Genomic DNA, 115,343 nt, shown 5'->3' with positions numbered 1-115,343 from the left:
GCTAGCAAATAAACGTAGGGATAAAATGCCAGTGACAAGACCAAGCCTGCGCCCCAGACATTGCGTACTGACGGAATGGCTGTATCGATGCCTAACTCTCGTAAACCTGTCTGTAGCGGTCCACTAAAATCAACAATACCGACGGTAACAAATGCCAGCACGTAAGCAGGTATCGCCAGCGGTAGCATCAGCGCCCACGAAAAAAAGCGCTGTCCGGGAAAGCGATACATGCTGGTGATCCAAGCAAGTGCGGTGCCGATACTGCCAGAGATAACCGTCACCATCACCAATAAAATCGCGGTATTCTTGAGGACTTGCGGCAGCACATACTCGCGCATGTGCGTCCAGATGTCTGCCACTGGCTGCGTCCATGACAGCAGGACGATGAGAATTGGTACTAGCATAAACAGCGAAATCAGTCCTAAGACTGATTTTGAGAGGATACGTTTGCGAACAGCATGGTCTTGACTAACAGCCAAACTACTATGGTCACTGCCATTGTTATGGTCGTTGGCTGTCTTGTCTTGACGAACAGACGCATTTGGCGTTGTTATCATATAATTATTACCATGTCATACGCATAGAGATCCCGATCTAATTCGCCTATCGCACACCCAAAAACACCATTTTCTCTGCCAAACTTGCTCAGCTTACTGTTCCGCTTACTAAGAGTCATACTGACATTTATCTTATGGCTACTGTCATTTTTTGGGCGTGGTTGGCTTGTGATACTCTATTTATAACCTGCTTTGTCCATCATTTGAATCGCTTGGGTTTGACGCTCACCAAACTTTTGCACGTTGATATCATCTTTTTTGAATTCGCCCCACGATCTGAGCATATCTGACTCATCAACGCCTTCTTTGACTGGATATTCTTTATCAGAGCTGGCATAGAGACCTTGGGCTTTATCCGAAGACAACCATTCCATTAATTTGAGGGCGCCATCAGGATTGTCTGATCCTGTCACCACACCTGCCCCAGAAATATTCACGTGGGTACCAGTAGTGCCTTGGTTTGCCCAAAAGACTTTGACAGGAAAATCAGGCTGCTCATCGAGCAAGCGACCATAGTAGTAGCTGTTAGACAAGCCTACTTCACACTGACCGGCAGCGATAGCCTTTAGCATGCTAGTGTCATCACTAAAGACGTCAGTGGCTAAATTATCTACCCAACCACGAATGACGGCTTCGGTTTTTTCTTCGCCTAAGTTTTCAATCATACTGGCAACCAATGACTGGTTGTATACAGAGTTTGAGGTGCGCAAACAAAGCTTGCCTTTCCATTTTGGATCCGCCAAATCTGCATAAGTGGATAACTGGTCGGCGCTGACTTTACTTGGGTCATACATGATAGTACGGGCACGTAATGACAGACCTGTCCACTGACCTTTTGGATCACGATATTTTGCAGGGACATTGGCTTCTAATACCGTCGATGCCACTGGCTGGAGCAATCCTTGTTCTGTAGCTTGCCACAAATTACCCGCATCTACAGTCAATAGCATATCCGCTGGCGTATTTTGACCTTCCGCTTGCAAGCGTGCCATCAATGGACCACTTTTATCAGTGACCAGTTCAATTTTGACACCTGTTTCTTCTGTATAGCGGTCTAGCAAAGGCTTGATCAGCTGCTCGTTACGTGATGAGTAGATCGTAATCGTTTGTCCTTCAGCACTCGTCGCGCCATCGTTAGCCACTTCTTGCTCGCTACTAGCTGGCGCCGCTTCAGCATCAACGCTTTCTTCTGGCGTAGAGGAATTACTACAACCCGCAAGCCCTAGCATCATGCCAAATACGGCAACAGGTAAAGTGAGCTTGGTAGAAGGTAAATTTGCGCTGAAAGCTTTCAATGACATGGTTTTCCCCATAATGGTGCTACGGATAAGTGAGAGATAAAAAAAACATTACTCATTAAGAGTAATAAGAGCATATTAGTTGAAAACAACATACTAATAGAAATGAGATTAATTATCAATACATTTATTTAACTGCATAAACTGGTGCTTGTTTGGCTAAATCATTGCTTTTAAAATACAATTTCAAAAGCAATGATTTAGCCAAATAGTGTTCGCTCAACACTTTTTTATAACAACCATTGCCCCAAAATCACATTGACTGCCGCTTCAGTACGCAATATGCGTGGACCTATGTGTACCGCCTGACAGCCTTGACTGGCAAGTAGCTCAATCTCATAGTCGATCCAGCCCCCTTCTGCGCCGATACAAACGAGACTGGGCAAGGAGGTGCTATTAGCTGAGTTGGTTTCTACGAGCGATGGCGCAGTTTGCTCTTGCTTTGTTAGCACTTGCTGCTGCACATATTGCGAAAATGACAGATCGCTGTAAGGGTGCGCGACAATAGCGCGGTTGGTGATTAGACTTGCCAGCTCATCCTCGACAAAGGGTTTAAAACGCTTTTGCAAAGTAATGCGCGGGGCAACAGTATCCACTCCTTGTTGTAAGCCTTCTAGTACGAACTCATCGAGGCGACTCAACATCGGACTTTGCCAATAGCTCTTTTGCGTGCGGTAGCTATTGATAAGGATAATATCGCGCACGCCAAGCGCAGTCATATCCATTATCAAGCGGCGCAGCACTTTTGGACGTGGTAATGCCAAGATGACCGTCAGATTTAACTTAGCAGGTGGCACAACTGACAATTGGACATCACCTAGCTGAATACGGTGAGCAGCAACCTCCTCAATCATCGCCGTACCAAGATTGCCACCGAGTTGCCCGATTTTGAGGGTATCTCCCACTGCTGCGGTCAACACATCATTGATATGGTTAATTTGCGATAGATTATTGATTGTCGCAGAATCTTGCGAAAAGTTTTCGGCAGGCAGTAATAGACAGTTCATAGAGTCTCTTGGTTTGAGTGTTGCTCAATCACCTTTTCGATCATGGCAAATTGACGCGTTAATACTGCTTGCTGCTGTACGGTCATCTGCTCGCCAGCTTGCCCTGCCTGTTTGGCTAATAGCGGATGGATAAGCCAAGACTGTAGCTGATCATAAATGAGCGCCGTATCGTTAGCAGCCAATGAGGATTTTTTGCGCGAGGATTTTTGCTTACCCTTTATTTCTGAACTACTGATATCTGAATTGGCGATATTTTCATTATTGGTAGCAATATCCTCTATCGTCGTTGGCTTTATCGTAACTGGATGATAAAACGCATTATTTGGCTGATATAACGCGCCCACACTCGCCAGCTTATCGACCACACTTTGACACGATTGGGTTTGGCGTCCCATTAGCACCGGTGTTGCCACACTCGCTGGCTCAACCGGATTATGTCCGCCCACATCGACCAACGAACCGCCCACCAACGCCACATCGGCTAGCGTATACCATGTCATCAGCTCGCCCATACTATCTGCTAAATAGACTTGCGTGTCCGCATTGATTATTTCTTCGTTACTGCGCCGTGCCATTATCAACGTGCTGTTTTGGATAAGTGTCGCCACTTCATCAAAGCGTTCAGGATGTCTGGGCACGATAATCAACAGCGTGTCTGCCAGCGCTGGGTTGGACAATAGCTGCTCTTGTAATGACAGAGCGATGCTTTCCTCACCGCTATGGGTGCTGGCCGCGACCCAAATAGGACGATCCGCTATTCCCAACTCGACGGCAATACCGCTCTTTTGCTTTTGTATAGTGGCACGCTCATGTTCTTTCTTAGCAGCGTTGCTATCAGTCGCTTGTACATCATCAGTTTTGCTATCAATCGTTTCATTATTAAGCACTGGGCTATTAATGACCCACTTGAGTGAGCCCGCCACCCGAATTTGCGCACTATGAGCGCCCAGCTGACGAAAGCGTTTGGCAGACTCGTTGTCTTGCGCAATAATTAACGTCAGGTTTTTCATCATACTGGCGCTGACAGCAGCGATTTTTTGGTAGCTTGTAAATGAACTGGCTGATAGACGACCATTGACTAAGATGCTCGGAATACGATGCTCGGATAGCTTGGCTAAAATATTTGCCCACAGCTCGGTCTCTACAAATAAAGCCGCAACTGGCTGCACGTGCGCTAAAAACGTTTCGATAACAGCAGGGCTATCCACAGGTACATAGCTATGGCTAAGCCGACCCTGAGCAATGTCATCAGCGAAACGACTGGCACCGCGGGCAAAACCTGTCTGCGTGGTATTGGTCAGCCAAATCTGATAACCATGAGCCAATAGCATGTCTAGCAACGGCGCTACTGTATTGGTCTCACCTAAAGACACCGCGTGGCACCAGATAACGTTATTATTCATCTCAGCTTTATGGTTTATTTCAGCTTTGATATCAGCTGTTGGCGCTGCAGGATAGTGCTTGCCGAAACGCTGCGCCACTTCTTGCTGATAGTTGTCGCGCTCGTGTGAGCGTCGCCAAACCTGTAGGCGATATAGCGGCTTTAGTAAGCCAATGATACATTGATAATAAAAGGGTGGCTGATACACTGCTCGACTGGACAACGCGGTAGATGAAGATGCGGTGGTAGAGGGTTTGGATGGCGTAGGAGAAGATGGCATAGAACAGCCCAGATTAGTAATGGATCAGATAATACCATTCTCAAAAAAACTGATGGTAAAAAACGCGACAATTCTACCTGAATTTGCTGCTTAATAATAAGCTTTTACGCAGTATGAGCTAACAAAAATCGTTTAGACAATAATTAATATTAACACCGCCACTACTAGCACTACCGCCAGTAACAGCTGATAGCGCTTAATACTGTGTTGCTCTTGCTTTTGTGTCGTTATCAACGCTTGCGCTTGCTGCCACTGTGCCACCAAACTGGCCGCTTCCACGTGACCGTTTTGGGCAGCTTGCTCTAACCAATATTTACCGTTATTGATATCTTGCACGACGCCAACCCCTTGGTAGTACATCTTACTGAGTAAGCGCTGCGCTCGGCTGTCGTCTTTGCTGGCGGCTTGCTTAACCCATTCAACACCTGCCTCTATACCAGCATTTTTATCAATCACCAAGCCTTCACCGAGTAGCTCATACATCGCCAAACGCAGCATAGCAGCGGTATTCCCGACATGCGCGGCCTTTTGTAGTTTCAACAACGCTTGCTTTTTTGCCGCCAGATGATTCTCTGAAAAGTTAATTTGCGCACGCGGTTTAGATTGCTTGGCAACATGCTGTTCAAACTGATCCAAGACTTTACGGGCTTGCTGATATTCAGCATTGCCCGCTGTTTGCGGCCGTTCAATCTCATCTAACTCTATGAGTAATTGACTAAAAATCTCTGGGGTTGGTGAGGGTTTGACAGCGGCTGCTGGCTTGGTTTTTACCGAGGGAATGGTCTGTACTACTGGCAGCTCCGCTTTAGATGGTTCAGGCTTTAATTGGTTCTCTTGTTCATTCGATAAGCTTTCATTGGTTAGCCTGTCTGATACGATATACGTAGAAGCCTCTTCATTTAAATCAATTTTATTCAAATCATCTGCTGATGTGGCGGTTGTATTCTGCTTTACTAAAAATGCTGCGCTAGTGCCCACTGTCTGAGAATTAGAGTCTATGCTACTTGAGCCCAAATCCACTTGAGAAGCCATGCGAGCAGCCACATTAGATTTACTGTCTTGAGTGGTAATGGTGGACACGTAATTATTAGCGATTGGCAGTCTGGCATTAACCGCTTGATACAAGCCACTAGCAACTTGACCACCTTGAACCGCGACAAAGGGTAGATCGACATGACCGAACAAGCGCAAGCCTATCGGTTCTAGGGCAAAAAATATTGGTAAGTTGGCACTGTCATTAATATTGGCATTGGCATTAATATTGGCACTATTATTCTCACTATATAACACTGCCATATGCTGATAAAAATCATCGGTGCTCAGTGACCATATTGGATAACGTTTGCGCAGCTCGAATTGACCATACCAATGCGGCGTATTTTGCCATTGCTGTGCCAATACTTGTCCGGCATAAAATGCCAAAAACATCATAAGATTACGATAGCGTTCATCCGTTAACAGCGCATCTTCATCCCAGTTACCCGTTTTAATCAGATCACGGCGTATCTGCGATAGCAAAGTATCTACTCGCTGTAAGCTCGATAGCGACTCATCCAAAGTGCAATCACGTAGCTCAGTTTCGTAGACAATACCGCCTGCGATAGGGCGTCCCGCTAAGAAATCTTGCCAATAGCCTGCGGCGATATAATCCAGTGGTGTTAGAGGCGATGCAGACATAAGACCAGCGTGTCCTTTTACAGTTTAATAGATAATAAATAGGATGACATCGTCATGATGGCGACAGTAAAACAATGTATGGATAAAGACAATGTGTAGATAGTTTACCTTAGCCTAAAATTCAAATAGCTACAATAAACCGCTACAATAAAGGACTAAACAAGCGTACCACATTATCAAACAAACGCTCATAGCCTGCGCGCTGCTGCCATTCTGCTAACGTTAAAAAATGACAGCTCTGTAGATAAGTCTCTTGGCAGTTAGCAATTTGAGCGACCATTTCAGGGGTATAAATCGCCAAACTGACTTCCATATTGAGATAAAAACTGCGCATATCAATATTTACCGTACCAAACAGACAATAATCATCATCGATTACCACAGTTTTAGCATGTAGCAGCCCGCCCTTAAATAAGGCAATGGTGACGCCCGCCTGCAATAACTCTTCATAATACGCTTGTGACGCATGCTGCACTAAAAACGAATCGACCTTTTCGGGAACGATAATCGTCACCTCTATCCCGCGCTTAGCCGCTATCGTCAGCGCACTTGATAGCGCCTCATCAGGTACGAAGTATGGCGTGGTAATACAAATGCGTTTATTGGCGCGATGAATAACCGTCACCAAGGTATTATAAATAACATGCGCTGTTACCTGCGGTGCCGAAGGTATCAACTGCGCGATCACGCCTTCTATTACGGGCATCTGTGGTATGACTATCGACATTGAGCCAGTATGTAGCGGCTCATCAGCATCGATACTATCACCCAAAAATTTTACCCGACTGTTGATGTCATTGATAGTCGGATCCATCACATATAGTTTGCGAGTATAGTTATTGATTCGCTGGTTGAGCTCGTCTAGATTGTTGTTATTTTCAGCGCCGATATCGGTGACCACAACTTTTGCCATCGCCGTCGCTATACTGATGGTACGGTGGCTCACACTACGTATCGCCACATCGATCCATTGTCCGACATTTTTATTTTGTTTAAAAAACTTAGGATCGACCAAGTTAAAGCTGCCGATATAACCAATGTATTCATCAATGACCACCATTTTTCGGTGATTACGCAGATCTGAACGTTTAAATAAGGTCTTGAACAAGCCTACTGGTAACGACTGATGTACAAAGGCACCTGCTTGCTCTAATATTCGATGCTCATTGCTATTAAAAAACCTAAAACTACCAACACTATCAGCCAATATATGGCACTCAACCCCGCGCTGTACGGCAGCGACCAACGCCTCTATCACTTCTACCACCTGCCCCTTCGGATAGATGATATAAAACTCCATCAAGATGATGCTCTTTGCTGACTCAATATCATCGATCAAACGCTTAAAAATAGCACTGGGCGCGGTTAATAGCTGCATCTGATGATCGGGAAACACCCCGAACCCTGTCCAGCGTGTCCCTATTTGGCTGACACCGCGATAGTTATCAGGCAACAAATCTTGCCCTTTATCAAAGACCAAATGCTCCCGCCTTGCCATCTCGTTCATTAGCAGGCTGGCTTGATCCATGCGTTCACGATAGCGACGTCCGATCATTGGCTCACCAAGCAGTATGTAGGCAATTAATCCCACGACAGGCAAGGTATAGAGCACAGCAACCCAAGCGATCGATACACCAATATTGCGCTGTACCGATACAATTCGTAATGTCATGAGTATCATGAGCACGACATGTAATATCAGCCCCAATTCTGCAAAGTCACCCAATGACCATGTCGTAAAGTACTTTTCAATAGCAAAAGTGTCTATGCCTGCCTCCATCAACCAATCAGTCAATTAATACAAATCAAATTATTCAATACCTGCACGTACCACAAAGCATTATCAGTATAGTAGCTTTTGGCGCGCACACAATAGGTAACTATGTACCCACCATATGGGCTGAACCAGTCTTAATGTCGCTGGCGTAAAGGAAAGATAATCATTAATTTATAAAATATATGAAATAACGTTTGACAGGCATACGTAAATCTATATAATACACACCCACAGCAAGGGGACTTAATTAAGTTCTATGTTGTTAGAATTTTTATTAATTTAGAGTGTGACAACTTTAAATGTTGAGACTTCTATAAGATTCCTTTTAAGGAATTTTAACTTGCGAAGCTAGCGCTTCTCAGGGTGATTAGCTCAGTTGGTAGAGCGTCTGCCTTACACGCAGAATGTCGGCGGTTCGAATCCGTCATCACCCACCACTCTTTTAGCAAAGTGGGCTCTATTTATACGAGTAAGATGCTAAAAACGACCTAAGCAGCGGTAGTTCAGTTGGTTAGAATGCCGGCCTGTCACGCCGGAGGTCGCGGGTTCGAGTCCCGTCCGCTGCGCCATATTTAAAACGAATTTAAACTTTCGAGTTTAAGCAAGTTTCGCCTCAAGTATTAGTTTACTTGAGGTTTTTTTGTGTCTGTTAATTTATCTAAATGTTTGATTTATCTGTGGTTTATCTCTTGGGTTTACCACTTGCCTTAGTCAAAAACTCAATCAATAACATGGTTAAATAATATAACCACATAACATAGATTGCTATAAAGTCGTCTGTCTCGGTTGTGGTGGTACAGAATAAGTGCCAACCACATGGGCGACCAAATCACTAGAGCCTTCTGAGTAAAGAGAAACCTCGCCTACGATTAATGTGCGCCCTACTTTCATTAACGTGCACTCGGCGATGATGCGGGCATCTGCTGAAGGTTTACGCAAAAAATTGATGGTTAAGCTCGTTGTCACGGTCAACGGTACAATACCGATTTTCCCCAATATTGCCACATAAATGGCCACATCAGCGACACTCATCAACACCGGCCCAGAGACCGTACCGCCAGGTCGCAGCTCATTAATACCTATCTCGTGCGATAAGGTCGAACCCTTCTCATCTACTGACTCGACCCTACATTTGGTTTGCGGAAACTCCGCCTCTATAAAAGCGACGATTTCTTGTTTGCTTGCAGACATACCTACTCCTTGGTTTTAAGTGTGCTTACTGCCGACGTTTAGCCTTTCTCATTTAGGAGACGCTAATCAAAAACAGTTACCTGATTATCTCCACCATCATTTATAGCATAATTCACATTATAAGCCGTATCTATATTAGGGCCTGTTGCCTTTAAGAACCTCAAAACTTCATCTGCTTCATCTGCTTTAGCTGCTATCTAATAGCACTTTTACTCAAGTATGAGAAGCAAATGATCAAGACCAACGACCAAACACTTACAACCCAATTGACATAAGTGCCAATTAGCGTAATATACACATGTTAATGATTATCATTATTATTTAACTCTTAGTCATCGAACTTTTTATATTCAGTGTTGTTTTAAAAAGCATGCTACCAATAAAAATCAACAAGAAAGCAATGATCTGATTCTAAAGGGCTTTCAAATCATCAAAAGTTGTTTAAATTATAATTATCATACTTTTTGATATACAACCAATCAGTTAAATGAAGGAAAGTATTAATATGGCAAAATCTACTCCAAGAATACTAGATGTGATTGGCAGTAAATACCTCACGCCACATATGTGCCGCGTCACGCTTGGCGGTGCTGGACTAACTGATTTTCCAGTAGACCAAGAAAGTGCTTATATCAAACTCATTTTTCCTCAAGGCGAAGAGAATCGACCACTGATGCGCACGTATACTGTGAGCGTCCAACGTAACGGTGAAATCGATGTCGATTTTGCTTTGCATGAGACAGAAGGCCCTGCTTCAACATGGGCACGCAACGCCCAAGTGGGTGAGCAAATATTGATAGGCGGCCCTGGACCAAAGAAGCTTATCAATAATGAGGCTGATTGGTTTTTATTGATCGGCGACATGACCGCTCTACCTGCCATTACCGTCAATCTTGCTCAGCTACCTGCTGACGCACACGGCTATGCAGTCCTTGAGATTACCACCGAAGCAGATAAGCAACTACTCAAAAAACCCGACAACGTCGACATTCATTGGGTGATAAATGCACATCCAAATGCACAAAGCAGCCCATTACTTGATCGTGTTAAAACGCTTACTTGGTTGACAGGACGACCTGCGGTGTGGGCGGCATGTGAATTCCATAGTATGCGTGCCCTGCGTCACTACTTTAAAGTAGATCGTTCAATACCAAAAACGCATTTATACATATCCAGTTATTGGAAAGTCGATAGCACAGAAGATCAGCATAAAGTTGTAAAGCAAAAGGATGCAGAGAACGTATTATAATTTCGGTGTGCCAGCACGTATAAACGAAACTGACATCGAAACTGACATCAAAAATAAAAAAGTCCGCTTATAGGCGGACTTTTTCGTCAAAAATATGATTAAGAATATCTATGTAACCTTGAACGAACCTCGAATCAATTAACCCTAATGCCATAGTCGGTTCAAGACCGTTCAGGTACAAGGAAAGCAAGTTAAAGCACTACAAATAGTAGACTAAACAAGCCTGCCATCGCACCTGATTTATAGTGGATTGACTATATTAAGCAAGCAGGATATCACCATGCTCATCACGTAAATTATTTTTCATCATTTTCCCTGCGCCGTTGAGCACGATATTATCTACAAAGACGACTTTATCAGGTATTTGCCAACTGGCCACTTTACCTTTATAGAACTCAAGAATCTGCGCTTCATCTACTGCCGAGTCCGCTTCTTTGACGACAATCAATACTGGACGCTCGCCCCATTGCTTATGAGTCGCTGCAATCGCTGCTGCCATCTTAACCTCTGGATGCTCCACAGCGATGTTTTCTAATTCCACAGAAGATATCCACTCACCGCCTGATTTGATCAAATCTTTTGAACGGTCACGGATGTTCATATAACCATCGGCATCAATCGTGGCGATATCACCGGTATCAAACCAGCCATCGGCAGTGATGGCATCTTTATTTTCAGTAAAATAATCATCAATGACCCAATGCCCACGAATCTGTAAGCGCCCTTGTGACTCGCCATCTTCAGCAACTGGCTTGTCTTTTTGCTCCGTATCCATCAGACGTATCTTGACACCGTAAGGAGGGCGACCTTGCGATTTACGCAGCTCATTAATCTCTTCTTTACTGAGCGACTTGTGCTTGGCTTTTATCTGGTTCATCGTACCGAGTGGACTGGTCTCCGTCATGCCCCAACCATGTATTGCATCGCAGTTAAAGTCCTCTCTAAAGGTTTTGATGACTGATGGCGGACATGCTGCACCGCCGACGATCGTACGCGTCATACTGTCAAGCTTACTGCCTCTGTTTTTGGCAGCGGTTAGCAAACTTTGCCAAATAGTTGGCACACCCAAAGCCACAGTCACTTTATAGTCATCAATCACAGACACTAAGCTGTCACCATCAAGATTTGGGCCAGGTAGTATCAAAGAGCAGCCAGTCAGGGCAGCGGCATAAGGCGTGCCCCACGCGTTGACATGGAACATCGGCACTACTGGTAGCAAGACATCTTGGGCAGACAACGAGGACACATCGGGCATACACAAAGCCATCGCATGCAGAACTGAGGAACGATGAGAGTACAAAATGCCTTTGGGATTGCCTGTCGTTCCTGAGGTATAACAGAGTGAGCTTGCAAGCTTTTCATCAAACTGCGGCCAGTCAAAATCAGGGCTATTATCTGCCAGCAACTCATCAAAGAACAGAGCATTCGGTAACTGCTCCAAGACTTTTTCGTCTCTATCACCCAAATAAATAAAGTGCTTAATGCCTTTGATGTGTTCTTTGATAGCGGTAATTAGTGGTAAAAAAGTAATGTCAAAGAACAAAGCTTGATCCTCCGCATCATTAATGATGTAGGCAAGCTGTTCGGGGAATAAACGGGGATTAATAGTATGGCAAATCATACCGCTACCCGAGATTGCGTACCACGCTTCTAGGTGACGGCGATTGTTCCATGCCAAGGTGGCGATGCGCTCTGATGACTTAAGTCCCAGCGCTTGTAGCGCATTTGCTAAACGTTTTGAGTTATTGGAGACGGTCAACCAATCACTCTTGGTCATCTCGCCATTGACTTCTTTTGACAAGATAGCGGTATCACCATGATATTGGGCGGCGTGCTCAATGAGGCTGCTAATGAGCAGCGGCTGATACATCATTTTTCCTAACATCTGAATATCCTTATAGTGATTTTAGTGCTCGTCCGTGGGCATATTTTATATATGGAGCCTCATCAGTATACGTCAGTCTGAACAGTTAGAAAAATTAATTTCGTCTGATAGAAATAAAGAATATATCTTTTTTTCTTAATTAAGTAGCCGTTGTAGATGTCCTTATCAGTCTCTTAATTAACCCTTTCAAGACTGCCTACTACGTGTCCGTTCATCGGATGAACACGCTTATTTACACTTATATTTGCCCGTTATTTTCTATAAACATACTGTCTCAACTTATGTTAAACCAGACATATTAGAAAACGAAAGTCTGCACCTGTTTACGACCCAGACTGCAATACAACATTAGGCAAACCTTGTACCGCTCTGTTTGCCGCGTCAATAGCACCAGCGACATAGCCAGGAAACTGCGCTGACCATTCGCTACCGCAACCAGTTAGACTGTCTTGCCACACACCTGCTGCTGGCTTGGAAGCAGGTGCTACTGCGTGCTGACCTGCGCCACTGGCATCAGCAGGCATCGCCGTAAATGGATCTTGCGCCCAGTCTTTAATATATTCAGCAGTTGGTGTGTTTGCCTGTGTACCAAATAGACGTACCATCTGCGCACGGCAATGTGCTTTTAGCTCCCTCTCAGAAACACTTTGGCGCACCTCAACGGGAACACCAAAGAAACCAAACACAGCGCCTTCGCCTTCTATTAGTGAGGCATCATGAATCTCAGTAAGCGGCCCTATCGCGCTGCGTGCTGCACCTGACAGTCCTTGATTGCGCCAAAAGGGCGAGTCATAAACCGCCACATACTTGGCATGTGGTGCCATCCAAGTGGCGGTCTCTTGCCACTCTATCGCTAAATTTTGCGGTAAAGCAGGTTCAAATACAATATTATTGCCCGCCAACCGCGGTGGTAGCGCAAGTAATACATGCTGCGCTCGATAAGTGATTATTTGACCAGCGTTGATATGTTCAGAGCCACACTCGACTTCTATTTCGATATGCTGACCAGTCTTGGTTAAACGCTTTACGATTTGATCGGTTATGACACGCTTGGCATCTAAGCGCGCGTATAAAGCATCAGTTAGAGCCGTCATTCCACCCACGAGGCGCATAGATGGCGGCGAACTCTTATAACCTTGCGTACGGATAGGCAACTCATTGGCAGCACGCTCAACCATCATGTCGCCTTCTTCGAACTGAGCGAAACGTGGTAAATCCAATGCTTCAATCAAATCACTTAATTGCGACTGATACTCTGGCCAAAACCACGACGGCCCTAAATCAAAGCCGTCGTTTGATTTTTTATGATCAATACTTTGACTGCTAGCATTCTGAGCTACTGATGAGTTGGCTACAGTGATACGCCCCCCCAATCTATCACGAGCCTCTATCAGAATATAATCGATGCCTTTTTGCTCTAATAAAAATGCCGCATATAGACCGCTTAGGCCACCGCCAACAATTACAATAGGTACGTCTTGCATATCAAATCATTCCTGCTTAATTGAAATTATTCACCCAACAACTTAGTCAGCACCTCATCTATCTCAACTTTAAATTCTCTGTCTTCGATTTTATTTGCCGTGATTTTGGCATTTTGTAAACTTTGAATAGCCGCTTCTTTGTTACCCGTCTCAAGCTGTAGCACCGCCATAGAAAAAGCAATCGACGACAGATGATCTTTCGAATTGATCGCCGTGGCTTTGGTTAGTGCTTTGTCATAAATGACCAGTGCTTCGTCCAAATCTTCTGTAAAGTCAGCGAGCGTCTCCCACTGCTCTGGATGATCTTTGTCTGTGTTTTCGTTATCAGTACAGATGGCTTTTAGCTCAGCATAAAACGCATCAAATTTTTCTTGATTACCGATGCGGTCAGCCTCTAGTAACTCTTCTGCCAATTTATAAATAGATTTATATATTTTGGTATTAATCATTGCTTACAACCTTTTATTGACTTGGGGTATAGATTATTTGGTTAGGATTATAACGTAATTCTAGGGCGTGTCCTCATTTTAAAAATGGTGATAAAAATGAGATAAATTGCAGTCAAACAAGGAAAATAGCGCAGATAATATCGGGATATTAACCAGCTATTTAACGATGTTTGGCAAAATTTAGCCATTTTTAGCCCGTTTAGATATGATCAATTGAATTGAGGACACACCCTAGCGGCTCAGATGATTGCCACAGAAAAGAACACGATATTTATATGGCTGCTATTAAGATTACTATGAACGTTATTAGGGCTGCTATTCATACTATAGTCGATTCAATTTAAAAGCAGTACAAGGCAACTGAGTGTAGATGTATATGTGATACTTCAAGCGAGGTTAACGCTGTAATACCTTTATAGTGGAATGACTATAGTCAGTTCAATATAATTTCGATACAAGGAAACCGAGTGCAAGTTATACATTAGTATGCTTAGCGAGGATGACGATGTAGCGGATTTATATAGACTTGACTATATTAGGGTTACAACTCTCGCCAGTGCAACCAAAGCCGCGTATCTAACTCAAACTGATGATATTCAGGCTCCATATGACAGCATAATTGATAAAAAGCTTTGTTATGGTCATGCTCTTTAAAATGTGCCAACTCATGCACGACAATCATGCGTAAAAACTCAGGCGGTGCTTCTTGAAATAAGCTCGCCACGGTGATGCTATTGTGTGATTTCAGCTTACTGCCCTGTACGCGAGACTGAGTGGTATGAATACCCAGCGCATGTTTTAAGACTTTTAATTTACTGCTATAACTGACATTCGATAACGGGCCAACTTTGCGCATATACTGGTTTTTAATGTCATTGATATATTGATAAAGCACCTTATCGCTTTGCACCTGATGCTGACTGGGATACTTTTTTTCTAGATAAGCGCCCAGTTTACCTTCGCTAATGAGTAACGCGGCTTGTGTTTGAACTTGCTCAGAATAATGAGCGATGTACTTTAATGTGGTCACAAATTTATCCTTTGCTGGTACTTCAAATTTTGTCTGTATAGATTTTACCCTATATCTACTATTTGCCTATCATTGGTTCATAAATAAACCCCATAAGTTGAATCCAACTTATGGGGTCAGTGTAAAGTCGAGTATATTACTTAGCTATTAACGCTCTAGATGTAGATACTGCAAATGACGCTCGTACTGGTTTAAAATATCGACCAATACTTGCTCTTTGGAGTAGCCAACCAAGTCATACTCTTGTGAGCCTTCGCTTAAGAACACTTCCGCACGATAATAGTACTCTGCGTTCTTAGTTGAAGTGCTCAATGTAAAGTTAGGACGCTCAGCTTTAATCAAGTTAACCTCATAAATAAAGTCATCTTCATCGCCATGTCCAACACGCAATTTGAGACCATCTATTTGACCGCTACTCTCGTCCATACCCTCATCTATATCTTGTCCGATATGTTCAGGGTTACGGATATCCAAAGACGTCTTTAAACCGCCTGCCGCAAATTCTTTTTCAACTTCCGTCATGGCAGGTCTGACCACATTTTGTAAAAACCGTTCAACTTGTGCATGTTTAGGGAAGCTAACAATACGTTGCAAGCGAGCTTTCCAGCTCTTACCGCTATCTAGCACGTTAGCCGTACCAATCGTACTGGCCTTGCGCTTATTGCCCTCTTCTTTTAATGATCTCCACATCGCCACCATATAGAGCACAAGAATGAGTGAGAATGGCAAACCGGCAATCACAGATACTGACTGTAATGAGGCAAAACCACCAGCAAACAATAAGCCTAAGGTAATAAGACCTGTTGCCGCTGCCCAAAACAGGCGCAACCAAACTGGTGCGTCGGTATCATTGGTCATACCTCTTGAGCTTAGGTTCGCTAATACTAACGCGCCTGAGTCAGCTGAAGTCACAAAGAATACTAACCCAATCACAACACCTGCAAATGATAGCACTTCGCTGTAAGGAAAATACTCAAACAAGGCAAACATGCCCATTGCCGCATCATTAACTGCAATTTCACCAAGCTCAGTGGCACCATTGGCAACCAAATCTATCGCTGAATTACCAAAGATAGAGAACCAAGCAAAGATGAAGCCAAGTGGAATAAACATCACACCAAATACGAACTCACGCAGGGTACGACCACGGCTAATACGTGCAATAAACAGACCTACGAACGGTGCCCAAGCGACCCACCATGCCCAGAAAAATATCGTCCAACCTGACTTCCAGTCAGCGCCAGCTTGACCATCATAAGCATAAACATCAAAAGTTTTGAAAACGATGGTTTGGAAGTATTGACCAATATTTTGGGTAAAGGTATTCAGCAAATAAACCGTGTTACCCATCACCAATATGGCAATCAGTAGCAATATCGACGATAGCATGTTGAATTCGGATAAACGGCGGACACCTCTTTCTACACCAGTCATCGCAGAGATCGCCGCGGCAGCGACCACACCTATGATGATAAAGGTTTGAACCATTTTGCTTGATTCAATCCCAAACACATGAGTCAGACCAGCATTGGCTTGCAATACACCTATACCCAAACTAGTAGCGATACCCATCAAGGTACAAACAACACCAAAAGTATCAATACCATCACCAAGCCAGCCTTTAATTAAGCGCTCGCCAAAGATAGGCGTCAGTGGTGAACGTAACGCGAGTGGCATGTTTTTACGATAAGCAAAGTACGCCAATGCCATCCCGATTAGCGCATAAATGCCCCAGCCATGTAGACCCCAATGTAAAAAGGTCTGCGCAAGTGCTTCACGCATGGCCGCCTCACTGGCAGGCTCGAGCCCCGTATGTGGCGTTAGATAATGCATCAACGGCTCAGACGCACCAAAGAACAATAAATCAATACCGATACCAGCGGAGAACAGCATCGCGGCCCACGCTAAAAAGGGAAATTGTGCTTTTTCGTGGTCTTGACCAAGCTTGATATCGCCATACTTAGAAAAGCCAACAAACAAGGCAAATATACTATAAGCGGCAACCACCAGCATGTAATACCAGCCAAAGCTCTCTGATACCCATGCCATACTTGAACTTAATAATGCCTCACTATAATCTGGAAACGCAATCGTCCAAATTATCAATAAAATAGAAATAATAGCTGAGCCTAAAAAAACCGTCTTATTTAGAGTCAGGGGTTTTGCCGCATCCTTTGATGGCGAGCTGTACATAAAAGACCTCAATAGGTAAATTAAACAGGGTCTGATATTGCTTTGTCCGTCATAATCTTATGACTGATAGTCATACAAGATATAAATCACCACATGACGCACAAAGCAGTACCAATAAATAAAGATTTGCTACTTAAGTAATGACCATTTCAGTAATTGCTACTTCAATAATTAGTACTTAAGCAACAAGGTAAGTTATTAAAAATTAATCTTAATCGTATTCATTTTCTAAAACAGTAGAGGGGATAAAAAAGACCTTTATAAAAAGGCCTTTTTATTAATATTTAATTTAAACAGAACCATAAGCACGCATCGGCTCAGCTCTCAATGGTGCACCATTGGCGGTAAAATAATCTACCGTCGAGCGTGGTAATTGTACGCCGCGCATTTTATCAACGATTTTTTCTGCCAGCATAATGGTGGTCGCGTTGAGATTACCACTGATGATATTTGGCATAATTGACGCATCAACCACGCGCAAGCCATCGATGCCGTGTACGAGTCCTTCACCATTGACGACCGAATCATTGTCTTCGCCCATCGCACAGGTACAAGACGGATGATAAGCGGTTTCGCTATGATTACGGACATATTCATCTAACTGTGCATCAGTCACTAGATCATCCGTTGGTGCAATCGAGCGACCACGATAAGGATCAAGTGCTGGCTGATGCATAATCTCACGAGTGATGCGCATGGCAGCACGGAACTCTTGCCAATCTTGATCATGAGACATATAGTTAAACAAGATACTTGGATGAGCACTTGGGTCTTTTGAGGTCAGCTTAACACGACCACGACTGGGCGAGCGTAATGAGCCCACGTGTGCTTGGAAGCTATGCGATTTAACCGCACTACGACCATCGTAGCGTACCGCTAATGGCAAGAAATGGTACTGAATATTAGGATGCGTAAATTTCTCATCGGTACGAATAAAACCGCCACCTTCGAACTGGTTTGATGCGCCAAGACCCGTACCATTGAATAACCACTCCGCGCCGATGGCGGGCTTGTTCCACCATTTATTGGAAGGCGCAATCGACACTGGCAGCTTACATTCATACTGCATATACAGCTCTAAATGATCTTGTAGGTTATTACCCACACCTGGCAAATCTAGAATCTCATTGACACCTAAGTCTTTTAACCATTGACCGGGGCCGATACCAGAACGCTGCAATAGTTGTGGCGAAGCAATTGCACCAGAGGAAACAATCACTTCACGCGATGCATGAAAGTTCTTGGTTTGACCTTGATGCTCGACTTTGACACCGATGGCACGCTTACCATCAAACAAGATTACATCGGTCAATGCACCCGTCAAAATCGTAATATTGCTGCGCGGTTTAGCACGGTCCAGATAGCCACGGGACGTTGAGGCACGGCGACCATTAGGCGTCACGAAGCGATCCATCGGCCCAAAGCCTTCTTGCTGATAGCCGTTTAAATCGTCGGTACTCGGATAGCCAGCTTGCACGCCAGCTTCAATCATCGCTTGAAACAGTGGGTTGACCCCTGGTTTTGAAGTGGTCATCTCAACAGGACCACCCACACCATGATAGTCATTCTCGCCAGCATCACGGTTTTCTAATTTTTTAAAATAAGGCAGGCAATCCAGATACGTCCAATCTTCTAAGCCTTTAATCTCAGACCAATCATCAAAATCTAGCGCATTGCCACGGATATAACACATACCGTTAATCAATGATGAGCCGCCCAGTCCTTTACCGCGACCGCAGTCCATCACACGATTATTCATATTCGGTTCAGGATCGGTTTTGTAGCCCCAGTTATAAGTAGTTCCTTGCAACGGCATGGCGAGCGCTGCTGGCATCTGCGTACGAAAATCTAAGCGATGGTCTGGACGACCCGCTTCTAGCAGCAGCACCTTAATGTTGGCATCTTCGGTCAAACGTGTGGCCAGCACATTGCCTGCTGATCCTGCGCCAACGATGATGTAGTCATACTCAGGTGTGGTTGATGTCATAAAACGCTCCATAATATTGAAAAATAAATCATTTACTATCAGCAAAGTCGAACGAAGAACAAATCAGTCCTATTGAACCATTTTGCTGATCAAGAACTTTCTCAATAAAAGTGATTAAAAGACAGATTCAAACGCACCCAACTCTACTTGGATAGATTTGGTCTGAGTATAATGCTCAAGGGCTTCAATACCGTTTTCGCGGCCAACACCTGAGTGCTTGTAACCGCCGACTGGCATTTGAGCGGCTGATTCGCCCCATGTATTCAACCAGCAGATACCCGCTTCAATTTGAGCAATGACGCGATGTGCTCGGGTCAAGTCAGCAGTCACGACCCCAGCTGCCAAACCATATTCGGTATCATTGGCACGGCGAATAACTTCTTCTTCGGTCTCATAAGTCAATATCGACATTACTGGGCCAAATATTTCTTCACGTACGATAGTCATCTCATCGGTGCAATCCGTGAATACCGTCGGTGCGACGAATGCGCCATTTGCCAATTCGCCTGTTGTCACACGCGCGCCGCCCGTTAGCAGTCGTGCGCCACTGGCTTTACCTTGCTCGATATAGCCAAGTACTCTTTCCATATGCGGGAAGCTAACTAGTGGGCCCATGTTGATGTTTTCATCCATTGGATCACCCAGCTTAATACGATTGGCACGCGTCAAAATCGCTTGCTCAAACTTAGCTTGCATGGCTTTAGGAATAAACACGCGCGTACCATTGGTACATACCTGACCACTGCTATAGAAGTTAGCCATCATCGCAATGTCCGCAGCCGTATCGATGTCTGCATCATCAAAAATAATCAATGGTGACTTACCACCTAGCTCTAATGTCACGTCTTTGAGAGACGATGATGCCGCGCTCGACATGACTTTTTTACCCGTCGGTACGCCACCCGTAAACGAGACTTTGGCGATATCAGGATGCTGAGTTAATGCCTCACCCACTTTATAATTGCCTTGGACAACGTTGAATACACCATCTGGTAAACCTGCTTCTGTCAAAATTTCTGCCAGTTTCAATGCCGTCAAAGGTGTTACTTCTGACGGCTTAAAGATCATCGCATTACCAGCAGCTAGTGCTGGTGCTGCCTTCCACATCGCGATTTGGATCGGATAATTCCACGCACCAATACCAGCGACCACGCCCAGCGGCTCACGGCGAGTATAAACAAAGCTGGTATCACGAAGCGGAATCTGACGACCCTCAATCATTGGTGCAAGACCTGCATAATATTCAACGACATCCGCACCAGTGACGATATCGACATACTTGGTTTCAGAGTAAGCTTTGCCAGTGTCTTTCGTTTCGAGCAATGCCAGTACGTCATTGCGCTCGCGTAATATCTCAACCGCCTTTGATAGGATTCGACCACGCTCAACTGCTGTCAGTGCTGCCCAAACTTTTTGACCTTTTTGTGCTGCTTTAACAGCCTCATCGATTTGCGCATTGGTCGTTTGTTGGATGGTCGCCAGCACTTCACCCGTCGCTGGATTGATATCTTCAAAAGTCGTCAGCGTTTCATCTACCGCCAAGTAACGGCCGTTAATATAAGCAGTTTGTATTTGTTCTAAGTCGATAATGTTTGTTAAGTTATTTGAGTTTGTATTAGTAGCTGTCATGCAGTGCTCCTATCGACGACTGGCAAAAGCCTTATAACTAAGCTAGTACCGAATAATGTCGTCATGGTTTAAGTTTTAAAAATAAAAGTTATATCGTTATATGATTAAAAGTCGTTGTGTGACTAAAAGTCGTTGTGTGACTAAAAATCGTTATGTACTTATCAATTGTTCTTTAATAAATTATTTGAGCGCAGCGTTTTAATAAACGCGCTGCACCATCTTTATGCATCGAAGCCACGTTGCGTCATTTTTATCAAGCGATCACGTAATGACTGTTTGTCTACTATGTCAATGCCGGAAAAATCTGAGAGCCAAATCCCATCAGCGACCAAACGTGCCATACATAAGGTCTCGGTATTATCAGTTGGCTCATGCTTTTTCAATTGCTGATTTGACCACTCAGCCCATAATTCGCGCAGCTCACTATCACCTAGCATCAATACATACAACGTTGCTTGGCTATGAAATTCTGCCTGTCCTTTTTCGCCTAGGCTAATCGTGGCATCGATATAAGCGCGGGTAAAAGAGCCATAACGCACGGGGTCTTTAGCCATTGCTGTATCTACTTCTGCCTCAAACTTCGCCATCGCGTCATGAAACACTTCCAAAATAAGCGCGTTTTTAGTGGCGAAATGATGCATAACGCCACCTTTAGTTACCCCAACAGCATCAGCGACTGCTTGAAAGGTCACTTTAGACAACCCTTGCTCTAGCGTTATTCGTGCTGCCTGATCGAGCAGCGCCCGACGCACAACTTCTGGCTGTTTTTTACGTTTGTAAGCGTTTTCCACTTCCATATCAATGCACCACAGAATTAGAGAATAAGTTCATCACCATCACACCACCCACAATCATAGCGATACCAACTGCTGCTGCTGTATCGAGGCTTTGCTTAAAAAACACCAAGCCCACGAGTGATGTCAGTACGATTCCGAGTCCGCCCCACAGCGCGTAGGCAATACCAAGCGGTATGGTTTTAAGGGTCTGCGTCAACAAGTAAAACGAGATGACATAAAGCAAACCCATAATGAGCGTCGGTACCAAACGCGTAAACTGCTCTGACTTCATCAAGAAGGTGGTGCCGATCACTTCACAAATGATAGCAATGGCTAAATATCCATAAGCAATAGTGGTAGGACTCATATTTAGAACATCCATAACAATTTATGGCACATAGCAGCAAAGCACCGTATACAAAAGAAACCATACGGTCGGTATTCTATAGAAATAAACCAGCAATGTGAAGGTAATTTTACAATTTTATATTTCTAGGCGATGTGCAAATTCTCTTAGTATTCAAAAAGATAGGCAATTCATCTAATCAAATATGATTGCAAAGACTGATAACTAACACTGATGAGTGCTTATTTTAATGATGAATGAATACAGCTAAAACCTTCTGTAAAGGCCTATCAATTAAGGCTTTTCCTAGTTATTTAATCCTAGTCACCTAATCTAGTCACTCAATAAAGATTTCAGATATAGGGGTTCACCAAAACAGCCCGTTCAATAAGGGATTACGGGTTATTTTTGATAAGTTACGACAATATTTATTATTAATGTCATAATAAGGTTGACAGCCTCGAACGACTTGGCTAAAATGTGCCCCACATAACGCAAACAAGATAAGTAATCGCTTTGATATAAAGCATGAACAATCTGCTGTTATGACCATCTATTCTCCAATAGCTCAGTTGGTAGAGCAACGGACTGTTAATCCGTGTGTCCCTGGTTCGAGCCCAGGTTGGAGAGCCATATACTAAAAACCTTCATCATAATTTGATGGAGGTTTTTTTATTGTTACCCCTTTTATATTTACTTCTAATAATATTAGCACAGCTGCGGTGTTCTTTTAGACATTTTTGTTGTATGGTAAGGTTAGTCTTGATTGGGTTTGTTTTTGTTTGAGTGCTTTGCTCCTACTCACTAAAAGTAATGGTTTATTATGATACCTGTACGTATAAAAAATAAGTTTTCTGATCATCCGCAAAAAATCATGCGGCCAGTCAGCATTCGTCTGTCTGAAGAAATGATTTCGCTACTAGAAGCGACTTCGTCTGAGTTAGGTTTCAAACGTATTCAAGGTCTTATACGCTTGTATATTCGTCAAGGTCTCGATCGTGACCATCAGGATTACACCCTAGCCCATGATGAAGTATTTATCGAAACCCTGCGTAAGCGCGGTGTGAGCCAACACATCATCGATGAGGCTATTGTGGTAACGCACAATAACAATATTTCTCATCCTTTGTCTGAGCTACAGAACAACGATTAATAGCACTGCTATTAAATGCCATTAGAAGAGTACATTTAAAAAGTCACTGGTCGGTCGTATAAAACCTCACAATGATTTTTATTAAAAAAGACCAAGTTTGCTACAGCGAACTTGGTCTTTTTTTGTCTGTTATAAAGATTAAAGCATTATTGATATTTTTTAAATCCTCTTCTCGTTATGTGCTTCCCTTTCGTACTTAAAGTCACTCGTCTTTTTAGCGCTGTATTAAATTTGCTACCGTATTTAGCCATAATCAAACACAAGCTGTCATTAAACGAGGTATATTAATAAAATAATCGCGACTATTTATTGGGTTTCAACATAATAAAGATTTACAAGGAGGTGTACGATGACGAGCTTACATCAGCGTTTCAACAAAAATTTGTTTTCAACCATGACGGTAGCAATGCTAGTAATTGTGACTGGCTGCTCATCGCCGCAGACTGACCCAAGTAAAACAACCATACCGACAGATTCAGACCAATGGCAAAAGAAATTGGGGCAAACTTTTGAGCAGTTGTCTGAGGCCGATCAACAAGTACTTAGCCGATACATGCTGCGAATGAAACTCAGTGACGCATACGAATCAGGCGCGATGCCACGTACCACTATTAAACAAGCCCTTGTGCAACAGCGTGAATATGAACGACTACATCCAAACAATCCAACGGGTAAAAAAAGCCCTATTGTCAGCAGTCAGCCAGCTTATAGTGCCAATGCACAGAACTACCCTGTCGCTCTGTTGCCAGTCAAGACCAGCGACGACGATAGCTTAAACCAAGTAAAATTGCAGTTTATGCTATCAAATCACGGTCAGGTCGCTATTCAAAGCTTTAAAGGCACGCTAATCATGCAAGACGCGAAGCTGACGAAAGGCAAAAGATTCAATGTGCCCTTGACACAGTTTGATCCGCCCATTCAACCAGAGCAGTCTGGCAAAATCATTATTGAAAGTAGTATTGAGGACATTAACGTCATGCGTGCCATAAAAAACACCAAAGACATGACTATTATTATCAGTAAAGGCACGTTGATATTAGAGAATGGGCAAGAAATTGAGTTCGATGAATCGCTGATAAAGTAAAAGCAGTCATTCAGATAATTGATAAAAATGGTGTTATAAAATTTATCATAAAAAAAGCCCCAATCAGCAATGATTGGGGCTTTTTTTGAATTTGGAGGAGACGGAGAGATTCGAAACCTCTGTATATGTCCTCGGCTCCAGTAACTAAAACATAAAACCCTTATAAATCAACGGTTACAGCTATCATACTCCCCACTATTAACGGTATGCACCAGCCCATGCCCAGCCCACGGCTCTATCCAAATTTTTCCAAGAATGTACGGCAAGGAATAATTTTGTTTAATGCTTAGATATTTCACATAGTCAAATAAAAAGGTAATAAAGGTAATAATTATAATCTATTCTCTTGTATCTCTTTATCTATAAGGCTTATAGCGATTTTCCAAAAGGTAATAAAAAGGTAATATACAAGTAAAAAGTTACCTATATTAAAAGTAATATACCCAACAATATAAAACATTGATTTTATTATAATTTATAATTTATTACCTTTTTAATTACCTCTTATTACCTTTTAGAGGTAATAATATTTAATATATAAATCAAATACTTACATCTGTTATTACCGACTATTACCTTTATTACCTTTTCTTTTTATCGCCCTCATATTTAAGCACTCCAAAATCGCTGCATAACGCGCATCAAACTGCATCATATTGCATCACACCCTTATACCGATACCGTACGGCTGTGGGCATTCTGGGGGCGTTTTGATGCATTAAAATAAAGGCATTTAGTATGCGGAACTCGGGCGGGAGGGAGTGATTTTTGGCAAGGTCAGGTGACGAAAAAAGGCCACTCATTTTGAGTGGCCTTTTAATTTAAAAAATAAATTTATTCTTGAGACTTAGTCAGCTCGTATTCGTTGAATGAAATAATTTCCTCGCCTACTTGGTTGTTGATGTCGAGCAACATGTTTTGTAATGTTAAGATCTCGTGGTAGTAGAATACTTCTGCAGCTTTCTTAGTATCCCCAAATCCGCCAGCATTGTTTGGTACCACACCCATTAGCTGAGGAGGTACTCGGTGACCTGCTAACGTATCATCTCGAGATGCAATCTTGATATTAGCAAATTCGTCTTTTGCAGCGACCTCTGCTAAAGGAATAACTTTGACACCATCCGGCTTACCGTTTGGCGTATACATAAATAAGTTCTTAAAGTTACCAGCGCCTTTTGATTCTCGTACTGCATCCTCTAAATCATCGACATCCTCTTGTGTAGATAAAGGATCTGACACATGCAAGATGTAACCAGCATGAGCACCGTTTTTATAATACCTGCGACGAAACAAAGTTGCTGCCTCATTTAGTGTAATGGCATTAACACTGCTGAGATAATCCGGTACACCGTAAATCTCTTGGTTGATATCAGGATTATACAAGTGGATGATTTGCTCGTTATATTCAATCGCCGCGCCCTGTCTATAGTCAACATGATAGTAGCTGTCACCTTTGATTGCCTTTCTTGTATTACGTGCAAGTTTCGGACGTAACTGTAGTATACCTCCAAGTCTGTTTCTTACTACTTGTACATAAGAATTATCAAATACAAGCAAATTAATCACTAGGCCAATAAAGTCTTTGCGGCTCAACTTTGGATGTGGTCTATATAAGCTGACTAATACGTTACGCTTGGTGATCAATGCGCTAGTATGATGACTGGTTGCATGATACAGCTTAGCCACTGCATCAATATCATAAGGATACTCATAGTGATTTTGATACATCGGGCAAAATTCGTACTCAAACATGCTGCGACCATCAAGTACTGGTTCAGGATCACCAAAGCTGTGCATAATTATCTTTTTGCCAGAGCTGGCTTTTTCATCTGTGTCTGTCATCTATGTACCCTTATTCGTGATTTAGTGACGCCGTCATTGATTTGGTCCGTACTAGCGAGTGGTGCTTTTTCAAGCGCATTCATGATTGCCCAAGCAATATCACTATGACCAACTTCTTTACTGCGGCTGCTGATAAATGTCATCTGGCGTTGGCTACCAGTCAGTGCTTGCTTAATAGCAATAAAGGCTTTGGCAATATCAATGCTGCCAGCATCGAAGTGTAGTTTACGTCTAGTAAATAGTTCTTTAGCTCTCAGAGCCATACGCGTTTTGCTCTCGACGCTATAGTTAATAGCAGTATAATTTGGGAAGAATTTTTTGACGTGTTCAGCGACTGATATCCCTGCACCTGTGGTATCTATACCTAAGAATTCAACGTCGTAGCGTTCGCAAACCTTTTTTATATGCTGAGCTTGAACGTGCGGTGGCATGTGGTCGAGGTGCATGCGCTCAAGCACCCGGTATGGCTGCCCTTCTTTTTCGGGTGGTGCGATGACTGCCAACGCTGGTTTGTCACCTGTGAAACTTGGGTCATACCCTACCCAAACAGGTTTGGTAAATTTCTTGCTGCCCATTGGCGTGAAGTCGTTCCAGATTTCCCAGCTATCAACCATGTTCGGTTGCAGTACTGACAAAGGAAAATAACTATTGCTATCATCTAAGAACACACACATAAACAAGTTGGCAAATCGTTCCGGTGTGTACTCCAATAGCAGCTGTGCTATATCTAACTTATCAAAACCACCTTTAATCGCATCTTTGATCGTGACGATTAAACGCCATTTACCATCGCCACAGTAACGACCAGACTTTAATGCACTGTGTGAGGTATCAATATCTTTTTTATTGACACCATCGTTACCTGTCCAGAATGCATAGGCTTCATGCAATACACTGCTCGGCGTAGACAAATAGACTTGTTGAAAATGACTTTGTGACGCCATGCCGGATGCAACGGCGCGAAACTCTTTGAATTTTCGAATCCAAAAAAATTCATCCATGATCACATCGCCATGACGACCTTGTGCTGTCAATGCGTTAGTGCCCATGTAATACAGACTGACCTGCGTATTGTCTTCTAATGACAGTACAATTGGCTCCCCACCAATATTCCTGCCAAGTATTTCAAAAACAAATGATTTGATGTATTCGATAAATTGATAAGCCTGCGCCTTACTCGCTGATAAGAAAATCTTATTCTTTTTAGTGCGTAAGGCATTTATCAATGCCCATAGAGCGACAACATATGTAGCACCAATCTGCCGCGACTTTAGCATCATAAAGATACGCGCAGCGCGATGCTTTTTATTGCCGTTTAATATTTCGACCCAACGTTGCTGGAACGGATACGGATCTAGCATCAAGTTAAACGCTTCTTCTAGCGCATCAATGTCCTCTTCTGTAAATAAGTTCCTAACAGCTGGTTTGCGATCTTCTTTATAGCGATTAGATAGCTTTGGATTAAGTGTTGCGCCGTTACCGCCGTCGTTGTATCGCTGTATTTTTGCAGCATGTTCTAGCTGTTTATTAAAAAAATCGATTTCTTTGTACGTCGCGTTACTTTTGTTCTCGGTATTAATCAGAGACAAAATACGCGCTTCCATTGCTGACTTTACGTTCTCAAAAATACTTGCGCGTTCCCAAGCATCACGCTTTTTCCAACTAGCGACAGTTGGGCGCTTTTCTTCTAACGTTTTTGATATTTGAGTGACGCTTAGGCCTTGTGCGTACAGCAACCGCGCACGTTCGCGGTTTTCTTCTGTGGTCGCATTTAGAGTGTTGGATTTGTCATTAGTCATAGGGCTATAGCTTATAGCTCGCAACCCTTACAACCACGCAGTTTGTAACCGCAAAGCCGTTTTACGGTTATCAATCAGTTGCCCCTAAACCCCTTTAACCGACACACTAAAGCCTATTTAGAAATCTACCAAACCTTAACAACCGAGATTAATTATGGCTGACACTGCATTGCCCGGTAAACGAGTCGTCAAGCGCTTTCGCGTCGCCCGTGAGGGGCAAACTGTTGATGGTCGATCTTTATCTCAACAGCAAATTATTGATATGTCTGAGACGTATGATCCTGTTGAATATACGGCTCGTATTAACTGTGAACACATGAGTGGTCGATGGTCTGGACTCAACAGCAATTACGATGTAGGTGCATTGGGTGACATCATTAAAGTTGATCATCAAATGGAGACGTTTAAACAAAATGGCGTTGAGGTGCAGCTAATGTGTCTGTATGCGACGTTATCTGTACTACCGGATTTGGTTGAGGCTAACAAGCAAGGCAAAAAGATTTTTACATCTATCGAATTTTATCCAAAATTTGCAGATACAGATCGCGCTTATTTAGTTGGTCTAGCTGTCACCGATCAACCTGCTTCTCGCGGCATCGAACCTCTTAAATTTAACCGTAATGCCGACGCACTTTGCACCGACCCTAATGACCAAGAGCTTATCCTTATGACTAAAGATAAAACAAACCCAGCGACAAATAATACTGACCCTGCTGAGCAGCCAACTCCTCAAAATGACAACACTCAAGACCTTAACAATCAAAGTGAAGGCGATGGTTTTTTACAAAAGCTATCTACTATGTTTGCGTCCAAAAAGTCTGGCATGAGCACTCAAGAGCAAGATTTGGTACTGCAGTCATTTAAAACGCTTAATGAAAAAACAGATGACGTTGCTAAAGAAAACGAAGGTTTGCGAACAGATTTGTCTGATTTAAAGACTGCATTTGAAGAATTTAAGACCCAGCTCTCTACTCAACCAGCTACCAATCTAACGAATACACCTCCTATCACTGGTGGCGGTGCTCAACTAACAGAGTATTAATATAGCCGGCATCGAATGACGTGCTCTTAGATATTTAGATCTCTTTACCTCAAAGGACTTTTATGTTTACTTTAGATCCACAAACGACTTTGCAACTTGAGCAGTACAAACAACAAGTTGCACGCATCAATGGCGCGCAAAACTTCAATGCAGCTTTTAATGTTGCCCCTGCTATTGAACAGAAACTCATTGAAGTCTACCGTCAAGTGACAGACTTCCTTGGAAAAATTAACATCCAAGGTGTTAAAAATGCACATGGCCAAAAACTAGGTCTTGGTGGCAATAAAACGGCAGCCAGCACTACTGACACGCGCTCTCAACCACGTCGTCCTACCGATATCTTTAATCTTGAAGCGGTAGACGATTATCTCTGTACAAAGACCAACTCTGATATCGCTTATCTATACGAAGTCATCGACAACTGGGGTTATCTGCCTGATTTCCAGCAGAAGCTTGCCGCCATTGCTGTTGCGATTGTTGCGGAAGATATGCAGCGCATTGGATTTAATGGTACTCATCGCGCAAAAACATCAAATAAAGATCTGTATCCATTATTGCAAGACGTGAATATTGGTTGGCTTGAGAAGATTCGCGCCTACAATCCCGAGCGTCATATTGACGGTATCACCATCGGTGCTGGCCAAGAGTTCAAAAATATGGACGCTTTGGTCGAAATGGCCAAGAATGAATTGATTGCAGAGCAACATCGCCAAGCAAGTGGTTTAACTGCTATCGCTAGTAGTAACTTGGTTTCTGATAAATATGTCGGACTGCTTAACCAAAACCATTCTCCGACAGAGCAAATCGCTGCTAACGCGTTATATCAGAAAAAGCAGCTTGGCTCCCTACCAGTAGATACCCCAGCCTTTTTTGTGCCTAACGGTCTCCTTATCACCACTCATGACAACCTGTCTATTTACAAGTTACGTGGGTCGCAGCGCCGTCACATTATTGATGAGCCACAGTGGGATCGTACTACTGATTATCAATCAGTTAATGAGTGCTATGTGGTCGAAGACTATAGCAAAACAGTATTGATTGAAAACATTGTGTTGGAGGGTTAATGATGAAAAGTAACTCTCTACGCGATCACTTTATCCGTACTACTGCTGCCAAAAAAGCCAAAGCTGCCAATAATGACCCGCGCTTATCAGCCCAGGTCTTAGGTCGTCGCACCGGTACAACGATGGTTAGTCAATCAACACCCATTTCTGACGCGCCGTCCGAAACTGATAGCGGTACGGCTCCTGAAAATGTTGGTGGCATTGCTCTCAAGTTTTGGAACGATGATCAAAACTTATCAGGTATTCAATCTATCAGTCATAAGAAAGAGCTGAAGGCTGACCTACTTCCAGGCTACTTGCCTTGGATTGAAGGAACAATTGCTGAAGGCGTCGGCGATCAAGATGACATGCTCGTTAAGCTGATGGTCTGGTGTTTAGACACTCATGAATTTAAGACAGCAACTGATATTGCTGAGTACGCTTTGCTTAACGATTTTGTTATGCCTGAGCCGTTTACTCGTGATGTGGCCACCGTCTTTGTCGAGCAGCTGTCAGATGAATTGCTAAGCATTAGAAAAGATACTGATACTGCTGTCTATGCTGATTTAATCCAGCGTGCTATCGACAGTACGACGTCACAAGATATGCCAGACCAAGTCCGCGCCAAATTATACCGCGTACTTGGTGACAGCTTAAAAGATGCCAAGCCTGACGAAGCCATTACTGCTTATGAGATTGCGATTAAGCTTGATGATAAAGTCGGCTGCAAAAAAGACCTCGCCCAGCTCACCAAAGCTGGAGAGTAACATCCCCACCCGGGAAGCGGCTCACTAAGACAATGCTATTTGCTGATCGCATCATACCAACGTCAAAGTGACTACCGCTTTTCTTTTATCTGCAGGTAACGTCATGTTGATCAATCAACCAGTTGAATCTACAACCGTCCTTAATCCTTACTCGCATCTACCGTCGATTAGTACAGACGATATGGTGCAATTAATGCGGATTGATAAGACGATTGGCGTCCAGCGTATTGCCGGCTATATCGGCACTGCTTACGACATCGTCAACGGTGAGTTACCTGCCACCCTTTTTAGTCTGCTCACGCTCGAGCGGCACTTATCTACAAAGCGTATCGATAGAGATACGTTTGATCGTACTTATAAACGTGCTGTGATGCATGAAGCTGCTGCCCTTACTGCCGATAATTACGTCGACTATGACACGACAAGCCAAGGCGCTATCAGCGGCGACGTACAACTAACCAAGTCTGACCGTCTACGACGTATCGTTAGTCATAGCATTGCTGACATGACTGGCCGTCGGCGCAATCGTGTGAAGCTCTTATGAGCAGCGCTCAATATCAGCGCACGATACGTGCTACACAAAACGATACGCTTGATGCTATCGCTTACAGAGTCTATGCCAACCGATCAGTAGAGATGCTGCCGAAACTTATTGAGAGCAATATTTTGTATTCGCCTTTTGCTGTGTTGCCGGCTCAAGCAATTATTACTTTGCCCGATGACAACGCTGCCACTGCTGCACCAACTATCAAACTATGGGATTAATTCATGAAAAAACCGACTACTAAAAAAGTCTGGCTAATGCGTATAGGTTGTGCGCTTGGGTGGCTTGCTGCCATTGCTGTTTGGATGTTTTTGACGATTTCACACGCTAAAGCTGATACGGCGATCTCTGAGTCTCTGCCCTTCTTGACGCCGTCTATGTTGGTCGCGACTGTCATTGGTGCTGTCGGTAGTTTTTTGGCATTCGGTGAGGATAAAAAGTTTCCGCCAAGCGCTACCAGTCTTGGGCATATCCTCTTGGGATTTGGTGCAGGGCTGTTTTTTACCCGTGGCAGTCTTGAGTTGATGGGTTATATCGATAGTAGTGACGATATTGTCTTGCTCGTGAGTTTTTTATGGGCAGGTATTGGTTACTTCTTTTTACGCCTGGTCGTTGCGGTTGTTAAGTCGGAAAAAATGGTGGAGATACTACCTGACTGGGCTGCTAAGTTATTGGGAGTCAGCAAATGATGGTAATTATCAATGTGTCTGCGATGGTTTTAGCAGCACTTATCTTATTTTTGATGCTAATGCGTACACGCTGTCATGACAGCGTTGGCTGGTGGTTATTTCGAGTATTAGCATGCTATGCACTGGTCTGTTTTGTTTACTTGGCTTATGACACCAGTATCCTCGGCGACAGACTGCCTGTGCGCTATATGTTTATACGTGGTGGCTGCTTGGCACTAGTCGCAGCCATGTATTTGTCGTGGCATTTACTCGTTAAACAAGCAAAAGCTACCAAAGCTCAAAGCTTTAATACACGGTTAAACCATATTTTTGACAAAGGAAAATCTAATGACTGACAATCCATTTTTTGATAAAGCGTTTGACCAATTAATGGTGAACGAAGGTGGTTATGTCAATCACCCAAGTGACCCTGGTGGTGAAACGATGTACGGTGTGACCAAACGCGTTGCCGTTAAACACGGTTATAAAGGGTCTATGCGAGACTTACCCAAGTCGTTTGCCAAAGAAGTAGCTAAAAAGTCATATTGGGATGCGGCGCACTGTGACGAATTTGCGCCTGCTGTTGCCGCGCAAGTCTTTGATGCTGCATACAATCATGGTCCTAATCGCGCTATTAAATTCTTACAACAAGCAGCTGGCATTACTGGTCGACAAGTTGATGGCATTGTAGGATCACAGACTATTGGCGCTGTTAATAATATGCCTGCGGATGTCGTTGTCTTTAAGTTTCTGGCTAAACGCCTAGACTTTTTTACCCGCCTTGGCACGTGGAGCGCTTTTGGTAAAGGCTGGTCACGGCGCATTGTTGAGCAGCTTGAAGCTGCCGCCGCTCAACTAGATTGGACTAAGTAAATGAAATACCTGCAGCAATTAAAAGATGATTTACTGGCCAAGTTTGAGTCACAACTGACCGCTGATAAAGTGCATCTTTTTTTGGTGAATGGTGAGCTGGCATCCAAGGTCGGTGACATTACTTATACCGCACGCTTTTTATTTATTGACTGCCGTGATAATGATCCTTTTGGCATACTGACTTTTATTCGTAAGTGGTTTCAATCAAGAGGATATGCGGTACCGGATTTGAATTTTGACAGCGAGATCATAGATGCCGAGACATATGATCTTAGCGTTGATATCGGTCTGGTAGATAAACTGGTTATTAATGAAGCTGGTGACTATCATCTTTGCCCACCCAAAGTTTGGTCTGAATCTCTCAGTGATTTTGTGCCAAAAGAGCTAGCTGATGCGGTCGACAAATGAGTGACAACTTTGATGAATTAGCGTCTTGGCTTGAGCGCATAAACGAACAATTAAGTCCACAGCAAAAGACTAGGCTTAACCGTCAGATCTCTACCAAGATGCGTATTGTATGGAAACGCCGTATCAAAGCGCAGAAAGACCCAGACGGAAAGCGATTTACACCTCGTAAGCGTGACCAAGCTGGTAGCATCAAACGTGGCGCTATGTTTCAACGATTACCTAAGATGCTTAAAACTGCATACAGCAGCAAGCATGCAGAGATTGGCTTTGCCGGTCGCACAGCTGAAGTGATGGCCGTCCATCAATTTGGCAAAACCATTAAACCTAATCCAAACTCAAAACCCACGCGCTACCCAGTGCGAAAAACCATCGGTTGGTCCGATGATGATATTGAGTTAATTATTGATGAGATAAGAGAATTTTTATTAAATGAGTAACTAATCATGCATGATTTTCGTTGTATTGAGTGTGGGCGTTTATTAGCTCGCATCTCAGGTGAGGCAGTGGTCGCCGTTAAATGTCCACGTTGTAAAAAATTAAACACTACACAGAACGCCAAGAGCGTCTCATTAGAAGACCTTGAGTCTCAAACTAAAAGAGACTCTCATGAGCGATTCAAATGTAGTAAAACCAAGTCTTCAACATAAAGCGCCATTACCGTTTGTTGGTCAAAAACGGTTTTTCTTGAAACTCTTTCGCAAGGTGCTTGATGAACATATCCCTGATGATGGTGAAGGCTGGACTATCATTGATGTGTTTGGTGGCAGTGGTCTACTTAGTAATAATGCCAAGCATTTAAAACCTGCAGCAACAGTTATCTTTAATGATTTTGACAACTATTCTGAGCGCCTGAAGCACGTTGCTGACAGCAACATATTGCGCCAGAAACTAATGGACGTACTATCTAACTACCCCCGCCAAACGCTTTTAGATAAGAATATTAAGCCTCAGGTTATAGACGTAATCAAAAACTTTAAAGGTCACATTGACATGCGCGTGTTGTCAACATGGTTATTATTTGCCGGTAAACATGCCACGAGTCTAGATGAGTTATATACAAGTCATTTATATAACTCTTTACGTCGTACTGACTTTTTGAGTATCGATGATTATTTAACAGGGGTGCAGGTTGTTTGCGAGTCATACGATACGCTTATACCTCAGTACGCTGATCAACCCAAGACCCTACTGGTTTTTGATCCGCCTTATGTCAATACGCAGCAAGGCGCTTATGCACAGAAAGAGTATTTCGGCATGGTGCAATTTTTAAAGCTGATGCAGTATGTAAGACCACCTTATATTTTCTTCAGCAGTACACGAAGTGAATTGCCAGCTTATCTTGATTTTCTTCAAAAACATGATTCCCGCGCTTGGGAGCGAATTGGCAATTACAAAACGATTAGTCTAAAAGCGCAAATGAACAAAAATTCATCATACGAAGATCACATGATCTATCGTTTCCAATAACTTAACCGTAACTCCTATTTGCGGTTAAGCATTAGATGCACTTGGCGTTGCTCCAATGCAGACTATAGCGATGAACGCAGAAACCCAACGACGCTTACACAATATCGCCACCATTGGCACTGTCACGCATATCGATGCTGACAGTGCTTTAATGCGTCTTGCTGTTGGCGACAATGTGACCGATTGGGTAAACATTCCTACTATCGCAGCTGGATCTATCAGCGCATGGCGCTGTCCTAGTATTGGTGAGCAATACTTACTGGTCTCACCAAGCGGTGAACTTGCTAATGCCATCCCTGTCATTAGCTTATACAGCGATCATCATCCAAGCCCAAGCACCGACCCAAATGAGATACGCATCCGCTACAACAACACTGACTTCTGCAGTATTGATGTCGTTAAGAGCCAACTCACAATGCATATCAGCGAGACCCTTATCAGGTCAAAAACCAGCATTGTATTGGATACGCCAAAAACACGTATGACCGGCAGTCTTCAAGTTGATAAAGGCATCCACTCAGATGAAGCTATTAAATCAGACGACGAAGTTTATGCAAAAGAAATCAAATTAGGTAATCACGGTCATAGAAATGTTAAAAGCGGCTCTGATACGTCTGGTGACCCTGTATGAATAATTATGCAACGGGTATGTCTCGGACCAATGGCGACCTATTAAATCAAGAAGATCATTTACGTCAATCGATCCATGACATTTTGACCACGCCACTCGGTACCAGATTAATGCGCCGCGAGTATGGCAGCCTTTTACCATTTTTGATTGATTCCCCGGCTAATGATGCTACTCGATTAAAACTCATGGCAGCCACAGCGACCGCTCTTATTCGCTGGGAGCCACGCATCAAAGTCAGCAAAGTAAGTTTGTCTTTGATTAATGACGGCATCAACAGCGGTTGGAATACATTGATCGAAATGAGACGCGCTGACAGCTCAACGCTGACCACATCATTATCTTTAGTGCGAGGTGCTACATGAACAACGTATTTACCGCGATTAATTTGCAAGGCTTACCGCTGCCGAACTTAATCAAGCCTATCTCGCCTGAAGATGAGCTGCTTGAGATCCGTGCTGAATTTGCTACCAAATTCCCAGCCAATCATCCTATACATGCAGCGTTGGCATTAGAGTCAGAGCCAGTTAATAAAATATTAGAAGTACTGGCTTACCGCTATAGCTTAAAGGTATCTGAAGTCAATCGTACAGCGCGTAGCTTAATGCTTGCCTATGCTAATGGCGCTGACTTGGATCATATCGGTGTCACTTATTACCGCGTACAGCGCAAGATTTTGCAAGTAAAAGATTTGACGACCAATCCAGTCACACCAGAGATTTTAGAAGACGATACCGCTTATCGTGATCGTTTGGCATTATCAGTCGAAGCGGAAACAAAGGCCGGTAGTGCCGGTGCATATTTATTCCACGCCTTATCTGCGAGTGCCCAAGTATTTAACGCTACCGTTCACAGCCCCGCGCCCACCGAAGTAGACGTGTATTTATCTGGCCAGATTGATGGTGACGTACTCGAGCAGGCAACCAAAACCGTCGGTGTTGATCAAAGTGCTATTAACGAGGTTAGGACCGCGCTGACCGCTGATGATGTTCGCCCTTTAACTGACCTATTACGCGTACATAGTGCTACTGCAAAGTCGTATCAAATTAGTGCTGTGATTTATATCAAATCGGGTATCAGTCCAAGTCTGTTACTTCAGCAAGGATTAGATAATTTGCGTGCTTATTTACGCTCCGAATTTAAGCCTGGTCGACGCATTGCTACCAGTCGAATTATTGGTGCGTTAGATGTAAATGGCGTCAGCCGCATTGAACTGATTAGCCCAGCTACTGATGTATTGGTTGACGTATCACAAGTTGCACATTGCACGAGCTACGACATTAAAGCGATGAGTAGCAATGACTGACTTATCTTTACTCCCTGCCAATAGCAAGCCGCTCGAGCGTGAGCTTGCCACACTGACCGCACGTCTTGAATCAATAGATGTGCCGTTTGATTTGATTTGGGATGCGGACAACTGCCCTGCTGAATACCTGCCTTTTTTGGCTTACGCCTGGTCCGTTGATGAATGGAATGATGCGTGGAGTATTGAGACGCAGCGGAATGTTATTAGAAACTCTATTTGGGTACACCAACGTAAGGGCACACTAGGCGCAGTAAAGCGCGCACTTGCAGTCATGAACTACGATACCAGCGTTATCGAGTGGTTTGAAAAAATTCCGAGAGGTACACCCGGTACTTTTAGTATTGAAGTAAATCCTATGAATGGAATTATCACTGATTCAGTGCGCCAAATCCGTGCGGTCGTTGATGCCGTTAAACGTCTATCAGCTCATTATGATATTTATTTTGGTACATCTGTAAATGCAACTATCGCCGCATATGCTGTTCCAGCTGTCGGTGTTGAAATCACTATCACTAACTGAGGATTTATCATGCCCAACAATCAACAGCCGCAAGGCGTAACCAAAACCGTTAATAACCCCGTCGCTAACGATACCGGCAAATACATCGTAGATTTTGATGTGATTGAGGACGACGGTATTGCTACGGCAAGTCATTTAGCCATCTTCATCAGTGACAGTACTGCTCGTACTAACATCGATGTAATTTTCAATCCGGCATTATTGCGTACACGTTTTGACTCAGTATATGTTGAAGCCGTAACCAGTACTGCAACGAATCTGAACATTTACACGTTGCTGAATCCTGAGCATTTAGCTGATTACACTACTGCGCCTAAACGCACCTTAGCGATTGCTGAAGACAAATCAGAACTGTTTACGATCAAAAAACTAGGTGACGTTATTGTGTTTGATGGCGCTGACATCGATCGTATTCAGACGATGGTTACACCAGAGAATGGTAGCGGCACTATGCCACCAACAGATAGTGGGTCAGGTGATTTACCACCGCCAAGAGACAACACTAGTACATAGTAAAATTTAAATAAAAATCAGCTACTGACTAAAGGCGTCACCATGACATATCAACTCTTACTGACCACGCTTGGACAACAAAAACTGGCTGCCGCTGCCAATGCTGGTAGCCCATCTGTGCGCATTACTCAGTTTGCGGTGGGTCAAGGCCTAAATGTTGATTTTAGTCAGCGTCTTGACCAGCAAGTGTTGGTGAGTAAACGCTATCAAGGCTCAGTCGAGAGCATTGCAAGTACTGCAATCACTGGGCAATACGAGATTACTTGTATCGTCCCACAAGCCCAAGGTGGTTGGTTTATTCGTGAGATTGGTTTAATTGATAGCGCCGGTGATTTGATTTGGGTTGGTCAAGTGCCAGAGGTACAAAAGCCAGTCGCCAGCTCTACTGCAGCAGTTGATTACCGTATCAAAGCTGTCATCAGTATTGATAATCCTAATGTTAATCTAGTGATCGATGCCAACGTAGTAACGGCTACCCAATCATGGGTGTCCAAGCATTTTGTCAGCAATCCACGCTTTGCTCAATTTTTGACTCTCGCATATCCATACGGCCATAAGTACTGGTCACATAGTAAAACAAACCCTAAACCGCTATTTGATGCCATGTTTGGTTTTGAGACGCATTGGCGTCGCTTAGAAGGTATCGGTTTGGTGGCTGTAAAAGATGGCGATACTCATATTGGTCAGCCTATGCTGACGCTTGGGCAACTTGGTAATACTGAGCTTGCAACAACTGCACGTCCACACATCTATCCTATTTATACCAGTTATTTATTTGAACGTTATGACCCATCAACTGTGGTCGAAACCGTTTGGAAAGTAACTGCCAACAAGTCATCAGTCAACGAAGGCGATGCTGTCCGTTTTACTATTACGGCCAACAACTTACCTGACGGTCAAATCCTCAACTGGACTGTCAAAGAAGGCATTCTAAATAGCGCCAGTAACGATATCACCAGTCCAGATAAGACAGACAGCGGAACGGTCATTCTAAATAATGGCCAAGCGATTGTTAACTTTACGACCACATCTGACGATAACGAAGCAGAGCCACAGAAACATGTGCGTCTGACCGTAGGTGCACCAGCTAACCTATCTATCAATGTGTCGGTTAATGACGCTGGCCATAGCGAAATCGTTCTACATATCAGTCAGTCAACTAGTGAAGGTATTGACCTAGCAGAGTATTACAAAGCTCAGTCCGGTAGCTATCCTTCTGCTACTGATACGGTGCGCTTCATTGTGGACGCTGGTGTCGATATCATCGCGTCAAACACTGCCACCCCTGCCATCACGGAAGGCGTTAATTGGCCAACTGGTGCGAACGATCCAATTATCGAAAACCGTGGTCGTATTTTGGGTCGTGGTGGTGACGGTGGGCGTAGTGCTTACAGTCGCACAACGGATAATCCTTCGCAATCTACTACGAGACCGCCAGTGGCTGGTGGTAATGGTGGCACTGCTATTAAGTCATTAGCTCGAGCTATCGTTGTCGAAAACTTCAATCTTGTTGCAGGTGGTGGTGGTGGCGGTGGCGGTCTAGGCGCTTATGAAACGGCAGGTAGTTACAATTTTGTGGTTGGTGGTGGCGGTACTGGCGGCGGTGCGCCATATGGTAAGCGTTCACCAAACGAATCTACTTACAGCATGTACTTAGCAGATGAGGCTTTTACAGGTAAGAAGCTACCGCTACCAAATGACGGTAAGTTTTATAAAATTTTAAATCAAGCTGCTGATCAAGCTTTTGCCAATTGGCCCGGATCGGATGGCGACTACTATTATGATGCAAGTTATCACGCCCCTAGCGCGAATGAAGAACGATATATATTCGTAGAAATAAAGCCGACAAGCTTATCTCAAGCAACGGGTAATTTTAGAGATTACCGTGTGTCAGGTTGGACAGGTGAGATGCCTGCAGGTGGCTCTGTGGTGCTAAAAATGTCTCAAGACGCTGGCCTAAATAGTGCTGGTTTAGGAGGTGCGAACTTAGCAATAAACCCAGCATCTTATCATTCAACTCAAAGCAGTATATATCCTGAGGCGGATGACCCTACTCTTTCGCAGGGCGGTAATGGAGGCAGTCTTGGTGAGTCTGGCCAAGCGGGTACGTTTGACAAGATTTATCAATATTCAGGTTCAGGTGAGGCTACACAGACCACTTCTAGTAATACGTCGTGGTACATACCACCGGCCACAGGCGGTCTCGCAGGATATATCAAACAAGGCAACGTCACTATTAACAATCTATCAAACGGCGTCACTAAAGGTCGCTAATTTAATTAATCAACAAGTCAAAGGATAAAACTATGGCTGGATTTCACCACGGTATATCAGCACAAGAGGTTACACAGGGCATTCTGCCAATGCGTAATGCCAACGTTAGCGTACTAGGTTTAGTCGTTACCAGCACCGATGCCGATGACACTATGTACCCAGTTGGCACACCAGTGCTACTCACTGGCATTACTCAAGACAATATTGATAAAGCTGGTACAGATGGCACTTTACGTGATTGTCTGCAGACGATACGCGATATTCACAACCCCACAGTCGTTGTATTGCGTGTGTCGGCCTCATTTGAGGCCGACAGTCTAGACATTTTACTAACCTGCCCTACTCGCTTTGGACTCATGCCCAAACGATTTGGAGCACCAGAGCTTGATACACCAGATGTGGTTTTAAAGCTCGTCTCTATTGCAAAGCGTCGTCGCGGCATTGTCTACGCATCGCCACGCAAAACAGATGGTTCTCTTATTACAGATAAGACCGCTATCGTTGCGTACCGCGATACTTACGGTGATCGTGAGCTTGTCTTAATCGATGGTGAGTGGGGTGTTCCACTAAACTCTGAGTCAGTATCTTGTACACCTACCGCCCTTGAATTTGTACCTAAAGTCATTTTACCAGTTGGTAAAGAGCAAATTATCTTGCGAGCAGTTTTGGAAGTGAACGGCGAAGCAGTCTTTCATTACAACGGCGATGATGGCTTTGCCGATTTATCAGTTGATATTAGCGCACTTGATTTCAATAGCGAAAGCACACCTGAGTGGATTGCCAACTATTTATTCCTATACAGCGGCATTGATTTAATGCGTCAAATGAATGTGCGTAATTGCTTTGACTATTCACCAAACGGAGAGCTGGTAGAGGGACAGCCTATCTACTTATGGGGTCTTGAAGAGACTGTACCTGCTGGGGTGTTATCGTTACCACGTATACCTGCTGATGTTAAATTAACGTTTAAAGTAATTAATAACCTGCCTTCTAATGCAGTGGACTTTACGTTGGAACAGTGGGGACACGATGTAAGTGTATATGGCTGTGCTATTTACGACCAAAGCAATGCACCACAATAAAAGGATAAAACCATGACCCAAGTAACCCCCATTATCGCTACAGCCCTCGCAATGCGCGCGCTCATCGATGACACATATCCATCAAGCTTCACCAAATCGATCTCAAATATTCCTGTGCCCGGTATCGCTGGTATTATGCAGCCGCGCACATGGGATTTAGAAGATCCAAACACCGAAGTCGGCTACCTGAATGCCAACGAAGTCACGTCTGTTATTCAACATCAGGGTTTTCGTTTTTGGGGCAACCGCACATGCTCATCAGATCCTCGCTTCGCTTTTGAAACTGGTGTGCTCACAGCTCAATGGCTACTGGACACCATCATTGAAGGATGTTTCCCATTTGTCGATCAACCTCTGACGCCGGTGCTTGTGCGAGACATTATCGAATCCATCAATGCCAAGCTTCGCGCTACTGTCTCACAAGGTTGGTTGCTTGGTGCCAGATGCTGGTATAACGACGACTTGAACAATGCTCAGGATCTAAGCCAAGGCATGCTGTGGGTCGACTATGACTACACGCCTGTGCCCACGCTTGAGAACCTCAAACTCAACCAGCGTATTACGGATAGCTATCTTATTGACTTTGGCAAGCTCATCGCACAGGGCGTATAAGCGTAAACGACTACAAGGATTAATCACATGGCAAAACAGATGCCTGCAGTACTTAAGAATTTTAACGTCCGTGTCGATGGCGACAGCTATGCCGGCACAGCCAAAACCATCAACCTGCCCGAGATTGTCAAAAAGACCGAGGACTTCCGCGCAGCCGGTATGATCGGTGACATCAAGCTTGATATGGGCTTTGAGGCGATGGAGGCGACCGTTACTTACACGGGTGTTGATAGCCGTCACATTGCACAGCTTGCTTACTGTGGTGTCTCGGCATTGCCGATTCGCTACATTGGTGCATACGAGCGTCAAGATACCTGTACCCATGTTGTGCGTGATGTCTATATGCGTGGGTCTGTTACCAACTTACCTTTAGGTGAGCTTGAGCTTGGCAGCATCAACGAGCATGAGCTGACGTATAGCGTGACATATCTCAAGATTGTTGATGATGGTGTCACCTTGCTCGAGGTCGACTTTGTGAACGGTATTTTCATCGTTGGCGATAAAGACATGACAAGCGAAATCAATGCGCAGTTAGGCTTATAACTCTTTTGGCCAAACGTCACGTTTGGATAAATGGCGATTAGCTAGTTGGTGAGGTGACGGCTCACCAAGGCGACGATCTCCAGATAGTGACACTGAGGTTACTATCATCCAAACATGGCCAATTTCCTACTTTAATCATTTAATTAAACCAATAATCAAACATACCAGGACAACTATTATGAGCAAAGATACTTCAGCTGCCACCATCGAAGAACTAAAGGAAAAAGACGATGCTACTGCCCCACCAGCACTACCAATCAATCCAGATATCGAGACCGTTGAGTTTGACAACCCTATCATTCGCGGCAATTTGACTATCGCAGAAGTCAATATCAATAAGCCAAAAACTGGTGCACTGCGAGGTCTGTCGCTAGCAGACTTACTAAAATTAGACGTAGATACAGTCATCAAACTGGTGCCACGTGTTAGTACGCCACCCCTCACTGAAAATGAAGTCGCCGCATTAGATCCAGCAGATTTTCTAAGTATCTCTACAGCGGTGGTCGGTTTTTTCGCCAGCAAGGATCAGCGAGCGAAAGCGCGTCAAGAGGCAGAAACCGCGAAAGCCGAGGCATCCCCCACTGCGTAGATGACGCGATTGCTGATCTAGCGGTCGTCTTTCATTGGCGACCGTCTGACTGCGAGGACATGGATGTAGACGAGCTAATGGATTGGCACGAAAAAGCGCGCAAGCGTAGTGAAACTGATAAATAAATTTTAATAGGCGCGTCATATGGCGAACAACTTAGATCTATCCGCAACACTCAAGTTGATCGATGATATTTCCGCGCCACTGCGCGGTATTATTGATAAGTCTGACAAACTATCAAGATCGTTCGAACGTGCAACACGTACAGTCGATGCGTTTAATAGTAGTTTGGCACACGTCAACAGTAATGCTATGAGCAGACTCAATCAACCAATTGAGCGCACAAACAGCCTACTCACCAGAAGCCGTCAACACGTCAAAGCATTAGCCGGTGATTTTATGCTAGTCGTCAAAGGCATATCAGCCGCTCACAATAAAGCCGACAGCCTGTCTCTCTCCTTTGCAGATACGCGGAAACAGATGCGGCAGCAAGTGGTGAACAATGCGCTAGTAGTAGGTGGTATGGCGGCATTAGCGTCTATCCCGATCAAGGCCTTTATGGATGCTGAATCAGCGACCACCGATCTTAAAGTATCAATGATGGATAGCACAGGAAAGATTGGCGATGGCTTTTCAGAGCTAACAGATCTCGCTGGGAAAATGGGTAAGAAACTACCGGGTTCGATATCTGATTTTCAAAAAATGTTCAACGTACTGATTAAAGAAAATATATCTGCAGAGAGAATTTTAGGAGGTATTGGCGAAGCAGCAGGACAGACAGCCATCATCATGAAAATGGAGTTTTCAGACTCTGCAAAGTTCGTTGCGCAATTATCTGATGCCACCCAAGTCGCATCCAAAGACATGATGGAGTTTATGGATATTGTCCAGCGCATTCATCATACAGGCTTAGATCCTGAGTGGATTAAACAAGCCTTCGTTGGACTATCCCCCGGCATGAAAGCAATCAGAATGGAGGGTGTAAAGGGTATCAAGGCGTTATCACCATTTCTAACGATGTTGGGTAACTCTGGTATGACAGAGGGCGGCTCAGCAGGTAATGCGATGAGCAAAATATTGTCACGCTCTCTTGATTTCGACTTGCCTGATAAGTTAGAAAGTTTAAAAAAAGACTATGGTATAGAAATCGCGATGGACTTTACGAATGGCAAAGGAGAGTTTGGTGGTATCGATAACTTCTTTAAACAAATGGACAAGCTAGCAACTTTAAACTCTCAGCAGCGTACCAAAGTCATTGAGACACTCTATGGGACAGATAAAGAGAACTTAACAGCGTTAAATATTATTATTGGCAAAGGCAAGGCTGGATACGATCAGACAGTTGCACAGATGAAAGTCCAAGCAAGCCTTCAGCAGCGGATCAATGCGCAGCTAGGTACGCTAGCTAATCTATGGGATGCAGCAAAAGGTACGTTTACCTCAGCGATGGTGAACGTCGTCGAAGTCTTTACACCTGAGATTAAAAGCCTCGTTACCAATATCACCGATATGGTGGATAGAGTTAGTCTGTGGGTGAAGGCAAATCCCGAACTGGTCAAAACCATAGCCTCATTGGTAGTAAAGTTTATCAAAATTAATGCGGCAATATGGGCAGTTAAATACGGTGCTGCTTTAATGTTTGGCACGTTCTTCAGCATGGCGGCGGGCTTTATCAAGTTTGGTGCAGTCATGATGATATTTAACGCCATACTAGCCAAATTGGGCATCTCTTTTTGGGGTAAGTTCAAGCTAATGGGTAAAGCCCTAATGTGGTTTAGTAAGCTGTTTTTCAGAACATTCTGGTTTCTAGCGCGTAACGCTATCCCTTTACTAATTACAACGCTTGGCCAGTTATCAGTCGCACTACTCACCACACCAATTGGCTGGGCGATTATGGCCATTGCCGTAGCAGCCTTACTACTAATTAAGTACTGGCAACCAGTTAAAGCATTTTTTGCAGGGATGTGGACAGGGTTTTTACAGGGCGTAGCACCGCTTCAAGCGACATTGGATAGTTTAGGTTCTATGCTATCAAGTACATTCGCGCCGTTACGTCCTGTATTAGATTTAATTATTGCAGGCATCACTTGGCTCAGCTCAGCACTGATGTCACTGATTGCACCATTCCAAGCGACCGATTCGCAATTAGCCACAGCAACATCTTATGGCAGTCAGTTCGGTTTTGTTTTAGGGACGATTGTTAACTTAATTGGTCAAGTCGTTGCTGGGTTAGTAGGCGGACTGGCGTTAGGGTTGCAAACTATTGGCACAGCCATTGGTACCTTTGCGGCGATGATTGTCGTACATGGTGGTGCGGCCGTTAGCTATGTAGCAGGTATCCCAAGCCGCATGATGGCTTTTTTGACAGGGTTGCCTGCTCAAATGTCAGCGATGGGTGGTCAGATTATGGATGGCCTTAAAAATGGCATTATGAGCAGAGCTACTGCCGTTGTTGATGGTATCAAAGGCGTGGCAGGTAGAATCAAAGGCGCATTTACGGGGTTGATGGGCATACACTCTCCTAGTCGTGTGTTTGCCGGCTACGGTGATTTCATGATGCAAGGTTTGAATAATGGACTTTTAAGAAATGATAGCCCTGTTCAAGCCATGCTAAAAACCAGCAACAACTTGCGCGATGCAATGGATACGAGCGAGATTCGCTTTGATAGCCGTAAGCCAATCAGTGCGTCAGCAATGATGGGTGGTAATGCTAATAATGCTCAAAATGCAGCACCGATTACAATCATCGTAAATGCCCAAGCCCATCAGTCAGAGCAACAGATTGCAGAGTTAGTCGCAGCGACACTAGCTAAGCAGCAGCGTAGTCAATCAAACAATAACACAGCACTTTATGACCTAGCGGAGCAATGGTAATGCTTTTAGCCCTCGGACAATTTGTTTTCAGTGTCGATACCATGACATACAGTGAGTTGCAACGCAGCCGGTCGTGGTCTTATGCTAGCAACTCTATTGCACAGGGTCGTGACCAACACCAATATACTGGCGTGGGTGAAGAAACGGTGACAATACCATTCCTAATCTATCAGTCACACGGGTTTGGCAACCGGCAGTCAATCGATGATTTATCTGAGATGGCAGACAGTGGCAGCGGCTACGTGCTCATAGATGGTAGCGGCTATCTCTATGGCGTGTTTGCTATCACCGCGATTGATGAGACACGGTCGCACATTACCAATAGAGGTGTGGCGCGTAAGATTGATGGCACCATGAAGCTAATGCGAGTTGATGATGACCGCATTCAGACTGATAAAGCGGTCACTACTGATGGTCAGGAGGTATAACGATGTTACGCACTCCAGTACTACAGCTCACCGCTGATAATAAACCGCTTAATGATAAAGTTATGGCACGGCTTATGACCGTGTCTGTCACTGATAATAAAAGCCTTGATGCTGACGAATTGACGATTACATTGGATGACCACGACGGTGCGCTTGAGCTGCCCAAGCGTGGGATCAAATTACAATGCTGGATGGGGTTTGAAGACTCAGGCGTCCATGATATGGGTACTTACATTGTTGATGGCTGCGAGTGGTCAGGTACGCCAGACACTATAAGCATTACAGCAAAATCAGCGGACTTTACATCATCACTGAAGTCTGGCCATAGTCAGTCGTATCATAATAAAACACTGGGTGAAATTGCTGATACAGTCGCTAAGCGTCAGCAGCTAACACTATCAATCAAGCCAGAGCTTGTCAGTATTGATGTTGGTCACGTTGACCAGACAGATGAGTCAGACATTCATCTGCTTACACGGCTGTGTCATCAATATGGAGCAGTGGTAAATATCAAGCATGGTAAGCTATTAATATTTACCGCCAATGCCAATGTCAGTGTCAGTGTCAGTGGCCACCCACTAGATATAACCGTTATTACTCGTCAGACAGGTGATCAGTTTCGCTATAGCGTTGAGGACAGACAGGGCGACTATACAGGTGTATCGGCTCGATATCAGGATAAGGCTCAAGCAACCAAAAAGACAGCGACAGCCGGCAATGTTGAAAAGCGTGGTGGCGGAGACGACCCTAATACCAAGACCAAACGACTAAAAGGCGCTTATAAAAGCGAACAGGCAGCAGCTGCTGCAGCGGCGGCGGAGATGAAGCGCATTGAGGATGAACAAGCCAAGTTCAGTATCTCCACCGCTTACGCCTACCCTGCCGTAACCACCGAAAGTCCCATTACGTTGCAAGGATTTAAAGTAGAAATAGACGGGCTAAAATGGACGGTAGATAAGGCAACGCACAGCTATAGCAAGTCTGGTGGACTGACAACGCAGCTGGATTTATTGGCAATGCTTACGTAAAAGTTATATATCAGCTGTTATTCAATAGAACTCTATAATAAACATTGATTTTTTCACACTAACAACGCCTACAAAATATTTAAAACTGTGTAAAATCATCGTGATTTAAGGGTTTTTGTGGCGAATAACCAAGCCTCATCAACTCGTTTTTCACATCTGTTAGCTCAGTAGTAAGATTGTGAATTCTAACCTCGTAGTCCATTTCTTTGATCCAAGCTCCCATTTGCTGAGGGCTAATTTTCATAAGTGTAGCAATAGCAGATTTTGGATAGCCGAACTCATAATGTAAGAGGTATGCCATTTTCTTTTCTTTAGCGCGATGGAGGTCATGCATTTGGATGCTTCCTTTTAGGTAGAATGGGCTCATACTGCTCGATATAACAGCATGAATTTACATTAATACCGTAACTATTTACAGTATTAATGTAAATTACATTAATACATTATAAAAGTAAAGTGAACTTTGTTATATCATTGCTCAAAGCTTTAGCCTATAGCAAAAATAAAAGGTATTCATTATTGACTACCACAATCATTGCGCATAAGCAGGTCCATATTTTCTCTCCTTGAGTTAAACATATTTTTGCTAAATAAGTTATAATAGCACTTGCTTGGGAGCGCCGATATAAGGCTTTGCACGAATAAGGCGGACACATATCGTGGTGTGTATTTCAGCCCCAAGCACCTTATATTGAGACTAAAAAAGCCCTGCTGTATAGCAGGGCTTTTTTATATGACAGCGACTGAAAATGAATGTCCTAATAGGGAATTTATCTAAACTTTGTCTGGTTTCATGATATTATCAGCTATACGACCTAATAATAAACTACTAAAGTAGGCCTCTTACATAATTCATTACTAGAACTTTGGGTTAGTTCAAGCAAGTCAATGAAACGGCACTTCTATAAGAGATCTAATACATTTTTTCTTATTCAAGGATTTTATAATGACATTAAGCACGGCTTATTCAATTGATTTAAACAAAGATATTAATGCAGAAGACGCTGACATTGCTTTTCAGAAAAAAGAGATATCTAGTCAAAAAGATTTTCGATGTCCGAATGAAAAATGTCGTATAGCTGTCACTTGTGCCAATTTAGAAAAACCTAAAGTCGCGCGCAAGGTAGACCCTTATTTTAGATCAGTTGAAGATCACAGTGAGAACTGCCCATTTGCGGTCGAAGAGGCAAGAGATATTAAGCCTGAAACATCAGACTCTTACTATGACGGTGTTGATACAACTAAGGGAAATACGCTAATTAACTTAGCACCACCTCCTCCTAAACCTCAAGATTCTGAATCTACAGATGTTAAGCCTAGCAAAAAACCATCGCCTCAATCTTCTTCAAAACGCAAAGATTCTGAGCATAATAACGATCGTACCAAAAGAATATCGTCATTAGTTACAAGTTTTTTAAATGGTGAGAACTTTGATGTTACCCTACCCCACCCTTATGCAGAGGATATCTCTCTCCAAGATTTATTTATTGAAATTAATGGACAGGATATTAGCGATTTAGATCAAGACACGTTACGTATTTATTACGGAGAAGCATGGATAAACACAGTATATAATGGCTATCAGATAAGATTCGGAAATGACTTTCTAGACGCCAGCCAATCAGATAAAGAACTTCGCAAACAACCTACACTCTATATCCACCGAGATAAAATAAAAGATGCGCCTTATAAAAAATATAGAGAAATAAGAAATCTGATAGGTCCTAAGAAAAAGGACGTTTTCATCTTATCACATGCACCTGCTCTAAGCGCAGACGGAAAATATATCAATTTCACGTTTACAGGATTTCAGTATTTAGAAGTTATAGCCTAGATCTATATACAAATATTGAATGGATTGCAGAGAGAAGCAAATAACAATTAGATCATAAAAAACCCCGCTTAATAGCAGGGTTTTTTTATTGCATAAGGTAGCCATTCTACTCTATACATTCGGAAATAGCCTCAAGAAAGATATAAGTATCCTAGACGTGAGTAATCGATAATAGCTAACTCATGTCTAGCTCATAAGGTAAGTTATTTTTTACCTTATCCAGTAAATCCAAAGCTTCTTGAGAGTACTTACGAAACTCGCTGTTTATTCCAGATTTAATTCTTAAATGATATTTATTGTCTGAATCTTTAATATTTATACCTTTTTCTTTAGATATTTCAGTTATCAAAGCATGTACAGGATACCAGCCATCATAACCTAATTTTGTAGCAAGTTCCGTAAGTGTATAACAAAAACTAGCATTAATATGCTGACCATTATCAAGAGTACCTAATCCAAACAATGTTAGTAGTTTAGAATCATCATTTGATACCTCTGATAATATTTTAAAATTAAAAGGTAATTCTCTTTTTGGTATATCAGAAGTTACCATTTTATAAGTTCTGTTAAGAAGTGATCTTAATAATTTGGGACTTACAGTAATTTTTGGAGATAATTGTGCTATTGCATCGTATACCCAATCATATTCATTAGCATAAATAACCTTAATTCGAATACTTTTATTTTCATTAAGAGCAATAAGCTTTTCTTTCGAGTAATTATTACTTTCACTAAATTCTTTGTCAAAAATAACCATGTAAATATTTGGAACTAGCTCGCCTTTAGAAGCTAATATCTCATCTATATCAGATAAAATATTTATAATATTTTGATCATTAAGGCTATAACCCAAGAAGAATAAAGGATGCTCTGCAAAATAAGTTAATAACTTTGAGCTTAAATACTTTTTCTTTTCATTAAAATATTCGTAATCTTCATGTGTTAGTACAATACTATTGCTATCTTCATAGCAGCCATGTATTTTTAATATTTCACCATAAGATGTATAATTAGCTCTTATTACTTGTTGCCCAACAATCTTTTGATGTTCATCAAAAATAACCTCTAATGCACCGTCATAATTAGTTGTAATGACTGCGTGTGGCTTTATTTTTCTGAGTGATTCAATTTCATCTTTGTGATCATTAGACTCCAAGTCGATAGAATTAGTTACCTCTTCAAAATACTTAGAAACTACATACTTAATATAATCCTGCTTTTTAGCATTATCCTCAAATAATGCTGGAGGAAATATACAGTCATCTTCGTCCATTGTTTCCCATGCCCAATTGCTATAGATCTCAACAAAACTACTCGCCATCAAAGTATAATCAGTTGAATTATCACTTTTGTACTGCTGCTCATAGAAGGCAAATTTTCTCTTATTGAGCTCAGGGCACTTCTTAACCAATAGCTTCATAAGCCCCTGCCATGTTGGAGTCTTGAAGTATCTTTGAGAGATGCCAGAACCAACGAAAAGAATAGGTTGTACTTCCAAGTCAGTCATGATTTCTGCAATATCTTGAGTTATTTCTTCTTTATAGCCCATATCTTTCTCCAATAGGTAAAGTGCTTCTTATTATTTTAATGAGTTTATTTATGTAGCTTATACAACCTAGATCAAGTCAACCAACGAGGTATATACTGTCTTTGGTAGTCTTGATGCCAAATTTTAATTACACTTATTAATCCTACTATCAAATAACCCATAAACAGGATTCTTTTTACAGGCTGTAAATCAACTACTCCACTGAACAAACTATACGAGTCAGGTATGACATACATAAAAAAAACGATTCCGACCAAGAGCATAACCAGTAAGAAAATCAACGCTCGCATACCAAACATACAATAAAACTCCATTTTATCTAGCATTATTAGTTCCTCCACAGGATTAAAAAATATGGCAATCACAACGACTTAATAATAGTAGGCTGTCTTCATCGAATTTACTAGTATTGATACGAGTATAGATCACTAATATGTCCTCTCGAGAATTAACGAAAGCTCTCTGATGAAAACCAAACAAAAAGCCCCGCTAAATAGCAGGGCTTTTTGTTTGTTCGTTGCTTCTAAGACTTACGATATAACTCATTAATATCAATCTCTCCGATGGCGATACTCATTAGGTCATCGGTATCTAATTGGCTAAAGATAATAGCAGCTGCTCGTCTATCTAGTTCTTCCTTAGCTGCAGCTCGCCAATCGAACTCGCAATCTGTGAGCATGTCTAATTCCCAAAATCGCTTGCTCTTAACATCCTTAACAACGTCAATAATATTGTCATAACCGCCATCTGCTACTAGTTCTTCGTTTTGGGCTTTTGCTATTGTTAGGTTTGTCATCGTGGTGTTCTCCTTGAGTGGCTGCCATTTCAGGGGCTGCCGTTGTTTGATGGGTCTAGTATCACTCGATCAAACAATCGTAGCAAGGAAACGTAGTGTCCGAAGGGACACGGTTGTTGTTAAACTTATTTTGTAGTGAATCGTCTATAATAGTTATGCTAAATATCTATCATGAAACAGAAGCTCTTAGCAAGCTCTAATAAAATCTTTTAGACAATCCGGTGTATCAGCATATTGTGAAAGCTCAGAGATTGCATTATCTTGCGATATATTGAGATGTACTTTTCCTTTCTCACTAAAAAATTTAGGGGTCTTAGAGTTTCTATCACTTTTTAATTTTGATAGTAATTCACACATAAAATCTATTTGCTGCTTCCCTCGAAAAAAACGCGTTCTATCAACAGTCTTAAATGAATTAGCAGCTTCTTGTATTGCATCTGCGGATAACTTAAAATCTAAAATATCTTTAAAAACACTTGAGGGATCAGTAGTATCATATTTCAATAAAGAACGATCAATATCTATTTTTATAATTTTTTTTGTTTCAACATTTCCTATATTTAATCCTTTTGTCTCAGGATCATCCCTCTTCATTATTCTATGAGCTTTTGCCCAAATATTGAACACCTCAACGCCATTCACAAAATCATCTAACCTATTTATAAAAGCATTCAAACACTTTGGAAACTCATGTCTGTTTTCATTAAACTCAGTTATATTAAACTCAGCCGACAATATTTGTCTAAAGCAACTTTCTGTCACATATAAATTCTCAATAGAATAACAAGGGGTTACATAGATTTTATTTGGATTTGGATTTACAAACCAATCTTCATAATCTCTGTCAATAAACCCAGCATAATTGACTTTATTATAAGTAGGATGCTGATTAACTGTTTCAGCTAGCTTTAATACAGCTGTACGACCTCCTGTATTTATACCACTCCAACGCCCTTGTCCCTTTATAGTATTGAGGCTATTAGCATAATATTTCTCATCTTTACCTTCAAAAATACATATTAAGGTAGATTTATCTTTAGCGTAAATCCTAGTCATTTCAGTAAATTTTACACTGTAAGATGAGCCTTGCTCTTGCATTTTCTGCACTCTATCCATTACAGTTCCTCTATATATGTGCCTAGATCTACTGTATTGGATATAAGTTCATTTTCAAAAATAAATGGAGAATGCGTTGTAACAAACATAAAAGCACACTTACCTGAATTGATAATATCTGGCAATAACTTCTTTTGCCATTCCATAGATAAAGAAAGTTCTGGTTCATCATAAAATATAGCTAAATTATTTTCTTTTTTTAGATACAATCTTGCAAATAGAGATATTATTTGTTTTTCACCAGAAGATAGATTCTCTATATTTACTTCGCGCTTATTCTTTCTTCTAACGATACTAATCGTAACTTTACTTTCATTATAATGAATCTTTTTGTCTACAAGATATTTGTTACATACCTCACTAAAGTCTTGTATCGCTTTATCGTTGCTTCTTTGTTTTTGGTAAACTTCGACCAAATTTGAAATAAAATATATAAGCTGGTCATGACCTTGGAATATCTCTTTAGACTCTACAAGTCTAAGAATCTCCTGTTTAGAATCCTCCTTTATATTATCCCCTATACGATCTAGAACAATCCTAATAGCTTCTGGATTTTCAATACTTGATATAATTTTTCTATTAATTTTGATACCAGTTACTAACTGGCTTAGCATCTGTCCATTAACTTTTGAAAACCATTCAATTGAAGATGTAATAATCTCATCAGTTATATCTTTGAATATTTTATTTACATCTTCCATTCCAAATTTAATTAAATTATCACTATCTATTTTATCAAAATCGTTTCCCGATATCTCTTTCAAGTTATGCTCAACTCTTCTATAAGTCGGAAGATAAACTATCTTATAAGGAAATTTAATTTTTATTCTATCCATACTGTCTCTAATTTCACTGACAGAAAGACCCTTGTTTTTAAAATAATTATTTTCTATTTTCTTTAAAAAAACCTCATTTTCATAAATATCACCTTCTAATATTTTATTTTTTATAATATCATTATATTTTAAAAGTTGTTTTCTCAAAACGTTTAAATCACTCTCTGATTTTTTGTTTTCACTATAAACATCATTTTTTAAATATTTATCAGAAATAAAACCATGCAAATTAGATTCTTTGATTCCATATTTTGATACAAGTAAGAAATAACTCAAATTAGATTTTCTTATAGAAACTTTCTCATCATCAAAAAACGTTATATGTATACTTTTAAAATCAACCTCCTGCAATTTATTTAAATTACCTGATAAAACCGTATACAACACATTCAAAATTGTGGTTTTCCCATAACCATTTTCTGCAACGATAATCTTTATATTATCTTCAAAGTCGATTCTTACATTTCTTTCACTATATAGACCTTTAATCTCAAAGGATTTTATTATATTTTCCAATTTGTTAAACATTTTATAATCTCGCTGTTAGATAAAGGCCAAATCTCACTCGCTACTCAAATCTATATGAATAAAACAAATTCCGTCATTACATTGCCCTGTAGCAGGATAGCCACTAACTGGCTTACTACGATACTTACCGCCATTAGATAAATACATTATCGCTTCAGCTCCTTCACGACCTGCCATAGCCCTAGCGAGCTTGTAGACGTCTTTTAAACTCTGCTGGCTGTTTTCAGTCGTCTCAGGCTTGTCTGAAAACTGATACCAATTTAACTCTATACTGTTAGGACTATGAGAAAATAAAGCAGACAAAGGTGTCTCATTATTAATAACATAAAGTTTTTTAGGTTGGCCTTCAGTGTCAGCCGAGTCCTCTACTTCATCTGGTTCCAGTCCAGCACTAGCGATGATCGCATCACCATCTAGCATACCAACCGTCTCAATAGGCTCACTGAGATCATCTTGATACCATGAGACATTCTCCTGCTCAGTACCAACTTTAGAATAAACCTCAATAGCACCATTTTCATGGACTTTATAATCTTCAGGTGCCAGCCCTACCTCAGCAGCAATTTCATCAATATCGACTTCTACAGGCTCAGTTTCACTACATCCAGCAATAGCGAAAACAGTCATCATTATGGCAAATCTTTTAAGCATGGCTAAGTTCTCAAATAAAAAACATTAGTTTACCGTAAAAAATTCGCCATTAGCATAACAAAAGTTAATTAAATATACCCGTTATTTATTCCATCGCCTCGTAAGTCTTGATCAGTCTCACCAGCTCAGCACGTCGCTTGCTACGGCGATACAGCTCTAATAACTGCATCTCATCATCAGTCAGATCGCCAGCCGACTCATCCAGACGCTTGCCGGTGACCACATAAGAAATATCATACCCAATATCAGATAGTTTCTTGGCTAACCCTAAATCAGGTAGCCTTTTGGCATTCTCATATCTAGAAAACGTTGCATGAGCCACACCTAAGGTGTCTCGCACTGTTTCTTGTGGTAGTCCCAGTCTTTCACGCTCTAAAACAAGACGCTCAGACAGATCTTTGATAATTTGTTCATCAGTAAATGTTTTCATATAGATATAAAAATCCTTTACATATCCATAAGGCTATGGAACAATGCAATTGTTAGCTAGTAAGACAGTTAGCACTTTATCACAAAACATAATTATGGAGTATTCACGATGCCATTAGTACCATTTGCCACGCGCTTATCTGAGTCCAAGCGCAGCTATATCCGATATAAAGCCATGCACACGGGCAAAGATATACAAGATTTAGTGGATGAGATGATTGATTTCTATCAGCGACATGACAGCGAATTTATGAAACTGTTTGCCACCCTATCGCTGTCTAATGACAGTACCAAGGAAGTAGGCAATAACGATCAGGAGAGCCTCAATGAAAAATAGACCTAACACCACCCAGCAAATTAATACCTACATCCGTAGCCAACAGCTACTAAATCAACACTTACAGTTATTTCAGACAATAAAAAAGGCAGACCGCGCTCGCCAAAGTCAACGGTCTACCTTTACAACCAAAGCAATCAAACTAAATAACGTTGATTACCTAAACCAACTAACTCATGGAGTTAATCAGTATGAATAAGTATAGCACAGCCAACAGTAACGAATGTAGTGAGGTCAAAAAGTTACCGATCAAACGCTATATGCTTGCTGGTCGTCGTAGAGTGGTTCTATATAACAAGGATTTAGCGAACATTAGTAACTTATCAGAGTCAAAAATTAACACCTTGCATAAAAAGTCACAACTAAGAAAGGGGCAAGATTGGGTGTTTAATCCCGACAAAAGTGATTTCGTATTGAGCCTTTCATCTGCACAAGCCATTATGGTCATAGCAGATACGGACAAATCTTGGGAAATTCATCATCGAATAAGTGACTTTATACAGCAAGGATTTAAAAAATGACTTTACAAAAACAAGTAAAAGAATTGACTACGAATATCCATGACAATCAAACTATCGCAGATGAGCTATACCGTATTCACTGCTATAGCTCTACGCTAGCGAAGCTTTGTAGCACTGGTAGCTCAGACAGTGCCATTGACCCAGAGCAGTTAGAGCAAATATTTAAAGACATTGCTGAGGTAACGGATGCAGGTGCATCAGCGCTAAGCAAAGTCTCAGAGAATGCTCTAGAATCTGAGACTAACCCAGATCCGTTCACGACACCATTTATTAAGCATCATGATATGATGGGAAAAATGGAGCGTATATATGTACCAGAGTATGTAGAAATTAACGATCTAACACCTACGGAGATACTCAGCCAAGGCGTTATACTTCCCGAGAAATATAATCATTATAAAGTCAAAGACTTCAAGCTATGGCTCCATGCTAAGGATAGTTTTAAAGAAGTGTATTTATTAGTACCACTATTTGAAAAGCGTATGGATTCTGAAGACCAAGATACTTTTCATCAACGTGTTGGTATACAGATAGTCCGTGAATGTGTGCAAAGATAATCGTACTAATCGTTAAAAAAAGACCGTCAGCAATGGCGGTCTTTTTTTGTCTATTCAGCAGCGATAAATACCCTTGCCATTTTCATAAGATGATCTGGATCATTCGCTTGGCGATAGAGCTCAAGCCAAGCATGCTCACCCTCCGTCAAATCGCTAGCAGACTCCCCCAACCTATTGCCGGTCAGTACATAGTGCATGTCATAGCCCAGAGCTGCAAACTCATGCGCCTGTATCAAATCAAGCGTGCGCTTGCCCTGTTCATAGCGTGACAACGATGTAGCACCTAGCCCAAGCGCAGTATAAACATCCTTTTGCGTAAAGTTCAAACGCTGACGCTCAGTAGTCATACGATTGCCGATTTGAGCCATCAACTCATTAGTTAAATTATCCATTTGGATTACCTTATGAATTGACTTATCCGTTTGGGTAAGTCATAATAATATTGTTGCTAGATAGTTAGCAATTTAACACATACCTGCAATGACTTTAATAACTATCGGAGACACCACGATGTCTAGATCAACTTTGAATGTGCGAATTCCTGAAGATAAGCACAAATACCTTCGCCTAAAAGCCACTCATTCTGGCAAGCAATTACAAGAGCTCGTCACGGAATGTATCGACCAATATCAACAGAGCGATGAAGACTATATGTCGAAGTTTAAGCCACTCATTGAGTCTCCTAATACCAAGGAGAACGCTCATGGCGCATAAGAACTGGGACAACGTCCGCGACCATCGCCTATACGGTTATCTTAATCAGAAAGAGCTTGATCAGTTCTTAGAAGCGATGAGGTTACGTGACATGGGGCAACAAGCTACCGCAGTACGCATATTCGTGACAGAAATGTCAGAACAAATAATCATTGACCACCGTCAAAAGCAGTTTAAACAACAGCAGGTAGTTATACCAACGGTGAGTTACCAATTCCCTGGCGGTAAGTTTACCGTTAACTAATAGAATCTGGAGACTCTATGGCAAGTTCAACGACAGCATATATCCGCTGCCCTCACTGCGATTCAAGAATGCGTACACATGGGCACGTCACATTTAGTGCTTTAACGAAACAACTTACAGCAGCTTGCCATAATCCAAATTGTCTATTCTCGGCCAAAGTAAGTATTGAGATATCACAACAACTACAACCCAGTCTGCAGCCAAAACCTGAAATTGCGGCTGCACTCACCAGATAAGGATAATCACGATGACAAATCCAACTCCTCAATCGCCTGTTAGTGATACAACCATTTCAAACAACAAGCACAACCCATTTAATCTCACGACAGATATAAGAGATTCATTGAGCGAAGTGTTTTGCGCGGCTATTCACTCCCACAAAAGCGACTATCTAACGCGCAAGCATTGGCTAGCCGAGCATGTAGCCAAAGAAGATCATGATGAAAAGCATACCGAAACTCTTATTTCACTATGTGACTTCTCTGAGCGACTTTTAAAGAGTGAAGCTCAGACCTACGAGGCAATAATGGGTAGCGACTTTTGGATTGAAGAAGTCACAAAAATCATTCAGAAAGCAGAAACCGCTTAATACTCTCCAAAAAATTAGGTAATACCATGACACGAATCAATGACAAAGTCGTAGACCGCCTGATATCGGACTACGAATTCAAAGTAAGCGGTGACTGGCTACGTGAGGGTCGCTGCCCAGATTGCAGTAAAAAATCTCTATTCACCCACGCGTCTACGCCCCGAGTCGTCAAATGTGGTCGGCTAAATAAATGCGGCATGGAAGTCCACGTCAGAGACTTGTTTTCTGACCTATTTACTGATTGGTCAGCAACATATAAACAGACCGACGTTAGCCCCAATGCGGCAGCCGACGCTTATCTAAACGAAGGGCGCGGTCTTAGCATCAAATCAATTAAAGGCAGTTACAGCCAAGAGCAATATACCAATCGTGAGCTTGGCATATCATCTGCGACCGTGCGTTTTCAACTGCCAAACGGCGGTTGGTGGGAGCGCATCATTGATAAGGCAGACCGTTTCCCTCGCAAAGCCAATCTTAAATACGGGTACGATCTAAAAGGTTACTGGTGGTGGCATCCAGCAAACACTCAACTGCCAACCGAGATTTGGATCACCGAAGGTATTTTTGACGCTACTGCATTGCATGAGCATGGCCTTGATACTGTCAGCTCCATCAGCTGCAGCAACTTTCCTGAGCACAGCCTGTATGAGCTCAAGAACAAATATAATAAAGAGAAGCGCACCCTACCCACCCTAGTGTGGGCATATGACAATGATAAAGCCGGCAAAGACTACACCAAAAAATTTGTAAAGCTAGCTGCAAATATGGGGTTTGAGTGCGTGGCCGCCCAGCCACCGTATGAGAAGCATCGTAAATTAGATTGGAACGACCTACACGAAATGGGTCGTCTCACATCTGAGCATCTAGAACACTATCGTTACTTAGGCAATTTACTAACAGCGACGTCAGCGTCAGAAGCTGCTGTCATTATGTATATGCACACCAAACGCACCAGCTTTTATTTAGAATACAACTACCGCACTTGGTGGTTTGAATTAGATACCAAAGCCCTATCCACCTGTATCGGTGTCGAAAAGCACCAAGTAGGCTCTTATCTTGAGTCTGTCAGTGATTTAACCGATGTCGATGAACAAATGCCAGAGTTCGTAAAATCCTGCAGTACCGTCACCGAGCTATGTAACGCAAAGCTTGAAGCCCTTTATTTTCAACGTAACGAGATCACAGATGAGTCCTGGTACTTCATGCGTGTGGCCACAGCAAAAGGTGCAGTAACCACAACGATCACTGGCGATCAATTATCTAGTCCCTCTAAATTTAAGCCTCGTTTGCTGTCCGTTTATGCCGGCGTATTTTGGACAGGCGCAGCCGGTCAACTAGACATTATCATGCGTCATCAGACCGAAGCCCTCAAAGAAGTAAAAACCACCGACTTTATCGGTTACAGCAAAGAATTTGGCGCATATATCTTTAATGACACCGCAGTACATAAAGGCAAATCAGTTGCGATCAATGAGCAAGACTATTTCAAACTCGGTCGCTTGGAAGTCAAGTCGTTAGCAAACTCCCCCACGATGCACCTCAATACCAAGGACAAGCCAAACTTTGACTGGTGGCCAAAATTCAACAAAGTACGTGGTGACTACGGCACAGTCGTCATGGCGTGGTGGCTAGGCACTTATTTTGCCGAGCAGATACGCGGTATCGACCGTTCGTTTCCATTTTTTGAATTGGTCGGTCAAGCCGGAGCTGGTAAGTCACGTTTGCTTGAGTTTTTATGGCGCTTATCAGGACGCGAAGACTACGAGGGCTTTGATCCATCAAAAGCCACATCAGTCGCTATTTACCGTGAGTTTGCCCAAGTATCCAATATGCCTATCGCCCTGATTGAAGGTGACCGTAACGATGAGGACGGCAAAAAATCTTACTCAAAGTTTGAATGGGATCAGTTAAAGGATGCATTTAACGGTCGCTCGATACGTAGTCGCGGTGTCAAAAACAACGGCAACGATACTTACTCACCGCCGTTCCGCGCTGCCATCATGATTAGTCAAAACGAACCTATTCAAGCATCTGAAGCCATGCTTACTCGCTTACTTCATATCCGACTGACTCGCGAAGGTCAGACGCTCGAAGGCAAATACATTGTCGACGAGCTCGACCGCATACCGCTCGAAGTAACCAGTCAGTTCATGGTTAAGGCCATTCTCAATGAAGAAGCCATCCTGCAGACGTACAAAGAGAAAGTGCGGATTTACGAAGCCTTCTATCACTCAGCTGGCATCACTCATACTCGTATTGCATTAAATCATGCTCAGGTAGCGGCTATGGTTGATTGTCTGCATTTGCATGTATTGGACGGCGTCATGACAGATGAACAAGCCAAAACTGCCAAAAGCACACTAATTACAATGGCAGAACAGCGCGTGGCCAGACTGTCCAATGACCATCCACTCGTTGAGCAATTCTGGGAAATCTACGAATATTTGGAATCGTCTGCCGATTGCAATATGAACCACTACGCAGCTGATAAAAAGAAAATAGCCATCAACCTACCGGCCTTTTATAAGATAGCCCAGTCTGAAGGGCAGAGATTGCCTGAACAGACTGAAATGAAGCGCTTACTCAAATCAAGTCGCAAACATAAATTTATCGACTCAAATGTGCCTGTATCAAGCGCTGTTTATAAATCAAAGACAGTAAAATGCTGGGTATTTGAAGAAGGACTAGAGTCATAGGTGACAACATCCTAATTACTCCGAAATTACCTTTTCAAGGTAATAATTAATCCAAATAAAATCATAAAGATAAAAAGAGGTAATGAAAGTCTTACCTTTATTACCTCTTTTTTTACTACCGTAGTATTACCGCTCTTTCACCGCTCACATTTTATTGTCATCCACGTTATAACCCTACTTTTGACCTGAAATCAAAGGATACAGAATGTCTGCAGGTATAGAACCTTTAAAAACCAGCATCCGGATTTGGTGGCGCGACGCAAGCGGAGAGCGTGATCGCGAAACCTTATATGACACACCACCCACTGAAGCCAATTTGAAAAAAGCCAAATCCATCGCACAATCGATAGATACTCAAATAGAAATGGGTACGTTTGATCGTGATCAAACCTTCCCCCATTCACCTAAGCGCAAAGCAAGTTATTTTGGCCATTATCTTAATCAATGGAAAACAACAGAGGAATCTTTGGTAGCTCCTACGTCATGGAACACATATCTAAGCAAAGTAAATAATCATATCAGTGACTACTGGTCACAAAAGCAGATGGCCAAAATTAAAGTGGAAGACGTTGAGGAATGGGTCTATAAAGACTTGATAAAGCGCAAGGAACTAGGCTCAAAAACGATTAAAGAGATCTTAGGGTTATGGAGAAAAATTTACAGCTATTGGTCACGGAACCAGAGCACAGCGAATGATCCCTCACAGTACATCAAACTTAATTTTAATGACCCAGACGATATCTACCCTTTCAACAGGGACGAAATAAGTTTAATTATAAAAAGTGAGCCGGACCAGGCACGTAAAAATTTATGGACAGTGATGATATGGTCGGGTTTGTCGTCACACGAGCTGCTCGCATTAGCCGTGTCAGACTTAGATTTGGAGAATGGCCACGCTTATATCAGGCGCGGTGTGGTAAAAGGCGTTTACCGGGTAACAAAAAATCGTCGGCGCAAACGCCAAGTTGAGCTATTGCCCATCGTAGTAGATGCCCTACGTAGTCAGATTGAATTGATAAAAGACACTGCACTGCAGACAGTCATGATAACAGAGCGAGATCATCGCACAGAACGGCCACATACACTACAATTTCTGTGGCACAACCCAAACACTGGTACACATCATACTTACGAGCAGCTGCGCCACGTGTGGGCAGATTATTTAGAGCGCATCGATGTAGACTATCGACCGCTCAATAATGGCCGGCACACTTATGCAAGTCAGGTACTGTCAACTGGCGTCGTTACTGCAGAATGGTTAGCAAAACAACTTGGACATAGTACTACAGATATGATCCACAAACATTACGGTAAATTCATACCGCAAGATTCTGGCCACATCATCAAGATACTAAACCACTCATTACAGATATAGCCCATGCCCAGCCCATGCCCAGCCCACGCATGAAGTACCAAGCTTTACAGATATAGCCGATACCCAACCTACGCACGAAGTACCAGGCTTTACAAATATAATAACCATGCCTAGCCCACGCACGAAGTATCAGGCTTTTTAGCGCAACAACGCTGGAAAGCCTTTATTTATGCGCCCTCACAAACCATTTATGACGGTTTAGCAAAAATAACCAGTCCACAGCCCAGCCCACGACAAAGAATTAGCATCGAATTACAGGCATAAAAAATCCTGCGCAAGGCAGGCTCTTTAAAGGTTTCAGCGTTTTCAGCTATCACCCGATGTTTGGAGGAGACGGAGAGATTCGAACTCTCGAAGGGCTACAAACCCTTGTCGGTTTTCAAGACCGGTGCATTCAACCACTCTGCCACGTCTCCATTGGTGGATCATTATAACGATATAAAATAAAAATGCAACAAAAAAAGCCGCAATCATTAATAATAATTGCGGCTTTCGAATTTGGAGGAGACGGAGAGATTCGAACTCTCGAAGGGCTACAAACCCTTGTCGGTTTTCAAGACCGGTGCATTCAACCACTCTGCCACGTCTCCATTGGTGCAATATTATAGCGATATAACATGAGAATGCAAGCAATTAATTGAACGAACTTAAATTATTTTGATGCTATCGTTGATTCAGTTTAAAAGAGAGTTAAGGCAACTGAGTGCAGAGGTATAAGTCATACTTCAAGCGAGGTTAGCGCTGTCACTCTTTTATAGATGATGGACGATAGGCTTTTTATGAGATGCTAGATGCAAACACATATCTAGCAGCCTATTGGCATAGCCCCATTCGTTGTCATACCACGCAAAAACCTTGTATTGCCCGCCCACTTGCATCAGCTGTTGCCCATCAATAATCAGCGATTCAGTTTGATGGATAAAATCGCTGGAGACCAGTGGTTCTTCGGTATAAGCCATGATGTCATGCAAATGTGCCTGACTGGCCGATTTGAGTACCTCACGAATTGATTCAATACTGACATCTGGTGTATCAAACACAAAAGTGACATCAATCGCCGCCACATCGATGGTTGGCACGCGTATCGAATGTCCATTTATCTTGCCCACCATCGCTGGCAACACCCGCTCTGTCGCAGCGATACTACTAGAGGTGGTGGGAATGATATTGTAGCCGGACGCGCGCGCCCGTCTTGGATCACGGTGCGCCTGATCCAGCACGGTCTGATCAGCGGTGACCGCATGAATCTCCGTCATCATGGCAGACGTCACACCAAACGCCTTATCAAGGGTGTCAATGAGCGGCACCAATGCCTGCGTGGTACAAGAGACACTCGATATAATCGGTAGCTCAAGCGTTAACGCATCCGTGTTCACACCCATAACGATACAGGCATCCACATCATCGAATGGCGCGGCACCGATAATCACTTGCTGCGCGCCAGCGTCGATATGTAGCGTCGCTTGCTCATAAGAGCGAAAGTGTCCAGTACATTCTAGCACCACATCGACACCCAGCGCCTGCCAAGGTAGGTTTTGTGGATCAGGCTCTGATAGCATATTGATGCAGTAAGTCAGATTGTTCTTGGTCAGGCAAAGCTGGGTCTTGCTAGCGTCATCTGCACCACTCTCTACAAGCTCAGCATTGACGCCCAGTCGACTGAGGCGACCGTGCGTGCTGTCAAATTTTAACAAATGAAGGAGTATGTCGGCTGGCGCTAAATCATTAATCGCCACCACATGAATGGCACGGCCTAACACTTCAAAGCGCTCTAGCAAAGCGCGCAGTACATTACGCCCGATACGACCAAAGCCATTAATAGCAATCCTCAGTGGCTGCGCGTGCTCACCAGTGGTACGATAGCTCGCTGCTATCGGGTCAGAGGTCAATTGATAAGTGGCGCTAGAAAAATCAGGCATAACAAGTTATCGCTATTTTATAAAGGGCGGTAGGATCGGCGCGCTGTCACCTTGAACGTGCTTTGTTTTGATGGCTGCTGCCTATCAAAGCTTAATAGACGTTATGGCGTGATAAAAATCAGCGCTAAGCGAATGGTGTTGTAGTCAATACTTTGTTTAAGATGATCAAATATCGGACGCAGTTTGATACTACCATCATCATTAAAATCGTTCGGATTATTGGCAACCTTGATGGCGACATAAGCATTTCCAACGGCTGTCATCACTTCATCCTCTGGGCGCAGATGGTCGCAGGCGAGGCTTGGATCTTGTGCCTTTAGATCGCCAATATGACGCATGATGGTTGATTGTGACAGCTGGCGCGCTTGCGAGATTTCTGCAATGGTCAAGCTCTCTTCTAACAACACTCTGGTCGCAAGTAAGGTGCTGTCTGACTTATCAGAGACCTGATTGCCAAGCTTCTGTTTTTTATCGAGCTTCGCATGCTGTTGTTCGCGGCGCTTTTTTTGTAGAGTGGCATAGGCATCAATCACAGACTTACTCAATGTACCGCCTGACTTCAAGGTGAATTTTTCATGTGCCTGCTGCATGCTCTCTTCATCTAGCATCGCATAATTGGCATCGGCTTCGTCAGACAGTACCAAAAACCGCTTATCTGCCCCACGTGCCAACGGATCAAGTTGCAAGCTCATGTCATTCATACCCAGCAGTTGCAAGCCAGACAGCGATTTGAGTCGTGACAGTGCCACATAGCCCTGCCCAAGCTCAAAGGTACGTGATAAGTCAATTTCAGCCGCATCGAGGGTCATGCCTTGCGATTTGTGAATCGTAATAGCCCATGCTAGACAGAGCGGTACTTGCTCATAGCTTGCCAGCACATCACCGGTTTCATCTTCGATTATCCATTCTTCAGGCTCGGCGATGACTTCACGGCCTGAGTTAAGCCTAACCACCGGCATTTTTTGCGTGGTTGGTTTTTTGGTTTTTGGTTTTTCTTTATCTTTTTTGGCAGCACTCTTTTTACCTTTAGCGGTATTTTCGACAGCATCATCTGCATTAGCATTGTCTTCATTAGTATCGTCACTACTATCATCTTCGATTAACGCCTCACTGCTGTCCTTGCTATCATCAATTTTAACAGCCGCAAAACCAATCAGCTCGCCCATCGTACCGTTGGAGACGCCAAGCTCGGCATTGTTTTTGATAAACATCACCTTTGCACCCACTTTGAGAATCAGCTCATCTTGGGTACGTACCGTCTTTTTTAGAGTCTCAACCAGCTTACTATCGCCTGTCGCAGTCGCCTCAAAGCGCATCATCTCTCCATCTAGCGCGGCCAGCTCTTTGTCATTGATTTTATTGACGTTGAGATTGTGTGTATAGAGACGAGTGCGCTTGATATCGACGCTTTGATCATAGGTGGCTTCTAACGCGGCAATCGCCTCAAAGGTCACTTCCTGGCGACGTATTTGGTTAAGAATATCGTCTAAATCAAGCCCGCCATTTGCCGCGTCGCTGACCTGCCGATGCTGCTCAGACAAGTAGCAGATGTGGAACTTAGCATCGAGCCACGCTTCCGACATAAAAGCAAACTTTTCACGATTGCTCTCACCCTTACTACCGATCGGCGGTAACTGAAAAAAGTCACCCGCCACCACCACTTGTATACCACCAAACGCTTTGTCATTTTTGCGTACATGCTTCAGTACTTGGCTAACCAAATTGATCTGCTTGGCGTGCAGCATCGATATCTCATCGATGACCAATACCGCAGTATCTTTTAGCCGGTCTGCTAAAAATTGCTTACGCGCTAAATTGCTCAAGTCGCGATCAGACAACTCATCTTTGATACCAATGCCCGACCAACTATGAATAGTCGTGCCATTCATATGAGTGGCAGCAATGCCCGTACTCGCGGTGACGGCAACCGGTACACGTCGCGCACGAAGATAGTCGATGTACTGGTTGAGAGTATAGGTTTTACCTGAACCTGCTGAGCCAGTCAAAAAGACGTTTTGACCTGTTTTTAGGATATCAAGAGCAGAAGATTGACGCATAGATCCAAACCAATTAAATGAATAGTAATAAGAAGAAGAGCATAAAAAAATAAAGTATAGAAAAAGAAAGCTGCCACGTCTAAGTAAAGAATCCTAGCAAGCCGAGATAGCAAGCCAAAATAGATGGCAACAATTATAACAGCTGCATTCGCTTTGCGAACCACTTTAACCGTTACATATCACATAACTTAAAGTTATATGATACAAAATATATCATTATAAAAAGTCATTATCGTTCCGCACCAAAGCTCAGTACGATAGGGTGATAACTTGTTCAGGAAGACCAAGTATTTATCTTCATGTGACTATACGCTTCACCTGACTATACTTTAAGTAACCCTATTTTAAATAGCCATAATACACAACAAGGAGTGGTTAATGTTATACGCTTATCCCAATACTGAAAACAGTCCCGTCCAGTTCCGCGAAAAATACGACAACTTTATCAATGGTGAGTGGGTAGCCCCCATCGATGGCGAATATTTTGATAACTCAAGTCCAATCGATGGTAAAACCTTCTGTCAGATCGCACGCTCTAAAGAAGCAGATGTTGAAGCTGCCCTAGATGCCGCTCATGCGGCCAAAGACGCGTGGGGCAAAACCAGTGTCACTGAACGCTCTAATATGTTGCTCAAACTTGCCGATGGTATCGAAGCCAATTTAGAGGCTATCGCTATTGCCGAGAGCTATGAAAACGGCAAGCCCGTACGTGAAACCCTCGCCGCAGATATTCCAATCGCCATCGACCATTTGCGTTACTTCGCTGGTGTGATTCGCGCACAAGAAGGCGGTATTAGCCAAATTGATGAAGATACCGTTGCCTATCATTTTCATGAGCCACTTGGCGTCGTCGGTCAAATCATCCCGTGGAACTTCCCTATTCTAATGGCGATCTGGAAAATTGCACCTGCTCTTGCAGCGGGTAACTGTGTCGTCCTAAAGCCTGCCGAGCAAACCCCTGCCTCTGTTTTATACATGCTTGACATAATAGGTGCAGCGGACATTCTGCCTAAAGGCGTACTGAACGTCATTAATGGCTTTGGTGTAGAAGCTGGTAAGCCAATTGCTTCTAATCCACGTATCGATAAAGTGTCCTTTACGGGTGAGACCACCACTGGTCGCTTAATCATGCAATACGCCAGTGAAAATATCATTCCAGTAACGCTAGAGCTGGGCGGTAAAAGTCCAAACATCTTCTTTGCCGATATCATGGACGAAGACGATGACTTCTTAGACAAAGCCGTCGAAGGTTTGGTGATGTTTGCGCTGAACCAAGGCGAGGTTTGTACTTGCCCATCACGTGCACTCGTACACGAAAGCATCTATGATGAATTTATGAAACGCTGTATCGCCCGCGTTAAAGCCATCAAAATGGGTAACCCGCTCGATACCGATACCATGATTGGTGCTCAAGCCAGCTCAGATCAGCTAGAAAAAATCCTCTCTTATCTTGATATCGGTAAAAAAGAAGGTGCCAAAGTCTTAGTCGGTGGCGAACTTGCCAAACATGATGGCGACATGGCAAACGGTTATTATGTGCAGCCAACCATCTTTGAAGGCACCAATGACATGCGCGTGTTCCAAGAAGAAATCTTTGGTCCTGTGCTTGCTGTCACTACCTTTAAAGATGATGAAGAAGCGATGGCGCTGGCCAATGATACCTTATATGGTCTAGGTGCTGGTGTCTGGACACGTAACGGCACTCGTGCATATCGTTTCGGTCGTGGCATCAAAGCCGGTCGCGTTTGGACGAATTGCTATCACCTCTATCCTGCGCATTCAGCGTTTGGTGGTTATAAGCAGTCTGGTATTGGTCGTGAAAACCATCTAATGATGCTCGATCATTATCAGCAGACCAAAAACATGCTGGTTTCATACAGTCCTAAAGCGATGGGTTTCTTTTAAATCAGTCTTTGGTTGTTTTCTAAATAAATCAATGCAATCTGTCGCAAGGTAGGTTGCATTTTTGCTTTAATAAAGTCTCGATAAGAGTGAAAAGTCTCGATAAGAATGAGCTATTCATAAGTTACAAGGAGTTAGTTATGAAAGTCACGGCGACAGAATCATGCAAAGCATTAATTGAATTACTGAAATCTAAGCATGGCGAGCTGATGTTCCATCAATCGGGTGGCTGCTGTGATGGCAGCTCGCCCATGTGCTACCCATTGGGCGAATTTAAAGTGGGCGGACAAGACGTCCTCGTCAGTGATCTGGTTGGTTGTCCATTTTATATGGGCAAAGCGCAATATAACCTATGGCAACATACCGATCTGACTATCGATGTTGTGAACGGACGCGGTGCCAGCTTTTCGCTAGAAATACCTGAAGGTAAACGCTTTATCGTACGCTCAGAAGTCTGCACGGTATAAGGGTGTTCGGTACAAAATCAAACAGCGTCAACTCTAAACGATGAGCTTAATATCCTTAAGCCAGTCTGTTCTATAGTGCTTACGCAAATAGATACCGCAGAGTCATTTTTATTTTATTATTTCAGCAAAATAATAGATATTGTAAAGCGTACCCTACTTTAATGTGCGCGTTTTAATTAGCATGGATGCTATAAGGAATATAAAATGGAATTTGACAAAAATTTTGATTACGTCATCGTTGGTGGCGGTTCAGCAGGCTGTGTGCTCGCCAGCCGTCTCACAGAAAACCCAGATATCAGTGTTTGCTTATTAGAGTACGGTGGTGACGGCAAAGACTTGGCAGTTCGTGTTCCTGCTGGACTGATTTTAATGGTACCGGGCAAGCCACTAAAATTAAACAATTGGTGCTTTCACACCACCCCTCAAGAACACCTTAATAACCGACGCGGCTTTCAACCGCGCGGTCAATGTCTAGGTGGCTCCTCCGCTATCAATGCCATGATTTATACCCGTGGCAGTGCGCTTGATTATGAACGCTGGGTCGAGCAAGGTTGCACAGGCTGGGGTTTTGATGATGTACTGCCCTACTTTATTAAAGCAGAAAATAATATCCATGGTAGCGACGAGCTGCATGGTGATAGTGGACCACTTCATGTCAGTGATTTACTAAGTCCACGCGATATCTCGAAAGCCTTTGTAGAAGCTGCCATTGCCAATGGTTTAGATAAAAATGATGACTTTAACGGCAAAAAACAAGACGGTGCAGGTCTCTATCAAGTCACCCATTTCCACGGAGAAAAACAAGGGCAACGCTGCTCTGCCGCAGCCGCCTATCTACATCCCGTCCAAAATCGCCCGAACTTAACGGTCATTACTCATGCGCAAGCCAACCGTGTCATTATTAAAGACAATCAAGCCGTCGGGGTGGCATACGAAAAAGACGGTGTCGAGCATAGTGTGATGGCGCACCAAGAGGTCATACTATCAGGCGGTGCCTTTGGCTCCCCTAAAGTCTTGATGCTATCGGGCATTGGTCCTGCTGAACATTTGCAGTCTCATGGCATCGAGGTATTGGTAGATGCACCCGACGTTGGCGGTAACTTACAAGATCATTTAGACGTCGTTTTTGATTACGAGGTCAATACCACTGATGTCATCGGTCTTGGTATGGCGACTATTTCAACCTTGACCAAAAGCATTCGTCAATGGCGAAAAGATGGCACAGGTCTGTTATCTACCAATTATGCAGAAGCAGGCGCGTTCTTTAGTGTCGGTGACGACCCAAAAGAATGGCCAAATACTCAGCTGCATTTTGTCATCTCTCGCGTAATTGAACATGGACGTGATCTTAGACGTGGCTTTGCCGTTTCTTGTCATACCTGTTATCTACGCCCTGAAAGTCGCGGTACCGTCAGGCTTGACTCTGCCAATCCCTCAGACGCGGTATTGATTGATCCAAACTATCTCTCTGACCCCAAAGATGTAGAGTATATGGTGGCAGGCGCTGAGCGTACGCGAGCCATTATGCAAGAATCGTCAATGGCCAAATATATTACCGAAGACTACCCTGCCCCCTATATCGAAAAAGACGGCATGCTTGGCTATATTCGCAACAAGTCGGACACTATCTACCATCCGGTGGGCACTTGCCGCATGGGCTCAGATGAGAGCTCAGTGGTTGACTTAGAGTTAAAGGTACGCGGTGTGCGTGGATTACGCGTGATTGATGCCTCAGTGATGCCAACGCTGATTAGCGCCAATACCAATGCACCAACGATTATGATTGCTGAGAAAATGGCGGATCTTATCAAAGCCAAACATGAAAATGTTGAGCAAGCTATTTCATAAGATACAAATTCATAAAATACAGAAGGATGAGCACCTTATTATGGGTGCTCTTTTTTAAAAACCTTATCTACTAAAAACTTTATATTCAAAAAAATGAGAATAAGCCGATTGTATAAAAATCTGGCTCATGTTTTTTCGTCGCTATTTTTAGGACTTATTTAGACTATTCTATATTAGGGTCTGTTGAATATCCAAATACAGACCCTAACAATCTATCTTCTAGCTTTAGAATGTCGAAAAAATCGACAAGCTGCGTTAGATCGCTAAATTCAGTGGCTATTAGTGTATTAGGGCTTGTCCTTGTTTTTAAAATGAGGACAAGCCCTAATACATTTGGAAATAAAGATATTAAAACGGTACATTTTCTATCAAAATTATCTTAGAGATGGCTTGCGTTACCACTGTTTAAAAGAGTATATTTAAACGACTTATTTATATTGATATTTTTTGCAATCTGAATTCAGGTGAATACAACCTCATTCATTTTTTATTTTGTATACTGAAAATATCATATAAATACTATTCTAAAGGGAATTAGAAGCTCGTCAGTTATATTTACGTTTCGAAAGCGAAACTATAACTATATTGGCGGCTATTTATCATTACATAGGATGTAATAATGCAGAACTCACTCTTCAAACTTACGATGTTGACGACGCTTGCCTTGGGTATTAGTGCCTGTAGTGGAGACAACAAAACCACCGATGACTCTGCTGCCAGCTCAGATGCCAAAGCAGCTAAAACATTGCTCTATTGCTCAGAAGGTAGCCCCGCTGGTTTCGATCCGGCACAGTATACGTCAGGCACTGATTTTGATGCGAGCGCCTTCCCCATCTACAACGGCTTGGTAGAATTCAAAAGAGCGGGTACCGAAATTCAACCAGGACTGGCTGAAAGTTGGGATGTCAGCGAAGATGGCAAGACTTACACCTTCAATCTGCGCAAAGGCGTCAAATTTGGTAAGACTGATTACTTTACTGCCACCCGAGATTTTAATGCAGATGACATTCTCTTCACGCTAGAACGCATAACCAACCCAGACTTTGACTTTAACAAGGCCTATCCTGCTGAATTCCCATATTCTGTCGGTATGGGACTGCCTGATATCATCTCCAATATCGAAAAGGTGGATGATTATACTGTCAAAATTACGCTCAGCGAGACCAATGCACCGTTTTTACAAAACCTAGCGATGCCCTTTGCTTATATCAACTCTGCTGAATACGCCAACAAATTGATGGCTGATGGCAATGCGGCTGATATTAATACCAAGCCAGTGGGTACTGGACCTTTCGTCTTTACTTCCTATCAAAAAGATGCGCAAATTCGTTATACCAAGAATCCAGATTATTGGAACAAAGACGACATCCATATCGACAATTTGGTCTTCGTTATCACCAAAGATTCAGCGGTTCGTGCTCAAAAAGTGCAAGCGGGCGAGTGTCATGTATCTGCTTATCCAAAACCTGCCGAGATTGAATCTGTCAAAAAATCAGGCAAAGCCACGGTCCTTGATCAGCCTGGCTTCAACGTCGGCTACGTCGGCTACAACGTAGAAAAACCTAAGCTTAGTGATCTGAAAGTCCGTCAAGCACTAGATATGGCCATCAATAAAGACGCTATTATCAATGCGGTCTATCAGAGCGAAGGTCTCAAAGCGACCAACCCTATGCCGCCAACGCAGTGGGGCTACGACAAGTCCCTCAAAGATGCGCATTATGACGTTGAAAAAGCAAAAGCCCTTATCAAAGAAGCAGGGGCAGACAATCTGGCTATCAACCTATGGTATATGCCAGTTCAACGACCTTACAACCCTAATGCCAAGCTAATGGCTGAAATGCTCCAAGCAGATTGGGCTAAGATTGGTGTTGATACCAATCTTGTGACTTACGAGTGGGGTGAGTATCTAAAGCGTGCCGCTAAAGGCGAGCCTGATGTCATTCTAGCCGGTTGGACTGGTGACAATGGTGATCCTGACAATTGGCTTGGTTCATTATTGTCTTGTGACGCTGTCGGCGGAAACAACTATTCGCGCTGGTGTAATAAAGACTTTGATAATTTAGTGACCAATGCCCGTCAGATCAACAATCAAGACGAACGCATCAGTGAGTATGAGCAAGCTCAGCAGATATTCAAAGAGCAGCTACCTTGGACGACGATGGCGCATTCAGTTGTGACGGTATTCACCGCACCAAACGTAGTTGATTATAAGATTAGCCCGCTTGGCTCAATACGTTTCGATGGTGTGAAAGTCGAATAATCTTAACTGATTAATTTCGGTACGACATATACGATTGATTCATTTATATTCGGCTGGGTCAGATACTCTGCTCCAGCCGAACTCATATGAGTTAAGCGCTTCGTTAAGCGCTTCGTTAAGCGGTCTGTCACCGACACTCTCATCACTGCCAACACTCTAATCATTGAACCACAACTATTGAGCAGCCCATGCTACTTTATATTCTGCGTCGTATTGCCATTCTCATTCCTGTCTATCTTGGCTTAACGCTATCAACCTTTACTCTGATTCGTCTCGTACCTGGAGATGCCGTCGAGATTATGATGGGTGAGCGTATGGTTGATCCAGAGCTACATGCTCGTGCCCTAGAAAGGCTAGGATTAGACAAACCTCTCATCGTCCAATATTGGGATTACTTGACCGGTATCTTAACAGGTGATTTTGGTGAGTCCTTCCGCACTCGTACTCCCGTATTACAAGATTTCTTTGCCCATTTTGTACCCACTTTAGAGCTAGCATTGTGCGCCATCGTCATTGCTAGCGTCATTGGTGTGAGCTTAGGCATCTTTGCCGCGCTACGCCGTGGCACGTGGATTGACTACACATTAATGTCAGGGGCGCTGGCAGGGTACTCTATGCCCATCTATTTATTAGGGCCAATTCTCACAGGGATATTCGCTCACTATTTGGGTCTACTGCCCGTTGCTGGGGTGATATCTGTTGCACAATTTTTAGATGTGCAGCCATTGTATGGATCATGGCTGCTCGGCTCTCTAAGCTCGGGAGAACCTGGCGCATTCTGGAATGTGGTCAAGCACTTTATCTTACCTTCCATTGCTTTATCGACCATTCCCTTAGCGATGATCGCGCGGATGACACGCTCTGCGATGCTAGAGGTATTGGATGAAGATTATGTGCGTACGGCACGAGCCAAAGGCTTATCACCACGGCGAGTGATACTGATACACGTGATGCGCAATGCCTTGATTACCGTAGTCACTGTCGTTGGTTTACAGATGGCAACTTTGCTCGCTGGTGCAATTATCACCGAGACTATCTTTAGTTGGCCAGGTGTTGGTAATTGGCTACTCGATGGGTTCTTTACCCGTGATTATCCTATTGTGCAAAACGGTATTTTATTGGTCGCCACCGCCTTGATTTTAGTCAGTTTATTTATTGATATTTTGTATGGTCTGATCAATCCGCGTATTCGACATACTTCTTAATTTCACATTGATAAATACTCATATTATAAATAGTGGCTATTGTTGTTTGTATGGTTTTGAGTGATTTTTTAGCAAATGCTTAATACTTATTAAGGCTAAAACACTAAAACTTTAAATATTAGCAAAGCACTAGTCACTGTAGGAAATGCTCATGAAGCCTTCTGTTCTCCCCTCTGATGTTGACCTTACAGCCATGACACCGCCCTCGTCTTGGCAGCTATTTTTATCGACGTTCTGCCGTAATAAAGGCGCGGTACTTGGTTTTATTGTACTGGCATTGATGGTGCTTATTGCCATACTCGCGCCTGCTATTGCCCCTCATGACCCTTATGAATTATTCACCGGCCAAGAGCAACTGCCGCCTGCCTTTCTGGATGGCGGTAATACAATGTTTTGGCTAGGTACTGATGATGCTGGCCGAGATACATTATCTCGAGTGATGTATGGCGCGCGTTATTCACTGTTTATCGGTCTAAGTGCGACGACTCTTGCCATGTTGGTGGGTGTCTCATTAGGACTGAGTGCTGCGTTTTGGCCCAAAGTTTGGGGCAAGGCGGTGATGCTGGTCAATGATATCTTAATGTCTTATCCAAGCTTACTATTGGCGATCATCATTGCCGCTATCTTAGGCCCTTCTATGACCAACACGATTATTACAATCGCACTGGTCTGTACACCACCGTTTATTCGGCTGACACGTGCCACTGCGATGGTAGAGCTACAACGTGAGTACTTTGTTGCCTCGCAAGTAATGGGTGCTGGTGTGCTCAGGTTATTGTTTGTGACCATTCTACCCAACTGTATGGCGCCGCTCATCGTACAAGCAACGATGATTTTTTCCTCTGCTATTTTAGAAGCAGGCGCGATCGGTTTCTTAGGCTTTGGTGTACAGCCACCTGATGCCGAATGGGGCGCGATGCTAGGTACGGCACGTCAATATATTCAGAGTAATGTTTGGCTCGCTATTTGGCCGGGTGTCGCTATTTTCTTGGCTGCCCTGTCGATTAACTTGACTGGTGATGGCTTACGCGATGCGCTAGATCCCAAATTAAAGCAGGTGACCTAAGATGATTGATCCATTAATTAAAACGCCAACCAGCCATACCTCTATGAATGGTGCATCAGCAAAAGAATCACCTTTACTATTAGACATCGAAAACCTGTCGGTCACTTTTGGACAAGGAGTGCGTGCTTTTCGTGCCGTCGATGATGTGTCATTGAAAATCACACAAGGCGAAGTCATCGCCGTGGTGGGTGAATCTGGCTCCGGCAAATCCGTCACTATGATGGCGCTAATGGGACTGTTGCCACCCTCTGCAACCGTGCGCGCACAGCGAGTGGTATTTGACAATAAAGACATGCTTAGTATGCCTGCCAAAGAGAAGCGCGGCATCATTGGTAAAGACATCTCTATGATTTTTCAAAATGCAATGTCTTGCCTAAATCCAAGTTTCACCGTTGAGATGCAGCTGGGTGAAGTACTACGCAAACATCTTGGTTTGCGAGGGTCAGCTGTACAAACACGCATCTTAGAATTGCTAGAGTTAGTGGAAATGCCCGATGCAAAGAATCGTCTCAAGGTCTATCCGCATCAACTATCAGGCGGTATGAGTCAACGGGTCATGATCGCGATGGCCATTGCTTGCGAGCCAAAACTACTCATCGCAGATGAACCAACCACCGCGCTCGATGTCACGGTACAAGCACAAATCATGGATTTGCTCAGCCGATTACAACGCGAAAAACAAATGGCGATGGTACTTATTACCCACGACTTGGGTTTGGTCGCGCAAAACTCGCGTGATGTCGCGGTCATGTATGCTGGGCAAGTGGTTGAAACCAGTACCGTGCCAGAGATTTTTCAAAATCCTGCGCACCCTTATACCGAGGCGTTGCTACAAGCCATCCCTGAACTGGCTATCGGTCAAGACCGACTTAATAGCTTACCCGGAGTCGTACCCAGTCAATATGATCGCCCAAGTGGTTGCTTGTTGTCTCCTCGCTGCCCGTACAAAGAGTCCGCTTGCGAAGTACCACCGCCCATATTAGACACGCCTACTGGCAAGGTGCGTTGTATTCATTCTGATCCTTCTTCTCGCAACCCTATCTCTCACGCTGCTACTCTGGAGTCACAAGTATGAGTAATAAAGTGGTCCTAAAAGCAGACAATCTACACAAGCACTACCCCGTATCGCAAGGCTTAGGCAAGGCAAAAGCGTATGTTAAAGCGCTCAATGGTATCTCATTCGAGCTTGAAGCTGGCAAGACACTGGCAGTCGTTGGTGAGTCAGGCTGCGGTAAATCCACGCTTGCCCGCCAGCTAACGCTGATCGAAGAGCCCACTCATGGTCAGCTATTTATCAATGATGAAGGAACGACTGACTATAGTAGAAAGGCGCTCAAAGAGCTACGTACCGAAATTCAAATGGTGTTTCAAAACCCTTATGGTAGCTTAAATCCGCGCCATACTATCGGCTATCAATTAACTGAGCCATTGGATATCCATACCAAACTGTCTAAAGAAGAGAAGCGTGACAAAATCAACGAGATGATGAGAAATGTTGGTCTACGTCCTGAACATGCTGGCCGTTATCCGCATATGTTTTCTGGTGGTCAGCGCCAACGGATTGCCCTCGCCCGCGCGATGATGCTCAACCCTAAGATTGTCGTCGCTGATGAGCCAACTTCCGCGCTCGATGTATCGATTCAGGCGCAAGTCTTAAATCTATTTATGGATTTGCAGGATGAGTATCGTACCGCTTACGTTTTTATCTCGCATAACTTGTCAGTCGTACGCCACGTCGCTGATGATGTGATGGTCATGTATTTAGGTCAAGCGGTTGAACACGGCCCCAAAGAAGCGATTTATAATGCGCCAAAACATCCATATACCATCGCCCTATTGGCTGCTGCACCAACGGTAAATGGCCATAAAAATGATTTGACGCTACAAGGTGAGCTACCAAGTCCGCTCAATCCACCAAGCGGCTGTGCCCTGCACAAACGTTGTCCATATGCCAAGCAGCAATGCAGCGAAGTAGAGCCACAGCTGCGAGAGTGGGACGGTCGACTGGTTGCTTGTTTACGTTTGGAAGAAATATATGGATAAGATGATTAACGATTAATCAATATTCACCACGCCGCGACACTTAGGAAACTGACAACAACCGTAAAATTCCTGACCAAGATGTGCGCCTTTTTTGGCAACACGTTTGACCATCTCACCCTGACATCTTGGACAGGTGGGTACTTGCTCTGTAACAGCTGTATAACTGGTTTGCTCAACAGCTTTAAGATTGGTGCTATCAGACGTGACAATCTCACATTCAGCCGTTTCAAAATCATTGCCCGATAACTCAGGCTCCATAACTTCAAACGGTGTAAGAAACACTTTATTAGCCATATCATATGGTGTGTTTGCCTGCTGAGTATTCATACTGTCAGTTATTAATTCGTTAGATTCAATCTCAGTCTGACCAGACCATTGCAGCACTTCTCTACTTTTCAGCGTGGCTCGTTTAGCGGTTTCTTTTACTATCGGCTCTGGTTTAGGCTTATTAGCCACTTTATCAACTGGTTTATCATCAGCGTTACCGCTAGGCTGCTTGTTTGACGGGCTATGCTTGTCTTTTAGATAGGCTTTATGCTCTCGATTGGTGCGCCATGACTTACTAAACCTGTTGCTGTTAATCTGCTCAACGATGGACTTAACCTCGTCTTCAGTCAGTATTTCATCCTGCTTTTTCTTAACATAAGACGCCATTCCACTCGTCAATACGTTTTCGGGTAACTCATCACGGGTTTTTAACTCGCACTCACCAATGAAGGCAATCATCGAATGAAAATAGCTCAGCTCCAACCCTAATAAATCTGCGAGCGTCTTGATGTGCAGATAATTTTGAAGCAGTGGGTTTTGGAATTTGTATTTACTGCCATTTGGGAAAGCTTGTGTCCACTGTCTTTGGCTTTCGCTACCATATATCCAGCCTTTATAGTTTTTGGTTTCGATGACAAAGATGCCGTATACAGAGACGATGATATGGTCGATTTGGGTACTACCACCGTTGGCTCTTGGCAAGGTAATACCGTTTAATCGGTGGTAAATGCTTTTTTCTAGTTTTAACCACATGGCGACGTTGATAACGGTCTCGCCTAGGAAACCTTTAAAACTGGATTTTAGGGACATAGCAGAAATCTCAAAGTAAACCTTGTAAATTTTGCTTCCCGATCAATATGCATATCACTCCTTGTACTTTTAAAGTCAACTGATAAGCTTGTTAACTTCTTTAATCCTCTATCATAATTTCTATGGCTTCAAGCGCTTTCTCGAAATCACTTTCAAGAGGAACTCCATAGAAACTTAATACTTCTTCACTTTTAATATCGAAAGTTAGTTTTATAACAAAAGCACCTATAGACCTAATATTTACGTTAGTCCAATAATCTGTTGCACTTATCATCTCAACTTGATTGTGAAAAACTATGCCTTTCCAATTATCGGTTAAGATCATGCAGGCGAACAAACCTACTAATGCAATATCAATATAGAACTCTACCACATCTTCAGAAATAAATTTTTCACGGTATGTTTCAATACCTATTAATTCTTCCACATCGATAAGCCTTGGTGCTTCAGCCCAGTAGGGTAAGCCAGCCCATTGCACCCCATCAAAATCATCTATACTACTTTCAGAAAATTTTTCGACTAAATTATCTGTCAACCAGCTAATTAGCTCGAACTTCTTATAACCACCCATCATTAGTGCTTTACCAAAGGCTTTAGCTCCAGCAGATTTATCTTTATCCATTTGAGCAGAAAATGCATCTAAACTCTTGAAATAGAAAAAGTTTACATGTTCAGGCAAATGCTCTTGAAGCTCTTTTTCTAACTCTACATGCAGAGAAAAACTAGATTTATCAGCAAAGTCATTAATGTTTTCAGAGACAAAAGAAACTTTTTGATATTTTTTTACTAACTCTATTACACTTAACCATAAGATAGTATCCCTGAACCCCTTATCTCCTTTATTAAATGGTTTTATTCTTTTTATGGAGCGTTTTAGTATATCTTCCATATTCACTTGAGCGTTATTTGCAATAAAACCATTAAAGCTATTTAGCCTTTCGATAATATACTTCTCATAACGATCTCCTAGCTCTTCGGGAGACTCAGTACTGTAATAAGATCTGTTGTAAAGGTTTCGATACTGACCAAGTAATCTGTCAGACTCTGGTTTTTCATCCATTCGAACCTTCAGGTCTTGAGCGCGTCTAATTAGATGCTCTTTAGACTCCTCAAGAGAAATTTCAGGAATTACAAGCGCATGAAGCAAAAACATTCTATCTTGTAAATAATTAAATGTTTCGCTCTTCCACCAAAAATCCTTTATTAGAATATTTGCATCTAAAACAAGTAAACAACTAGGCTTATCTTTACTCATATTTAACACCAATATTCTCAAGTTTGCAGGAATGTAAATATTACTATATATACTAATTCATCGTAATAATTTTATTTTAGATAAAAAAAGCCACCAGATTTCTCTAGTGGCTCTTTTTTTAAACATTAACTTAGTTAGGTTTATTACACCAAACTATTTACCGCTTCAACCACAGCGTCAGTCGTAATACCAAACTCTTTGTATAACTGATCTGCAGGAGCAGATTCGCCATAAGTGGTCATACCGATGACTTTGCCATCTAGACCAACGAACTTATACCAGTAATCTACATGCGCCGCTTCGACTGCGACGCGGGCACGGATATTGGCAGGCAATACCGCTTCACGATAGCTAGCATCTTGCTCAACGAAAATCTCTGCACATGGCATAGACACCACACGGACGCCAACACCATTTGCGCTCAACGCTTCATACGCTTCCATCGCTAGGCCAACTTCTGAACCAGTCGCGATGATAATAGCTTGTAGCTCGCCCTGCTCTTTCGCAAGTACATAACCACCTTTGGTGATGTTCGCTACTTGCTCGCTGTCACGTGCTTGATGTGGCAAGCTCTGACGACTAAAGATCAATGCTGATGGGTTATTTTCAGACTTGATTGCTTCTACCCAAGCACTAGCAGATTCAGTCGCATCACACGGACGCCATGTGCGTAGATTTGGCGTGGTACGTAGGCTAGTCAATTGCTCAACTGGCTGATGCGTTGGGCCATCTTCACCCAGACCGATAGAGTCATGCGTATAGACATGGATGACGCGCTGCTTCATCAATGCGCCCATGCGTACGGCGTTACGTGCGTATTCCATAAACATCAGGAACGTTGCTACGTAAGGGATAAAGCCGCCATGCAATGCGATACCATTGGCAATCGCGGTCATACCGAACTCGCGTACGCCATAATAAATATAGTTGCCATCAGCGTCTTTTTCGATGCCTTTTGCGCCTTTGAATAGCGTAAGGTTCGAGCCAGCTAAATCCGCTGAACCACCTAGCAATTCTGGTAATAATGGCTGTAAGGTATTGATAGCGTTTTGACTGGCTTTACGGCTAGCGACATCGCCGCCCGCTTCTTGCGTTTGCTGAATATAGGCTTGTGCTTGGTTATCAAAATCAGCAGGCAAATCACCATTTAGACGGCGTAACAACTCAGATGCCAGTTCAGGATAGGCTTTCTTGTACGCGTCAAAGTCAGCTTCCCAGTTTTTCTGTTGTACGTCGCCTTTGGCTTTAGCATCCCACGCTTCATAGATTTCGTCATCTAATTCAAATGGCGCATGCTTCCAAGACAATGCATCACGAGTCAAGGCGATTTCGTCATCACCTAACGGCGCACCATGACTAGCTGCTAGACCCTGTTTGTTCGGGCTGCCCGCGCCAATCGTGGTTTTGCAAATCAGAAGACTTGGTTTAGCAGTCTCTTTAAGCGCTTGTTCAGTTGCTTGAGTAATAGCATCGGCATCATGACCATCTACTTTGATAACTTGCCAGCCATAAGACTCAAAACGCGCTTGCGTATCATCAGTAAACCAGCCTTCGACATTACCGTCGATTGAGATACCATTGTCATCATAGAAGAAGACCAGCTTACCAAGACCTAACGTGCCAGCCAATGAGCAAACTTCATGACTGATACCTTCCATCAAGCAACCATCGCCTAAGAATGCATAGGTGTTATGGTCTACGACGTTATGGCCTTCACGATTGAACTGCGCCGCTAAAGTTTTTTCAGCGATTGCAAAACCAACGGCATTAGCAATACCTTGACCTAGTGGGCCAGTAGTTGTCTCAACACCTGGTGTATAACCAAGCTCAGGATGACCTGGGGTTTTTGAATGCAGCTGGCGGAAACCCTTAAGATCATCAACGCTGACATCATAACCAGATAAATGTAGCAATGAATAAATAAGCATTGAGCCATGGCCATTCGATAAGACAAAGCGGTCACGGTTGTGCCATTGTGGATCGGTTGGGTTGTGCTTCAAAAACTTGCGCCACAGAACTTCAGCAATATCAGCCATGCCCATCGGAGCACCTGGATGACCAGAGTTGGCTTTTTGTACCGCGTCAAACGACAGTACACGAATGGCATTGGCTAATTTACGTTCGCTAATTGGAGCTGGCATAGAGTGTCCTAAGATTAAAGGAGAGTTTGTTTGATTGAAAAAAGTTATTGAACTAAATTTGCTTAGATACTGGAATAGATGGCTCATTATAAACTAAGTGGCAACAATTTTCCCTGTTACCCCTAGTCCAGAAATTGATCGGGTCACATAATAAAAAATCAACTGATTGTTAACGACTTCAATATAATGTTTCTCAAATTCTTGATAGCAAATATACTGAAGCCATTTCTCCTCTAGATAATCTGCTATTTGCTGATGGCTTACATTGTGCGCAAATTTGCAACACAACGTGAGCATACAATTTGCATCATCATGGCGCTCTTGATAAAAAAAGTCGCAACCAAGATTATTTTCCATACAACAGAAATAGACATTGGCATCTATTTCAAAGCCTAACAAATTGTCGCCACTACTTTGACCGTGGATGAGATATTGTGAGTAATTGAGCTGATCAATTATAGACAATGCCTTCATGACGTTACTATTATCAAACTTCTATTCTTTCCGCACCGCCCATAAACGGACGCAATACTTCTGGAATATTGATACTGCCATCTGCGTTTTGATGGTTTTCCATGACAGCCAATAGTGTACGACCGACGGCCAAGCCTGAACCGTTCAAAGTATGAGCCAAACTGGTTTGCTTGCCGTCTTTGACACGCGTACCCATGCGGCGCGCTTGGAAATCACCGCAGTTAGAGCAGCTAGAGATTTCGCGATAGGTATCTTGGCTCGGTAACCATACTTCGATGTCATAAGTCTTTTGTGCGGCAAAACCCATATCACTCGTACATAACTGAACGGTGCGGTATGGCAGATTAAGCTGCTGCAAGATATATTCGGCCTGTCCTGTCATTGCCTCTAGCAATTCGTCAGACTGCTCAGCCGTGGCAATATTGACCATTTCAACCTTTTCAAACTGATGCTGACGGATCAGGCCACGAGTATCACGGCCATGTGAGCCTGCCTCACTACGGAAACAAGGCGTATGCGCGGTAAACTTAAGTGGCAGCTCGCTAATATCCAAACGCTCGCCACGTACCAAGTTGGTCATTGGCACTTCGGCGGTAGGAATCAAATAAAAGTCCATATCTTCGTTATTAGTATGATTTTTCAATTTAAATAAATCATCTTCAAACTTAGGCAATTGCCCTGTACCTTTGAGGCTGTCTGAATTCACAATATAAGGAACATAGGTCTCAAGATAACCGTATTTCATAGTATGGGTATTGAGCATGAATTGAATCAGTGCGCGATGCATCTGCGCCAATTGTCCTTTTAGCACATTAAAGCGACTGCCAGTCAGCTTGGTCGCCGCTTCAAAATCAAGCATACCAAGTGTCTCACCAATATAAGTGTGATCTTGAATCTCAAAATCAAACGTACGCGGCGTGCCCCACTTGCGCACTTCTACATTATCATCTTCTGACGTACCCACTGGCACATCGGCTGCTGGAATATTAGGGATTTGCATGCCAGCTTTGGTGATGCGTTCCTGCAAAGTGCGCAGTTCATCTTCAGCAGCTTTAATCTCACCGCTGACACTTTGCATCTCAGCCAATAGCTCACTGGCATCTTCGCCTGATTTTTTTAGCGCGCCTACTTGCTTAGCACCAGCATTACGGCGCGACTGCAACTCTTCAGTTTTGATCTGCAAAGATTTACGTTCTGACTCAACGGTTTGCCAAAAATCCATGTCAAGTGCATAACCACGAGTGGCCAGTTGCTGTTGTAAATCGTTTAAATCGCCGCGTAAGAGTTTTGCATCAATCATAATAGTTGCCTGTAACACTAAAGGTGAGTAAAAGGGTTAAAAATATTATTAATATAATAATCGCTTAATGCCTGCGCCGCTATGTTTTGCATCAATATATCTTGTAGCCGCTATAATACCAAGACGCAGCAGATTTGACCATGTTTTGGCTACTTTTGACTAAGTTCTCATCTATTACTTTTATTATCTATAGAAAATCACATTTGTCTTAAATACATGGCCTAACGTTCAGCTCACCCCAATAAGCCTCGCCCCTCTCTATTAATGCCATTAATATCGCCTCTATCAGCGAACAGACCTGCTTATATGTTTCATTTAGGAATACTTTTCGGTAAGATAAGCGCATACCTTTCTTACATTTTCAGCCAAGTACCGCATAGCTGCTCCACTTTGGCGATTTAAATCCAACACTTTTAACACAAGTATTTGAGAAACCTTTATGGCTCTGTATCCTTACACGCTCCAACCTGTCGCCTTAAACCTGACTGAGGCTGAATTTCACCAAGCACAGTATGAACTGTTTGCCAGTGCCAGCCCTTCATTTGGTCTATCAAGTTTAAAGACCAAAGAGTGGATCATCATGGCGGTGGTGGTGGTACTAGCCATTGCAGGGTTAATCTTTGTCACCGGCTATTCCACGATTATCTTTTGGGTCATGTTGGTTTCAGTGGTGGTTTATCTGTTGGTTCGCACTTTAGGTTTTAAATGGTACGTCAAAAGAGAGTTCGAAAAACAAGTGGCAGATCAAGAGATGCCAGATGAAATGCGCCAAATGAAGTTGGGTGTACAAAAGCATGGCTTAGTGATGGCAATGCCCGTCAATCAACCTGATATGATGAAAAACTCACAAATGCGTGGCATGCAAATGCGCGCGAGCAACACTCAACAAGCCGTTATACCTTGGACTGCTATCAAAAGCTGGGATGAAACAGACGACTATATCTTTATGATGTTTGAGATGAAAGGTCAACAAGGCAGTCAGATTGTCCCTAAACGTCTACAAGCACAAAAATTTCCTATTGATACGGTACGTCAGCATTTGCAAGAAGTAATCCCCGTTAAAGGATTAAACCCTGAAAACTTGCAGCCACCAGCATAATGAAGGTAAGCATTTCTCTATCATTTATAGTAATGGTAGAGAGATATAGTAATGGTAGAGAGAGCCAATTATAGTTTTATAAAATAAATCATAAAATTGTATTTATTAAATTTAACTTATTAGTAATAGTTTGCTATTATTATAAGCATCAAAGGAAGAGATAGAGCTTACATTGATATATTTTATATATTGATTGACTAGAACTACTCTTCTTTATTTAATCCCGTATAACCACACTCACACTATAAGGATAATATTATGAGTAACTCTAATAACGCTACTAACCAAATCGGCCTAGAAAAAGCAGATATGAGCGCTGTAATCACTGAGCTTAATAGCTTACTATCAAGCTATCACATGTTCTATATCAACGTCCGTGGTTACCACTGGAATGTCAAAGGTGAGCATTTCTTTACTTTGCACCCACAGTTTGAAGCGCTGTATACCAGCCTACAAGTACAAATCGATGAAATCGCTGAGCGTATCTTGACGTTAGGTGGTACCCCACTCCACGCGTATAGCGACTTTACTCAGCATACGAGTATCAAAGAAGATAAAAACGTCAAAGATGGCAATACTTGTGTGAAAGGCGTAGTAACTGGCCTACAAGAGCTGATTGTAGAGCAACGTAAAGTATCAGCGTTGGCAGCAGAAAGTGAAGATCAAGGCACCGCTGACCTCGTAGATGCCTATGTGCAAGAGCAAGAAAAGCTGATCTGGATGTACAACGCTTTTTTGGGTTAATAACCATCAGATCACGATAATTTAAATAATAGTCGAATGTAGAACAATAAAAAGCACCCGATATGGGTGCTTTTTATTGTCAATAATTTTTTATTATTATCAATACTTTATAGAGTATTGATTTACTGTTGAATCCACTGACGCATTTTTTCGCGCTCTGCAGGGGTTGCTTGTAGCCAAACCTGCATAAATGCATCTAACGTGTTGGTAGAGGTATTCACACTCGTAGCCTGTCTAACAGGAGCCGTTGGCGCTATGCTGACGTTGCTTTGGGCAGTAACTGATGGCTGACCAATAGCCGCAATCGCACGCTGGTTTTGTAATTCTGCATCAGTGCTACCACCAAATACACCGCCTATCGCTTTGCCCAATCCAGCAAATAAACCACCGTCGTTGTTTGCAATGCTTTTTTGACTAGCGACAATAGTATTGTTCTGCTGCACTGCGAGGGTTGGTTGATCCGCATACTCTTTGGCTGCTTCATATTTTTCTGGTTGATTGGGCATGGTCAAGCGGTATGTCTGATTGTCTGCCAACTCTGCTGTCACGCTAATATTTCCTGAACGCAGATAATCATGTTCGTCGCGAGGTAACTGATACAGTCGGTCATATTTCGCGGTGATAGCGTGCTGACCAGGCTGCAAAGTGAATTTTTTGGTCAATGGCTGAAAGGCACTCTGTTGAACTTCTTGACCATTAATGGCGGTCACCTTGATATAGTCATCGACGAGCAAAGTAACAGCAGCATGTGAGAGCATAGACACCGATCCTGCACTAATTAGTAAGGTGCTGATGGTCAGTTTTTTTAGTAAAGAAGCATTGGTTTTCATAAGTGGTTCCATTGATAATAAAGGCATTGATAACAGCGGTATTTTGAATAAAATGAATTACATTTTGAATATTAAAAATCGAGTGGCATCGTATGTTGGTCTTGACTGGCGGCATCATTGTCCACTTGCGTTTCTTGGGCAATATCTGCAAGCTCCGCCGCTAGCGTTTGCTCATCAATCGTACGCAAAGCATCACTGATTACCGCCTTAGAGATATTACTACGCCCTAGGTTTGAGAACATCGGCTGGATGTAATTGAGCACCTCCATCATGGCACCGATACGATGCGGCCCTTCGATAAGTAGATAATCGATAATACGCTCATCAAACTGCCAACCGCGACGACGCAAGATAGACTGTAACAAGGCTTGACGGTCAGCGAGATCGTGACCATTCGGTACTTTAAAGGTAGGCGCTTGTGCCAAACGAGTGAGCAGATCTGTCAGCTGAAACGGTAAGTCAGTGGCAGATTTATTAGCGGCAAATAATAGCTGGCGCTGACCTTCACGGCTGCGATTAATGAGATGGAATAAGGCTTCTTGCCATTGACTGCTCTGCTCCAGCACTTCCAAATCATCGATTGCGATAAGGTCGAAGTTCTCTAAAGATGAGAGCACGTGGACATCGGCATGAATCAATTCGTTGAGTGACAAACAAATCGCAGATTTGTCCATCTCAATGAAAGACTCACAAATAGCGGATAGTAAATGGGATTTGCCAGTAGCGGGGCTGCCAAACAGGTACAACTGACCAATCAGGCCGACATGTAGCTGCCGCACTGCATCAATAATCGACATCCAACCGGGACCGGCAAAGTCACTGAGACTCGCATCATGCTTAATGTCCAGATTGAGACTTAGCTGGGCTTCTGCCATGAATCATCAACTCGGTTTGCGTAGCGCAATAGGTAGAAAAGGAAAAAGGTTCGGTAACTTTTAAACAGGTTTAATCAAAAACGCTTAAACAGATTTGAAGTTTCAATCAAGCTTAGTCCAACCTGACAATTATCAAAACTGACGATGCTTATCAAAACCATCATAGTAACGGCTATTACCGCTACTACTGCGCCTATATATAACATATTTGCAAAATGACTGACAAGTCTTTTACTTACTAAGCTTTGTCAGTCATCATCCATCAAGCCCAAATTTCATGCTTATTATCTAATAAATTTATCAACTTTCAATGACAAGATGTTCATTATTTTTTAAATAACACCAACTGTTTCCGACCTTTATAAAAGTCCGTGGAGAGATAATAACTGTACAGATGGCGGAATAATACGTTAATGACCGCGGATACTGGTAGCGCGATAAGCATACCAACGAAACCCAGTAGGCTCGCGCCAGCTAGTACCGCAAATATAACCCATAATGGTGACAATCCAATCTTATCACCTAATAATAAAGGCTGTAGGATGTAGCCCTCTGCGGCTTGTCCTACTAAAAATGCGCCAACGATCAATGACAGATATGTCCAATTTAAGCCGAACTGGAACAAACAAGCGATAATTGCCGCGATAAAACCAATACCAAAGCCCAGATAAGGTACGAAGCTGGCGATACCAGCCACCATCCCGATAATAAGACCTAGCTCCAGCCCAATAAGTTGTAGCTGTACGGCATAAATGGCACCCAATAAGACCATCACCAACAACTGACCTTTGATAAACGCCATCAATGCCCGATCGCACTCTTGGGCAATACCAATGACTTTTTTGCAGTATGGTGCTGGAATCGCCATCTTCCACATCTGCAGGCGTTTGTCCCAATTGAACAAGAAATAAAAGGTCAAGATTGGCACTAAAACAATCAATCCTGCATTATTGATAAAACTCATACTCGAAGCAAGCACTTGACTCATCATCGAGCTGGCATCAGAGAACTTATAGTGCGTTTGCAGGTATTCAACCAACGTTTCAGAAACGCCCTTCGCTTCTAGTAGGGGTAAGCGAATATTGGTATTGGCGATCAACCACTGACGTACTACCTCATTGTACCAGCTCAACACTTTAGGCAAATATTCCCAAGCCGCTTGTAGCTGATGCCACAATGTTGGTATCAACCACCAAAGCAGCAGTACCATCCCCAAGGTAATGGTAGAATAGACAATAATAATGGCTATCCAGCGTTTGATGTATTTCGAGAGACGCTTGACCAGCGGATTGAATAAGTAAGCGAGCACAAAAGCAAAAACGAACGGCAGAATGACTGGTAGCATTAAATACAGCAAAACGAAGGTGATGATAAGCGCGACGACGATAAATAAACGCCGAAAAAAAGGGTCAATCGATTGGTTGATCATTAAGGGCTATCCTACAAGTAAGCTGATATCGATAACTTAGCGTTAAAAAGGCAATTTTATTGCTACCAAATAACTGTCTGGTTATCTTTACGTCTATAAATTCTAAGTGCTTTGATTCTAAGTACTTTATTATCGCAGAGTAGATAAAAAAAGCAGTCATTTTTTGTTTCTTAGCGTTTAATTTACCGCTTATCTTTAATCTTAGCCGAATATTGGCAAGTTGCTTTGCGAGTGAGGTCTATTATTAGGTATAATGCGCCCACTATCTTCAAACCTTATAACCTTGATTTTTGCATAATCAATTACTTTACCTTTTAATTCTAATTATATTCCCCAACTGTGAGATGACTATGAGTGACAAGCCTTCGTTAAGCTACAAAGATGCCGGCGTTGATATCGATGCAGGTGATGCATTGGTGCAGCGAATCAAGTCCGTAGCAAAAGCCACGACTCGTCCTGAAGTCGTGGGTGGGTTGGGTGGTTTTGGCGCGTTGTGCCGTATTCCAACAGGTTACACCTCACCTTTATTAGTCTCTGGTACTGACGGTGTCGGTACTAAGCTCAAGCTTGCCTTACAGCTGAATCGTCATGAGACGATCGGCATCGACTTGGTAGCGATGTGTGTCAACGATTTATTGGTGTGCGGTGCTGAGCCTTTATTCTTTTTAGATTACTATGCAACTGGTAAACTCGATGTCGATGTCGCTGCTACTGTCGTCAGCGGCATTGGTGATGGTTGTAAGCTGGCTAATTGTGCACTTATCGGTGGCGAAACGGCTGAAATGCCAGGCATGTATCAAGACGATGATTACGATCTTGCTGGATTTTGTGTGGGCGTGGTCGAAGAAGCGGAAGTCATCACTGGCGAAAATGTCGCAGAAGGCGATGTTTTAATCGCTCTTGCCTCAAGCGGCGCGCATTCTAATGGCTACTCATTAGTACGTAAAGTCATCGAAGTTAGTGGTATTGATGTCACTAGCAGCAATGAGCAGTTAGATGGTCAATCTATTCAAGACGCGCTGATGGCACCGACACGCATCTATGTCAAAGCCATTAAAGCCCTACAAGATACCCTTGGCAGCTCAGCCCTCCATGCTATGTCGCATATTACTGGTGGCGGTTTAACCGATAACTTACCGCGTGTATTGCCTGAAACGCTAGCCGCTAGCATCGATACCAATAGCTGGCAGTTTTCAGAGCTGTTCACTTGGTTGCAAACCCAAGGTAATATCGAGCAAAGTGAGATGTACCGCACCTTTAACTGTGGCGTTGGTTTTGTGATTGTTGTGCCTAAAGAGCACGCTGACAAGGCAATTGAAACATTAAATGATGCTGGTGAGAATGCTTGGAAATTGGGTGAGATGATCAATCGTGAAGCCGACGCGGTGGTATACCGTTAATGTCCCTTGATCAATCAAGCCAACCCATCAAGCCGTTACGTATTGCCGTGCTAGTATCAGGTAGTGGTAGCAATCTACAAGTCCTAATAGATGCGATGCAAGCAGGCGCGCTACCGATTGAAATAGTAGGTATCATCAGCAACCGTGAAGATGCCTACGCTATCAAGCGTGCTGAGCAAGCCAACATACCTGTCGCCGTGTTATCGCACACTGATAGCGGTAAGCGCATGGCTATCAAAACCTTTGAGAGCCATGCTAGTGCCCAATTAACGGCGTGGCAACCTGACTTAATTGTTTTGGCTGGATTTATGCGGGTGCTGAGCGGCTCATTTATCGATAATGCGCCAGCACCGATGATCAATCTTCATCCTTCTCTGCTTCCTGTTTATAAAGGACTAGATACTCATCAACGAGTGTTGCAAGCGGGTGAACGTCATCATGGCTGTAGTATCCATGTCGTCACCGCTGAGCTTGATGCAGGTCAAGTGTTAACCCAAGCGGTATTGAACGTCAATATCAACGACACAGTAGAAAGCTTACAGTCACGGGTACAGAAGCTTGAACACCAGCTACTGCCGTGGACGATTCTACTGTTAGCGAAAAATGCGTTATCGCTAACAGTGGACAACATCTCGTCAAAGGCTACAACTTACTTGCCAGCTTTGCCTTTACAACTATTTATAGACGTATAAAAAACTCAGTTTTCTGAGTCATTTTTTTATAACGCAATTTATATAACACAATAAAAAGCCCAGTCACTCATAACGAGTCACTGGGCTTTTTTTATTTAACGACCATTTATATTTTAAAAATATAAATAATCATAAGCATGTTGGTATGTATTCTTAAAATACATGAACACCTTTGATGTTGACAAACTCTTTCACACCAAAGCCACCGTGCTCACGACCATAACCTGAGTTTTTCACGCCGCCAAAAGGCAGTGCAGGATTGGCAAGACCGTAACCATTGATGTAAATCATACCTGTGTCGAATTGCTCACGTGCTAAACGAATGGCTTTCTCTTCATCTTTAGAGAAAATAGCGCCACCTAAACCGTAGCGACTGTCGTTGGCAATACGCATAGCATCTTCTTCGTCTTTGGCACGAATGAGTGACGCGACAGGACCAAACAATTCGTCGTCATATGCAGGCTGACCTTTTTGCACATTTTCTAGAATAGTTGCTGGGTAGAAACTGCCTTTACCTTCAGGAACTGTACCACCAACAGCGATGGTTGCACCTTTAGCCACACTTTTCTCTACTTGATCGTGGAGCTGCTCTCGTAGATCTATACGTGCTAGAGGACCGATGTCTGAACTGTCATCCATTGGGTCACCAGCTTTTGTGCCTTCAAATTTTTCGACGATGCGCTTACGGAATTCATCATACACACTATCGACGACGATGAAGCGTTTGGCAGCCACACAAGTTTCGCCGTTGTTGATCAAGCGAGCTTGAGCACAAGTTTCTACTGCCACTTCTATATCAGCATCTTCTAATACGATAAATGCATCATTTGAGCCAAGCTCTAACACGGCTTTTTTGATCGCTTTAGCAGCTTGTTGTCCAACGATAGCGCCTGCTGAGTCACTACCAGTCAATGTCACACCGCGTACTTTATCGTGTCCAATCAACGCTTCTGATTGATCATGATCAATAATAATAGTGCGGAACAAATCGCTTGGCAAGTCAGATTCGTGAAGTATTTTCTCTATCAGTAAGCCTGAACCCGTCACGTTAGACGCATGCTTTAGCAGAATACTGTTACCTGCCATCAAATTGGCAATGGTATAGCGAAATACCTGATATGCTGGGAAATTCCAAGGCTGCATACCGTAGATAATACCGATAGGCTGATACGATACGATACCTTTTTTCATGCCTTCGATATCACGTACATCGTCCGCTAAAGAAGCAACACCATTTTCAGCCGTATAATCACAGATTGCTTTACACAGATCCAACTCTTGTAAACTCTGGCTATAAAGCTTGCCACGCTCTTCAGTCATTAGCTTAGATAGCTCTTCTTTATATTCCATCAGCTTATCACCGATAGATTTGATGGCACGACCACGTTCTTCGTGACTCACCTTGCGCCATTCTAAAAACGCATTGTGTGAGGCATCAACAATTTTGTTGACCTCATCTGTACTCATGTAATCGTAATTTTTGATCTCTTCGCCCGTGGTTGGGTTGATAGTAGTAATGTCTGACATAATTGCTGCCCTTGTTATTTGGTTTTATATATTTGAATTTTATATATTTAGTATAGTCGTGACTTTCAGTATAGTCGTGACTTGTAATTATTTAGTTGTCACGCTGATAGAACGACATGTCGGTAAGTCGTCTTCCATCTGCAGCTATAATAACAAGGTAATCGGCGAAGAGTTTTACAATATATTGTGAAGTGTGTTGAAGATGTTAATAGTGTGACTATCTTATTAATAAATAATTAAATATTGAATAATCATTTTTAGAAAAGCTAAACAAAAAAACCAGCCTAATTGTAAGGCTGGTTCATGGTCTGTACTAAATACGAGCTCGTTAACGGTATTTTAAGCAGTTCAATAACTGACTATATCGATTGCATAATTGCTTAAAAACCAATTAAAACAAATGATTAATAATAGGAATGTCTTGCGGTGGATTTTCTTCTTCGTCAACGATTTGACGTGCTACATGCATGATAAGCTGACGCAACCATCTATGTGCTGGATGATGCTGTAGTAAAGGTGACCACGCCATAGTCAGCTCAAATTCAGGGATAAAAAATGGTGGTTCTTCCATCTTTATACTGTCGTTGTTGGCCTGCATTTTTGCCACACGGGTGGGCAATGTCGCGATCAAATCTTTATTGGCTGCCAGCATAGCCGGCATTTGGTAATGACGGGTAAAAACACTGATTTGGCGTTTTTGTCCTAAACGTTGCAATGCTTGATCGATAGAACCTAACCCGCCAGATTTTTCTGGGTTGACCCCAAACCCTACGCCCATCCCTGTTTTGGACACCCAAACGTGCTGCGCTTTTAGATAATTTTTGAGATTGAAGCGGTTGGCATAAGGGCTGTCAGAAGACAACAAACAGCTAAAAGTATCACGCCAGACCAACACTTGATGAAAGCTTTGCGGTATTTCATTAAAGCGGTTGATGGCCAAATCCACGCGCCCCTGCTCCATATCGCGATAAGAGACATCAGATGGTGTCAAGAAATCCAAGATGACATTGGGTGCTTCAGACCGTAATGCTTTTACCAGTTTGGGTACTAAGGTCGCCTCTGCATAGTCTGAGGTCATGATACGAAAGACACGTGAGGTACTATAAGGGCGAAATTCGGTACGTGGCTCTAGAACTTGGGTCAAGTCAGCCAATATCTCGCGAATACGAGGCTGTAGCTCAAGCGCGCGCTCAGTTGGTGTCATGCCTTCTGATGAACGTACCAGTAATGGATCGTTAAATAGTTTACGTAAACGCCGTAAAATATTGCTCATAGCAGGTTGAGTAATGCCAAGCTGCTCGGCAGCACGTGTTACGTTTTTTTCTCGTAACAATACATCTAAATGTACCAATAAATTTAAATCAACCCGCTGCAAATTCATATATATTTCTCTTTGCCTTAGAATAAATACCATTATAAATATTGGTATTTTTAATGCTGTCATAGAGACTTATTCTCTAGAACCGCACAATATCGTTGTTTTTTTGATTAAGATTTTCTAGTATTTGCCAATTATAACGCAAACCAGCAATCATAAGTCATTGTTTTTTATATATTATAACTAAATAAAATACCCAAGATAACTATCATAAATTAGATAAATCTTGGTAAGGCAGTTATAGTAAGTGACACAGACAAGTCATCATGTAAGCAAGGAACTGTCGGTTGAGATACTGATTATAAGCCTTACTGACCATCACTATATTTTAATGGTCTATATCGATAGCAAAACATCATGAATTGACCATCAATACTATTAAATTAACTTTTAGACGATTATATTTTTTGGACGATAGCATCATTGATTATTGTAACACCTCTCATCGCCAATTATGAAATCACAACTCTATAATTGTTTTGGCAGTCTATAAAACATACTGAGTGAGCGCAAAGTTATCGCCCTGTACCAGACAATTTGTCAACTGCTGAGTTCAGCAAATTCCTTGTGTTTATAGATAGGTTTGTTTAGGGTAAGTGGAGCTACGTTTGATAGACATTTATTTTTGGCGAATATAACCATCCATCCTTTTTAGTGATGTACATTCTTATTAGATGTCGATAACGTCAATAAAATCTTATTCTATTTCTTTTAATAACAGACAGTCGTAATCATTTTTTATCACTTAATTTTTATCGTTTTTACACCCCACCAAGGAGACTATATATGTCAACTGTTTATAAGTCAGCGATCGATCTAGTACGTGAATTAAAGCAAAAACACGGTAACTGGCAAAATATCAGCGAAACTGATGCTGCACGTATGATGGCACAAAACCGTTTCAAAACCGGTTTAGATATTGCAAAGTATACTGCAAAAATCATGCGCCAAGACATGGAAGACTATGACAACGATACGTCTCAGTACACTCAGTCTCTAGGTGCTTGGCATGGTTTTGTTGCACAACAAACGATGTATGCTAAGAAAAAATACTTTGGTACTACTGCTAAAACTTACATCTATCTATCAGGTTGGATGGTAGCAGCACTACGCTCTGAGTTTGGTCCTCTACCTGACCAATCTATGCACGAAAAAACGTCAGTACCTAAGCTAATCGCAGAGATCTATACGTTCTTACGTCAAGCTGATGCTAAAGTATTGAATGACTATTTCCGTGAGCTAAACGCTGCTGAAGAAGCGGGTCAAGACACCTCAGCCATTCTAGAAAAAATCGAAAACTTTGATTCGCATGTTGTGCCAATCATTGCTGATATCGATGCTGGTTTCGGTAACGAAGAAGCGACTTACTTGCTAACTAAGCAAATGATTGAAGCGGGTGCTTGTGCTATTCAGGTTGAAAACCAAGTATCTGATGCTAAGCAATGTGGTCATCAGGCTGGTAAAGTAACTGTACCGCATGAAGACTTCATCTCAAAAATCAATGCTATTCGTTATGCATTCTTAGAGCTTGGTGTTGAAGACGGTGTTATCGTTGCTCGTACTGACTCTGAAGGCGCGTCACTTACGCAAAAAATCCCAGTATCAAATGAGCCAGGCGATCTTGCTTCTAAATATATCGATTTTATCGAAATGGAAGAAGTAACGCTAGAAGATGCTCTAGAAAACGATAGCTTGCTTAAGCACAACGGCAAACTAGTACGCCCTGTTCGCTTGCAAAACGGCTTGTATCAATTCCGTGAAGACACTAACATCGATCGCGTTGTACTTGATTGCGTAACTGCTCTAGAAAACGGTGCTGATCTACTATGGATCGAAACGCCTACGCCAAACGTTGAACACATCAAAATGATGGTTGATCGTATTAAAGAAGAGCAACCAAAAGCGAAGCTGGTTTATAACAACAGCCCATCGTTCAACTGGACGCTAAACTTCCGTAAGCAAGTTATCGCTGAATGGGAAGAAGCTGGTAAAGACGTTTCAGCATACAACAAGAATGACTTGATGAGCGCTGATTATGACGGTACTGAATTGGATGCAGCGGCTGATGAAGCGGCTAAAAACTTCCAAAAAGACGCGTCACGTGAAGCTGGTGTATTCCATCACTTAATCACCCTACCGACTTACCACACGACTGCTCTTAGCGTTCATGAACTTGCTAAAGGCTACTTCGGTGAAGAAGGTATGCTTGCTTATGCTGCTGGCGTACAACGTAAAGAAATCCGTGAAGGCATCTCTTGTGTCAAGCACCAAGCAATGGCAGGTTCTGACCTTGGCGATGATCACAAAGAAATCTTCTCAGGCGATAATGCTCTGAAAGCTGGCGGCGGCAAGAACACAATGAACCAGTTCTAATCACCGACACTTTGTAAGTAGTTTTTATCAGTAAAAGTTATAAAAAAAGCCGCCCTACATCGTGTAGGGCGGCTTTTTTATGGGCAGACGTTACCCACTATAAAGAATACAATCAAAAACTCAGTTGAATAACAAGCATCTCAAAAACTGACTCTCGATAGAAAACGCGCTTTACTCTTTAGAATGACGGTCATCAGTATGGCTATTGCCCTTAGCTTTCATCTCAGACCTACGTTTTGCGTTGAGCTTGGCGTGGTTCATACGCCTAGTACTTCTACGAAATGTGCGATACAGTATTTTTATAAGTCTATAAACCATATAAAACACCCCTACTAATACGACAAGCCACCATAGTCTAATCAAAGTGATGGCGACTTCTCTCAACATCTCCCAACCCTCTTTGAATGCCTGACCCACTTGTGCGCTAAAGCTTGGACGTTCAGCTTCTATCAGTAGATCTATATTTTGCGTCGTTTCTTTATAACTAATATCCGGTTGCGTAAAGGTTAAGTTAATCGTACTGTATTTCACTCTATCCGCAATATTCATTTGCTCTAACTGTGCATATTCCTGCTGTTGCCTCGCAGCATAGGTGGCGGTGATCGTATCGACATTACTGGTTTGATCTTTATCATTTTTGCTATCAAGCCGTTCTCGACTAAGATCCTTTGCCATATCGCTATTGAGCTTACTTGCCAGTTGCTCACGATATATATCCAAAGTGACGTCTTGAGCTGAGAACTCTTGCTCATTCAAAAAAGCCACTTGCTGCTGTACTTGTTTTAGAAACTTGTTCACGTTTTGTCTAGGGATACGTACGGTCATCTCAGCTTGTCGATAATAGGTTGTCAAAACAACGTTCTTATCCCCTTGCACAAAACCACGACTATCACGCTCCCGATTGCTAATATGACTTGATGCAACGTAACCCTTTTGCTGATAGGTTAAACCTTCAATAGCGCTACTACTCTCTACCACATCCTCTACTTTAAAGTCAGCTGCCGCGTTGATAAGTAAGGTCTTACCTGCTATTTTTATATCAGCCGCTTGGCTGTTAAGGGTTTGCTCACTATCATTAGATAGGTTTTGTACTTGTAACTTAGGTGAGTCTTCATTATTAGTATCTGATATATCAGCACCCTGATCCGCTATCTCTTCAATCGCTTGTTCCGTAGCCACATATTCGGTCTCAGCGCTACTTTGTTCTGATTCATATTCCTCATTTTGTTGACTGCAGCCACTAGCGATAATAGCAGTCAAGGCTATAACGCTACATACTTTAACCCAAGTCGCCGTTTGGAAGATGGAGTCACTGTAATCCGATGCTGACTTGTTTGATTTAAGGGCTTGTCTTACAGAAAAAGCCCCTGTCTTTTTTAGACTCGTTTTCATCGCTGCAACTCCATTTTATCTTACTTTTGTTTAATTCCTTGCCTTGATTATAATGATTATTTGCCAAAAGTATATTGCTAAGCATAAAACGCATGCAAACTGTCAAAATTTCACTTGTCATTGTGAGGCAGCTTTCATACGATGTTAGTCAGTTGACTATGATTCTCGAACTATAATTATCGAACCACTGATACCTGACTATGATTATCGAAATTTGATTACCTGACTAGGAAAATACGATGCAAGAAATAGAGCTGAAGTTTTTGGTGCCAGAATCGCGGTTAAAAGGTTTGATGCGTCAAACGCACGTTAAATCGTCACAAGTACTGCAACTGGCGGCACACTATTACGATACGCCTGACCAGCAGCTTGCACAAGCAAGTATAGGCCTGCGCATTCGCAAAGAAGGTGATACATGGGTACAGACTATCAAAGCGGGTGGTGATGGGATTGCGGCGCGCTTAGAGCATAATGCCGTGCTCGATAATGAGCAAGTACAAACGATGCTCGATAATAATGAGCTGACGCCTGATTTGACAATATATGAAGACACTCCAATCGCTGAGGCATTGGCTGATTTTAAACTCAAAAAACTGACCAAGCAGCTTACTCGGCAGTATGTCACTGACGTCGAGCGCACTACGCGGTTGCTAACAGAAAGTAATGAGGATGAAACCGATAATTGTATCGAAATGGCTTATGATCAGGGAGAAATTATTCATGGTACTGATGAAACTCGGCGCAAAGCCATTCGAGAGATAGAGTTTGAATTGGTGTCAGGAGATTTAGATTTTCTATTTACGACTGCCAAAACATGGTGCAAGCGCTATAAGCTGTGTCTATCTACCGTCACCAAAGCCGAAAATGGCGGCTTACTTATTAATGAGCAGAGCCACAGTCCTGCAGTCAACGCAAGCCTAAGTCAATTGCAAATAGACAAAGACAGCAGTGCACCTGCTTTTATACGTGCGGTAGTACACAATTGCTTATTGCAGATACTACCAAATAGTAGTGCTATCGTCGCTGGCAGCATAGATGATAATCATACTTTACAATTACGGATTGGTATTGATCGCTTGCGTACTGCGTTGAAAGCATTTGTCGACTTCTCTGATGAAATTAATCCTGAATGGCTGCCGATACTAAAGCAAACTGCGAACTTGCTTAGCGACTACTATCAACTTGCTTATATCAACGCACAGATCGAACCTGAGCTACAAGCATGTGGCGCGCCTGCCGTCGACTGGACAGCAGATATAGAAAATATCAAAATCACACCTATCAATACGCTGCAAGCCAATGACTTTCAGATAACTTTGCTAGAGCTGATTGCCTTTACCATGAGCGACCCAAGCATTGAACCTCAGACTGATCAGCTTGGCCGCGATAAGCTAACGAAAGTCCTCTCTAAACAACATAAAAAGTGCCTTAAAACCAATAAAAAAACTGACGAAGTAAGTGTTACCGAGCTTATGAGCGATGATGTAGACGAAGACATCGCTGATAATGACCAACCTGAAAGCGAGTTGCTCAATCAGTTAAGAGATTTGCGTTACATCAGTGAATTCTCCGTACCTTTACTAAGTAAGAAAAAAGCTAAGAAGAAAACCAAACGTTGGCTAAAACGGCTGATAAAAGCGCAAAAAGCGTTAGAACAACTGAACGATGATAATCAATATCAGCAGTTCTACAATCTAAAATCAACAACAGATGCTAATGCTTTATATGGCGCGGGTTGGTTTGCAGCCATACTGACTGATGACCAAAGTCATATTGACGCACGTTTAGCAAAATTTGCGGACAGCTCAACGTTTTGGTAGTAGTAATATTATTTTTAAGACGGACACTACTCTCATAAAATAAGAACGTTCCATAAAAAATACAGCTTGTTGTATAACAGGCTGTATTTTTTTATCGTATTTAAATAGTGTCTATCAGCGCCATGGCTAAATTTGTACGCAACAGGACCTAATCAACAACGATCGTAACGGGCATGCCCTCTTCGACTTGTTCAAACAGCTCGATAATGTCTTGATTGCGCATACGGACGCAGCCGTGTGAGTAAGGTGCGCTCATCGGTTCGCTGTCTGGCGTGCCATGGATATAGATATAGCGCTGATAAGTATCACAGCTGCCTTGGCTATTGCTACCTTTGTTTAACCCTTCTTCGAGACCGCTCAACCAAAGAATACGGCTTAATATCCAGTCACGCTTGGGATGTAGCTCACCAAGATTTGCATCGTATATCTCGCCTGTCGGTACACGCCCGACAAATACAGCATTCATAGGCTCACTCCCACCTATTTTTTCTGCCACCACGTGCTTCCCTAGCGGCGTACAGCCACTATCTTGTTGACTACCCATGCCATTCTTTGCAGTGGAGACCACATATTGTACAACTACAGTTTGCTGCTGATACATCGTTAATGTTTGCTCAGCGATATTAATAACTAGTTGTTTATCAAGCGTCTTATTATTGGTCATAAATGCTTCCGACTATCAGTCATTCATCAGATTACTATCAAGGTTATTAGCAAAATGATTGAAAATTTCTATTATCAAGGGATTGTATCAAGACATTTGGCACCGTAATATAGGGGCACACTTTTTGATGCTAGCAGATTATGACGACTATTTCACCGACACGTGTGTCGATGTATGATTTTTTATATCATGATACCCAGCCGATGCTGTCACTTTTGGCCGATGCTGCACAGCTCTCTCTACCGCAAGCTCGCTTAGGGATGGATGCCAGTCTACAAGCCATCGTAAGTGCCCTGCTCGCCTATCAGCAGCGTTATCAGGGACAATCAGTCAGCAAAAAGCTATTTAGTCGTAGTGCTGTTAAAGAGTTACGACAGTATAACTCGATGAACTTTGCGACTATTAATGCAACGTTGTATCATCGGCATGATGCTGCGGACGCCATATTCAATGATAGTGCACGAGTGATTAAAGCAAGCGATCGTATTGCAGCAAAAATTGACGCAACGACGCAACAAGCACAAATTTTACTCACCGCTTTGTGTGTGATTGTACTCCGTGAGCTGGCTATCTTGGCAGAATACAGTCAACTCGATAATGATGAAATTAATAAATGGTTCGCCTTACAACCACAGTTTTTATCCGCAACACGTTTTGCAGCAATTGAGACAAACACTTTAGCAGCCCAAAATGTACAAGATAACATAGAACCACATCTATTAAGCATGGAACAGCTGCCAAGCGCCCCGCCAGCTTTTGATACTTACTGGTACGAGCTGACGGCATTCAAACCTGAAAATCATGATCCTGTGCAAGACATGCAACTGGCAACTGGCAACTACCTAAAAGCCATCGGGCGCTCACCTGATAATTTGCAGCAAGGCCGCCATAATGACATGTTGGTGTTTGTAGAAATGCAGGCAATTGCGTTACCCCACCAGCGCTGGTTGTTACAGCTGGCTAAAATCTCGGATATCTATCTCAGCCGAAACCGTCTGCGCGTAAACTCTGAACCTGCCAATCCCCCGAAACCACCATTGGTTAGCTTGGGGCTAATCGGTGGCAATAACGACAACACACCAGCAACGATCAGTGAAAAACCGATTGAGTATGAGACCTCAACACCGCTTTGGAAAAATCCCGTTATTCTCATTATTCTTGTCGTCATCGGTATTCTTGGTGCGCTCGCCACTCTCAAATATCAAAGCCAAAAATCTGATGGTGCTATCCTTGCAACAGAAGAGGTCATAGAGCAAGACCTCCTCGAAGAACGTCAGCAGCAAGATGTGGCCATCGTAAAAGTAGACGATGATGAGCCTGTCATTGCAGACACTGCAAAAACTGAGTAGACAAAAATAACCATAAAAAATCAGCCGTAAAAAAAGAGACCCTATCAACATAGAGTCTCTTTTTTGTTGTGCGGTCTAAGTTCCTAATTGGCTATAAGTAGCCAAAAAACTTACTTAGATAAATCACGACCACGGCTGGCTTCGATCGCCAAACGTAATCCGTTCAAACGAATGAAACCTTCGGCATCTTTTTGATCATACGCACCAGCATCATCTTCAAAAGTAGCAATTTTTTCATCAAATAGTGAATCGTCTGATTTACGACCGACGACACTCACAGCACCTTTATATAGTTTCACGCGAACGGTACCGTTGACATACTCTTGTGATTTGTCAATCAACGCCTGTAGCATCATACGCTCAGGGCTGAACCAGTAGCCGTTATAAATGATTTTTGCATAGCGCGGCATCAGCTCATCCTTTAGATGCGCAGCTTCACGGTCTAGCGTTAGCGACTCAATACCGCGATGTGCTTTTAGCATAATGTTACCTGCTGGCGTCTCATAGCAGCCACGTGACTTCATGCCTACATAACGGTTCTCTACGATATCCAAACGTCCGATACCATGACTGCCACCGATTTCGTTGAGCTTAATCATCACTTCATAAGGTTTGAGCCGCTCGCCATCGATAGCAACGATGTCGCCTTTTTCATATTCTAGCTCTAAATACTGGGCTTCGTCAGGGGCTTGCTCTGGGCTGACTGACCAACGCCACATATCATCTTCTGCTTCGGCATAGGGATCTTCTAAGATACCGCCCTCATAAGAAATATGCAGTAAGTTGGCATCCATAGAATAAGGTGATTTTTTCTTATTACCTGCATAGTCGATGGCAATGTCATGCTCTTTGGCATATTCCATCAAGCTCTCACGGCTTGATAAATCCCACTCACGCCAAGGGGCAATGGTTACAACGTCTGGAGACAAGGCAACTGCACCAAGCTCAAAACGTACTTGGTCATTACCTTTACCAGTAGCACCATGGCTGATCGCATCGGCGTTGTGCTCTTTGGCAATCTCAACCAAACGCTTGGCAATTAATGGACGCGCGATAGAGGTACCTAGCAGATACTCGCCTTCATAGATGGCGTTGGCACGGAACATTGGGAATACATAATCACGGGCAAACTCTTCGCGCAAGTCTTCAATATGAATGTGCTTGATGCCCATGGCTTTAGCTTTGGCTCGTGCTGGCTCAACTTCTTCGCCTTGACCGATATCAGCAGTGAAGGTAATCACTTCGGCATCATAGGTTACTTGTAGCCATTTTGCGATGATTGAGGTATCAAGACCACCTGAATAGGCCAGTACGATTTTATTAATATTTTTTGGATCAAGCTGAGCCATGAATAACTCCTATTATGAGAATTGACTGTGTGAACTATGCTAAGGGTAAAAGACGCTAAGGATCAATCAAAAGATACATTGCTTGCTCAGTGTACATCATATTTACTATCGGCAAAAGTGTAACTGCCACAAGGTGCTAGCTTTTGGTATTCATTTGCTTATCGTCTCACGCCATTATGTGCATAAAATACTCATTCATCTTGGCAAATGCACAATGACTCATAAATGATATACAGATATGTTGTCGCATATTTAGTCGCATATTTAGTCGCGCAGGCAAATCTGTTATTATAGCCACACAGCATCATTTCTTTTTATTCCCATAAATGACGATATAGAGCGCGATGACACTATGACTGATTCAATGACCGAATTGACCATCCTTCAGCCAGATGACTGGCACATTCACCTTCGTGATGACAGCGCCTTAGCCACTACCGTACCGCATGCAGCCAGTAGTTTTAACCGTGTTATTTGTATGCCAAACCTAGTACCACCTGTCAAAAATGTCGACGATGCGCGTGCCTATCGTGCGCGGATCATGGAGCATCTACAAGCTAGCGATTTGGCTGCGGAGCGCCAAGCAGCATTTGATCCGCGCATGACGTTATACTTAACAGATCGGACGACGGTGCAAGATATCGAAATGGCAGCACAGTCAGGTATCGTCCAAGCAGTCAAGCTCTACCCTGCTGGCGCCACCACCAACTCTGCAGATGGTGTCACTGATATCAATGCCTGTGTGGATGTCTTTGAAGCATTAGAAAGGCACAACCTGCCACTACTGTTGCATGGCGAAGTGACACAAAATCATGTGGATATTTTTGACCGCGAAAAACGCTTCTTAGATGAGGTGTTGGCACAAATTATCATCAAATTCCCGACGTTAAAAATTGTGATGGAGCACATTACTACCAGTGATGCGGCTGACTTTGTCTTGGCGCAAGGCAATCATATTGCGGCTACTATCACCCCGCAGCATTTAATGTTTAATCGCAACCATCTGTTGGTTGGTGGCATCAAACCACACTTTTATTGCTTGCCTATCTTAAAGCGCGAGAGTCATCAAAAGGTCTTATTAGATGTCGCCACCAGCGGCAATCCAAAGTTCTTCTTGGGCACCGACTCTGCCCCACATGCAACGGATAAAAAAGAAGCGGCTTGCGGCTGCGCTGGCTGCTATAGTGCGGCAACTGCTTTGCCTTTGTATGCCACCGCTTTTGATAGTGTTGGCAAAATAGACAAGTTAGAAGGGTTTGCGAGTCGCTTTGGTGCTCAATTCTATGGCTTGCCAGTCAATGAAAGCACGATTACCCTAATCAAAACGCCTATGCAAGTACCCGCAGGCTACCCTTATTTTGATGGCTCATCATTGACCCCGCTGATGGCGGGCGAGACGCTGCCTTGGTCTATCAAAGCATAGCACTTATAAAAAACAGTACTTATAAAACATAGCACTTATAAAGCAACCTCTGTATTTTATCCTATGATATCAATAATGCCTTTGTACTGAAGGAGCGGTTGATTTCATGGGATACTCATTTCTAATTCAATATAACAATACGACTGATAAAAGCGATTTAACCTGATATGACCACTAAAAACGATGCCGCCTTACCGAACGACAACCCATCAAGCAATGTAGATACTAGCCTCAATGTCGCGTCAACTACTCACATCAAAGACACCGTAGCAGACGAGCAAGCACCCATGGGCTTGAAAGACCGTTTTCGCAAGTTTCTGCCTGTCGTCGTCGATGTGGAGACAGCAGGTTTTAATGCACAAACGGATGCTTTGCTAGAAATGGCCTGCATTCCTGTATTACTCAATGAGCAGGGTGTGTTTTATCCTGGTGAGGCATTCAATGCTCATATCGAGCCCTTTGAAGGCGCGAATCTTGAGCCAAGTGCGCTTGCCTTTACTGGCATTGATCCCAACAATCCGATGCGTAAAGCCATTGCCGAAGATGAAAAAACCGCACTACGCCGAATTTTTAAAGGTTTAAAAGAAGTCCGCCGTGCTGAAGACTGCCGTCAATGTGTCTTGATTGGACACAATGCGCATTTTGATTTAGGGTTTTTAAATGCAGCCGTGCTACGTACCAACAGTAAAAGCCACAACCCATTCCATAATTTTTCAGTCTTTGACACGGTGACTCTATCAGCGCTTGCCTTCGGTCAGACAGTGCTGGCACGCGCTTGTAAAGCAGCAGGGCTTGAGTTTGACGGCAAAAATGCCCACTCCGCACTATATGACACCCAAAAAACAGCCGAGCTATTCTGTCATATACTTAACCATTATCCTATGCTGGCCAATGCGATGCATAATGAGGACACTAAAGAAGAATCGGGCGATAGCGATAATACATAAGTCACATATCCTATGTTGCCAACCATACGTAATAGTGCTATTTATAATACTTGATGACTTTGACATCTTGGACATCTTGATTTGACAATCAATAGGGATATGATTGATACCACTTTCAGTAAGTTGACAAACCTTTCTGACTTTATGTATTACTGTTAAAGGGACTTAATAGCTTACTTACTTGCCACTATTTCACTCCCAAACGACGCTGTTATATCCTATAGATGGTTTAAGTTGCTCACACTGCCTTGATAGCTGCTATTAGTAGCACTGCTGCTGTTAAGGCGTAATAGGAGGGACTTTATTATGGATCCACAACTTAAGTTATGGGGCACCATCATCGGCTATATGCTGCTCGCCTTAACCATTAGTGCTTGCACATCTCTATGGATTCGCCATCATTTAAAGAGTAATGACTTACATCCACGCCGTGCGCTCAAAAAAAGATACTTAATATTAAAAAGACGAAGAAAAAGGCTTGACAGCAAGCGCAGACGCCATTAGAATACGCACCACTTCGGCATAAATGGTGAAAGCAGCTGAGGTGTTGTGTTACTAGTCCCCATCGTCTAGAGGCCTAGGACACCGCCCTTTCACGGCGGTAACGGGGGTTCGAATCCCCCTGGGGACGCCACTATTTGGCGTCACTTATCAGCACTGTTACCGAAAGGCATCAGATAAGACTGATAAATGTACCATCAAAAAGTCCAATCACAATATATCGTGATTGGACTTTTTTTATGTCTGTTCATTTTCCCGGTTTATTTTCCCGATTTACTTTCTTAGTATCGAAACTAACTGCTACTGTAGCTTTCAAATATGGACAAGCATGGATTTATAGTCAGTTCACTATAAAAAAACACGACAAATAAAAAATCCGCCTACCAATTCTCTCCTTTATCTGTTTTTTCACTCCTGCTCTTATATCAAAGTTATAGTCGATATTAAATAAAATGGATAAACGACATTATGATGCGTGACTGGTACAAATTTTTCTTGCTTGCTGTACGTACGCAGACAGAGGCGACAAAAAACTTATATCGGTCACGTTGTCTCTTTTTATATTGACCTGACTATAGTTATCAAAAGCTATCAAAATTCATAACAAAAAAAGCCAGCAATCTTTGCTAGCTTTTCGGTATAAGCGGTCTACTTTTTATGACCTAAAAAATCTTATCCGATATCATGAACCACAGTAGCGCTAATATAATCAGCGAGCCCAATACGGTCTGAATCAAGAAAAAGGCTTGGTGCTGTCCGACAACTTTACTTAAGGTTAAACCTAAAGTGCTATATTGTATCGGCTGACTGTCAGTTTCGCCTGTGCTGACATGCTTTTCATAATAACCTTGCAAGATATCTAAAAACTCCGTCCATTCGTCAGTGCTCCACGCATAAGGCTTAAACGGCATAAACTTCTTAAGCTTAGGCTCTTTAATCATCCAGCGCTCAAGGGTAATCGAGCGCAGTGACCAACCAGCGAAACGACGATCTTCCAGTGCTGAAAAATCTAAAATGGTTAAGTCTTTATGTCGATCATCCATTATCAAGCGATTTTTGAGATTGGTTAACGCTTGCTCACTACCTTCCACACACTGTAAAAAGTAACCATTGCCGTAGCAAAGAATACCCGTAATATTATCAGCTTTGTTATGCTTGCTGGCGACTTCTGCGATATCGTTCAGTGTACTGGCGTTTGATAGACCAGTCGACGTGATGCGGCTCAAATACACAAGTTGGCAGAGATCTGTCGTTACTGGATTTGTCGAATCATTGACTACTGACAATCAGCTTCTCCCTATTTTCAGGTAAATGTAGCTAAGACAACCATACTAACTTTAGAAAAAACATAGAGACAAGACCTTCGAAAACATCGAATTGGCTTGGTATATTATTGATTTTATAAATATTTATATTAATTGTATTAAGTTGGTTACATCATAGGCTAGTTTAGTCATCAAATCAATATATGTTTATATTACATCATTAAGTAGTAATACTAAATAATATAATATATTCATTCATAATGAGAATGTAGGGTATGATTTTTTAATATTGGTAGCATAAGTAGACAATATGACGGGAAGTTAATGATAAAAAAACGTGATCAGTTAATGATAGCACCCTCATTTAGATTGTAAGATTGGTACAGAATGCTACTTATGACAATATCACTTACCGCGTTATGCAAACTCATCGATATGCCAGCATAATGATTTGGACTAATAACAAGTAGTGAAGGTAAGCCAATAAAAAGAAGGTAGTTTTTTGATATTTATCAAAATAACTAGGCTGTCAGATAGCGATCTTTCAAATTGAGAATATGCCCTAAGACTGAGCTTTAAGAATCGCTGCGAGCAAGATAGCGTCATCAGGATAGGTGAGCTTGATGTTTTGGCGACTGCCAGTCACTAGACGAATCGGCAGCGCTAAGTATTCAAATGCACTGGCTTCATCGGTGATATCGAGTTTGTGTTCAGCCACATGCTTCAATACTTGTCTTAGCTGTCCTAAACGAAATACTTGCGGCGTTTGGGCTTGCCAGATATTACTCCGATCAATCGTTTGTTTAACATAAGCGCTAGACGTGTCTTTGTTTACGTTTAAAGAATCACGCATAAGCTCAGAGTGAGCGCTGGATTGTTTGCAGGATTGCTTTAGAGTGTCAGCAACAGGGGTCGCTAAGATAGCGCCATAAGGCTCAAGCATTGCCGCTTCAATGACTTGTTCAATATCATGAGTGGGAACTGCTGGACGCGCAGCATCATGAATGAGCACCAAGTCTGAGTCATCCACACCTGTATTAACGATCGCTTCTACCCCCGCCTGTACAGACTGCCAGCGCTCAGCGCCGCCAATAGCATAATGAATTGGAAGCGCAAAATTGAGCGTCTCTGCTTTGCTGTCATCTGCTGCGACGACCAATAAACATTTATCAATATAAGCACTACATCCAAGCCTTGCCACACTGTGCTGTAGCAAGGTCTGCCCTTGCAGCATAGTATATTGCTTGGCGATAGAGGCACCAAAACGATTACCGCGACCAGCAGCGACGATCATGGCATGTATATTAGGTGTGGTATTCATAAGGTGGTGTTCATAAAGTAGTAATCAGGGTTTGCTTGCATGATGATATGGCTGGGAAGGCATGAGTATTAAGAGGAGGAGTAATAGCGGTTTCGAGAAAAGCAAAGCCATCGTTATCAATGAACACTCATTACGATGGCGTTAAAAATTAGTAGCGACTGTGCGTCGTTGGTGCGGTTGATACTTGGACAAACGTCTCATTTGGCTTAATCAAACCTAAGTCTAAACGCGCATGCTCTTCTACTGCCTCAAGTCCATTTTTTAGATCATAGACGTCAGTACGTAATAAGTTATTTGCGGCCACTTGATTGTCATTTAAGCGTTGCTGATCTTCAGTCTGAGTCAGTAGTTTATTATGCTCAAAGCGCCCATTTTCACCCAGCCAATATTGATATTGCAGTCCTAACAGCACCGCAACGGCTAAAGCAAGTAGTATAAATTGGCTAAAGTATTTCATGTGATAGGCCAAACGATAGAGAGATAATAAAATAAATACCAGCTAAGCTTGCTAGACAATATATCAAAAATGACATATTGCCTAACCTTAGCTAACCTAACCTTAGCTAATTAGCCACGTAGACCGATAAACTCTTCGCGACCACGGTAGCTTGCACGTACTTGTTGCTCGATACGTAATAGCTGATTGTATTTCGCCACGCGATCTGAACGGCATAGTGAGCCAGTTTTAATCTGACCGGCAGCAGTACCAACGGCTAAATCTGCAATAGTGCTGTCTTCAGTTTCACCTGAACGATGCGAGATAATCGTCGCATAACCATTTTTCTTCGCCAAATAAATCGCATCTAGCGTTTCTGACAAAGTACCGATTTGGTTGAATTTAATCAAAATCGCGTTAGCAATATGCTTATCAATACCTTCTTGTAAGATAGCAGGATTGGTCACAAATAAATCATCACCAACCAATTGGACTTTATCACCAATCTGCTCAGTTAAGTATTTCCAACCATCCCAATCAGATTCATCAAGACCGTCTTCGATAGAGATAATAGGATATTGACGCGCCAACCCTACTAAATAATCTGAGAATCCTTGGCTATCAAATGCTTTATTACCCTCGCCTGCCAAGATATATTGACCGTTTTTATAAAACTCACTAGCCGCACAATCTAATGCAAGATGAATGTCTTCGCCTGCTTTGTAGCCGACTTGCTCGATCGCTTGCATGATAACGGTGATAGCTTCTTCGTTACTACGTAGGTTCGGAGCAAAGCCGCCTTCATCACCAACCGCTGTACTCAAGCCTTGTGATTTTAGGACAGATTTTAGACTGTGGAAAATTTCCGTGCCAGCACGTAACGCTTCTGAGAAGCTGGTGAAACCAACTGGCTCAATCATAAACTCTTGGATATCGATTGTGTTATCTGCATGCTCGCCACCATTTAAGATGTTCATCATGGGTACAGGCATGGTCAACGACGTCTGGTTGCGCAAATTGGCGATGTATTGATGTAATGGCAAACTTTGTGACTTGGCAGCGGCTTTTGCAGTGGCAAGAGACACGGCTAGCATCGCATTGGCACCAAGGCTGTCTTTGTTTTCTGTACCATCTAGCGCAATCATGGCATCATCGATACCTTGCTGCTCGGTGACCTCCTTATCCATCAACGCACTGCGAATCTGGCTATTGACGTTGGCAACGGCTTTTTTGACGCCTTTGCCCATATAACGGTTTTTGTCGCCATCACGTAGCTCAAGTGCTTCACGTGAGCCAGTAGACGCGCCACTTGGGGCAGCCGCACGGCCGACAGTACCGTCAGCTAAGATAACATCGACTTCAATCGTTGGGTTACCGCGCGAGTCTAAAATCTCACGAGCACGAATGTCTTTAATTGCGGCAACGTTGGTGGTTTCTTCAGCGTACATAATGTCTGTTAATTCCTTTGGTCATGCCAAGTTTGTGGGATAAATAACGGCAACTAGAATACAAAAAAGATAAAGCAAAATATCATATAGCCCTATACCTAGACCAGATTTTTCTACTGATATACTCGGCTAGTTTTGAGCAGGCTTCAGGGTTTGTTTAGTACTTTAACCGTCAGCTATAGTGGTTGGCATCATAGCATAAATTTCACCAAACTTCCCTTATCTTACATCGACTGGCGGTCACAAAACTACACATAGATAGCCAAATATTAATTATCAATTTGTCTCAGTAGCTAGGATATCAAAAGTAAAATGACTCTTATGCTTTTATTGGGCGTTCCGCTTTAGTCTGAGAGGCAGATACCGTGTTATCAAGTTCAACCTCCGTTTTGAATCGAGTTAGACGTAGCGCATTCATTAATACAGAAATAGAGCTAAGCGCCATCGCAGCGGCGGCAATCATAGGATTTAAAAAACCAAAAGCGGCAAGCGGAATGCCAAGGCAATTGTAAATAAAGGCAAAAAACAGATTTTGCTTAATATTACGTAGCGTGGCTTGCGCAATTTTTTGCGCGGCATCGATATGCATCAGCGACTCGCCCATCAAACGGGCAGAAGCACTATGCTGGGCAACATCTGTGCCTTCAAACATCGCAAAACTGGCATCAGCGGTTGCCATCGCTGGCGCATCATTGACGCCATCACCTGCCATTGCGACTTTGTGACCAGCTGTTTGCAACAAGGCGATTTGGCTCGCTTTATCACGTGGACTCATCTTGCCATAAGCTTGCTTGATACCCAGCTGCCCTGCGACATGATCGACGACGGATTGCTTATCACCACTCATTAAAATGACATTGATACCAGCATCTTGTAGCGCAGTAATGGCCTGAGGGGTATCGGCTTTTAAATCATCAGCTAAAGCAAAAGCACCTAAGGCTTCATCGTTAATACTAATGGCAACGGTACTGGCGATTTGCCATACTTTTGGCATCAGCTTTGGTAGCGTTAAATTAGCAAACTCTGCGGTGCCGACTTTTACCACACCTAAACCTTCAATGCTCGCTTGTATACCAGCGCCTTTAACGACACTAATATCCGTAACATTCATTAATGGCAGATTACGGTCTCTGGCAGTATTTATTAACGCGGTGGCTAACGGATGGCTGGCATGCGCCTCGACGCTGGCGGCAATTTGCAATACATCATCCACAGCAAGCGACTTATCAACCATCACCTTATCGACGATAGTCGGTTTACCAATAGTCAATGTACCCGTTTTATCGAGCACGACCGTATCAATATTACCTGCAGCTTCTAGGCTTTGCGCATCTTTAAACCAAACGCCATGACGAGCAGCGACTCCCATACCAGCCATGATAGCCGCTGGCGTGGCTAAGCCAAGCGCACAAGGACAAGCAATGACCAATACTGATACGGCATGCATTAGGGCAGTATCAACCATACCTGTTAGCCACCATGTGACCCCAAAGGTGACCAAAGCAATCGTTACCACCACTGGTACAAAAATAGCCGTGACTCGATCAGCTAGACGCGCCAAGTCGGCTTTTGAGCCTTGCGCATCGCTGAGGGCTTGTACCATATCACCCAGCTTCGTATCACTGCCTTTAGCACTGACGCGATATAGTAGGCTGCCGTTTTCGACTAAAGCGCCTGCTAGCAGACTATTACCCTCTTCTTTTTTGAGAGGTACTGACTCACCCGTTAAATGACTCTCCACACACCAGCCACTACCTTCGATGACTACCCCATCCGTTGCCACACGGCTACCTTGTTTGGCACGCAAAATATCACCAATTTGCACGTCTTTAAGAGCTACATTATGAAAATCACCATTTGGCTGCTGCTGTTCAACTTCATCAGGCGTTAAAGACAATAATAAATCAATACTATTAAGGCTGTGTTTTTTGGTACGCTCTTCTAAATATTTACCCGTTCGCACAAAAGCAATAACCATCACCCCAGCTTCAAAATACACAGCAGGGCTATTGCCAGTCCCATGACCACCAGCGTGACCACTTTGTAGCAGGCTATTTAACGTACCATCGCCATGCGTCAGCCACAGATATGTTGAATACGCCCATATGGTTACCGTACCAATGACGACCAGCACATCCATATTAGCAAGACCACCTTTGATGGATGCCCAAGCGCTCTTATAGAACGGTAATGCCAAGCCAAATTGTACAATCGTCGCTAGGACAAACTGAATCCAAACCGGTGGCATCCACGCCATACCAAAACCTGTCAGCATACCTGCCATACCAACTAAAAACGGCAGCAAACATAGCCACAAGCCAATCAAGCGCCACGGGTACTGAGTCGCGGTATCTTTATCAGTTTGGGCAAACAAACTATCAGCTGCCTGCAAATTGGCGACGAAACCAGTTTTATTTACCCATTCTGTGACTTGCTCAGGCGTCGTCTGGGTCGGATCATAATCGACATTCGCGGTCTCGCCAGCGAAGTTCACACTCACCTCGTATACCGACGGCTTTTTATTGAGCACCTTTTCAATTCGCGAGGCACAGGCCTGACATGTCATGCCATCAATAGCCAACTGCAAGTGCGCACGCTGCGGCGCGAGCGGCGTATTGGATTGAATGTCAGTTTCTACATCGTAGGCGTTATGATTGTCAGTTTGGGTAGAATCATTCATAAATAAAACTCGGTATGGCGTTTATGCGTTATGGCGTTATAAAGTCGTCTGAGCTAAAACAACAACCCAGTAGAGGGACATCTAAGTCAAGCAAGTAAAACATTCTGCTATTGAATATTACTGTAATCGAATCGAATAATTAGCATGCTATTATCATCAGTAATGGCAATAATGGCAATAATGCTAAATAATGATCATAAATGGTCATGATTGGTAGTCATTCAAATTCTTCAATTTCTTTGACTTCTTCAGCTGTATTGAAAAGGATAGCTCTATATTTTGACGCTACTATCAATAATTTTTAACCATTAAAAAACCAGCCATGATAGCCGGTTTTTTATACAAATGGATAAGATTAAGCGTTAGCAACGGTAGCATCAAAACCAGCGTCATCGATAGCTGATGCAATGACTTCTGCACTGGTTTTACTATCATCAAAGGTGACCGTTGCTTGATTGTCTGCAAGCTCGATACTGATATCATCTAGCCCATCAATATCGGCGGTGGCGTTATGGACACTAGCCACACAACCACCACAAGTCATGCCGTCGATTTTAATGATACGTGTTTGGTTTGCCATGTTCGGCTCCTTATTTTTATTAGTGAAGATAGCCTTGATAGCTGTTCTTTAACATTTACCTTTTAAAGTTTATCAAAGCTACACTAAACAAGCATAAGCGCTATCATCCTAAGTAACAAGACTGTTTGGTTGTCTCTTTATTAAAAGATCTATCATCAAAGAATGTTTTGCTCAACGCTAATCATCATGGTGTGGATTTTGCGGTGAATCGATAGGAAACGGTTGGGTAACATAATCGACCATGCTAATCGCGGCAGTTAAGGCGTGAATACTGGTATCGGTATCATCATAGCGCACGGTTGCAACGTCGTTATCAGGGTCAAGCTCAATCGCAGTGACTCCTGTAATATTCTTAAGTGCTGTCATCAAGCTATCAAGACCTTCAGCGTCATCGATATTTTCGATACTGACTTGTGCAACTTGTATGGCCATTATCTTACTCTCTTATAATCTATACTATTAATGAGTATCTAATATCTCAAAGCCTTTAACGAGATCATCAATTTGCTTAAGCTGACGTAAAAATGGCTCTAACTGACTCATTCTCAAGGCGCACGGACCATCACATTTTGCGGTTTCTGGGTTTGGATGCGCTTCCAAAAACAACCCTGCCAATCCAGTTGCCATACCTGCACGTGCAAGTGTCGTGATTTGCTCACGTCGTCCACCGGCGCTATCACTACGACCACCCGGCTGCTGCAAACTATGGGTGACATCAAAAAATACCGGTATGTCCATCTGCTTCATGGTATCGAAGCCCAGCATATCGACGACCAAATTATTATAACCAAAAGCACTACCGCGCTCACAAAGTATCAGCTTGTCATTACCACCTTCGAGGCATTTATTGACGATATGGCGCATCTCATGCGGCGCTAAAAACTGCGCTTTTTTGATATTAATAATCGCATCGGTCTTCGCCATCGCATGCACCAAGTCAGTCTGACGCGATAAAAATGCAGGAAGCTGGATAATATCGGCAACCTCAGCGACGGGCGCTGCTTGATACGGCTCATGCACATCAGTAATAATAGGCACTTGGAACTTTTCTTTAATTTGTCCCAGCCAATCGATACCCTTCTCTAATCCAGGACCTCGATACGAATGCAGGCTTGAGCGATTGGCCTTGTCAAAACTGGCCTTGAACACATAGCCGATGCCCAAACGCTGACAAATCTCGACATACTGCTCAGCAATTTCGAACGCCAATTCTTTGGACTCTAAGACATTCATACCACCGAACAGCACAAAGGGCTGATCGTTACCAATATTAATGGTGTTATTACTCGGAGTCTTAAGCTGAATATGTGATTGCGCTGTTAATAGATTTTCCATGAAACCCTTGTCCTCATTATTGTTATCAACACGTCTATCCCATATTGTAACCGATAGCCCAATTAAAAAAAGTGTCCAAGCGTAATTAGATATTATCGCTCAGGAAAATATCTAAACAACCATTATCACCCGTCAAATTAAGCAAAAAAAAAGACCAATCCGTAGATCAGTCTTTTTTGGTGAAAATAACGCTTTCACACTATATTTCACAACACTTCACATTTTAACGATTACTTTGTTTCGCTATGATTTTTTGCAGCTTTTACAAAGCTGTTAAACAGTGGATGACCACCACGTGGCGAGCTGGTAAATTCAGGATGGAACTGTACGGCGACAAACCATGGATGCTCGCTAATCTCAACTGATTCAACCAGATGTTGTTTGGCAGAATAACCCGATATCGTCATACCTGCTTGCTCTAATGGCTCGATATAACGATTGTTCATCTCATAACGATGGCGATGACGCTCAGTGATATTGCTAGCGCCATAGATTTGGCTCAGCTTGCTACCAGCAACCAGCTCGGCTTGCTGTGCGCCTAAACGCATGGTGCCACCAAGGTCCGAGTCGTCACTGCGAATCTGTAGCTCGCCGCGCTCATCTAACCATTCAGTGATCAGACCAATAATTGGCTCAGCAGTCTTGCGATCGAACTCAGAAGAGTTGGCATCGATACTCATCACATTACGTGCGTATTCGATAACGGCCAACTGCATACCAAGGCAAATACCCAAATATGGCACGTTGTTTTCGCGAGCATAAGTAATGGCTTTCATTTTACCCATGGTACCGCGCTCACCAAAGCCACCGGGCACTAAGATAGCATCGGCATCATTAAGCTGTGCAAATAAAACATCGTCGCCTTCCAAACGTTCGGCATCGATATAATCAATTTTCACATCTACTTTATGAGTGATACCAGCATGTAATAATGCTTCGTTAATTGATTTGTACGCATCAGGCAGCTCGACATATTTACCGACCATCGCTACGGTGACCGTTGATTCAGGATTGAGCTGGGCTTCAACCACTTTGTCCCAATCGCTCAAATCTGCTTCAGGCACATCCAAACCAAAGCGCTCACAAATCAAATCATCAAGATCTTGCTCATAAAGGGTGCGCGGTATTTGATAAATACTTTGCGCATCTTCACACATGATGACCGCGCGTTCTTCGACATTGGTAAACAACGCAATCTTACGGCGATTGTCTTGTGAGATGTGATGATCAGAGCGGCAAATTAAGACATCAGGTTGTAAACCAATAGAACGAAGCTCTTTAACCGAATGCTGGGTAGGCTTGGTTTTGGTTTCGCCGGCACTAGCGATATAAGGTACCAAGGTCAAATGCATCAGCATGGCGCGATTGCGACCTAGCTCTACTTGCATCTGGCGCACTGCTTCCATAAAGGGCAGCG

107 protein-coding genes and 6 tRNA genes (2 of these 113 running past the window's edge) are annotated in these 115,343 nt (G+C 43.0%); 61 read left to right on the top strand and 52 right to left on the bottom strand.

Annotation, left to right across the window (positions count from 1 at the left end):
- From IE130_RS01045 to IE130_RS01020, 6 genes are all read right to left on the bottom strand, one after another.
- Positions 1-557, bottom strand: the start of a protein-coding gene (locus IE130_RS01045) for an ABC transporter permease (RefSeq protein WP_189580431.1). 1,132 nt of this gene lie to the left of the window's left edge; 557 of the gene's 1,689 nt are visible here — the first part of the coding sequence; it begins with the start codon at positions 555-557; its stop codon lies off the left edge, out of view.
- A gap of 176 nt (positions 558-733) precedes the next feature.
- Entirely contained in the window at positions 734-1,858 is a 1,125-nt protein-coding gene (locus tag IE130_RS01040; protein WP_189580428.1) for an extracellular solute-binding protein, read from the bottom strand.
- Between the two features lie 227 nt (positions 1,859-2,085).
- Positions 2,086-2,862, bottom strand: a complete 777-nt coding sequence (locus tag IE130_RS01035) for a 16S rRNA (uracil(1498)-N(3))-methyltransferase (RefSeq protein WP_189580425.1) — start codon at positions 2,860-2,862, stop codon at positions 2,086-2,088.
- Complete coding sequence (locus IE130_RS01030) at positions 2,859-4,523, bottom strand: 3-deoxy-D-manno-octulosonic acid transferase (RefSeq protein ID WP_189580422.1); 1,665 nt, start codon at positions 4,521-4,523, stop codon at positions 2,859-2,861. The genes IE130_RS01035 and IE130_RS01030 overlap by 4 nt, the downstream gene beginning before the upstream one ends.
- A gap of 132 nt (positions 4,524-4,655) precedes the next feature.
- Entirely contained in the window at positions 4,656-6,200 is a 1,545-nt protein-coding gene (locus tag IE130_RS01025; protein WP_189580419.1) for a tetratricopeptide repeat protein, read from the bottom strand.
- A 142-nt stretch (positions 6,201-6,342) separates the two neighbouring features.
- Complete coding sequence (locus tag IE130_RS01020) at positions 6,343-7,980, bottom strand: cardiolipin synthase (protein ID WP_189582444.1); 1,638 nt, start codon at positions 7,978-7,980, stop codon at positions 6,343-6,345.
- A 358-nt stretch (positions 7,981-8,338) separates the two neighbouring features.
- Here IE130_RS01020 and IE130_RS01015 point away from each other — a divergent pair.
- A tRNA-Val gene (locus IE130_RS01015) sits at positions 8,339-8,414 on the top strand.
- 55 nt (positions 8,415-8,469) lie between these two features.
- Positions 8,470-8,546 (top strand) — tRNA-Asp (locus IE130_RS01010).
- 196 nt (positions 8,547-8,742) lie between these two features.
- On the opposite strand, the gene IE130_RS01005 is transcribed toward IE130_RS01010, so the two are convergent.
- Positions 8,743-9,168, bottom strand: a complete 426-nt coding sequence (locus tag IE130_RS01005) for a PaaI family thioesterase (RefSeq protein ID WP_189580385.1) — start codon at positions 9,166-9,168, stop codon at positions 8,743-8,745.
- Between the two features lie 505 nt (positions 9,169-9,673).
- On the opposite strand from IE130_RS01005, the gene IE130_RS01000 reads away from it, so the two are divergent.
- A complete protein-coding gene (locus IE130_RS01000; RefSeq protein WP_189580382.1) occupies positions 9,674-10,417 on the top strand; it encodes a siderophore-interacting protein in 744 nt (247 codons plus the stop codon).
- Positions 10,418-10,676: 259 nt separating this feature from the next.
- On the opposite strand, the gene IE130_RS00995 is transcribed toward IE130_RS01000, so the two are convergent.
- The 9 genes from IE130_RS00995 to IE130_RS00955 all read right to left on the bottom strand — a co-directional run bounded on the left by IE130_RS00995 (position 10,677) and on the right by IE130_RS00955 (position 22,217).
- On the bottom strand, positions 10,677-12,302 hold the full coding sequence (locus tag IE130_RS00995; RefSeq protein WP_189580378.1) for a long-chain-fatty-acid--CoA ligase: 1,626 nt from the start codon (positions 12,300-12,302) through the stop codon (positions 10,677-10,679).
- A 323-nt stretch (positions 12,303-12,625) separates the two neighbouring features.
- Positions 12,626-13,786, bottom strand: coding sequence for a flavin monoamine oxidase family protein (locus IE130_RS00990; RefSeq protein ID WP_189580375.1), 1,161 nt, complete (start codon positions 13,784-13,786; stop codon positions 12,626-12,628).
- Between the two features lie 26 nt (positions 13,787-13,812).
- Positions 13,813-14,235 (bottom strand): tetratricopeptide repeat protein, encoded by a 423-nt coding sequence (locus tag IE130_RS00985; RefSeq protein WP_189580372.1) that lies wholly within the window; start codon positions 14,233-14,235, stop codon positions 13,813-13,815.
- A gap of 541 nt (positions 14,236-14,776) precedes the next feature.
- Positions 14,777-15,265, bottom strand: a complete 489-nt coding sequence (locus IE130_RS00980) for a M48 family metallopeptidase (RefSeq protein ID WP_189580369.1) — start codon at positions 15,263-15,265, stop codon at positions 14,777-14,779.
- Between the two features lie 147 nt (positions 15,266-15,412).
- Positions 15,413-17,458 (bottom strand): choline BCCT transporter BetT, encoded by a 2,046-nt coding sequence (gene betT, locus IE130_RS00975; protein WP_189580366.1) that lies wholly within the window; start codon positions 17,456-17,458, stop codon positions 15,413-15,415.
- Positions 17,459-17,747: 289 nt separating this feature from the next.
- On the bottom strand, positions 17,748-19,445 hold the full coding sequence (gene betA, locus IE130_RS00970) for a choline dehydrogenase (protein WP_189580363.1): 1,698 nt from the start codon (positions 19,443-19,445) through the stop codon (positions 17,748-17,750).
- Between the two features lie 114 nt (positions 19,446-19,559).
- Complete coding sequence (gene betB, locus IE130_RS00965) at positions 19,560-21,074, bottom strand: betaine-aldehyde dehydrogenase (RefSeq protein ID WP_189580351.1); 1,515 nt, start codon at positions 21,072-21,074, stop codon at positions 19,560-19,562.
- A gap of 221 nt (positions 21,075-21,295) precedes the next feature.
- On the bottom strand, positions 21,296-21,871 hold the full coding sequence (locus tag IE130_RS00960; RefSeq protein ID WP_189580347.1) for a TetR/AcrR family transcriptional regulator: 576 nt from the start codon (positions 21,869-21,871) through the stop codon (positions 21,296-21,298).
- A 1-nt stretch (position 21,872) separates the two neighbouring features.
- Positions 21,873-22,217 (bottom strand): DMT family transporter, encoded by a 345-nt coding sequence (locus tag IE130_RS00955; protein ID WP_010196452.1) that lies wholly within the window; start codon positions 22,215-22,217, stop codon positions 21,873-21,875.
- A gap of 536 nt (positions 22,218-22,753) precedes the next feature.
- Here IE130_RS00955 and IE130_RS00950 point away from each other — a divergent pair.
- The 3 genes from IE130_RS00950 (at position 22,754) to IE130_RS00940 (ending at position 24,433) form a co-directional block, all read left to right on the top strand.
- Positions 22,754-22,829: transfer RNA gene (locus IE130_RS00950), tRNA-Asn, on the top strand.
- A gap of 190 nt (positions 22,830-23,019) precedes the next feature.
- Positions 23,020-23,349: a CopG family transcriptional regulator gene (locus IE130_RS00945; protein WP_189580346.1), complete on the top strand. Its 330-nt coding sequence runs from the start codon at positions 23,020-23,022 to the stop codon at positions 23,347-23,349.
- Between the two features lie 349 nt (positions 23,350-23,698).
- The gene (locus tag IE130_RS00940) at positions 23,699-24,433 is read left to right on the top strand and encodes a hypothetical protein (protein ID WP_189580342.1); all 735 of its coding nucleotides are present in this window, start codon (positions 23,699-23,701) and stop codon (positions 24,431-24,433) included.
- 834 nt (positions 24,434-25,267) lie between these two features.
- Here the strand turns inward: IE130_RS00940 and IE130_RS00935 are convergent.
- A complete protein-coding gene (locus IE130_RS00935; RefSeq protein ID WP_189580340.1) occupies positions 25,268-26,275 on the bottom strand; it encodes a phage portal protein in 1,008 nt (335 codons plus the stop codon).
- Positions 26,272-28,074, bottom strand: a complete 1,803-nt coding sequence (locus tag IE130_RS00930; RefSeq protein ID WP_189580337.1) for a terminase large subunit domain-containing protein — start codon at positions 28,072-28,074, stop codon at positions 26,272-26,274. Before IE130_RS00930 ends, IE130_RS00935 begins: the two co-directional genes overlap by 4 nt.
- A 154-nt stretch (positions 28,075-28,228) precedes the next feature.
- On the opposite strand from IE130_RS00930, the gene IE130_RS00925 reads away from it, so the two are divergent.
- The 26 genes from IE130_RS00925 to IE130_RS00800 all read left to right on the top strand — a co-directional run bounded on the left by IE130_RS00925 (position 28,229) and on the right by IE130_RS00800 (position 47,283).
- Positions 28,229-29,116 (top strand): GPO family capsid scaffolding protein, encoded by an 888-nt coding sequence (locus IE130_RS00925; RefSeq protein WP_189580333.1) that lies wholly within the window; start codon positions 28,229-28,231, stop codon positions 29,114-29,116.
- Positions 29,117-29,178: 62 nt separating this feature from the next.
- A complete protein-coding gene (locus IE130_RS00920; RefSeq protein WP_189580326.1) occupies positions 29,179-30,180 on the top strand; it encodes a P2 family phage major capsid protein in 1,002 nt (333 codons plus the stop codon).
- A 2-nt stretch (positions 30,181-30,182) separates the two neighbouring features.
- A complete protein-coding gene (gene gpM, locus IE130_RS00915; RefSeq protein ID WP_189580324.1) occupies positions 30,183-30,926 on the top strand; it encodes a phage terminase small subunit in 744 nt (247 codons plus the stop codon).
- Positions 30,927-31,029: 103 nt separating this feature from the next.
- Positions 31,030-31,470, top strand: a complete 441-nt coding sequence (locus tag IE130_RS00910; protein WP_189580321.1) for a head completion/stabilization protein — start codon at positions 31,030-31,032, stop codon at positions 31,468-31,470.
- Complete coding sequence (locus tag IE130_RS00905; RefSeq protein WP_189580318.1) at positions 31,467-31,691, top strand: tail protein X; 225 nt, start codon at positions 31,467-31,469, stop codon at positions 31,689-31,691. Before IE130_RS00910 ends, IE130_RS00905 begins: the two co-directional genes overlap by 4 nt.
- A gap of 3 nt (positions 31,692-31,694) precedes the next feature.
- Positions 31,695-32,159, top strand: coding sequence for a hypothetical protein (locus IE130_RS00900; protein WP_189580315.1), 465 nt, complete (start codon positions 31,695-31,697; stop codon positions 32,157-32,159).
- Complete coding sequence (locus IE130_RS00895) at positions 32,156-32,494, top strand: hypothetical protein (RefSeq protein ID WP_189580312.1); 339 nt, start codon at positions 32,156-32,158, stop codon at positions 32,492-32,494. Before IE130_RS00900 ends, IE130_RS00895 begins: the two co-directional genes overlap by 4 nt.
- Positions 32,487-33,011 (top strand): glycoside hydrolase family 108 protein, encoded by a 525-nt coding sequence (locus IE130_RS00890; protein ID WP_189580308.1) that lies wholly within the window; start codon positions 32,487-32,489, stop codon positions 33,009-33,011. Before IE130_RS00895 ends, IE130_RS00890 begins: the two co-directional genes overlap by 8 nt.
- On the top strand, positions 33,012-33,419 hold the full coding sequence (locus IE130_RS00885; RefSeq protein ID WP_189580305.1) for a phage tail protein: 408 nt from the start codon (positions 33,012-33,014) through the stop codon (positions 33,417-33,419).
- Positions 33,416-33,856, top strand: coding sequence for a phage virion morphogenesis protein (locus IE130_RS00880; protein ID WP_189580301.1), 441 nt, complete (start codon positions 33,416-33,418; stop codon positions 33,854-33,856). Before IE130_RS00885 ends, IE130_RS00880 begins: the two co-directional genes overlap by 4 nt.
- 6 nt (positions 33,857-33,862) lie before the next feature.
- Entirely contained in the window at positions 33,863-34,066 is a 204-nt protein-coding gene (locus IE130_RS14375; RefSeq protein WP_189580298.1) for a Com family DNA-binding transcriptional regulator, read from the top strand.
- Positions 34,026-34,886: a DNA adenine methylase gene (locus tag IE130_RS00870; RefSeq protein WP_189580295.1), complete on the top strand. Its 861-nt coding sequence runs from the start codon at positions 34,026-34,028 to the stop codon at positions 34,884-34,886. The genes IE130_RS14375 and IE130_RS00870 overlap by 41 nt, the downstream gene beginning before the upstream one ends.
- Before the next feature lie 70 nt (positions 34,887-34,956).
- Positions 34,957-35,517 carry a phage baseplate assembly protein V gene (locus IE130_RS00865; RefSeq protein WP_189580292.1) on the top strand — a complete coding sequence of 187 codons (561 nt, stop codon included), beginning with the start codon at positions 34,957-34,959 and terminating at the stop codon, positions 35,515-35,517.
- Positions 35,514-35,879, top strand: coding sequence for a GPW/gp25 family protein (locus IE130_RS00860; protein WP_189580289.1), 366 nt, complete (start codon positions 35,514-35,516; stop codon positions 35,877-35,879). The genes IE130_RS00865 and IE130_RS00860 overlap by 4 nt, the downstream gene beginning before the upstream one ends.
- Positions 35,876-36,820, top strand: a complete 945-nt coding sequence (locus IE130_RS00855; RefSeq protein WP_189580285.1) for a baseplate assembly protein — start codon at positions 35,876-35,878, stop codon at positions 36,818-36,820. The genes IE130_RS00860 and IE130_RS00855 overlap by 4 nt, the downstream gene beginning before the upstream one ends.
- On the top strand, positions 36,813-37,340 hold the full coding sequence (locus IE130_RS00850; protein ID WP_189580283.1) for a phage tail protein I: 528 nt from the start codon (positions 36,813-36,815) through the stop codon (positions 37,338-37,340). Before IE130_RS00855 ends, IE130_RS00850 begins: the two co-directional genes overlap by 8 nt.
- 9 nt (positions 37,341-37,349) lie before the next feature.
- Entirely contained in the window at positions 37,350-37,853 is a 504-nt protein-coding gene (locus tag IE130_RS00845) for a hypothetical protein (RefSeq protein ID WP_189580280.1), read from the top strand.
- Between the two features lie 42 nt (positions 37,854-37,895).
- Positions 37,896-40,127 carry a phage tail protein gene (locus IE130_RS00840; RefSeq protein ID WP_189580277.1) on the top strand — a complete coding sequence of 744 codons (2,232 nt, stop codon included), beginning with the start codon at positions 37,896-37,898 and terminating at the stop codon, positions 40,125-40,127.
- 32 nt (positions 40,128-40,159) lie between these two features.
- The gene (locus IE130_RS00835; RefSeq protein WP_189580274.1) at positions 40,160-41,209 is read left to right on the top strand and encodes a phage tail sheath protein; all 1,050 of its coding nucleotides are present in this window, start codon (positions 40,160-40,162) and stop codon (positions 41,207-41,209) included.
- A gap of 12 nt (positions 41,210-41,221) precedes the next feature.
- Positions 41,222-41,821 (top strand): phage tail sheath C-terminal domain-containing protein, encoded by a 600-nt coding sequence (locus IE130_RS00830; protein WP_189580271.1) that lies wholly within the window; start codon positions 41,222-41,224, stop codon positions 41,819-41,821.
- 27 nt (positions 41,822-41,848) lie between these two features.
- Positions 41,849-42,364, top strand: a complete 516-nt coding sequence (locus tag IE130_RS00825) for a phage major tail tube protein (protein ID WP_189580268.1) — start codon at positions 41,849-41,851, stop codon at positions 42,362-42,364.
- 178 nt (positions 42,365-42,542) lie between these two features.
- The gene (locus tag IE130_RS00820; protein WP_189580266.1) at positions 42,543-42,953 is read left to right on the top strand and encodes a phage tail assembly protein; all 411 of its coding nucleotides are present in this window, start codon (positions 42,543-42,545) and stop codon (positions 42,951-42,953) included.
- Positions 42,938-43,078, top strand: a complete 141-nt coding sequence (locus IE130_RS00815) for a GpE family phage tail protein (protein ID WP_189582441.1) — start codon at positions 42,938-42,940, stop codon at positions 43,076-43,078. The genes IE130_RS00820 and IE130_RS00815 overlap by 16 nt, the downstream gene beginning before the upstream one ends.
- A 19-nt stretch (positions 43,079-43,097) precedes the next feature.
- Complete coding sequence (locus IE130_RS00810; RefSeq protein WP_189580263.1) at positions 43,098-45,827, top strand: phage tail tape measure protein; 2,730 nt, start codon at positions 43,098-43,100, stop codon at positions 45,825-45,827.
- The gene (locus IE130_RS00805; RefSeq protein ID WP_308430246.1) at positions 45,821-46,255 is read left to right on the top strand and encodes a phage tail protein; all 435 of its coding nucleotides are present in this window, start codon (positions 45,821-45,823) and stop codon (positions 46,253-46,255) included. The genes IE130_RS00810 and IE130_RS00805 overlap by 7 nt, the downstream gene beginning before the upstream one ends.
- Before the next feature lie 2 nt (positions 46,256-46,257).
- Positions 46,258-47,283: a contractile injection system protein, VgrG/Pvc8 family gene (locus tag IE130_RS00800; protein ID WP_227676094.1), complete on the top strand. Its 1,026-nt coding sequence runs from the start codon at positions 46,258-46,260 to the stop codon at positions 47,281-47,283.
- A 79-nt stretch (positions 47,284-47,362) separates the two neighbouring features.
- Here the strand turns inward: IE130_RS00800 and IE130_RS00795 are convergent, their stop codons facing one another.
- Positions 47,363-47,617, bottom strand: a complete 255-nt coding sequence (locus IE130_RS00795; RefSeq protein ID WP_189580255.1) for a hypothetical protein — start codon at positions 47,615-47,617, stop codon at positions 47,363-47,365.
- Positions 47,618-48,229: 612 nt separating this feature from the next.
- Between IE130_RS00795 and IE130_RS00790 the strand changes: the two genes are divergently transcribed.
- The gene (locus IE130_RS00790; RefSeq protein WP_201574392.1) at positions 48,230-49,117 is read left to right on the top strand and encodes a P-loop NTPase family protein; all 888 of its coding nucleotides are present in this window, start codon (positions 48,230-48,232) and stop codon (positions 49,115-49,117) included.
- A 175-nt stretch (positions 49,118-49,292) separates the two neighbouring features.
- On the opposite strand, the gene IE130_RS00785 is transcribed toward IE130_RS00790, so the two are convergent.
- From IE130_RS00785 to IE130_RS00760, 6 genes are all read right to left on the bottom strand, one after another.
- The gene (locus tag IE130_RS00785; RefSeq protein ID WP_189580252.1) at positions 49,293-50,666 is read right to left on the bottom strand and encodes an SIR2 family NAD-dependent protein deacylase; all 1,374 of its coding nucleotides are present in this window, start codon (positions 50,664-50,666) and stop codon (positions 49,293-49,295) included.
- 523 nt (positions 50,667-51,189) lie between these two features.
- Complete coding sequence (locus IE130_RS00780) at positions 51,190-51,462, bottom strand: hypothetical protein (RefSeq protein ID WP_189580250.1); 273 nt, start codon at positions 51,460-51,462, stop codon at positions 51,190-51,192.
- Between the two features lie 186 nt (positions 51,463-51,648).
- Positions 51,649-52,578 carry a DUF4435 domain-containing protein gene (locus IE130_RS00775; protein WP_189580247.1) on the bottom strand — a complete coding sequence of 310 codons (930 nt, stop codon included), beginning with the start codon at positions 52,576-52,578 and terminating at the stop codon, positions 51,649-51,651.
- Positions 52,578-53,942, bottom strand: a complete 1,365-nt coding sequence (locus IE130_RS00770) for an AAA family ATPase (RefSeq protein ID WP_201574390.1) — start codon at positions 53,940-53,942, stop codon at positions 52,578-52,580. The genes IE130_RS00775 and IE130_RS00770 overlap by 1 nt, the downstream gene beginning before the upstream one ends.
- A 33-nt stretch (positions 53,943-53,975) precedes the next feature.
- Positions 53,976-54,572 (bottom strand): hypothetical protein, encoded by a 597-nt coding sequence (locus IE130_RS00765; RefSeq protein ID WP_189580244.1) that lies wholly within the window; start codon positions 54,570-54,572, stop codon positions 53,976-53,978.
- A gap of 106 nt (positions 54,573-54,678) precedes the next feature.
- Positions 54,679-55,023, bottom strand: a complete 345-nt coding sequence (locus IE130_RS00760) for a helix-turn-helix domain-containing protein (RefSeq protein ID WP_189580241.1) — start codon at positions 55,021-55,023, stop codon at positions 54,679-54,681.
- Positions 55,024-55,131: 108 nt separating this feature from the next.
- Here IE130_RS00760 and IE130_RS00755 point away from each other — a divergent pair, with 108 nt between their 5' ends.
- The 3 genes from IE130_RS00755 to IE130_RS00745 all read left to right on the top strand — a co-directional run bounded on the left by IE130_RS00755 (position 55,132) and on the right by IE130_RS00745 (position 56,437).
- Complete coding sequence (locus IE130_RS00755; protein WP_189580238.1) at positions 55,132-55,359, top strand: hypothetical protein; 228 nt, start codon at positions 55,132-55,134, stop codon at positions 55,357-55,359.
- Positions 55,360-55,550: 191 nt separating this feature from the next.
- On the top strand, positions 55,551-55,880 hold the full coding sequence (locus IE130_RS00750) for a hypothetical protein (RefSeq protein WP_189580235.1): 330 nt from the start codon (positions 55,551-55,553) through the stop codon (positions 55,878-55,880).
- Positions 55,877-56,437, top strand: a complete 561-nt coding sequence (locus IE130_RS00745; RefSeq protein WP_189580232.1) for a hypothetical protein — start codon at positions 55,877-55,879, stop codon at positions 56,435-56,437. Before IE130_RS00750 ends, IE130_RS00745 begins: the two co-directional genes overlap by 4 nt.
- Positions 56,438-56,487: 50 nt before the next feature.
- Here the strand turns inward: IE130_RS00745 and IE130_RS00740 are convergent, their stop codons facing one another.
- Positions 56,488-56,829, bottom strand: a complete 342-nt coding sequence (locus tag IE130_RS00740; RefSeq protein WP_189580229.1) for a helix-turn-helix domain-containing protein — start codon at positions 56,827-56,829, stop codon at positions 56,488-56,490.
- Positions 56,830-56,947: 118 nt separating this feature from the next.
- Here IE130_RS00740 and IE130_RS00735 point away from each other — a divergent pair, with 118 nt between their 5' ends.
- From IE130_RS00735 to IE130_RS00710, 6 genes are all read left to right on the top strand, one after another.
- The gene (locus tag IE130_RS00735) at positions 56,948-57,151 is read left to right on the top strand and encodes a hypothetical protein (RefSeq protein ID WP_189580226.1); all 204 of its coding nucleotides are present in this window, start codon (positions 56,948-56,950) and stop codon (positions 57,149-57,151) included.
- On the top strand, positions 57,141-57,395 hold the full coding sequence (locus IE130_RS00730; protein WP_189580224.1) for a hypothetical protein: 255 nt from the start codon (positions 57,141-57,143) through the stop codon (positions 57,393-57,395). Before IE130_RS00735 ends, IE130_RS00730 begins: the two co-directional genes overlap by 11 nt.
- Before the next feature lie 17 nt (positions 57,396-57,412).
- Entirely contained in the window at positions 57,413-57,631 is a 219-nt protein-coding gene (locus IE130_RS14370; RefSeq protein ID WP_189580221.1) for an ogr/Delta-like zinc finger family protein, read from the top strand.
- 11 nt (positions 57,632-57,642) lie between these two features.
- Positions 57,643-57,984 carry a hypothetical protein gene (locus tag IE130_RS00720; RefSeq protein ID WP_189580218.1) on the top strand — a complete coding sequence of 114 codons (342 nt, stop codon included), beginning with the start codon at positions 57,643-57,645 and terminating at the stop codon, positions 57,982-57,984.
- Positions 57,985-58,010: 26 nt separating this feature from the next.
- The gene (locus tag IE130_RS00715) at positions 58,011-60,680 is read left to right on the top strand and encodes a toprim domain-containing protein (RefSeq protein ID WP_189580215.1); all 2,670 of its coding nucleotides are present in this window, start codon (positions 58,011-58,013) and stop codon (positions 60,678-60,680) included.
- A 205-nt stretch (positions 60,681-60,885) separates the two neighbouring features.
- Positions 60,886-62,055, top strand: a complete 1,170-nt coding sequence (locus IE130_RS00710) for an Arm DNA-binding domain-containing protein (protein WP_189580212.1) — start codon at positions 60,886-60,888, stop codon at positions 62,053-62,055.
- 325 nt (positions 62,056-62,380) lie between these two features.
- On the opposite strand, the gene IE130_RS00705 is transcribed toward IE130_RS00710, so the two are convergent.
- The 4 genes from IE130_RS00705 to IE130_RS00690 form a co-directional block, all read right to left on the bottom strand.
- A tRNA-Ser gene (locus IE130_RS00705) sits at positions 62,381-62,471 on the bottom strand.
- Between the two features lie 83 nt (positions 62,472-62,554).
- Positions 62,555-62,645 (bottom strand) — tRNA-Ser (locus IE130_RS00700).
- Positions 62,646-62,807: 162 nt separating this feature from the next.
- On the bottom strand, positions 62,808-63,974 hold the full coding sequence (locus tag IE130_RS00695; protein ID WP_227676093.1) for a type I glyceraldehyde-3-phosphate dehydrogenase: 1,167 nt from the start codon (positions 63,972-63,974) through the stop codon (positions 62,808-62,810).
- Between the two features lie 101 nt (positions 63,975-64,075).
- Positions 64,076-66,031, bottom strand: a complete 1,956-nt coding sequence (locus tag IE130_RS00690) for a DEAD/DEAH box helicase (RefSeq protein ID WP_189580209.1) — start codon at positions 66,029-66,031, stop codon at positions 64,076-64,078.
- A 378-nt stretch (positions 66,032-66,409) separates the two neighbouring features.
- Between IE130_RS00690 and exaC the strand changes: the two genes are divergently transcribed.
- The 8 genes from exaC to IE130_RS00650 all read left to right on the top strand — a co-directional run bounded on the left by exaC (position 66,410) and on the right by IE130_RS00650 (position 76,822).
- Complete coding sequence (gene exaC, locus IE130_RS00685; RefSeq protein WP_010196435.1) at positions 66,410-67,936, top strand: acetaldehyde dehydrogenase ExaC; 1,527 nt, start codon at positions 66,410-66,412, stop codon at positions 67,934-67,936.
- 137 nt (positions 67,937-68,073) lie between these two features.
- Positions 68,074-68,400, top strand: a complete 327-nt coding sequence (locus tag IE130_RS00680) for a DUF779 domain-containing protein (RefSeq protein ID WP_189580207.1) — start codon at positions 68,074-68,076, stop codon at positions 68,398-68,400.
- Between the two features lie 204 nt (positions 68,401-68,604).
- Positions 68,605-70,248: a GMC family oxidoreductase gene (locus tag IE130_RS00675; RefSeq protein ID WP_189580204.1), complete on the top strand. Its 1,644-nt coding sequence runs from the start codon at positions 68,605-68,607 to the stop codon at positions 70,246-70,248.
- Between the two features lie 619 nt (positions 70,249-70,867).
- On the top strand, positions 70,868-72,508 hold the full coding sequence (locus IE130_RS00670; RefSeq protein WP_189580200.1) for an ABC transporter substrate-binding protein: 1,641 nt from the start codon (positions 70,868-70,870) through the stop codon (positions 72,506-72,508).
- A gap of 188 nt (positions 72,509-72,696) precedes the next feature.
- Positions 72,697-73,713 (top strand): ABC transporter permease, encoded by a 1,017-nt coding sequence (locus IE130_RS00665; protein WP_189580197.1) that lies wholly within the window; start codon positions 72,697-72,699, stop codon positions 73,711-73,713.
- Between the two features lie 151 nt (positions 73,714-73,864).
- A complete protein-coding gene (locus IE130_RS00660; RefSeq protein WP_189580195.1) occupies positions 73,865-74,779 on the top strand; it encodes an ABC transporter permease in 915 nt (304 codons plus the stop codon).
- A gap of 1 nt (position 74,780) precedes the next feature.
- Positions 74,781-75,854: an ABC transporter ATP-binding protein gene (locus IE130_RS00655; RefSeq protein ID WP_264997099.1), complete on the top strand. Its 1,074-nt coding sequence runs from the start codon at positions 74,781-74,783 to the stop codon at positions 75,852-75,854.
- The gene (locus tag IE130_RS00650; RefSeq protein ID WP_189580192.1) at positions 75,851-76,822 is read left to right on the top strand and encodes a peptide ABC transporter ATP-binding protein; all 972 of its coding nucleotides are present in this window, start codon (positions 75,851-75,853) and stop codon (positions 76,820-76,822) included. The genes IE130_RS00655 and IE130_RS00650 overlap by 4 nt, the downstream gene beginning before the upstream one ends.
- Before the next feature lie 12 nt (positions 76,823-76,834).
- On the opposite strand, the gene IE130_RS00645 is transcribed toward IE130_RS00650, so the two are convergent.
- The 5 genes from IE130_RS00645 to serS all read right to left on the bottom strand — a co-directional run bounded on the left by IE130_RS00645 (position 76,835) and on the right by serS (position 83,069).
- Positions 76,835-77,899, bottom strand: coding sequence for an NERD domain-containing protein (locus IE130_RS00645; protein ID WP_189580189.1), 1,065 nt, complete (start codon positions 77,897-77,899; stop codon positions 76,835-76,837).
- Between the two features lie 100 nt (positions 77,900-77,999).
- Positions 78,000-79,154 carry a PIN domain-containing protein gene (locus tag IE130_RS00640; protein WP_189580186.1) on the bottom strand — a complete coding sequence of 385 codons (1,155 nt, stop codon included), beginning with the start codon at positions 79,152-79,154 and terminating at the stop codon, positions 78,000-78,002.
- Positions 79,155-79,297: 143 nt separating this feature from the next.
- Positions 79,298-81,295, bottom strand: coding sequence for a transketolase (gene tkt, locus IE130_RS00635; RefSeq protein ID WP_189580182.1), 1,998 nt, complete (start codon positions 81,293-81,295; stop codon positions 79,298-79,300).
- 93 nt (positions 81,296-81,388) lie between these two features.
- The gene (locus IE130_RS00630; RefSeq protein WP_189580179.1) at positions 81,389-81,769 is read right to left on the bottom strand and encodes a hypothetical protein; all 381 of its coding nucleotides are present in this window, start codon (positions 81,767-81,769) and stop codon (positions 81,389-81,391) included.
- A gap of 13 nt (positions 81,770-81,782) precedes the next feature.
- The gene (gene serS, locus IE130_RS00625; protein ID WP_189580176.1) at positions 81,783-83,069 is read right to left on the bottom strand and encodes a serine--tRNA ligase; all 1,287 of its coding nucleotides are present in this window, start codon (positions 83,067-83,069) and stop codon (positions 81,783-81,785) included.
- A 439-nt stretch (positions 83,070-83,508) separates the two neighbouring features.
- Between serS and IE130_RS00620 the strand changes: the two genes are divergently transcribed.
- Both IE130_RS00620 and IE130_RS00615 read left to right on the top strand, forming a co-directional pair.
- The gene (locus IE130_RS00620; RefSeq protein WP_010196398.1) at positions 83,509-84,168 is read left to right on the top strand and encodes a YcxB family protein; all 660 of its coding nucleotides are present in this window, start codon (positions 83,509-83,511) and stop codon (positions 84,166-84,168) included.
- Positions 84,169-84,426: 258 nt separating this feature from the next.
- A complete protein-coding gene (locus tag IE130_RS00615) occupies positions 84,427-84,912 on the top strand; it encodes a Dps family protein (RefSeq protein ID WP_189580173.1) in 486 nt (161 codons plus the stop codon).
- A 122-nt stretch (positions 84,913-85,034) separates the two neighbouring features.
- Here the strand turns inward: IE130_RS00615 and IE130_RS00610 are convergent, their stop codons facing one another.
- The 3 genes from IE130_RS00610 to IE130_RS00600 all read right to left on the bottom strand — a co-directional run bounded on the left by IE130_RS00610 (position 85,035) and on the right by IE130_RS00600 (position 88,046).
- Entirely contained in the window at positions 85,035-85,742 is a 708-nt protein-coding gene (locus tag IE130_RS00610) for a DUF2057 family protein (RefSeq protein WP_189580170.1), read from the bottom strand.
- A gap of 71 nt (positions 85,743-85,813) precedes the next feature.
- Positions 85,814-86,617 carry a DnaA regulatory inactivator Hda gene (gene hda, locus IE130_RS00605; RefSeq protein ID WP_189580167.1) on the bottom strand — a complete coding sequence of 268 codons (804 nt, stop codon included), beginning with the start codon at positions 86,615-86,617 and terminating at the stop codon, positions 85,814-85,816.
- A 325-nt stretch (positions 86,618-86,942) separates the two neighbouring features.
- A complete protein-coding gene (locus IE130_RS00600; RefSeq protein ID WP_010196390.1) occupies positions 86,943-88,046 on the bottom strand; it encodes an AI-2E family transporter in 1,104 nt (367 codons plus the stop codon).
- A gap of 350 nt (positions 88,047-88,396) precedes the next feature.
- Here IE130_RS00600 and purM point away from each other — a divergent pair, with 350 nt between their 5' ends.
- Together purM and purN are read left to right on the top strand one after the other, a co-directional pair.
- Positions 88,397-89,446, top strand: a complete 1,050-nt coding sequence (gene purM, locus IE130_RS00595) for a phosphoribosylformylglycinamidine cyclo-ligase (RefSeq protein ID WP_189580164.1) — start codon at positions 88,397-88,399, stop codon at positions 89,444-89,446.
- On the top strand, positions 89,446-90,138 hold the full coding sequence (purN, locus tag IE130_RS00590) for a phosphoribosylglycinamide formyltransferase (protein ID WP_189580161.1): 693 nt from the start codon (positions 89,446-89,448) through the stop codon (positions 90,136-90,138). The genes purM and purN overlap by 1 nt, the downstream gene beginning before the upstream one ends.
- 153 nt (positions 90,139-90,291) lie before the next feature.
- On the opposite strand, the gene IE130_RS00585 is transcribed toward purN, so the two are convergent.
- Positions 90,292-91,665 carry an NAD-dependent succinate-semialdehyde dehydrogenase gene (locus IE130_RS00585; RefSeq protein ID WP_189580158.1) on the bottom strand — a complete coding sequence of 458 codons (1,374 nt, stop codon included), beginning with the start codon at positions 91,663-91,665 and terminating at the stop codon, positions 90,292-90,294.
- Between the two features lie 391 nt (positions 91,666-92,056).
- Complete coding sequence (locus IE130_RS00580) at positions 92,057-93,046, bottom strand: LysR family transcriptional regulator (RefSeq protein WP_010196381.1); 990 nt, start codon at positions 93,044-93,046, stop codon at positions 92,057-92,059.
- A gap of 783 nt (positions 93,047-93,829) precedes the next feature.
- Between IE130_RS00580 and IE130_RS00575 the strand changes: the two genes are divergently transcribed.
- Complete coding sequence (locus IE130_RS00575) at positions 93,830-95,416, top strand: isocitrate lyase (protein ID WP_189580155.1); 1,587 nt, start codon at positions 93,830-93,832, stop codon at positions 95,414-95,416.
- A gap of 171 nt (positions 95,417-95,587) precedes the next feature.
- On the opposite strand, the gene IE130_RS00570 is transcribed toward IE130_RS00575, so the two are convergent.
- Positions 95,588-96,808: a DUF4349 domain-containing protein gene (locus IE130_RS00570; RefSeq protein WP_189580152.1), complete on the bottom strand. Its 1,221-nt coding sequence runs from the start codon at positions 96,806-96,808 to the stop codon at positions 95,588-95,590.
- A 239-nt stretch (positions 96,809-97,047) separates the two neighbouring features.
- Here IE130_RS00570 and IE130_RS00565 point away from each other — a divergent pair, with 239 nt between their 5' ends.
- A complete protein-coding gene (locus tag IE130_RS00565; RefSeq protein WP_189580149.1) occupies positions 97,048-98,628 on the top strand; it encodes a CYTH and CHAD domain-containing protein in 1,581 nt (526 codons plus the stop codon).
- Between the two features lie 148 nt (positions 98,629-98,776).
- Here IE130_RS00565 and IE130_RS00560 read toward each other — a convergent pair whose 3' ends face one another.
- Complete coding sequence (locus IE130_RS00560; RefSeq protein ID WP_189580146.1) at positions 98,777-99,292, bottom strand: L,D-transpeptidase; 516 nt, start codon at positions 99,290-99,292, stop codon at positions 98,777-98,779.
- Positions 99,293-99,432: 140 nt separating this feature from the next.
- Between IE130_RS00560 and IE130_RS00555 the strand changes: the two genes are divergently transcribed.
- The gene (locus tag IE130_RS00555) at positions 99,433-100,641 is read left to right on the top strand and encodes a hypothetical protein (RefSeq protein WP_189580143.1); all 1,209 of its coding nucleotides are present in this window, start codon (positions 99,433-99,435) and stop codon (positions 100,639-100,641) included.
- A gap of 110 nt (positions 100,642-100,751) precedes the next feature.
- Here IE130_RS00555 and IE130_RS00550 read toward each other — a convergent pair whose 3' ends face one another.
- Positions 100,752-101,990, bottom strand: a complete 1,239-nt coding sequence (locus IE130_RS00550) for an argininosuccinate synthase (RefSeq protein WP_010196371.1) — start codon at positions 101,988-101,990, stop codon at positions 100,752-100,754.
- Positions 101,991-102,342: 352 nt separating this feature from the next.
- On the opposite strand from IE130_RS00550, the gene pyrC reads away from it, so the two are divergent.
- The 4 genes from pyrC (at position 102,343) to IE130_RS00530 (ending at position 104,994) form a co-directional block, all read left to right on the top strand.
- Positions 102,343-103,413: a dihydroorotase gene (gene pyrC, locus IE130_RS00545; RefSeq protein WP_227676092.1), complete on the top strand. Its 1,071-nt coding sequence runs from the start codon at positions 102,343-102,345 to the stop codon at positions 103,411-103,413.
- Positions 103,414-103,700: 287 nt separating this feature from the next.
- A complete protein-coding gene (gene rnt, locus IE130_RS00540; RefSeq protein ID WP_189582421.1) occupies positions 103,701-104,360 on the top strand; it encodes a ribonuclease T in 660 nt (219 codons plus the stop codon).
- Between the two features lie 306 nt (positions 104,361-104,666).
- Positions 104,667-104,864 carry a hypothetical protein gene (locus tag IE130_RS00535; protein WP_141629673.1) on the top strand — a complete coding sequence of 66 codons (198 nt, stop codon included), beginning with the start codon at positions 104,667-104,669 and terminating at the stop codon, positions 104,862-104,864.
- Positions 104,865-104,918: 54 nt separating this feature from the next.
- A tRNA-Glu gene (locus tag IE130_RS00530) sits at positions 104,919-104,994 on the top strand.
- 529 nt (positions 104,995-105,523) lie between these two features.
- Here the strand turns inward: IE130_RS00530 and IE130_RS00525 are convergent.
- The 9 genes from IE130_RS00525 to pyrG form a co-directional block, all read right to left on the bottom strand.
- On the bottom strand, positions 105,524-106,147 hold the full coding sequence (locus tag IE130_RS00525; RefSeq protein WP_189580140.1) for a BLUF domain-containing protein: 624 nt from the start codon (positions 106,145-106,147) through the stop codon (positions 105,524-105,526).
- 541 nt (positions 106,148-106,688) lie between these two features.
- Positions 106,689-107,447 (bottom strand): IspD/TarI family cytidylyltransferase, encoded by a 759-nt coding sequence (locus IE130_RS00520; RefSeq protein WP_189580137.1) that lies wholly within the window; start codon positions 107,445-107,447, stop codon positions 106,689-106,691.
- 148 nt (positions 107,448-107,595) lie between these two features.
- Positions 107,596-107,904 carry an FtsB family cell division protein gene (locus IE130_RS00515; protein ID WP_010196361.1) on the bottom strand — a complete coding sequence of 103 codons (309 nt, stop codon included), beginning with the start codon at positions 107,902-107,904 and terminating at the stop codon, positions 107,596-107,598.
- A 110-nt stretch (positions 107,905-108,014) separates the two neighbouring features.
- A complete protein-coding gene (eno, locus tag IE130_RS00510) occupies positions 108,015-109,331 on the bottom strand; it encodes a phosphopyruvate hydratase (RefSeq protein WP_189580134.1) in 1,317 nt (438 codons plus the stop codon).
- Positions 109,332-109,650: 319 nt separating this feature from the next.
- The gene (locus IE130_RS00505) at positions 109,651-112,011 is read right to left on the bottom strand and encodes a heavy metal translocating P-type ATPase (RefSeq protein WP_189580131.1); all 2,361 of its coding nucleotides are present in this window, start codon (positions 112,009-112,011) and stop codon (positions 109,651-109,653) included.
- 355 nt (positions 112,012-112,366) lie between these two features.
- Positions 112,367-112,591: a heavy-metal-associated domain-containing protein gene (locus IE130_RS00500; RefSeq protein ID WP_010196358.1), complete on the bottom strand. Its 225-nt coding sequence runs from the start codon at positions 112,589-112,591 to the stop codon at positions 112,367-112,369.
- A gap of 177 nt (positions 112,592-112,768) precedes the next feature.
- The gene (locus IE130_RS00495) at positions 112,769-113,023 is read right to left on the bottom strand and encodes a heavy-metal-associated domain-containing protein (RefSeq protein ID WP_189580128.1); all 255 of its coding nucleotides are present in this window, start codon (positions 113,021-113,023) and stop codon (positions 112,769-112,771) included.
- Between the two features lie 27 nt (positions 113,024-113,050).
- Complete coding sequence (gene kdsA / locus IE130_RS00490) at positions 113,051-113,926, bottom strand: 3-deoxy-8-phosphooctulonate synthase (protein WP_189580125.1); 876 nt, start codon at positions 113,924-113,926, stop codon at positions 113,051-113,053.
- Between the two features lie 230 nt (positions 113,927-114,156).
- Positions 114,157-115,343 carry the 3' portion of a CTP synthase gene (gene pyrG / locus IE130_RS00485; RefSeq protein WP_189580122.1) on the bottom strand. 448 nt of this gene lie beyond the right edge of the window, so only the last 1,187 of its 1,635 coding nucleotides appear in the window; the start codon falls outside the window, past its right edge — the gene reads right to left on this strand; it ends in the stop codon at positions 114,157-114,159.

This window comes from Psychrobacter glaciei (genome assembly GCF_014652895.1).
Lineage (GTDB): Bacteria > Pseudomonadota > Gammaproteobacteria > Pseudomonadales > Moraxellaceae > Psychrobacter > Psychrobacter glaciei.
This window is presented reverse-complemented; position numbering and strand designations above follow the sequence as displayed.

Excerpts from the sequence above, each read along its gene's own strand:
- IE130_RS01040 (WP_189580428.1), bottom strand. The coding sequence starts at position 1,858 with ATGTCATTGAAAGCTTTCAGCGCAAATTTACCTTCTACCAAGCTCACT.
- IE130_RS01035 (WP_189580425.1), bottom strand. The coding sequence starts at position 2,862 with ATGAACTGTCTATTACTGCCTGCCGAAAACTTTTCGCAAGATTCTGCG.
- IE130_RS01030 (WP_189580422.1), bottom strand. The coding sequence starts at position 4,523 with ATGCCATCTTCTCCTACGCCATCCAAACCCTCTACCACCGCATCTTCA.
- IE130_RS01025 (WP_189580419.1), bottom strand. The coding sequence starts at position 6,200 with ATGTCTGCATCGCCTCTAACACCACTGGATTATATCGCCGCAGGCTAT.
- IE130_RS01020 (WP_189582444.1), bottom strand. The coding sequence starts at position 7,980 with ATGGAGGCAGGCATAGACACTTTTGCTATTGAAAAGTACTTTACGACA.
- IE130_RS01005 (WP_189580385.1), bottom strand. The coding sequence starts at position 9,168 with ATGTCTGCAAGCAAACAAGAAATCGTCGCTTTTATAGAGGCGGAGTTT.
- IE130_RS01000 (WP_189580382.1), top strand. The coding sequence starts at position 9,674 with ATGGCAAAATCTACTCCAAGAATACTAGATGTGATTGGCAGTAAATAC.
- IE130_RS00995 (WP_189580378.1), bottom strand. The coding sequence starts at position 12,302 with ATGTTAGGAAAAATGATGTATCAGCCGCTGCTCATTAGCAGCCTCATT.
- IE130_RS00990 (WP_189580375.1), bottom strand. The coding sequence starts at position 13,786 with ATGCAAGACGTACCTATTGTAATTGTTGGCGGTGGCCTAAGCGGTCTA.
- IE130_RS00985 (WP_189580372.1), bottom strand. The coding sequence starts at position 14,235 with ATGATTAATACCAAAATATATAAATCTATTTATAAATTGGCAGAAGAG.
- betT (WP_189580366.1), bottom strand. The coding sequence starts at position 17,458 with ATGTACAGCTCGCCATCAAAGGATGCGGCAAAACCCCTGACTCTAAAT.
- betA (WP_189580363.1), bottom strand. The coding sequence starts at position 19,445 with ATGACATCAACCACACCTGAGTATGACTACATCATCGTTGGCGCAGGA.
- betB (WP_189580351.1), bottom strand. The coding sequence starts at position 21,074 with ATGACAGCTACTAATACAAACTCAAATAACTTAACAAACATTATCGAC.
- IE130_RS00960 (WP_189580347.1), bottom strand. The coding sequence starts at position 21,871 with ATGGAAGTGGAAAACGCTTACAAACGTAAAAAACAGCCAGAAGTTGTG.
- IE130_RS00955 (WP_010196452.1), bottom strand. The coding sequence starts at position 22,217 with ATGAGTCCTACCACTATTGCTTATGGATATTTAGCCATTGCTATCATT.
- IE130_RS00945 (WP_189580346.1), top strand. The coding sequence starts at position 23,020 with ATGATACCTGTACGTATAAAAAATAAGTTTTCTGATCATCCGCAAAAA.
- IE130_RS00940 (WP_189580342.1), top strand. The coding sequence starts at position 23,699 with ATGACGAGCTTACATCAGCGTTTCAACAAAAATTTGTTTTCAACCATG.
- IE130_RS00935 (WP_189580340.1), bottom strand. The coding sequence starts at position 26,275 with ATGACAGACACAGATGAAAAAGCCAGCTCTGGCAAAAAGATAATTATG.
- IE130_RS00930 (WP_189580337.1), bottom strand. The coding sequence starts at position 28,074 with ATGACTAATGACAAATCCAACACTCTAAATGCGACCACAGAAGAAAAC.
- IE130_RS00925 (WP_189580333.1), top strand. The coding sequence starts at position 28,229 with ATGGCTGACACTGCATTGCCCGGTAAACGAGTCGTCAAGCGCTTTCGC.
- IE130_RS00920 (WP_189580326.1), top strand. The coding sequence starts at position 29,179 with ATGTTTACTTTAGATCCACAAACGACTTTGCAACTTGAGCAGTACAAA.
- gpM (WP_189580324.1), top strand. The coding sequence starts at position 30,183 with ATGAAAAGTAACTCTCTACGCGATCACTTTATCCGTACTACTGCTGCC.
- IE130_RS00910 (WP_189580321.1), top strand. The coding sequence starts at position 31,030 with ATGTTGATCAATCAACCAGTTGAATCTACAACCGTCCTTAATCCTTAC.
- IE130_RS00905 (WP_189580318.1), top strand. The coding sequence starts at position 31,467 with ATGAGCAGCGCTCAATATCAGCGCACGATACGTGCTACACAAAACGAT.
- IE130_RS00900 (WP_189580315.1), top strand. The coding sequence starts at position 31,695 with ATGAAAAAACCGACTACTAAAAAAGTCTGGCTAATGCGTATAGGTTGT.
- IE130_RS00895 (WP_189580312.1), top strand. The coding sequence starts at position 32,156 with ATGATGGTAATTATCAATGTGTCTGCGATGGTTTTAGCAGCACTTATC.
- IE130_RS00890 (WP_189580308.1), top strand. The coding sequence starts at position 32,487 with ATGACTGACAATCCATTTTTTGATAAAGCGTTTGACCAATTAATGGTG.
- IE130_RS00885 (WP_189580305.1), top strand. The coding sequence starts at position 33,012 with ATGAAATACCTGCAGCAATTAAAAGATGATTTACTGGCCAAGTTTGAG.
- IE130_RS00880 (WP_189580301.1), top strand. The coding sequence starts at position 33,416 with ATGAGTGACAACTTTGATGAATTAGCGTCTTGGCTTGAGCGCATAAAC.
- IE130_RS14375 (WP_189580298.1), top strand. The coding sequence starts at position 33,863 with ATGCATGATTTTCGTTGTATTGAGTGTGGGCGTTTATTAGCTCGCATC.
- IE130_RS00870 (WP_189580295.1), top strand. The coding sequence starts at position 34,026 with ATGAGCGATTCAAATGTAGTAAAACCAAGTCTTCAACATAAAGCGCCA.
- IE130_RS00865 (WP_189580292.1), top strand. The coding sequence starts at position 34,957 with ATGAACGCAGAAACCCAACGACGCTTACACAATATCGCCACCATTGGC.
- IE130_RS00860 (WP_189580289.1), top strand. The coding sequence starts at position 35,514 with ATGAATAATTATGCAACGGGTATGTCTCGGACCAATGGCGACCTATTA.
- IE130_RS00855 (WP_189580285.1), top strand. The coding sequence starts at position 35,876 with ATGAACAACGTATTTACCGCGATTAATTTGCAAGGCTTACCGCTGCCG.
- IE130_RS00850 (WP_189580283.1), top strand. The coding sequence starts at position 36,813 with ATGACTGACTTATCTTTACTCCCTGCCAATAGCAAGCCGCTCGAGCGT.
- IE130_RS00845 (WP_189580280.1), top strand. The coding sequence starts at position 37,350 with ATGCCCAACAATCAACAGCCGCAAGGCGTAACCAAAACCGTTAATAAC.
- IE130_RS00840 (WP_189580277.1), top strand. The coding sequence starts at position 37,896 with ATGACATATCAACTCTTACTGACCACGCTTGGACAACAAAAACTGGCT.
- IE130_RS00835 (WP_189580274.1), top strand. The coding sequence starts at position 40,160 with ATGGCTGGATTTCACCACGGTATATCAGCACAAGAGGTTACACAGGGC.
- IE130_RS00830 (WP_189580271.1), top strand. The coding sequence starts at position 41,222 with ATGACCCAAGTAACCCCCATTATCGCTACAGCCCTCGCAATGCGCGCG.
- IE130_RS00825 (WP_189580268.1), top strand. The coding sequence starts at position 41,849 with ATGGCAAAACAGATGCCTGCAGTACTTAAGAATTTTAACGTCCGTGTC.
- IE130_RS00820 (WP_189580266.1), top strand. The coding sequence starts at position 42,543 with ATGAGCAAAGATACTTCAGCTGCCACCATCGAAGAACTAAAGGAAAAA.
- IE130_RS00810 (WP_189580263.1), top strand. The coding sequence starts at position 43,098 with ATGGCGAACAACTTAGATCTATCCGCAACACTCAAGTTGATCGATGAT.
- IE130_RS00805 (WP_308430246.1), top strand. The coding sequence starts at position 45,821 with ATGGTAATGCTTTTAGCCCTCGGACAATTTGTTTTCAGTGTCGATACC.
- IE130_RS00800 (WP_227676094.1), top strand. The coding sequence starts at position 46,258 with ATGTTACGCACTCCAGTACTACAGCTCACCGCTGATAATAAACCGCTT.
- IE130_RS00795 (WP_189580255.1), bottom strand. The coding sequence starts at position 47,617 with ATGCATGACCTCCATCGCGCTAAAGAAAAGAAAATGGCATACCTCTTA.
- IE130_RS00790 (WP_201574392.1), top strand. The coding sequence starts at position 48,230 with ATGACATTAAGCACGGCTTATTCAATTGATTTAAACAAAGATATTAAT.
- IE130_RS00785 (WP_189580252.1), bottom strand. The coding sequence starts at position 50,666 with ATGGGCTATAAAGAAGAAATAACTCAAGATATTGCAGAAATCATGACT.
- IE130_RS00780 (WP_189580250.1), bottom strand. The coding sequence starts at position 51,462 with ATGACAAACCTAACAATAGCAAAAGCCCAAAACGAAGAACTAGTAGCA.
- IE130_RS00775 (WP_189580247.1), bottom strand. The coding sequence starts at position 52,578 with ATGGATAGAGTGCAGAAAATGCAAGAGCAAGGCTCATCTTACAGTGTA.
- IE130_RS00770 (WP_201574390.1), bottom strand. The coding sequence starts at position 53,942 with ATGTTTAACAAATTGGAAAATATAATAAAATCCTTTGAGATTAAAGGT.
- IE130_RS00765 (WP_189580244.1), bottom strand. The coding sequence starts at position 54,572 with ATGATGACTGTTTTCGCTATTGCTGGATGTAGTGAAACTGAGCCTGTA.
- IE130_RS00760 (WP_189580241.1), bottom strand. The coding sequence starts at position 55,023 with ATGAAAACATTTACTGATGAACAAATTATCAAAGATCTGTCTGAGCGT.
- IE130_RS00755 (WP_189580238.1), top strand. The coding sequence starts at position 55,132 with ATGCCATTAGTACCATTTGCCACGCGCTTATCTGAGTCCAAGCGCAGC.
- IE130_RS00750 (WP_189580235.1), top strand. The coding sequence starts at position 55,551 with ATGAATAAGTATAGCACAGCCAACAGTAACGAATGTAGTGAGGTCAAA.
- IE130_RS00745 (WP_189580232.1), top strand. The coding sequence starts at position 55,877 with ATGACTTTACAAAAACAAGTAAAAGAATTGACTACGAATATCCATGAC.
- IE130_RS00740 (WP_189580229.1), bottom strand. The coding sequence starts at position 56,829 with ATGGATAATTTAACTAATGAGTTGATGGCTCAAATCGGCAATCGTATG.
- IE130_RS00735 (WP_189580226.1), top strand. The coding sequence starts at position 56,948 with ATGTCTAGATCAACTTTGAATGTGCGAATTCCTGAAGATAAGCACAAA.
- IE130_RS00730 (WP_189580224.1), top strand. The coding sequence starts at position 57,141 with ATGGCGCATAAGAACTGGGACAACGTCCGCGACCATCGCCTATACGGT.
- IE130_RS14370 (WP_189580221.1), top strand. The coding sequence starts at position 57,413 with ATGGCAAGTTCAACGACAGCATATATCCGCTGCCCTCACTGCGATTCA.
- IE130_RS00720 (WP_189580218.1), top strand. The coding sequence starts at position 57,643 with ATGACAAATCCAACTCCTCAATCGCCTGTTAGTGATACAACCATTTCA.
- IE130_RS00715 (WP_189580215.1), top strand. The coding sequence starts at position 58,011 with ATGACACGAATCAATGACAAAGTCGTAGACCGCCTGATATCGGACTAC.
- IE130_RS00710 (WP_189580212.1), top strand. The coding sequence starts at position 60,886 with ATGTCTGCAGGTATAGAACCTTTAAAAACCAGCATCCGGATTTGGTGG.
- IE130_RS00695 (WP_227676093.1), bottom strand. The coding sequence starts at position 63,974 with ATGCCTGATTTTTCTAGCGCCACTTATCAATTGACCTCTGACCCGATA.
- IE130_RS00690 (WP_189580209.1), bottom strand. The coding sequence starts at position 66,031 with ATGCGTCAATCTTCTGCTCTTGATATCCTAAAAACAGGTCAAAACGTC.
- exaC (WP_010196435.1), top strand. The coding sequence starts at position 66,410 with ATGTTATACGCTTATCCCAATACTGAAAACAGTCCCGTCCAGTTCCGC.
- IE130_RS00680 (WP_189580207.1), top strand. The coding sequence starts at position 68,074 with ATGAAAGTCACGGCGACAGAATCATGCAAAGCATTAATTGAATTACTG.
- IE130_RS00675 (WP_189580204.1), top strand. The coding sequence starts at position 68,605 with ATGGAATTTGACAAAAATTTTGATTACGTCATCGTTGGTGGCGGTTCA.
- IE130_RS00670 (WP_189580200.1), top strand. The coding sequence starts at position 70,868 with ATGCAGAACTCACTCTTCAAACTTACGATGTTGACGACGCTTGCCTTG.
- IE130_RS00665 (WP_189580197.1), top strand. The coding sequence starts at position 72,697 with ATGCTACTTTATATTCTGCGTCGTATTGCCATTCTCATTCCTGTCTAT.
- IE130_RS00660 (WP_189580195.1), top strand. The coding sequence starts at position 73,865 with ATGAAGCCTTCTGTTCTCCCCTCTGATGTTGACCTTACAGCCATGACA.
- IE130_RS00655 (WP_264997099.1), top strand. The coding sequence starts at position 74,781 with ATGATTGATCCATTAATTAAAACGCCAACCAGCCATACCTCTATGAAT.
- IE130_RS00650 (WP_189580192.1), top strand. The coding sequence starts at position 75,851 with ATGAGTAATAAAGTGGTCCTAAAAGCAGACAATCTACACAAGCACTAC.
- IE130_RS00645 (WP_189580189.1), bottom strand. The coding sequence starts at position 77,899 with ATGTCCCTAAAATCCAGTTTTAAAGGTTTCCTAGGCGAGACCGTTATC.
- IE130_RS00640 (WP_189580186.1), bottom strand. The coding sequence starts at position 79,154 with ATGAGTAAAGATAAGCCTAGTTGTTTACTTGTTTTAGATGCAAATATT.
- tkt (WP_189580182.1), bottom strand. The coding sequence starts at position 81,295 with ATGCCAGCTCCAATTAGCGAACGTAAATTAGCCAATGCCATTCGTGTA.
- IE130_RS00630 (WP_189580179.1), bottom strand. The coding sequence starts at position 81,769 with ATGAAGGCATTGTCTATAATTGATCAGCTCAATTACTCACAATATCTC.
- serS (WP_189580176.1), bottom strand. The coding sequence starts at position 83,069 with ATGATTGATGCAAAACTCTTACGCGGCGATTTAAACGATTTACAACAG.
- IE130_RS00620 (WP_010196398.1), top strand. The coding sequence starts at position 83,509 with ATGGCTCTGTATCCTTACACGCTCCAACCTGTCGCCTTAAACCTGACT.
- IE130_RS00615 (WP_189580173.1), top strand. The coding sequence starts at position 84,427 with ATGAGTAACTCTAATAACGCTACTAACCAAATCGGCCTAGAAAAAGCA.
- IE130_RS00610 (WP_189580170.1), bottom strand. The coding sequence starts at position 85,742 with ATGAAAACCAATGCTTCTTTACTAAAAAAACTGACCATCAGCACCTTA.
- hda (WP_189580167.1), bottom strand. The coding sequence starts at position 86,617 with ATGGCAGAAGCCCAGCTAAGTCTCAATCTGGACATTAAGCATGATGCG.
- IE130_RS00600 (WP_010196390.1), bottom strand. The coding sequence starts at position 88,046 with ATGATCAACCAATCGATTGACCCTTTTTTTCGGCGTTTATTTATCGTC.
- purM (WP_189580164.1), top strand. The coding sequence starts at position 88,397 with ATGAGTGACAAGCCTTCGTTAAGCTACAAAGATGCCGGCGTTGATATC.
- purN (WP_189580161.1), top strand. The coding sequence starts at position 89,446 with ATGTCCCTTGATCAATCAAGCCAACCCATCAAGCCGTTACGTATTGCC.
- IE130_RS00585 (WP_189580158.1), bottom strand. The coding sequence starts at position 91,665 with ATGTCAGACATTACTACTATCAACCCAACCACGGGCGAAGAGATCAAA.
- IE130_RS00580 (WP_010196381.1), bottom strand. The coding sequence starts at position 93,046 with ATGAATTTGCAGCGGGTTGATTTAAATTTATTGGTACATTTAGATGTA.
- IE130_RS00575 (WP_189580155.1), top strand. The coding sequence starts at position 93,830 with ATGTCAACTGTTTATAAGTCAGCGATCGATCTAGTACGTGAATTAAAG.
- IE130_RS00570 (WP_189580152.1), bottom strand. The coding sequence starts at position 96,808 with ATGAAAACGAGTCTAAAAAAGACAGGGGCTTTTTCTGTAAGACAAGCC.
- IE130_RS00565 (WP_189580149.1), top strand. The coding sequence starts at position 97,048 with ATGCAAGAAATAGAGCTGAAGTTTTTGGTGCCAGAATCGCGGTTAAAA.
- IE130_RS00560 (WP_189580146.1), bottom strand. The coding sequence starts at position 99,292 with ATGACCAATAATAAGACGCTTGATAAACAACTAGTTATTAATATCGCT.
- IE130_RS00555 (WP_189580143.1), top strand. The coding sequence starts at position 99,433 with ATGACGACTATTTCACCGACACGTGTGTCGATGTATGATTTTTTATAT.
- IE130_RS00550 (WP_010196371.1), bottom strand. The coding sequence starts at position 101,990 with ATGGCTCAGCTTGATCCAAAAAATATTAATAAAATCGTACTGGCCTAT.
- pyrC (WP_227676092.1), top strand. The coding sequence starts at position 102,343 with ATGACTGATTCAATGACCGAATTGACCATCCTTCAGCCAGATGACTGG.
- rnt (WP_189582421.1), top strand. The coding sequence starts at position 103,701 with ATGGGCTTGAAAGACCGTTTTCGCAAGTTTCTGCCTGTCGTCGTCGAT.
- IE130_RS00535 (WP_141629673.1), top strand. The coding sequence starts at position 104,667 with ATGGATCCACAACTTAAGTTATGGGGCACCATCATCGGCTATATGCTG.
- IE130_RS00520 (WP_189580137.1), bottom strand. The coding sequence starts at position 107,447 with ATGAATACCACACCTAATATACATGCCATGATCGTCGCTGCTGGTCGC.
- IE130_RS00515 (WP_010196361.1), bottom strand. The coding sequence starts at position 107,904 with ATGAAATACTTTAGCCAATTTATACTACTTGCTTTAGCCGTTGCGGTG.
- eno (WP_189580134.1), bottom strand. The coding sequence starts at position 109,331 with ATGTACGCTGAAGAAACCACCAACGTTGCCGCAATTAAAGACATTCGT.
- IE130_RS00505 (WP_189580131.1), bottom strand. The coding sequence starts at position 112,011 with ATGAATGATTCTACCCAAACTGACAATCATAACGCCTACGATGTAGAA.
- IE130_RS00500 (WP_010196358.1), bottom strand. The coding sequence starts at position 112,591 with ATGGCAAACCAAACACGTATCATTAAAATCGACGGCATGACTTGTGGT.
- IE130_RS00495 (WP_189580128.1), bottom strand. The coding sequence starts at position 113,023 with ATGGCCATACAAGTTGCACAAGTCAGTATCGAAAATATCGATGACGCT.
- kdsA (WP_189580125.1), bottom strand. The coding sequence starts at position 113,926 with ATGGAAAATCTATTAACAGCGCAATCACATATTCAGCTTAAGACTCCG.